This window comes from Corynebacterium suedekumii, assembly GCF_030252185.1.
In the GTDB taxonomy this organism is placed as follows: domain Bacteria; phylum Actinomycetota; class Actinomycetes; order Mycobacteriales; family Mycobacteriaceae; genus Corynebacterium; species Corynebacterium suedekumii.
The window spans coordinates 1,645,569-1,757,189 of the sequence record NZ_CP126970.1 but is presented as its reverse complement, the minus strand read 5'-3'; the positions used below and the strand labels follow the sequence as shown (position 1 = coordinate 1,757,189).

At 66.7% G+C, this 111,621-nt stretch carries 111 protein-coding genes, 1 tRNA gene and 10 pseudogenes (2 of these 122 running past the window's edge); 50 read left to right on the top strand and 72 right to left on the bottom strand.

The annotated features are described in order from the left end of the window. The 18 genes and pseudogenes from QP029_RS08860 to QP029_RS08780 all read right to left on the bottom strand — a co-directional run. Positions 1-453, bottom strand: a pseudogene (locus QP029_RS08860) (ISL3 family transposase) (it extends 853 nt beyond the left edge of the window). Positions 454-574: 121 nt separating this feature from the next. Then, a pseudogene (locus QP029_RS08855) lies at positions 575-871 on the bottom strand (transposase); the annotation flags it as partial. Positions 872-875: 4 nt separating this feature from the next. Beyond that, a complete protein-coding gene (locus QP029_RS08850) occupies positions 876-2,270 on the bottom strand; it encodes an IS30 family transposase (RefSeq protein WP_284873803.1) in 1,395 nt (464 codons plus the stop codon). Further along, positions 2,158-2,925, bottom strand: a complete 768-nt coding sequence (locus QP029_RS08845) for an IS3 family transposase (protein ID WP_284873962.1) — start codon at positions 2,923-2,925, stop codon at positions 2,158-2,160. The genes QP029_RS08850 and QP029_RS08845 overlap by 113 nt, the downstream gene beginning before the upstream one ends. Next, a complete protein-coding gene (locus QP029_RS08840) occupies positions 2,922-3,248 on the bottom strand; it encodes a transposase (RefSeq protein ID WP_284873961.1) in 327 nt (108 codons plus the stop codon). Before QP029_RS08840 ends, QP029_RS08845 begins: the two co-directional genes overlap by 4 nt. Before the next feature lie 275 nt (positions 3,249-3,523). Then, a pseudogene (locus tag QP029_RS08835) lies at positions 3,524-3,688 on the bottom strand (IS3-like element IS3502 family transposase); the annotation flags it as partial. Positions 3,689-3,877: 189 nt separating this feature from the next. Then, positions 3,878-4,636 (bottom strand): ATP-binding protein, encoded by a 759-nt coding sequence (locus QP029_RS08830; protein WP_284876207.1) that lies wholly within the window; start codon positions 4,634-4,636, stop codon positions 3,878-3,880. Then, a complete protein-coding gene (gene istA, locus QP029_RS08825) occupies positions 4,636-5,979 on the bottom strand; it encodes an IS21 family transposase (RefSeq protein ID WP_284876206.1) in 1,344 nt (447 codons plus the stop codon). Before istA ends, QP029_RS08830 begins: the two co-directional genes overlap by 1 nt. Positions 5,980-6,005: 26 nt before the next feature. Beyond that, on the bottom strand, positions 6,006-6,281 hold the full coding sequence (locus tag QP029_RS08820; protein ID WP_284873960.1) for a hypothetical protein: 276 nt from the start codon (positions 6,279-6,281) through the stop codon (positions 6,006-6,008). A gap of 189 nt (positions 6,282-6,470) precedes the next feature. Next, a pseudogene (locus QP029_RS08815) lies at positions 6,471-6,602 on the bottom strand (transposase); the annotation flags it as partial. Between the two features lie 456 nt (positions 6,603-7,058). Then, positions 7,059-8,373, bottom strand: a pseudogene (locus tag QP029_RS08810) (ISL3 family transposase). Positions 8,374-8,610: 237 nt separating this feature from the next. Next, the gene (locus tag QP029_RS08805) at positions 8,611-9,324 is read right to left on the bottom strand and encodes an ATP-binding cassette domain-containing protein (RefSeq protein ID WP_284873959.1); all 714 of its coding nucleotides are present in this window, start codon (positions 9,322-9,324) and stop codon (positions 8,611-8,613) included. Then, positions 9,321-11,357 (bottom strand): hypothetical protein, encoded by a 2,037-nt coding sequence (locus QP029_RS08800; RefSeq protein WP_284873958.1) that lies wholly within the window; start codon positions 11,355-11,357, stop codon positions 9,321-9,323. The genes QP029_RS08805 and QP029_RS08800 overlap by 4 nt, the downstream gene beginning before the upstream one ends. An 82-nt stretch (positions 11,358-11,439) precedes the next feature. Continuing rightward, a complete protein-coding gene (locus QP029_RS14310; protein WP_432418727.1) occupies positions 11,440-11,682 on the bottom strand; it encodes a lactococcin 972 family bacteriocin in 243 nt (80 codons plus the stop codon). 176 nt (positions 11,683-11,858) lie between these two features. Next, entirely contained in the window at positions 11,859-12,098 is a 240-nt protein-coding gene (locus tag QP029_RS08795) for an integrase core domain-containing protein (RefSeq protein ID WP_284873957.1), read from the bottom strand. 55 nt (positions 12,099-12,153) lie between these two features. Beyond that, the gene (locus QP029_RS08790) at positions 12,154-13,503 is read right to left on the bottom strand and encodes an IS30 family transposase (protein ID WP_432418672.1); all 1,350 of its coding nucleotides are present in this window, start codon (positions 13,501-13,503) and stop codon (positions 12,154-12,156) included. Continuing rightward, a protein-coding gene (locus tag QP029_RS08785) for an IS3 family transposase (RefSeq protein ID WP_432418671.1) occupies positions 13,407-14,611 on the bottom strand; the annotation gives its coding sequence in 2 pieces (ribosomal slippage) (positions 13,407-14,284 and positions 14,284-14,611; 1,206 coding nt in all). The genes QP029_RS08790 and QP029_RS08785 overlap by 97 nt, the downstream gene beginning before the upstream one ends. A gap of 73 nt (positions 14,612-14,684) precedes the next feature. After that, positions 14,685-15,071: pseudogene (locus QP029_RS08780) on the bottom strand (IS110 family transposase); the annotation flags it as partial. Positions 15,072-15,359: 288 nt separating this feature from the next. Between QP029_RS08780 and QP029_RS08775 the strand changes: the two are divergent. Together QP029_RS08775 and QP029_RS08770 are read left to right on the top strand one after the other, a co-directional pair. Then, a complete protein-coding gene (locus QP029_RS08775; RefSeq protein WP_284873955.1) occupies positions 15,360-15,992 on the top strand; it encodes a hypothetical protein in 633 nt (210 codons plus the stop codon). Then, entirely contained in the window at positions 15,989-16,618 is a 630-nt protein-coding gene (locus tag QP029_RS08770; protein WP_284873954.1) for a hypothetical protein, read from the top strand. The genes QP029_RS08775 and QP029_RS08770 overlap by 4 nt, the downstream gene beginning before the upstream one ends. Positions 16,619-16,665: 47 nt before the next feature. On the opposite strand, the gene QP029_RS08765 is transcribed toward QP029_RS08770, so the two are convergent. Continuing rightward, on the bottom strand, positions 16,666-17,157 hold the full coding sequence (locus QP029_RS08765) for a hypothetical protein (protein WP_284873953.1): 492 nt from the start codon (positions 17,155-17,157) through the stop codon (positions 16,666-16,668). Between the two features lie 84 nt (positions 17,158-17,241). Here QP029_RS08765 and QP029_RS08760 point away from each other — a divergent pair, with 84 nt between their 5' ends. Continuing rightward, on the top strand, positions 17,242-17,847 hold the full coding sequence (locus QP029_RS08760) for a hypothetical protein (protein ID WP_284873952.1): 606 nt from the start codon (positions 17,242-17,244) through the stop codon (positions 17,845-17,847). A 167-nt stretch (positions 17,848-18,014) separates the two neighbouring features. Here QP029_RS08760 and QP029_RS08755 read toward each other — a convergent pair whose 3' ends face one another. Together QP029_RS08755 and QP029_RS08750 are read right to left on the bottom strand one after the other, a co-directional pair. Continuing rightward, a complete protein-coding gene (locus QP029_RS08755) occupies positions 18,015-18,425 on the bottom strand; it encodes a type II toxin-antitoxin system VapC family toxin (RefSeq protein ID WP_349293705.1) in 411 nt (136 codons plus the stop codon). After that, the gene (locus QP029_RS08750) at positions 18,425-18,694 is read right to left on the bottom strand and encodes a type II toxin-antitoxin system Phd/YefM family antitoxin (RefSeq protein ID WP_432418670.1); all 270 of its coding nucleotides are present in this window, start codon (positions 18,692-18,694) and stop codon (positions 18,425-18,427) included. Before QP029_RS08750 ends, QP029_RS08755 begins: the two co-directional genes overlap by 1 nt. Positions 18,695-18,801: 107 nt before the next feature. On the opposite strand from QP029_RS08750, the gene QP029_RS08745 reads away from it, so the two are divergent. From QP029_RS08745 to QP029_RS08730, 4 genes are all read left to right on the top strand, one after another. Further along, a complete protein-coding gene (locus tag QP029_RS08745) occupies positions 18,802-19,839 on the top strand; it encodes a tocopherol cyclase family protein (RefSeq protein WP_284873951.1) in 1,038 nt (345 codons plus the stop codon). A 125-nt stretch (positions 19,840-19,964) separates the two neighbouring features. Beyond that, the gene (locus QP029_RS08740) at positions 19,965-20,156 is read left to right on the top strand and encodes a CopG family transcriptional regulator (protein WP_284873950.1); all 192 of its coding nucleotides are present in this window, start codon (positions 19,965-19,967) and stop codon (positions 20,154-20,156) included. 42 nt (positions 20,157-20,198) lie between these two features. Beyond that, positions 20,199-20,642, top strand: a complete 444-nt coding sequence (gene arfB, locus QP029_RS08735; protein WP_284873949.1) for an alternative ribosome rescue aminoacyl-tRNA hydrolase ArfB — start codon at positions 20,199-20,201, stop codon at positions 20,640-20,642. A 148-nt stretch (positions 20,643-20,790) separates the two neighbouring features. Then, positions 20,791-21,108 carry a hypothetical protein gene (locus QP029_RS08730; protein ID WP_284873948.1) on the top strand — a complete coding sequence of 106 codons (318 nt, stop codon included), beginning with the start codon at positions 20,791-20,793 and terminating at the stop codon, positions 21,106-21,108. Positions 21,109-21,113: 5 nt separating this feature from the next. Here QP029_RS08730 and QP029_RS08725 read toward each other — a convergent pair whose 3' ends face one another. Next, a complete protein-coding gene (locus tag QP029_RS08725; RefSeq protein ID WP_284873947.1) occupies positions 21,114-22,859 on the bottom strand; it encodes a SulP family inorganic anion transporter in 1,746 nt (581 codons plus the stop codon). Between the two features lie 419 nt (positions 22,860-23,278). On the opposite strand from QP029_RS08725, the gene QP029_RS08720 reads away from it, so the two are divergent. Both QP029_RS08720 and QP029_RS08715 read left to right on the top strand, forming a co-directional pair. Further along, positions 23,279-23,536: a type II toxin-antitoxin system Phd/YefM family antitoxin gene (locus tag QP029_RS08720; protein ID WP_284873946.1), complete on the top strand. Its 258-nt coding sequence runs from the start codon at positions 23,279-23,281 to the stop codon at positions 23,534-23,536. Positions 23,537-23,540: 4 nt separating this feature from the next. After that, a complete protein-coding gene (locus tag QP029_RS08715) occupies positions 23,541-23,798 on the top strand; it encodes a Txe/YoeB family addiction module toxin (protein WP_284873945.1) in 258 nt (85 codons plus the stop codon). 28 nt (positions 23,799-23,826) lie between these two features. Here the strand turns inward: QP029_RS08715 and QP029_RS08710 are convergent. The 10 genes and pseudogenes from QP029_RS08710 to ychF all read right to left on the bottom strand — a co-directional run. Then, positions 23,827-24,264 (bottom strand): annotated as a pseudogene (locus tag QP029_RS08710) (2'-5' RNA ligase); the annotation flags it as partial. A 29-nt stretch (positions 24,265-24,293) separates the two neighbouring features. Beyond that, complete coding sequence (locus QP029_RS08705; protein ID WP_432418669.1) at positions 24,294-25,808, bottom strand: IS1634 family transposase; 1,515 nt, start codon at positions 25,806-25,808, stop codon at positions 24,294-24,296. A gap of 110 nt (positions 25,809-25,918) precedes the next feature. Next, positions 25,919-26,206, bottom strand: a pseudogene (locus tag QP029_RS08700) (2'-5' RNA ligase); the annotation flags it as partial. A gap of 9 nt (positions 26,207-26,215) precedes the next feature. Then, positions 26,216-26,521: a putative quinol monooxygenase gene (locus QP029_RS08695; RefSeq protein WP_284873944.1), complete on the bottom strand. Its 306-nt coding sequence runs from the start codon at positions 26,519-26,521 to the stop codon at positions 26,216-26,218. Between the two features lie 117 nt (positions 26,522-26,638). Next, positions 26,639-26,935, bottom strand: coding sequence for a HigA family addiction module antitoxin (locus QP029_RS08690; RefSeq protein ID WP_284873943.1), 297 nt, complete (start codon positions 26,933-26,935; stop codon positions 26,639-26,641). Between the two features lie 10 nt (positions 26,936-26,945). Next, positions 26,946-27,227 carry a type II toxin-antitoxin system RelE/ParE family toxin gene (locus QP029_RS08685; RefSeq protein ID WP_284873942.1) on the bottom strand — a complete coding sequence of 94 codons (282 nt, stop codon included), beginning with the start codon at positions 27,225-27,227 and terminating at the stop codon, positions 26,946-26,948. A 276-nt stretch (positions 27,228-27,503) separates the two neighbouring features. Continuing rightward, positions 27,504-27,944 carry a YtoQ family protein gene (locus QP029_RS08680; RefSeq protein WP_284873941.1) on the bottom strand — a complete coding sequence of 147 codons (441 nt, stop codon included), beginning with the start codon at positions 27,942-27,944 and terminating at the stop codon, positions 27,504-27,506. 95 nt (positions 27,945-28,039) lie between these two features. Further along, complete coding sequence (murJ, locus tag QP029_RS08675; RefSeq protein WP_284873940.1) at positions 28,040-29,551, bottom strand: murein biosynthesis integral membrane protein MurJ; 1,512 nt, start codon at positions 29,549-29,551, stop codon at positions 28,040-28,042. A 41-nt stretch (positions 29,552-29,592) separates the two neighbouring features. Beyond that, positions 29,593-30,321 (bottom strand): hypothetical protein, encoded by a 729-nt coding sequence (locus QP029_RS08670; protein WP_284873939.1) that lies wholly within the window; start codon positions 30,319-30,321, stop codon positions 29,593-29,595. A gap of 1,126 nt (positions 30,322-31,447) precedes the next feature. Further along, a complete protein-coding gene (ychF, locus tag QP029_RS08665) occupies positions 31,448-32,554 on the bottom strand; it encodes a redox-regulated ATPase YchF (RefSeq protein WP_284873938.1) in 1,107 nt (368 codons plus the stop codon). 206 nt (positions 32,555-32,760) lie between these two features. On the opposite strand from ychF, the gene QP029_RS08660 reads away from it, so the two are divergent. Genes QP029_RS08660 through QP029_RS08640 form a run of 5 tightly spaced genes read left to right on the top strand, consistent with a single transcriptional unit; the run spans position 32,761 to position 38,036 of the window. Next, complete coding sequence (locus QP029_RS08660) at positions 32,761-34,446, top strand: sodium-dependent transporter (RefSeq protein ID WP_284873937.1); 1,686 nt, start codon at positions 32,761-32,763, stop codon at positions 34,444-34,446. Further along, a complete protein-coding gene (gene metS / locus QP029_RS08655) occupies positions 34,443-34,610 on the top strand; it encodes a methionine/alanine import NSS transporter subunit MetS (RefSeq protein WP_284873936.1) in 168 nt (55 codons plus the stop codon). The genes QP029_RS08660 and metS overlap by 4 nt, the downstream gene beginning before the upstream one ends. A gap of 38 nt (positions 34,611-34,648) precedes the next feature. Continuing rightward, the gene (locus QP029_RS08650; RefSeq protein WP_432418668.1) at positions 34,649-36,067 is read left to right on the top strand and encodes an AI-2E family transporter; all 1,419 of its coding nucleotides are present in this window, start codon (positions 34,649-34,651) and stop codon (positions 36,065-36,067) included. Between the two features lie 35 nt (positions 36,068-36,102). Continuing rightward, positions 36,103-37,176, top strand: a complete 1,074-nt coding sequence (locus QP029_RS08645; RefSeq protein ID WP_284873935.1) for a DNA recombination protein RmuC — start codon at positions 36,103-36,105, stop codon at positions 37,174-37,176. 11 nt (positions 37,177-37,187) lie between these two features. Beyond that, positions 37,188-38,036 (top strand): DUF6542 domain-containing protein, encoded by an 849-nt coding sequence (locus QP029_RS08640; protein ID WP_284873934.1) that lies wholly within the window; start codon positions 37,188-37,190, stop codon positions 38,034-38,036. 184 nt (positions 38,037-38,220) lie between these two features. Here the strand turns inward: QP029_RS08640 and QP029_RS08635 are convergent, their stop codons facing one another. After that, on the bottom strand, positions 38,221-39,174 hold the full coding sequence (locus tag QP029_RS08635) for a 4-hydroxy-3-methylbut-2-enyl diphosphate reductase (RefSeq protein ID WP_284873933.1): 954 nt from the start codon (positions 39,172-39,174) through the stop codon (positions 38,221-38,223). Positions 39,175-39,257: 83 nt separating this feature from the next. On the opposite strand from QP029_RS08635, the gene xseA reads away from it, so the two are divergent. The 5 genes from xseA to QP029_RS08610 all read left to right on the top strand — a co-directional run bounded on the left by xseA (position 39,258) and on the right by QP029_RS08610 (position 44,739). Next, positions 39,258-40,499, top strand: a complete 1,242-nt coding sequence (gene xseA / locus QP029_RS08630; protein ID WP_284873932.1) for an exodeoxyribonuclease VII large subunit — start codon at positions 39,258-39,260, stop codon at positions 40,497-40,499. 10 nt (positions 40,500-40,509) lie between these two features. Next, the gene (locus QP029_RS08625; RefSeq protein ID WP_284873931.1) at positions 40,510-40,764 is read left to right on the top strand and encodes an exodeoxyribonuclease VII small subunit; all 255 of its coding nucleotides are present in this window, start codon (positions 40,510-40,512) and stop codon (positions 40,762-40,764) included. Positions 40,765-40,844: 80 nt separating this feature from the next. Continuing rightward, a complete protein-coding gene (locus QP029_RS08620; protein ID WP_284873930.1) occupies positions 40,845-41,630 on the top strand; it encodes a vWA domain-containing protein in 786 nt (261 codons plus the stop codon). Positions 41,631-41,746: 116 nt separating this feature from the next. Further along, a complete protein-coding gene (locus QP029_RS08615) occupies positions 41,747-42,793 on the top strand; it encodes a hypothetical protein (protein ID WP_284873929.1) in 1,047 nt (348 codons plus the stop codon). A gap of 14 nt (positions 42,794-42,807) precedes the next feature. Then, the gene (locus tag QP029_RS08610; RefSeq protein WP_284873928.1) at positions 42,808-44,739 is read left to right on the top strand and encodes a vWA domain-containing protein; all 1,932 of its coding nucleotides are present in this window, start codon (positions 42,808-42,810) and stop codon (positions 44,737-44,739) included. Positions 44,740-44,790: 51 nt separating this feature from the next. Here the strand turns inward: QP029_RS08610 and QP029_RS08605 are convergent, their stop codons facing one another. Continuing rightward, positions 44,791-45,369, bottom strand: coding sequence for a DUF4245 domain-containing protein (locus tag QP029_RS08605; protein ID WP_284873927.1), 579 nt, complete (start codon positions 45,367-45,369; stop codon positions 44,791-44,793). 219 nt (positions 45,370-45,588) lie between these two features. Between QP029_RS08605 and glpX the strand changes: the two genes are divergently transcribed. Then, positions 45,589-46,602: a class II fructose-bisphosphatase gene (glpX, locus tag QP029_RS08600; protein ID WP_284873926.1), complete on the top strand. Its 1,014-nt coding sequence runs from the start codon at positions 45,589-45,591 to the stop codon at positions 46,600-46,602. 133 nt (positions 46,603-46,735) lie between these two features. Beyond that, positions 46,736-48,139, top strand: coding sequence for a class II fumarate hydratase (locus QP029_RS08595; RefSeq protein WP_284873925.1), 1,404 nt, complete (start codon positions 46,736-46,738; stop codon positions 48,137-48,139). Between the two features lie 65 nt (positions 48,140-48,204). Here QP029_RS08595 and QP029_RS08590 read toward each other — a convergent pair whose 3' ends face one another. Next, positions 48,205-49,164 (bottom strand): hypothetical protein, encoded by a 960-nt coding sequence (locus QP029_RS08590; protein ID WP_284873924.1) that lies wholly within the window; start codon positions 49,162-49,164, stop codon positions 48,205-48,207. A gap of 133 nt (positions 49,165-49,297) precedes the next feature. On the opposite strand from QP029_RS08590, the gene QP029_RS08585 reads away from it, so the two are divergent. Together QP029_RS08585 and QP029_RS08580 are read left to right on the top strand one after the other, a co-directional pair. Further along, a complete protein-coding gene (locus QP029_RS08585) occupies positions 49,298-49,957 on the top strand; it encodes a TetR/AcrR family transcriptional regulator (protein WP_284873923.1) in 660 nt (219 codons plus the stop codon). Further along, on the top strand, positions 49,951-51,513 hold the full coding sequence (locus tag QP029_RS08580) for an MDR family MFS transporter (protein ID WP_432418726.1): 1,563 nt from the start codon (positions 49,951-49,953) through the stop codon (positions 51,511-51,513). Before QP029_RS08585 ends, QP029_RS08580 begins: the two co-directional genes overlap by 7 nt. Positions 51,514-51,628: 115 nt before the next feature. Here QP029_RS08580 and QP029_RS08575 read toward each other — a convergent pair whose 3' ends face one another. The 3 genes from QP029_RS08575 to QP029_RS08565 form a co-directional block, all read right to left on the bottom strand. Then, complete coding sequence (locus tag QP029_RS08575) at positions 51,629-52,213, bottom strand: GNAT family N-acetyltransferase (RefSeq protein WP_284873921.1); 585 nt, start codon at positions 52,211-52,213, stop codon at positions 51,629-51,631. Positions 52,214-52,285: 72 nt separating this feature from the next. Next, complete coding sequence (gene phoH2, locus QP029_RS08570) at positions 52,286-53,656, bottom strand: RNA 5'-3' helicase PhoH2 (RefSeq protein WP_284873920.1); 1,371 nt, start codon at positions 53,654-53,656, stop codon at positions 52,286-52,288. A gap of 195 nt (positions 53,657-53,851) precedes the next feature. After that, entirely contained in the window at positions 53,852-54,514 is a 663-nt protein-coding gene (locus QP029_RS08565) for a type 2 periplasmic-binding domain-containing protein (RefSeq protein ID WP_284873919.1), read from the bottom strand. Positions 54,515-54,577: 63 nt separating this feature from the next. Here QP029_RS08565 and QP029_RS08560 point away from each other — a divergent pair, with 63 nt between their 5' ends. Together QP029_RS08560 and QP029_RS08555 are read left to right on the top strand one after the other, a co-directional pair. Then, positions 54,578-54,922, top strand: a complete 345-nt coding sequence (locus QP029_RS08560) for a DUF5997 family protein (RefSeq protein ID WP_284876201.1) — start codon at positions 54,578-54,580, stop codon at positions 54,920-54,922. Positions 54,923-55,240: 318 nt separating this feature from the next. Continuing rightward, on the top strand, positions 55,241-56,677 hold the full coding sequence (locus tag QP029_RS08555) for an MFS transporter (protein WP_284873918.1): 1,437 nt from the start codon (positions 55,241-55,243) through the stop codon (positions 56,675-56,677). A gap of 84 nt (positions 56,678-56,761) precedes the next feature. On the opposite strand, the gene QP029_RS08550 is transcribed toward QP029_RS08555, so the two are convergent. Continuing rightward, positions 56,762-57,958, bottom strand: coding sequence for an alpha-amylase family protein (locus tag QP029_RS08550; protein WP_284873917.1), 1,197 nt, complete (start codon positions 57,956-57,958; stop codon positions 56,762-56,764). A 73-nt stretch (positions 57,959-58,031) separates the two neighbouring features. Between QP029_RS08550 and QP029_RS08545 the strand changes: the two genes are divergently transcribed. Beyond that, entirely contained in the window at positions 58,032-58,613 is a 582-nt protein-coding gene (locus QP029_RS08545; RefSeq protein WP_284873916.1) for a TetR/AcrR family transcriptional regulator, read from the top strand. An 86-nt stretch (positions 58,614-58,699) separates the two neighbouring features. On the opposite strand, the gene QP029_RS08540 is transcribed toward QP029_RS08545, so the two are convergent. Genes QP029_RS08540 through glyA form a run of 3 tightly spaced genes read right to left on the bottom strand, consistent with a single transcriptional unit; the run spans position 58,700 to position 62,687 of the window. Continuing rightward, a complete protein-coding gene (locus QP029_RS08540) occupies positions 58,700-59,434 on the bottom strand; it encodes an aminotransferase class IV (protein ID WP_284873915.1) in 735 nt (244 codons plus the stop codon). Further along, positions 59,431-61,374 (bottom strand): aminodeoxychorismate synthase component I, encoded by a 1,944-nt coding sequence (pabB, locus tag QP029_RS08535; protein WP_284873914.1) that lies wholly within the window; start codon positions 61,372-61,374, stop codon positions 59,431-59,433. The genes QP029_RS08540 and pabB overlap by 4 nt, the downstream gene beginning before the upstream one ends. A gap of 14 nt (positions 61,375-61,388) precedes the next feature. Next, complete coding sequence (gene glyA / locus QP029_RS08530) at positions 61,389-62,687, bottom strand: serine hydroxymethyltransferase (protein WP_284873913.1); 1,299 nt, start codon at positions 62,685-62,687, stop codon at positions 61,389-61,391. 130 nt (positions 62,688-62,817) lie between these two features. On the opposite strand from glyA, the gene coaA reads away from it, so the two are divergent. Beyond that, positions 62,818-63,744 (top strand): type I pantothenate kinase, encoded by a 927-nt coding sequence (gene coaA, locus QP029_RS08525; protein ID WP_284873912.1) that lies wholly within the window; start codon positions 62,818-62,820, stop codon positions 63,742-63,744. Here the strand turns inward: coaA and QP029_RS08520 are convergent. From QP029_RS08520 to mca, 5 genes and pseudogenes are all read right to left on the bottom strand, one after another. Further along, on the bottom strand, positions 63,741-64,280 hold the full coding sequence (locus QP029_RS08520) for a flavodoxin domain-containing protein (protein ID WP_284873911.1): 540 nt from the start codon (positions 64,278-64,280) through the stop codon (positions 63,741-63,743). The two genes, coaA and QP029_RS08520, sit on opposite strands and share 4 nt — an antisense overlap. Then, positions 64,277-65,037 (bottom strand): annotated as a pseudogene (locus QP029_RS08515) (isoprenyl transferase). Before QP029_RS08515 ends, QP029_RS08520 begins: the two are co-directional and overlap by 4 nt. 16 nt (positions 65,038-65,053) lie before the next feature. Next, on the bottom strand, positions 65,054-66,166 hold the full coding sequence (locus QP029_RS08510) for a 3-deoxy-7-phosphoheptulonate synthase (RefSeq protein ID WP_284873910.1): 1,113 nt from the start codon (positions 66,164-66,166) through the stop codon (positions 65,054-65,056). A 223-nt stretch (positions 66,167-66,389) separates the two neighbouring features. Continuing rightward, a complete protein-coding gene (locus QP029_RS08505) occupies positions 66,390-66,707 on the bottom strand; it encodes a hypothetical protein (protein WP_284873909.1) in 318 nt (105 codons plus the stop codon). 14 nt (positions 66,708-66,721) lie between these two features. Beyond that, positions 66,722-67,624 (bottom strand): mycothiol conjugate amidase Mca, encoded by a 903-nt coding sequence (gene mca, locus QP029_RS08500; RefSeq protein ID WP_284873908.1) that lies wholly within the window; start codon positions 67,622-67,624, stop codon positions 66,722-66,724. Between the two features lie 164 nt (positions 67,625-67,788). Between mca and QP029_RS08495 the strand changes: the two genes are divergently transcribed. The 4 genes from QP029_RS08495 (at position 67,789) to QP029_RS08480 (ending at position 69,729) form a co-directional block, all read left to right on the top strand. Beyond that, positions 67,789-68,250 (top strand): DUF4307 domain-containing protein, encoded by a 462-nt coding sequence (locus QP029_RS08495; protein WP_284873907.1) that lies wholly within the window; start codon positions 67,789-67,791, stop codon positions 68,248-68,250. Positions 68,251-68,384: 134 nt separating this feature from the next. Further along, the gene (greA, locus tag QP029_RS08490) at positions 68,385-68,903 is read left to right on the top strand and encodes a transcription elongation factor GreA (protein ID WP_284873906.1); all 519 of its coding nucleotides are present in this window, start codon (positions 68,385-68,387) and stop codon (positions 68,901-68,903) included. A 39-nt stretch (positions 68,904-68,942) separates the two neighbouring features. Beyond that, complete coding sequence (locus tag QP029_RS08485) at positions 68,943-69,260, top strand: hypothetical protein (protein ID WP_284873905.1); 318 nt, start codon at positions 68,943-68,945, stop codon at positions 69,258-69,260. Between the two features lie 4 nt (positions 69,261-69,264). Then, positions 69,265-69,729, top strand: a complete 465-nt coding sequence (locus QP029_RS08480; protein ID WP_284873904.1) for a hypothetical protein — start codon at positions 69,265-69,267, stop codon at positions 69,727-69,729. Between the two features lie 57 nt (positions 69,730-69,786). Here QP029_RS08480 and QP029_RS08475 read toward each other — a convergent pair whose 3' ends face one another. Further along, positions 69,787-70,617 (bottom strand): Bax inhibitor-1/YccA family protein, encoded by an 831-nt coding sequence (locus QP029_RS08475; protein ID WP_284873903.1) that lies wholly within the window; start codon positions 70,615-70,617, stop codon positions 69,787-69,789. A 229-nt stretch (positions 70,618-70,846) separates the two neighbouring features. On the opposite strand from QP029_RS08475, the gene QP029_RS08470 reads away from it, so the two are divergent. Next, positions 70,847-72,208 (top strand): hemolysin family protein, encoded by a 1,362-nt coding sequence (locus QP029_RS08470; protein ID WP_284873902.1) that lies wholly within the window; start codon positions 70,847-70,849, stop codon positions 72,206-72,208. Beyond that, positions 72,205-73,251 (top strand): CNNM domain-containing protein, encoded by a 1,047-nt coding sequence (locus QP029_RS08465; RefSeq protein WP_284873901.1) that lies wholly within the window; start codon positions 72,205-72,207, stop codon positions 73,249-73,251. Before QP029_RS08470 ends, QP029_RS08465 begins: the two co-directional genes overlap by 4 nt. Here QP029_RS08465 and QP029_RS08460 read toward each other — a convergent pair. Beyond that, entirely contained in the window at positions 73,202-74,110 is a 909-nt protein-coding gene (locus tag QP029_RS08460; RefSeq protein WP_284873900.1) for an NADP-dependent oxidoreductase, read from the bottom strand. The two genes, QP029_RS08465 and QP029_RS08460, sit on opposite strands and share 50 nt — an antisense overlap. Positions 74,111-74,137: 27 nt before the next feature. Between QP029_RS08460 and QP029_RS08455 the strand changes: the two genes are divergently transcribed. Continuing rightward, the gene (locus tag QP029_RS08455; RefSeq protein ID WP_284873899.1) at positions 74,138-74,614 is read left to right on the top strand and encodes a nucleoside deaminase; all 477 of its coding nucleotides are present in this window, start codon (positions 74,138-74,140) and stop codon (positions 74,612-74,614) included. Here QP029_RS08455 and QP029_RS08450 read toward each other — a convergent pair. The 8 genes from QP029_RS08450 to QP029_RS08415 all read right to left on the bottom strand — a co-directional run bounded on the left by QP029_RS08450 (position 74,580) and on the right by QP029_RS08415 (position 80,121). Then, positions 74,580-75,242, bottom strand: coding sequence for a hypothetical protein (locus QP029_RS08450; RefSeq protein ID WP_284873898.1), 663 nt, complete (start codon positions 75,240-75,242; stop codon positions 74,580-74,582). The genes QP029_RS08455 and QP029_RS08450 overlap by 35 nt on opposite strands. Before the next feature lie 138 nt (positions 75,243-75,380). Continuing rightward, positions 75,381-75,457 (bottom strand) — tRNA-Leu (locus QP029_RS08445). A 65-nt stretch (positions 75,458-75,522) separates the two neighbouring features. Beyond that, on the bottom strand, positions 75,523-75,846 hold the full coding sequence (locus QP029_RS08440; RefSeq protein WP_284873897.1) for a hypothetical protein: 324 nt from the start codon (positions 75,844-75,846) through the stop codon (positions 75,523-75,525). 6 nt (positions 75,847-75,852) lie between these two features. After that, entirely contained in the window at positions 75,853-76,812 is a 960-nt protein-coding gene (locus tag QP029_RS08435; protein WP_284873896.1) for a Ppx/GppA phosphatase family protein, read from the bottom strand. Beyond that, complete coding sequence (locus tag QP029_RS08430; RefSeq protein WP_284873895.1) at positions 76,809-77,366, bottom strand: DUF501 domain-containing protein; 558 nt, start codon at positions 77,364-77,366, stop codon at positions 76,809-76,811. The genes QP029_RS08435 and QP029_RS08430 overlap by 4 nt, the downstream gene beginning before the upstream one ends. Positions 77,367-77,371: 5 nt before the next feature. Further along, complete coding sequence (locus tag QP029_RS08425; protein WP_284873894.1) at positions 77,372-77,860, bottom strand: septum formation initiator family protein; 489 nt, start codon at positions 77,858-77,860, stop codon at positions 77,372-77,374. A 73-nt stretch (positions 77,861-77,933) separates the two neighbouring features. Continuing rightward, positions 77,934-79,211, bottom strand: coding sequence for a phosphopyruvate hydratase (eno, locus tag QP029_RS08420; protein WP_284873893.1), 1,278 nt, complete (start codon positions 79,209-79,211; stop codon positions 77,934-77,936). A 121-nt stretch (positions 79,212-79,332) separates the two neighbouring features. After that, a complete protein-coding gene (locus QP029_RS08415; protein WP_284876200.1) occupies positions 79,333-80,121 on the bottom strand; it encodes a lytic transglycosylase domain-containing protein in 789 nt (262 codons plus the stop codon). A 179-nt stretch (positions 80,122-80,300) separates the two neighbouring features. On the opposite strand from QP029_RS08415, the gene QP029_RS08410 reads away from it, so the two are divergent. Then, complete coding sequence (locus QP029_RS08410) at positions 80,301-80,714, top strand: hypothetical protein (RefSeq protein ID WP_284873892.1); 414 nt, start codon at positions 80,301-80,303, stop codon at positions 80,712-80,714. A 9-nt stretch (positions 80,715-80,723) separates the two neighbouring features. Here the strand turns inward: QP029_RS08410 and QP029_RS08405 are convergent, their stop codons facing one another. After that, complete coding sequence (locus QP029_RS08405) at positions 80,724-81,353, bottom strand: MazG nucleotide pyrophosphohydrolase domain-containing protein (RefSeq protein ID WP_284873891.1); 630 nt, start codon at positions 81,351-81,353, stop codon at positions 80,724-80,726. A 55-nt stretch (positions 81,354-81,408) separates the two neighbouring features. Between QP029_RS08405 and QP029_RS08400 the strand changes: the two genes are divergently transcribed. Then, the gene (locus QP029_RS08400; protein ID WP_432418667.1) at positions 81,409-82,881 is read left to right on the top strand and encodes an amino acid permease; all 1,473 of its coding nucleotides are present in this window, start codon (positions 81,409-81,411) and stop codon (positions 82,879-82,881) included. Here QP029_RS08400 and QP029_RS08395 read toward each other — a convergent pair. Then, positions 82,871-84,025: an HNH endonuclease signature motif containing protein gene (locus QP029_RS08395; protein WP_284873889.1), complete on the bottom strand. Its 1,155-nt coding sequence runs from the start codon at positions 84,023-84,025 to the stop codon at positions 82,871-82,873. The two genes, QP029_RS08400 and QP029_RS08395, sit on opposite strands and share 11 nt — an antisense overlap. Positions 84,026-84,186: 161 nt before the next feature. Here QP029_RS08395 and nadA point away from each other — a divergent pair, with 161 nt between their 5' ends. From nadA to QP029_RS08380, 3 genes are read left to right on the top strand one after another with little or no spacing between them, the layout of a single operon-like run. Next, entirely contained in the window at positions 84,187-85,203 is a 1,017-nt protein-coding gene (gene nadA / locus QP029_RS08390) for a quinolinate synthase NadA (protein WP_432418666.1), read from the top strand. 39 nt (positions 85,204-85,242) lie between these two features. After that, positions 85,243-85,488, top strand: a complete 246-nt coding sequence (locus QP029_RS08385; protein WP_284873888.1) for a hypothetical protein — start codon at positions 85,243-85,245, stop codon at positions 85,486-85,488. After that, the gene (locus QP029_RS08380) at positions 85,485-85,823 is read left to right on the top strand and encodes a type II toxin-antitoxin system PemK/MazF family toxin (protein ID WP_284873887.1); all 339 of its coding nucleotides are present in this window, start codon (positions 85,485-85,487) and stop codon (positions 85,821-85,823) included. The genes QP029_RS08385 and QP029_RS08380 overlap by 4 nt, the downstream gene beginning before the upstream one ends. Here the strand turns inward: QP029_RS08380 and mfd are convergent. From mfd to QP029_RS08355, 5 genes and pseudogenes are all read right to left on the bottom strand, one after another. After that, on the bottom strand, positions 85,813-89,454 hold the full coding sequence (mfd, locus tag QP029_RS08375; protein ID WP_284876198.1) for a transcription-repair coupling factor: 3,642 nt from the start codon (positions 89,452-89,454) through the stop codon (positions 85,813-85,815). The genes QP029_RS08380 and mfd overlap by 11 nt on opposite strands. An 8-nt stretch (positions 89,455-89,462) precedes the next feature. Then, the gene (locus QP029_RS08370) at positions 89,463-90,113 is read right to left on the bottom strand and encodes a TetR/AcrR family transcriptional regulator (protein WP_284873886.1); all 651 of its coding nucleotides are present in this window, start codon (positions 90,111-90,113) and stop codon (positions 89,463-89,465) included. 162 nt (positions 90,114-90,275) lie between these two features. Then, a complete protein-coding gene (locus QP029_RS08365) occupies positions 90,276-91,832 on the bottom strand; it encodes a tripartite tricarboxylate transporter permease (RefSeq protein ID WP_284873885.1) in 1,557 nt (518 codons plus the stop codon). Positions 91,833-91,923: 91 nt separating this feature from the next. Next, positions 91,924-92,316 (bottom strand): annotated as a pseudogene (locus QP029_RS08360) (tripartite tricarboxylate transporter TctB family protein); the annotation flags it as partial. 167 nt (positions 92,317-92,483) lie between these two features. After that, positions 92,484-93,464, bottom strand: coding sequence for a Bug family tripartite tricarboxylate transporter substrate binding protein (locus QP029_RS08355; protein ID WP_284873884.1), 981 nt, complete (start codon positions 93,462-93,464; stop codon positions 92,484-92,486). Between the two features lie 241 nt (positions 93,465-93,705). On the opposite strand from QP029_RS08355, the gene tcuA reads away from it, so the two are divergent. Next, a complete protein-coding gene (gene tcuA / locus QP029_RS08350) occupies positions 93,706-95,196 on the top strand; it encodes an FAD-dependent tricarballylate dehydrogenase TcuA (protein WP_284873883.1) in 1,491 nt (496 codons plus the stop codon). Between the two features lie 65 nt (positions 95,197-95,261). Continuing rightward, positions 95,262-95,927, top strand: coding sequence for a GntR family transcriptional regulator (locus QP029_RS08345; RefSeq protein ID WP_284873882.1), 666 nt, complete (start codon positions 95,262-95,264; stop codon positions 95,925-95,927). On the opposite strand, the gene QP029_RS08340 is transcribed toward QP029_RS08345, so the two are convergent. Genes QP029_RS08340 through QP029_RS08330 form a run of 3 tightly spaced genes read right to left on the bottom strand, consistent with a single transcriptional unit; the run spans position 95,924 to position 99,313 of the window. Continuing rightward, positions 95,924-97,438 carry a multicopper oxidase family protein gene (locus QP029_RS08340; RefSeq protein ID WP_432418665.1) on the bottom strand — a complete coding sequence of 505 codons (1,515 nt, stop codon included), beginning with the start codon at positions 97,436-97,438 and terminating at the stop codon, positions 95,924-95,926. The two genes, QP029_RS08345 and QP029_RS08340, sit on opposite strands and share 4 nt — an antisense overlap. Before the next feature lie 28 nt (positions 97,439-97,466). Beyond that, positions 97,467-98,285: a MetQ/NlpA family ABC transporter substrate-binding protein gene (locus tag QP029_RS08335; protein WP_284873880.1), complete on the bottom strand. Its 819-nt coding sequence runs from the start codon at positions 98,283-98,285 to the stop codon at positions 97,467-97,469. Further along, positions 98,282-99,313 carry an isopenicillin N synthase family dioxygenase gene (locus tag QP029_RS08330; protein ID WP_284873879.1) on the bottom strand — a complete coding sequence of 344 codons (1,032 nt, stop codon included), beginning with the start codon at positions 99,311-99,313 and terminating at the stop codon, positions 98,282-98,284. The genes QP029_RS08335 and QP029_RS08330 overlap by 4 nt, the downstream gene beginning before the upstream one ends. A 121-nt stretch (positions 99,314-99,434) precedes the next feature. Here QP029_RS08330 and QP029_RS08325 point away from each other — a divergent pair, with 121 nt between their 5' ends. The 5 genes from QP029_RS08325 to QP029_RS08305 all read left to right on the top strand — a co-directional run bounded on the left by QP029_RS08325 (position 99,435) and on the right by QP029_RS08305 (position 104,177). Then, a complete protein-coding gene (locus tag QP029_RS08325) occupies positions 99,435-100,682 on the top strand; it encodes an MFS transporter (protein ID WP_284873878.1) in 1,248 nt (415 codons plus the stop codon). Positions 100,683-100,737: 55 nt separating this feature from the next. Further along, the gene (gene glmU, locus QP029_RS08320) at positions 100,738-102,210 is read left to right on the top strand and encodes a bifunctional UDP-N-acetylglucosamine diphosphorylase/glucosamine-1-phosphate N-acetyltransferase GlmU (RefSeq protein WP_284873877.1); all 1,473 of its coding nucleotides are present in this window, start codon (positions 100,738-100,740) and stop codon (positions 102,208-102,210) included. A 9-nt stretch (positions 102,211-102,219) separates the two neighbouring features. After that, positions 102,220-103,197: a ribose-phosphate diphosphokinase gene (locus QP029_RS08315; RefSeq protein WP_284873876.1), complete on the top strand. Its 978-nt coding sequence runs from the start codon at positions 102,220-102,222 to the stop codon at positions 103,195-103,197. A 139-nt stretch (positions 103,198-103,336) separates the two neighbouring features. Further along, positions 103,337-103,531, top strand: coding sequence for an antitoxin VbhA family protein (locus QP029_RS08310; RefSeq protein ID WP_284873875.1), 195 nt, complete (start codon positions 103,337-103,339; stop codon positions 103,529-103,531). Next, complete coding sequence (locus QP029_RS08305; protein WP_284873874.1) at positions 103,518-104,177, top strand: Fic/DOC family protein; 660 nt, start codon at positions 103,518-103,520, stop codon at positions 104,175-104,177. Before QP029_RS08310 ends, QP029_RS08305 begins: the two co-directional genes overlap by 14 nt. On the opposite strand, the gene QP029_RS08300 is transcribed toward QP029_RS08305, so the two are convergent. Continuing rightward, entirely contained in the window at positions 104,174-105,295 is a 1,122-nt protein-coding gene (locus tag QP029_RS08300; protein WP_284873873.1) for an MFS transporter, read from the bottom strand. The genes QP029_RS08305 and QP029_RS08300 overlap by 4 nt on opposite strands. 18 nt (positions 105,296-105,313) lie before the next feature. Here QP029_RS08300 and QP029_RS08295 point away from each other — a divergent pair, with 18 nt between their 5' ends. The 3 genes from QP029_RS08295 to QP029_RS08285 all read left to right on the top strand — a co-directional run bounded on the left by QP029_RS08295 (position 105,314) and on the right by QP029_RS08285 (position 107,462). After that, positions 105,314-105,934, top strand: coding sequence for a DNA alkylation repair protein (locus tag QP029_RS08295; protein ID WP_432418664.1), 621 nt, complete (start codon positions 105,314-105,316; stop codon positions 105,932-105,934). A 189-nt stretch (positions 105,935-106,123) separates the two neighbouring features. Beyond that, the gene (locus QP029_RS08290; protein WP_284873872.1) at positions 106,124-107,257 is read left to right on the top strand and encodes an MFS transporter; all 1,134 of its coding nucleotides are present in this window, start codon (positions 106,124-106,126) and stop codon (positions 107,255-107,257) included. Beyond that, complete coding sequence (locus tag QP029_RS08285; RefSeq protein ID WP_284876196.1) at positions 107,139-107,462, top strand: IclR family transcriptional regulator C-terminal domain-containing protein; 324 nt, start codon at positions 107,139-107,141, stop codon at positions 107,460-107,462. The genes QP029_RS08290 and QP029_RS08285 overlap by 119 nt, the downstream gene beginning before the upstream one ends. 5 nt (positions 107,463-107,467) lie before the next feature. Here the strand turns inward: QP029_RS08285 and dmpG are convergent, their stop codons facing one another. From dmpG to QP029_RS08265, 4 genes are read right to left on the bottom strand one after another with little or no spacing between them, the layout of a single operon-like run. After that, positions 107,468-108,481 carry a 4-hydroxy-2-oxovalerate aldolase gene (gene dmpG / locus QP029_RS08280; protein ID WP_284873871.1) on the bottom strand — a complete coding sequence of 338 codons (1,014 nt, stop codon included), beginning with the start codon at positions 108,479-108,481 and terminating at the stop codon, positions 107,468-107,470. A 16-nt stretch (positions 108,482-108,497) separates the two neighbouring features. Further along, the gene (locus QP029_RS08275) at positions 108,498-109,421 is read right to left on the bottom strand and encodes an acetaldehyde dehydrogenase (acetylating) (RefSeq protein ID WP_284873870.1); all 924 of its coding nucleotides are present in this window, start codon (positions 109,419-109,421) and stop codon (positions 108,498-108,500) included. Positions 109,422-109,448: 27 nt separating this feature from the next. Continuing rightward, a complete protein-coding gene (locus tag QP029_RS08270; protein ID WP_284873869.1) occupies positions 109,449-110,231 on the bottom strand; it encodes a 2-keto-4-pentenoate hydratase in 783 nt (260 codons plus the stop codon). 16 nt (positions 110,232-110,247) lie between these two features. Continuing rightward, positions 110,248-111,177 carry a 3-carboxyethylcatechol 2,3-dioxygenase gene (locus QP029_RS08265; protein WP_284873868.1) on the bottom strand — a complete coding sequence of 310 codons (930 nt, stop codon included), beginning with the start codon at positions 111,175-111,177 and terminating at the stop codon, positions 110,248-110,250. A gap of 111 nt (positions 111,178-111,288) precedes the next feature. On the opposite strand from QP029_RS08265, the gene QP029_RS08260 reads away from it, so the two are divergent. Continuing rightward, positions 111,289-111,621, top strand: the 5' portion of a protein-coding gene (locus QP029_RS08260; protein WP_284873867.1) for a hypothetical protein. Its footprint extends 48 nt past the window's final position; 333 of the gene's 381 nt are visible here — the first part of the coding sequence; the start codon lies at positions 111,289-111,291; its stop codon lies beyond the right edge, outside the window.

The window sequence follows — 111,621 nt, the reverse complement described above, 5'->3', positions numbered from 1 at the left end:
AAGCTTGCGGCAGGCCTCGAGGGCGACCTGATTGACCAGCTCCCAACCCACGCCGAGTGCTTTCGCGGTGGCAGACACGCTCATCCGGTCTATCGCCAGGCGCTGGAGGATCCAGCGGGTCACCCGGTGGGTGAGTTTCGCTCCGTCATCGGCGCAGCTGAGTGTGGCCTGGAAGATCTTCCTGCCACAGAAGGCATTCGTACAGGTGAAGCGGGGCACGCGGACGTGCAGACGGGTCGGGAACCCGACCACCGGCAGATCGACGAGACGGCGAAGGACGTGGTCGCGAAGCTTCCCGGGTCGGGAACATTCAGGACAGGCGTTGCTCACGGCCACCGGTGTGGCGTCAATGACGGTGATGTTTCCGGCGTCGGCGGCACCGGTGATCGTCAGGCCGATTTCCGCGGTACGGCAGATGGTGTCGGCAACGAGGTTGCCAGTAGTAGGCTGCACAGTAGGGTCCTGGTTCGGTTGGATGGAAGCGTCGTAACTCTCATCTTGTACCGGCCAGGACCCCTACATGTTGTGCCATCCCGAACGGGGGTGTCCCCCTTGAGTGGACACGCGGGATTGATCAAGCAGCAGGCGCCACGGTAACAGCCGAGGCCATGTCTTCGAAAGCCCTCGGCGACAGGTAACTGATCCCGGAGTGCCGCCGACGGGTGTTGTATCTCGTGATCCACCGGAACACCTCCCGCCGACACTGAACCGGCGACGCCCAGCCACCAGAACCTTGCAGCGTCTCCCGCTTCAGCGAAGCGTTGAAAGACTCCGCCATCGCATTATCCGCACTCGACCCAATCCGCCCCATCGACTGGCGGATCCCCAGCCTCCGACAGGTGTCCTGAAACCCTGATGAGGTGTAGACGGCGGATTCAATCGGTGGTCGCAACACCAGGTTCTTGGGCCGATGGTAGCTGCTCTGTGAATACCTCGGCTGGGGTTTTCCAGTTGAGCACTTTCCTCGGCCGGTTATTTAACGTGTACGCGACCGCGGCGAGATCGTCAGCACCCCATCTCGACAGGTCGGTGCCCTTGGGGAAGTACTGTCGCAGCAGCCCATTGGTGTTTTCGTTCGTGGGCCGCTGCCAAGGCGAGTGCGGATCAGCGAAAAACACCGTGGTGCCGGTCTCGAACGCGAATCTGGCATGCTCTGCCAACTCCTTGCCTCGATCCCAGGTCAACGTCTTACGCAGTTGCTGCGGTAGATCCGTGATTGCTCGGGTGAGCGCATCAGCCATCGCGGTCGCGCCGTGGCCGGCCAAGGCCGGCCCGTTTTTCACTCGCGGCTGCTGCCCGTAGCCTGCAAGTCGTGGCAGGTGCACCAGCAGCACAGAGCGGCTCTTGCGCTCGACGAGCGTTCCGATCGCGGACTGGTGTGTGCCGATGATCAGATCCCCCTCCCAATGTCCAGGCACCGCGCGGTCCGCCGCTTCGGCGGGACGCTCGGAGATGACGACATCGTCTGTGACATGGCCTTGTGGCTTGTTCCGTGAACGCCGTCGTGGTTTCCGCAGCGCTCGACCAGTGCGTAGACACGTGACGAGCTCGCGCTTGAGTGCGCCGCGCCCCTGGATGAACAGCGACTGGTAAATCGCTTCGTGGCTGATCCTCATGGCACCATCATCAGGGAAATCAACTTTCAGCCGGTGCGAGATTTGTTCCGGGCTCCAACCCGTGACCCATTGACGGTCCTCTCGGTGTGGCTTGTTTCGTCCCTTCCAGCGCGGTGCATCGGGCCCCTGAACTACCGTCCCGTCCGGCAGACTGACGCTGCCCTCAAGGCGTTGTTGCACATAGTCACGCAGCGCGGTGTTGGTCACCAGTTTCGCTTGTTTGGGCCGCTTGGCCGCAGACTCGGCCTTCCACTGCGCAACGGAAGCCCGGTACTCCACTTCCCCGGCACGGGTCGCGGCGTTTCGCCGCAGTTCCCGGGAGACTGTCCCGGGATCGCGTCCGAGTCGTCGGGCGATCTCACGGACGCCGACATTTTGAACGTGTAACAGCGCGATCTCTTCACGCTCAGCAAAGCAGAGATAACGGCCAGCAGCTGGAGCAAGATCTAGTGGAGGCATACCTCCAGCATGGCGAAACCACCGCGTACCCACCGGTGCTGACACACCAACAGCAACCGCGGCATCCTCGCTCGTAAGCCCATCAGCGATCTGTACCCAGAATGCCCGCTCGACCTCCCGTCGCGGGGGCGGGCGCCCCGGAGAGCGCATCGGTTGTCGCACCGCTCGATCCGCATCCGCCTGACGACGTAGCATCACACACCTCCATGTCATCGAGGTGTTGCGACGACCAGTTGAATCCGCCGACGCTGCCGTGGTCGCTGTGAAAAATCGCTCCGCCCATCGAGCCCCTTGTCCGGGCCGCGTCCTCCATCGCGTCCTGAACGAGACTGGTGCGCATGTGGTCAGCGATGGAGTAGCCGACCAAGCGTCGGGAGTGCACGTCGATGACGGTGGCCAGGTACAGGAATTCTCCTTTCCCGCAGGGCAAGTAGGTGATGTCGCCGATATAGAGCTGATTGCAGTCCTCGGCAGTGAAGTCCCGGCCGACAAGGTCGTCGAAGACCCTCGCGCCCTGGTCCGGGATGGTGGTGCTCTTCTTCTTGCGCAGGTTCACCCCGACGATCTGGTGCTGGCGCATGAGCCGCTCGATGCGTTTGTGGTTGACCGGGTCTTTTGTGTGGTCGTTTATTTCAGCGGTCATACGGCGCACCCCGATCGTGGCGTCGAATTCTTCGTGGTAGTCCCGCATCTGGGCCACCAGCGTCTCATCGGCGTTTCGGCGCTGCCTGCGGACAGGCTCACCGTCCCGCCACTTGTAGAAGCTTGAGCGGTTCAGATTAAGGACGTGGCACAACCGCTTCACCGAGTAGGTGGTGGCGTAGTCGTCAACGAACTGGAAGCGGATCACCAGGTCGTCTCTCCCGCGAAATACTTCGCGGCCTTGCGCAGGATATCGCGTTCGGTCGAGAGCTTCTGGGTCTCCGAGCGCAGGTGCTGGACTTCTTCGCGCAGGCGCAGCAGCTCCTCGGCGGGGTCCTCGGCGGTGCGACTCGACTGGACGCCACGGGCCTTGCGGGCAGCGTAGACCCAGTTTTTCAGCGTCGCCCGACTGATCCCGAGATCGGTGGCGATCATCGAGAACGAGGCGCCTGTGGTGTCCTCGTAGAGTCGGACCGCGTCGGCTTTGAACTCATCGGTGTAGGTGTTCTTCGGCATGGTGGTTTCTCGCATTCTCCGGCCCATTCTGGGCCAGGGTCAGCGTGTCCACCAAACAGGGGACGGCCCCCTCGGTGTATCGGCGTCGTTGTCCCATGTGAACATCCTTCCGCAGGGCACGGTGGCCCCGCTAGTTTAGGTGTCCACGACAAGAGGGTAACCCCAGTCGTTTATTTCAGCGGTCATACGGCGCACCCCGATCGTGGCGTCGAATTCTTCGTGGTAGTCCCGCATCTGGGCCACCAGCGTCTCATCGGCGTTTCGGCGCTGCCTGCGGACAAGCTCACCGTCCCGCCACTTGTAGAAGCTTGAGCGGTTCAGATTAAGGACGTGGCACAACCGCTTCACCGAGTAGGTGGTGGCGTAGTCGTCAACGAACTGGAAGCGGATCACCAGGTCGTCTCTCCCGCGAAATACTTCGCGGCCTTGCGCAGGATATCGCGTTCGGTCGAGAGCTTCTGGGTCTCCGAGCGCAGGTGCTGGACTTCTTTGCGCAGGCGCAGCAGCTCCTCGGCGGGGTCCTCGGCGGTGCTGTTCCGAACGTGCATTTTGAAGCAGCGTGGTGACGATAGTGAAGCGCCGGGGTGAGCATCGTGAAGCGGTGCTCACCCCGGTGCTCGATCCTCACTTCGGTGTCCGGCGGGTTACCTGACCATGGTCGGTGAGAGTCTCATGTTCGGCCCGTCCAGGCTGATGATCTCCGCCCCACCGACAAGACGGTTGAGCAGGGACTCAGCGACGACCTTGTCCGCCATGGAGGTGTACCACTCCTCCGGGTTGAACTGGGAGGTCACCAACGTCGATCCCCGGCCTTCCCGCGCGGACAGGATATTGAACAGCATGTTCGCGGTGTCCGGGCTGATCGCGGTGGTGAGGAAATCATCCAAGACCAGCAGATCCGTGGTGGTGATCTGAGTGACGAACTGCAGACGCTTCGGATCGTGATAATCCATCACCGCCAGCTGCGCGGCCAGGTCATCGGTACGGAAGAACCGGGCGGTGTAGTCACGCCGGCACGCCGCATTGAGCAGCGCCAGGGCGAGGTAGGTCTTGCCTACGGAGGACTTGCCCAGGATGATGACGTTGCTGGCCTTGGCCACCCATTGACAGCTGCCCAGCCGTGTCGTTAACTCACGGCTGAGGTTGCGATCTGGTCGGTAGTCGATGTCTTCTACGCAGGCATCGGGGTGTGGTGATCTGGATGCCTTGAGTAGTTTCTCAACACGACGCTCCGCCCGGGCCGTGACCTCTTTGTCCAACGCGAACGCGATCTTCTGGGAGAAGGTCCACTCGTCATAGTCGGCGTTGTTGGCGATATCGATGACCGTCTGACCGAAGGCGGTCATCCGGAGTTTGGTGAAGGTGTCCAGCCACGTGTCATCCAGGTGGAAGTTGGGGTCCATCACTTCGATTCCTCCTTGTGGTCGCTGGTGTCTGTTCCGGTGAGGGCTTCCAGGCTGAACTGGCCAGCCCCGCCGAGTAGCCCACCGCGGTCACCGTGCCAGTGCGGTGGCGACGTAGAACGTGCATGAGCCCGCGGCGTAGGGGTGGTCGCCGGTCGTGTCGCCTGGTCGCTACGGACCGCGGCCATCATGTTCTTCACGCCCGTGTACGAGATCGCCCGACGACGGGTGGCATCGCCGACCAGTCGGAGGCAGGCCGCCTCGAGGATGGGCTTGTTGTCGCCTTTGCCCATGGCGAGGATGTTGCGGGCCGGCAGATACGCCTGAGCGACAATCGGTCGCGACGCCAGGAGATCAGCGATCGCCATCCTCGTGTTCGGACCCACCCGGGAAGCCTGGGTGAGGAAATACTGCGAGGACCACAGATTGTTCGGATTCTCCATCCCCGGTGGGCAGTGGACCACATCGGTGACATACGCCCCGCGTTGCGTGCCCACCGTGTGCGTGGCGATGGTGGCGCCAGCGGCGAAAACCTCCAGCTGATCGCCGCGGATACGCACGTCCACGGTATCGCCGACATGCTGATACGGCACCGAGTAGTGCACGGTGGCGATCGTGATGTGCCAGTCCGGGCTCACCTTGGATTTCTTCCACACCGTCGGCAGGAAAGGCTCATCAGGCAGTGCCGCCAACAGATCGGCTTCGGCTTCCTGGAAGATCTGGCGGCGGGAGACCTGCTGATCCCGGAACGGAGTGCGATCGTTGATCGCCTCGACAGCTGCCCGCAAGGCCGTGTTGAGGTCATCAAGGTTGCTGAACTCCCGGTCCGCGAGTCGGCGGATCGCCCAGTTGGTGACGACCTTGACCCCGGATTCCACATTGCCCTTGTCCTTGGGGCGCACCGGCCGGGTGGGAAGCGCGGCGGTGTTGTAGTGGGTAAGGAACTCCTCATAAGCGGTGTTGACCCTGCGTGCCTTGTCCCCGGTGCGGATGGCATTCGACGCGGTGGAGGCATTATCCGGCACGATGACCTCAGCCACGCCCCGGAAGTACTCGAAGGCGTGGCGGTGGGCGGCCAGCCAGTTCGGCTGGCGTTCATCAACACACCCGTAGGCAAAGACCATGCCGGAGTACGGCAAGGTCGCGACGAACACGCTGATGCTGGTGGCCCGGCGGGTGACGGAGTCGATGATGCGTATCTTGGTGCCGGCCCAGTCGACCTGCATCGTATGGCCCGGGATGTGCTGGATCCGAGCGGTGAGCCCGCGGGCCTGGACTTCCTGGCCCACCAGCTGACGGAAGCGTTCATAGCTGTAGTGACGAAGGCCCTCTGGCGCGGGCAGGGTGAGGTAGACGGCCCACAGGACATTCAGGGTGTCTTCTTGCGTCCGGTCCGGGCAGCGATCACCGTGTCCATGTCGATGGGGACGAATTCCCCGGCCACGGTCATCCGCCCGTCGCCGACCAGGGCGGCAAGGTCGTCGTCAGGCAATCCCTCGAGTTGGGCGTGGGTGGTGATGTGGTGGTGATCGAGGGCTTTTCCGGCTTTGGCGATGGTAGCGTGCGCGGCACCGCAGCGAGCCTGAATTGTTCGGTAGGAACTGCCCGCGAGGAGCAGTTGCATGATCAACCGGTAGTTGGTCACGGTTGAAGGTCCTTTCAGGTTCCCACACGACCGGGTTGTCGTGTGGCATCTGAAAGTCTGGGGGCTACCGGCCCTGAGCGCTTCACGAAGCTCACCATCGTGCTTCACGATGGTTACCACGGCGCTTCAAACTATCCGTTCCTAACAGGTGCGACTCGACTGGACGCCACGGGCCTTGCGGGCAGCGTAGACCCAGTTTTTCAGCGTCGCCCGACTGATCCCGAGATCGGTGGCGATCATCGAGAACGAGGCGCCTGTCGTGTCCTCGTAGAGTCGGACCGCGTCGGCTTTGAACTCATCGGTGTAGGTGTTCTTCGGCATGGTGGTTTCTCGCATTCTCCGGCCCATTCTGGGCCAGGGTCAGCGTGTCCACCAAACAGGGGACGGCCCCTCTTGATGAAATCCCCGTGTCCACTTTCCGGGGTTCGGGCCCAGGTCCACGAGTTCACGGATCCGGTGATCACGCAGCCGGCCTTCGTCACCGCAGGCCGGGCAGGAGACATCCTGTTCCACCGGGCGGCAGGTGATCCACGTGTGGCGCTCATCGATCGCGGCGCCCGTGATCGTCAGGCCGAGTTCAACGGTCCGGATGATGGTGTCAGCAATAAGAGACGTAGAATCGGGCATAGGTCCTCGGAGCGAAAGATGGTTGTGTAAGAACTTTCATCTTCGCACCGGGGACCCCTATATCTTGTGGTGGGTCCCGATCCTCATGCTGGCACTCGCATCCCGGCTACGCACCCCAGATCCGGAAGAGCCGGCAAGGCTCTTCAGGATTTAGAGTGCGTTGATCTTGGTGTGCAGCTGTCCGGAGTGGATCAAGGATCGCAAGATGTAGTGCCCGAGGTTCTTGAACCCCAGAGCGATGCCGCGCAGATGCTCCAGGCGCCCGTTGATCGCCTCGACGGGCCCGTTGGACGCGCCGATATCGAAATACGCCAGCACGTCCTTCTGTCGCCGGTACAGCGTGTTTCCCAGCTGCTTAATCTCCTCTAACCCCTTCGGCATCGTCGATGAACGCAGCGTGCTGATCACCTTCCGCATTAGCTTCTTGCCCTCGGCTTTCTTCGGGTGCTGATAGGCGGCGATGATCTGCTGATACACCGACCACGTCACCTCCAAAGCCACGTAGTCTTCGTCGGTGGCCCACAGTTGCTCGAGTCGCCGATGCTGTCGATCAGTGAGGAAGTCAATCCTGGTCAACAGGGTTTTCCGGTTCTTATACAACGGATCGTTTTTCTTGCCCCGCCGCCCGGTGGTCATCCGCTGCAGGCGCTGCCGGCACACGGTCAACTTGTCGGCGGCCAGGTGCACCACGTGAAAGGGATCCATCACCGCCTGCGCCCGCGGCAGGGCCTGTTTGGTGGCGGTGGCGTAGCCGGCAAACCCATCCATCGTGACAACCTCGACCCGGTCGCGAAAGCCCTGCCCACGCTGGCTGAGCCAATCGCTCAGTACCGCGGCGCTACGACCCGGGACCATGTCCAGCAACCGGGCCGGTCCGGCGCCGTCGATGACGGGGGTGATGTCGACGAGCACGGTGACGAACGAGTCCGGCTCACCGGCCCGGTGGGTGTGCTTCCACACGTGCTCGTCCACGCCCAGCACGCGTACCCCGGCGGTGGCCGGGGTCGTCGTAGACCAGGTGCCGGCAGGCATCCAGGGCGAGGTCGTTGACCAGGTCCCAGCCCAAGCCCAGGGCTTCGGCGGTGGCGGAGATACTCATTTTGTCGATCGCCAACCGTTGCAGAATCCAGCGGGTCACCCGGCGAGTGACGGTGCGCCCGCGTTCGGCGCAGGCCAGTTCGCCCTGGTAGATCCGCTGGGCACAGGACTGATTCAGGCACAGGAACCGCGGCACGCGTACCTGCAGCCTGGTGGGGAAGCCGACGACGGGAAGATCGGTCAGCCGGCGCACGACGTGATCACGCAGCCGGCCTGTGTGTCCGCAGCCCGGGCACTTGTCGCAGGAGTCGATGGGACGAGCACTGATGACCGTGAACTCGCCGGCATCCGCGGCATCGGTGATCGTTAATCCCAGCTCCGCGGTGCGGCAAATGGTGTCGGCGACGAGGTTGAACGTAGGCTGCATTGTAGGGTCCTGGTTCGGTCAGATGGTTGTGTGGTAACTCTCATCTTGTACCGGCCAGGGCCCCTACATGTTGTGCCACCCCGACATATCACTTCCCGCTAATTACGCACTCCAGATCCGGATGAGCCGGCATACCCTCCGGTACGGACTTAGGGTAACGCGTGAAACTGTAATCTCGTTTTCAGTCCGTAGAGTTCACGGAGCCTAATAAGAGATTTCTCTGCTCATAGTTAAATTTCACAGCTGCAGAGTGAGATCTGCATGCTTAGTTACGCGTGCGTCGTGCGTGGCAACGACAGCGATTCCCCCAGCTTTACAGTGTTCAGTGAGAAAGTCGGTAACGCGTTGGGCGTTCTTGTCATCAAGGGCCGCGGTCGGTTCATCCATCAGCAGGAGCGGGGGGCGGCGTAGTGCCAAGCGGATGATGCCGACGCGTTGTTGTTCACCTCCGCTAAGGCGGTAGACAGGAGTGTTGATGAACTCGAAGGGAAGACTGAAGCGTTGGAATATCTCACGGGCCCATTCGGGGTCATCCCGTAGCTGGTAACCGCCGACTTCCAAGTTCTTTTTAACCGTCCAAGAAGCAACGACACCTGCATTCTGAAAAGAGAAGCCCACCTTGTTGCGGAGAAAATCACGTTTGGCACTACCGCGCAGTTTCGCTGGTTCCTGTCCTAAGACGTGGAGGGCTCCGGTGCTTGGGCGTTCCAAGCTGCCTAAACTCTGCAACAGAGTAGTCTTTCCCGAGCCGCTTTCCCCGACTACCACGGTGTAGGAACCAGGACTCGCGGTAAAAGATAGGTCCTGCCAGAGAGTGCGACCAGGGTATTCGAAAGCAAGGCCTCGGGCGAGGATACCATCGGTTGATGGGGTGGCAGTCATATTCTTCTGTCCTCTCACTGGACCATCTAGCATATGTGCTGGGATCTCGGAATCTTGGCGGAAACTCATGTCACCTCCAGAGCAGTGCGGGTGAGACTGCGCTTAAGGGCTAGCAACATGGCACTGGTCGTAGCCAAAGCGATTGCGGTGATGATTGCCACAATCGCTACCTGGGGGAGTACAGAGATTTTGACGACTGCGCTTGCGAGGAAGGCCGGTATCGCAGAAAGAACTCCAACGAGGGCCAGGAACCGGCCGTAAATGTTGAAGAACCCACTTCCCGTGGAGGCCAGCAAGAAAATCGCGGTCGCTTTTCGGGCGTGGTACACGGCCGCAAAAATGATTGAGCCAAGCATGAGAACCAGAAGCATGACGATGGTCCCCGTGATAGTTATGCGCAGTTCGGCTAGTCGGTTGGCATGATCGAGGGCGGAGAGCTCCGCGATGCTTTCTAACGCTACAACGGCATGACCAACTCCGGCATAATCGACGAGCTGTTTGTATTTGTCTTGGTCGGCGTACGCGCCGACATCCCCGTAGAAGTCATCGGAGAGTAGCCCGTTATCTGCATCGATGATGACAGTGATCGGGTCGACAAGGTGCATCGAGCTACCTGTAGCGTCGTAGTCTAGGCGGGGCACGATACCGAGGTCCACTCCAGTAAGCACCGTAGTGTTGGGACGGGCTTGATCAGGGGCATCTTCATTGAGTGAAAGCTGAAAATTCAACCACTGGTCGAGACTTGAGCGGATAGCATCCTTATGCTCGCTGAGATCTGCCGGAATCACCAGGGTCACCGCTCCGAGCTGTCCCGCCCGTGAGTCAACCGCTTCCTTTAATTCCGGGTCTACCGAGGGGAGGGTTCTTAGGAAAGCAGAATTAATCAGTAGGCTTCTTTGCGGATCGATTGCGTGCTGCTCACCTATAAATGAACTCAAGATTCCTGCCTCGGTTAGAAGCACACTGTCCTGCTGTTCCATGGTTCGGAAGATCTCGCCGAGTTTGGGAAAGATTTCAGATGCTTCCTCTGTGGCGATCGCATAGCTAAAGACTGGTTTCACTAATTCGGGGTGGGCAGCGCGGAACGAGTCGGCCGGTTGAGCCTGTCGAAACTCAGTGATCTGATTGATAGTTCCTGCAGTGTTGCCACCTGCACCTGCTGTCGCGATCACAATCGCAGTAGCGGATAGGACGGTAAGAAGCCGCATCGGACGATCACCTTTGATGATCCGACCGATTGAATGATTTCTTACCGACAGTGCCACGAGCCCCATTGCGCTAGCAGCTGCAATCAGTACTATCACCAGTTGTTGGGCACCGATCACCAAGATCGTGCGGGCTTGATACCCATTGAGATTGATCAGCGAATACGCCAGAAGGGCGAATGAGGACAGCGCTACGCAGACCGTCACAGGGATCAAAAGAGCGCAGCCCTCTGCGGCACGTATCCGACTAAGCGGCATTCCTGTGGTGAGCCGCAACCCCGCAATCGCCAGCCGCACACTTGCTAGATTCGCTGCCGCTAAAACCAGCGCGCTGAGCAGAATCAGCACCGCGATGCCCCATGGACTACCCACCAGGAAGATTCCCCACAGTAACGAGCTGGGCGGGGATGATGTCTGAGGGGCCCGGATACCCAAACGCTCCAGTGAAGAGACAATCCCCTGGGCCTGTTGAGCATCTCCTTGCACTAGATAGGTTCCCAGCAGCCTGTCGCGGGTCAGTGCAGCCGCCGGCTGCAGTGTCGCCGGGAATTGTGTGCCAAAAGTCGGGAACGCTCCTTGATCGAGATCACCTATCACCAAGGTTTCTTCACCGATGAACACGTAATAGTCCGTGGAACGCACACTCTCCTGGGCTGAAGGCGACATCTTATAGACGTTGACGTGCTCGTCTCCCGCAGCTTCTCTGATCGTGGAAACCACTTCATCCCGGGAGACTGACGATGGGATTTCACTGATGGAAAAACCATGTGTAAAGCCCTCAGGGCCCCACCGATCCTGATCAATGAGGAAAGAAATCGTAGCCCCAAGTAATACACCTGCCAGCAACACGGAAGTCATCCACATGATGCTTCGCGCCAATGAAAGATTGCTGGTCATTTGTTCCTTTCCAACGAAAAATCGTGGTCCCAGTGTCACTTAAGACACCAGGACCACAATTCGAGATATCTCTGTTGCGGCTTTAAGCGCGCCAGTAGGTAGTGTTACCGCCCCAAGTAGCCCGAATGGAGGCGTACGACCACAATCCCGGGGGGACTGTGTCCGACCGGTTGCAACGGTTTGCATTGCACGCCGTACTACCATGCGCCTTGCTGCCATGCAGGTAGTTTGACCAGGTGTTCATGGTTACATAGCTGGTACCCTGATTCCATGTTCCGCCACCAGGATAAGAGATAGCTGCATGGGCCCCACTTGCGGCTCCCATTGCAAGCGCTCCACCCAGCCCAACAGTTGCTAGCACTTTTGCTGCTCTCTTCATTATTGCCCTTCCTGTCCTTGAGCCTCGCTGTCAGTGCCATAATTGGCACCTATGAGAATCATAGGAGGGGAAACGGAAATTTGTCAAGCCCCGGGTTTTGTAGAGGGTCATGTCTTTGTTGATCAGGCCGCGTGGGCCTGAAGCATGTTCCATTCCTGGTGGACTTCCCGCGGCGGGCGGTAACCCAACGAGGAGTGCAGCCGGCGGTTGTTGTACCACCCGATCCACTTCGACGACTCCACCAGAACATCAGCCAACGACGGCCAGGTCCGCCGATCGATCAGCTCGGCCTTGAACAACGAATTCAACGCCTCCGCCATCGCATTATCGTAGGAGTCACCCCGGGAACCGACTGAAGCCACGACCTTCGCCTCCGCCAGAGCTTCGCCGTAGACAACCGAGCGATACTGGGCGCGTTCAACCAGTCGATGCAACACCGCCTGTTTGGAGCAACTGTAGTTGCTCGTCGAAGACTTCAGCGGGGGTACGCCAGCCGAGGACTTTGCGGGGCCTGTTGTTGAGCACCAGAGCGATAGCTTCGAGGTCCTCAGCGGACCAGCGGGACAGATCGGTGCCCTTTGGGAAGTACTGGCGCAGCAACCCGTTCGTGTTCTCGTTCGTGGGCCGCTGCCAAGGCGAATGCGGATCAGCGAAGAACACCTTCGTGCCGGTGTCCAGCGCGAACTGCGCGTGAGCGGACAGTTCCTTGCCACGGTCCCAGATGAGCGTTTTGCGTAGCTGGATGGGAATCTTCGTCATCGACGCGGTCAGGGCGGTGTTCATCGCGCGGGCGCCGTAACCGCCCAGCGACGCGCCGTTCTTCACAGGTGGGCTCTCGCCCCAGCCTTCCAGTCGAGGCAGATGGACCAGCAGCGTGGCCCTGCTGGACCGTTCGATCACCGTGCCGATGGCGGACCGGCCGGTGCCGATGATCAGATCCCCCTCCCAGTGCCCGGGGACCGCCCGATCCGCGGCTTCAGCAGGCCGTTCGCTTAGTACGACGTCCGCGGTGACATGTCCCTGCGGCTTGTTCTGAGATCGTGCCCGCGGCTGGCGCAACGCACGGCCGGTTCGCAAGCATGCGACCAGGTCCCGTCTGAGCGCGCCGCGGCCCTCGATGAACAACGACTGATAGATCGCCTCATGGCTGATGCGCATGGACTCATCATCGGGGAAGTCGATCCGCAACCGATGAGAGATCTGCTCCGGACTCCACGCCGTCGCCCACCGACGATCCTGCCGGTGCGGCTTATTGCGACCTTTCCAATCTGCGGTCACCGGTCCAGCAACGACCGTTCCATCAGCACGCTTCACAGACCCGTCGAGGCGTTCCTGGACATACTCGTGAAGTCGATCATTGACGACGAGCTTGGCCGCTTTCGGACGCTTGGCCACCTGTTGCGCCTTCCACTGCGCCACCGTCGCCCGGTACTCCTGCACGCCGCCACGCGTGGCGGCATTGCGACGCAACTCGCGTGAGATCGTTCCCGGATCCCGCCCCAGGGCACGAGCAATCTCGCGCACCCCCTTGTCCTTGGCGCGCATGATCGCGATCTCCTCACGCTCCTCGAACGACAGGTATCGGCCGGTGGGCTCTGCCAGTGAGATCGGGGGCATGCCGCCAGCGTGACGAAACCAGCGGGTGCCGACCGGGACCGACACGCCGACAGCTAACGACGCTTCCGCTGTCGTGACGCCCTTCGCGATTGTGCGCCAGAACTGACGTTGCACCACACGCGACGGATCCGGCCTGCCCGGAGAACGCATCGCCGGACGCAACGCCCGGTCCGCACGCCACTGCCGACGCACCCCCTCCGGAACATCACTAGTCTTCCTGCTCCAGTCCGCCGTTGCCATCGTTGAACACCTCCGCGATCAAGGTGTTGCGACGACCGCTTGAATCCGCCAACACTGCCGTGATCCGAGTGGAAAATCGCCCCATTCAGGTCTCCGCGCACCTTCTGCGCCATCGTGAGAGCTTCCTCGACGAGCTCGGTGCGCATGTGATCGGCGATCGCGAAACCGGTCAACTGCCGCGAATAACAATCAATAACGGTGGCCAGGTACATATTCGACCCGTCCGCGATCGGCAGGTACGTGATATCGCCGACGTAGACCGCGTTCGGCCTGTCCGCAGTGAACCGGCGTTGCAGCAGGTCCGGGAACGTCGGAACCCGTTTCGCAGACACGGTGGTTTTCACGCGGCGTTTTTTCGTGTAGCCGAACAGACCCATCTGCCGCATCAGCCGGGCCGTGCGCTTGTGATTGACCCGCTGCACAACAACGCCGCCGGCGGAGTTGCCGTCGCTGGAGTTGATAGTCGCAGTCACACGTTTCGCCCCGTAGCAGCCGTTCTCGGCGTTGAAGGTGGTCTTGATCTGCGCTCCCAGCACCGCGTCGGCGACGAGGCGTTGCCGGCGGGCAGGGGCAGCCGATTTCCAGGCGTAGTACGAGGACCGGTTGATCTTCAGAACCTCACATAACCGCTTGACCTCGTAGAAGTCTCGGTGGTCGTCAACAAATCGGAAGCGGTTCACCAATTCGTCTCTTCCGCGAAATATTTAGCCGCCTTGCGTAGGATTTCTCGTTCCTCCCGGAGCTTGGCGTTTTCGCGTTCCAACACGCGGATGCGCTCGGTATCGGAGAGTCCTTCAGCCGGGGTGCGTGCGCTGTTGGCGGCGGCGACGGGGCTGGCGACTTTCTCGCCGTTGGCGTTGGTTTTGGTGCCGGTGCCGAAGGCATCGAGCCAGGTGCGCAGGGAGTTGCGGTTGACTCCGAGATCGGAGGCGATCGCGTTGACCGTGGCTCCGGGAGTCGACTCGTACAACACCACTGCGTCACGCTTGAACTGCTCGGTGTAGGTCTTGCGTGGCATGGTGGAAAGGTACCTCACTTCCCCAGCGTGATGCTGGTTTCAGCGTGTCCACCATCAAGGGGTCAGGTCCCACGTCGTTGTCACGGTCGACGGCCCGCAGGGTGTGCGGCATCGTCCGGGCGGTATCGGCGATGATGAACGCGTCCCGCCGGTCGGTCTTCGACCTGCCGGGGTACAGGTCCGCGGCTTTGCGCATGGCCAGTCCCGGCAGGTAGCCGACGAGGCAGCCGGCATCCCGGGCCACGGCGATAGGCAGGGCGCCGATGGTGTTGGGCTGGTCAACGACCACCAGGACGACACCGTGCTCCTGCAGGTCGGTGAAGACCTTGCGCAGCTGGTCTTCGTCCTGAGGTAGGGGTTTGTCGTAGATGATCTCGCCTGTTTCCAGCATCGCGCAGGCGTGGTGGTTGGTTTTGCCGACGTCTAATCCGATGGTGACGTCGATGGTGCCGGTGGTCATGGCCGGCCTCCTCGTGTGTCGGAGCAACAGTGACAGGTCGAACCTCGTCGCTGGTGTCTCGACATCCGGTGCTGGCACCCACGTTACAAAGAGAACTGAACCTTGAGGTTCGTCCGTGTCCCTATTAGCAGTCAACGGGTGTCCTGGTAGCCCGGCGGCAACACCCCCCGGATCATGGAAACTACAGGGCGATTAAGCCATACCGGGCCCAGCGACTATCCCCATTATGGGGACACCATCAAAGTAACGGGACGGGTGGCGTCGATAAGAATCCCCCACAATGGATGCATGTCATTACAGCGGGCGCAGGAGCGGTGCCAGCAGCTGCGCAGCACCGGGCGCGTCGAGATTCCCGAGTCGCTGCGACACCAGGCGCTGGTTCTCCTCGGTTGTCTCGCGTTCACCGCGATCGGGGTGGCGGGGCTGATCGCCCGGTGGAGTGACCTCGGGTCCGTGGGGCGGATGCTCACGAATGCCGCCGTGTGGATGAGTCTGCTCGCCGTCGGCTTCTTCGGCGTGGTGGGTATTCCTGCCCTGTTGGTGCAAATGCGGCTGAGGTCGTCTCTGGTGCTCACCTGGGACGGCATCGAGGAACACCGGGACAATTCCGGGCAACGCCTGCAGACGTCCTCGTTGAGCTGGTCGGACATCGAGGCGGTGACCGGCCAGTACGTCGGCGGCCGCTGGCCGTCGAAAGGTGCCTACACCGTGTTCCTTCATCTGCGGCCGGAAGCATATCGCCGCTACCACGAGGGGCTCAGCCCGATGGCCCGGCGCCTGGAGAAGGCCAACAGCCGCCTGTTCGGCGCAGGGTCGGTGGCACTGCGCCGCTTCCAGGGCGGGTCGAAGTTACTGGAACAACTGCTTCAGCGGGCGCACCGGGACTTCGGTGCCGACCCGACGACGAGGAGAATGACATGAACCAGGCGACCGGCATGCCACGCACCCCGCAGGACCTCATGGGCGAGCTCCAGCTGCGTGGGACCACCACCATCGAGGCGACCCACCAGCTCAACCGGCTCGGGGCCATCCTCTTCCTCGCCATCTCCCCCATCCCGCTCATCCTCGGGTTGGCAGGGCTGGGGTTCGGGGTGGCTGTGCCCGACACCACGCTGCTCACCATCGGACTGTTCAGCATGCTCATCGGGGCCGGGGGCCTGGTCGCCGGACTAACGCTGCGCCGACGCAGCCGCAACGTCCGGGGAGCCGTGTGGACGGTGGACACCCGGGGTATCACCATCGACGGCGTCGGCCCGGTGCCGTGGGGCGATCTGGAGGCGCCGACACACCGCTTCGAGCCCAACCCCTACGACGACGGGTACCAGCGGGCGCTGGTCATGCCGCTGACGGATGCCGGCCGGCAGCGCGCGCTGGCCCTCGACCCCACCTCACGGCGGATCATCAACGTCTCGGTGCGCGACACCGTTTTCTTCGGGCCGAAACCCCTGAAGTCCGTGCGCATCCCGGCGATGAAGGAGATGTCCGCCGGTGACTTCGCCGGGTTCCTGGAGAACGCCCGCCGGTTTTACGGCGGCGGCGCACTGTGAAAAGCATTGTGAACCGCTCTGTGAATCGGGCTGTGACCTGGCGGGATCTACCCCGTAGGTCCACCCGACTGGCTCTGAGGATGCTGTCGACTCTCGGGACGCTGCCGACTCTGCCGACTCTGACGCCGTAACCACCGGGCGTCCGTTGCCCGCTCCCGCCGCAACCACCTGGGGTAGATCCACAACGGCAGCACCGTGTTGTAGGAGACGACTCGGGCACCGATGAGCAGCAGGAACTGTGCCCCGTTGAGGACCACCAGAGGATAGAGCACGAGGTCGAGGTTGTCGGCCAGCCACGGACCGAGGGTGACCAGGGCCCCGATGAACATCAGGGTCTCCGCCGCGACCGGCAGCCACACCAGCCCGAGGGCCTCGAAGGGTGGGTAGCCCTGCATCTGCTCCACCGGTTCGGTGCGCATCCACCACCGGGCAGACGACGATCTGCCGCTGCGCCACCACAGGCAGTACCCGACGAGGACGAGACCGGCGACGATCATGCCCACGCCGACGGTCGTTCCGATGAGGTCTGCGGGATTCACCGGGCCGATTGTACGAGGTTGCCCAGGGTACGAAAAACCCAGGTGAATCCGATGGTTGACCCCCACCCGCCGTACGATGTGCGCGTGAACAGCAGACTGGCGCAGGACCGGTACCAGCAGTTGCGGTCGACGGGTCACGTGGAGATCCCGCAGCCGCTGAGCACCTTCGCCCTCGCCCTCATCGGCTGCCTCATCTTCTCGGCGATCGGTGCACTGTTCCTCTACTCGGCATTCGTCTACTCCGGTGCATGGACCGCCGGATTCGCCCACCCCGGTGCGTGGATGGGCCTGCTGTGTGTGGGCTTTTTCGGCGTGTTCGGGATCCCCGCTGTCATCATGCAGATGGTCCACCGCTCCATTCTCGTCCTGACCTGGGAGGGGCTGGCGGAGTACCGGCAGAAGAAGGGTGAGCAGAGCGTCACCTGGTCGACGGCCTGGCGGGACATCGAGGCGGTGACCTCCCGTCACGTCGGCGGCCGGTGGCCCTACAAGGGTCAGTTCATGGTGTTCCTCCAGCTCCGTCCGTGCACCTTCGACTCCTACCGGTCCGGGCTCAACCCGACCGTCCGCGGACTCGAGTCCGTCAACTCGGCGATGTTCGGCCGGCGAATGGTGGGGCTGAAGCGCTTCGCGGGCGGCCAGAAGACCGTGTTCGAACTGCTCGATCAGGCGCACCGGGACTTCGGGTGACACCGGCCCTCCCCCTACGCGGGACAGCGTCGTCACTGCTGTCGTGGATCACTGCCACCGGGGTCATCCGCTCCCGTTCATGGCCGAGGTTGACATCTCGTGTCGGAGGCGGTTTCTCCTTAGGTTCTCCTGGGCCCACCACCTCGCTCACGGAGCCCGGGCTGCTGTCAGCTGAGCCAGGGGTCGATGCACCGGACGGTGAGTGGCTGGAGGTCCTTGATGCTCCGGGTGACCACACTCATGTTGTGGACCAGCGCCGTTGCCGCGATGAGGCAGTCACGCTCGGGGCGGGGATCAGGGGCATGAAGCCCCGCCGATCTGATGGCCACGGGCGTGTCCACGGGTAGGATTCGACCGGAGAAAAGGTCCAGGACCTCCTGGTCCAGCCACCGCCGGAGTTTCCTGCCCTGTATCTGATCCCGTCGCTCGAGGCGTTGGACACCCAGTTCGAGTTCGAACACGGTGACAGCACTGAGATACATGTCGGCCGGTCGACGTTCGGAGAACCACGCCAGCACCTGCGGGTTCGCGGTGGGTTTGCGGAGTTCGCTGACCACGTTGGTGTCGATGATGTACATCAGAACTCGGGAACCTTGAAGTCCAGCTCTGCCGGCGGAAACGTGAGATCCACATCCTCCCCGAGATCATCCATTCGAAGACGGGCGAGGAAAACCGAAGCGTCATGGTCGGTGAGCCGGCGATACTCCGCGATGGACAGCAGGACGTACGCGGGTTCTCCGCGATCAGTGACCACCACCGGCCCGTGATCTGCGGCGCGTTTTGCGGCACTGACGTCCCGGTTGAACTCCCGCGAAGACACAGTCTCCATCACTGCCACCTCCATCATGTAGGTACGTACCTACATCCTAACGATCCCCCGCGGGGATGCAAGGTCCGCAATACCCCGCAGTCAGAGCATTCACCCGGCCGGGCCCTCTGTGCTTGACTGGGACTATGACCCCGATCACACGTTACCGCGCCACCGGCGCCGACTTCCCCTTCGGCGACCCCACCCGCGCCCACCGCGGAGTGTCGATGGAGGGCTACTTCTGGCGGATCACCGATCCCGACTCCGGCCGGGTGCTCATCGCCCTGTGCGGCGCGAACCGCAGCCCGTTGGGTGCATGGTCGACGATCGGGCTGGCCGCCTGGCCGAACGGATTCATCCGCACCACCGCCGTCGACGGGAGCTGGACCGACCCCGACCGAATGGGGGTGCGCGGCGGGAGGGGCGCCTTCGAGGGGACCACCCGGCGCCTGCAGGTGGATCTCGGCCCGGACGCCCGCCTCGACCTCACCATCGATGACCCCGCCCCCTGGCCGCACCGGGCCGTCGGCGGGTCGAGCATCTTCCAGACCATCCCGGGCCTCAACCAGTACTGGCATCCGTGGCTGCTCGGCGGGCGCGCGTCCGGTACCGCCACACTCGGTGACGAGACCTGGGAGTTCGACGGCGCACAGGTCTACGGCGAGAAGAACTGGGGCAGGGAGGGGTTCCCGGACTCCTGGTGGTGGGGTCAGGCGCAGGGGTTCGGCGAGCCCGGCGTGTGCGTCGCCTTCGCCGGTGGCCTGGTCACCGCCGGCCCCATGACGGTCGAGGTCACCGCGCTCGTGGTCCGGCTTCCCGATGGTCGCGTCCTCCGCCTGGGCAACCCGGCCGTCAGCCCGGTCCGGACCCGCACCAGCAACGAGCACTGGCATCTCACCGGCCGTGGTTACGGCTGGGACGTCGAGGTCACCGCCACCGCCCCGCGTGACGACGCCTTCGTGCTCCCCGTCCCGCTGCCCAGCGAGCACCGCAACGTCCCCGGCGACCTGGAGCACCTCGCCGGTAACCTGTCCGTCACGGTGCGACGTTTCGGCCGGCCGGTGTGGAGCGGCCGGACGGCGCTCGCCGCCCTCGAACATGGCGGGTTGGATCGTGCAGCCGAGGAGCTGCGTCGTCGCGGGTTGGACCCCACCCAGGTCGACGCTCCCCCACATCGGAGGTAACTGATGTTTCCGAAGTAACACACAGACCCCACACATGTATATATAGTTGTCGGGAAGGGCATTCCTGCCGCCAGCTCCAATGATCGACCCTTCGACTTTTTCACCGAATGAAGGAAAGGATCGACATGACCACTGAGCCGTCACCGGCCCCTCCGGTGCCCGTTCGACGTCGAAACGGAGAACTCACCTCCCCCATCCCCGTCCGCTTCCACCGGGATGTCTATGAGGAAGTCAGGCGCCGCGCCGCCGACGACGGCCATTCGGTGTCCTCCTGGATCCGGGAAGCTGTCCAGGACAAGCTCGACGTGTCCGCCTGATCAGGGCCGCGGGCGACCCGGCGACCTACCTATACTCACCTCATGGACGCGTTGCCCCTCGCCCCCGGCCCCGGGATCCCCGACTGCCTGGTCATCCCCGCCTCCGATCTCAGTGAACAGTTCACCCGGTCCTCCGGACCCGGTGGGCAGGGGGTCAACACCACCGACAGCAAGGTGCAGCTGAGTATCGACGTCGCGACCACCACCGCTCTCAGCGATGCCCAACGTCGCCGGGTTCTGCGCAACCTCGACCACCGCCTCGCCGGCACCGTGCTGCGCGTCCAGGTGTCCACGCAACGTTCCCAGCTGCGGAACCGCACGGAGGCCCGGAACCGCCTGGCGGCCCTGCTGCGGGAAGCCCTCGCCCCTCCTCCACCCGCCCGCAGGAAGACCCGGCCGACCCGGGGATCGGTCAAGCGCAGACGGGCCGCGAAGCAACACCGCTCGGAGATCAAGGCCGGTCGCCGCAGACCACCTCTGGACTGACTGGAAGCCGGCAGGGAATCGCCTGCGTATGGCGCTGGAACCGTGGGCATGGGTCCGGCGCGTGCGTACGCTCGCAGACATGGCACAGAGATACACCCTCAATTACGACTGGTCCCATCTCGGCCCCACCTAGTGGACCAACTTCTCGGTGGTCACCCTCCAGTTCGATCTGCACTCCTATGATCATGGCGACGCCGTGTGGTCGGCGGTCAGCGCCTGGCAGTCTGCGATGCCGAAGGACTCCGACTCCGACCTCGTCCCCGACGGCGGCGACGTGGCGTACGCCGGCGGCTGCCGCTTCCCCGCCCCGGTGCGGGTCAACGAGCAGCACCTCACCGGCTGGATCGTCTCGCAGGGCCAGGACGCGTTCGACTCCATCGCCCACTACGCCGACGAGCTCCGCGAGATCGCCGAGAAGGCTGACCCGGAGGTGGTGGCCACCTGGACGGAGCTGCCGCACCGGTAGCCCGGTCAGGCCCGGAGGATCTCCGGTGGCACGCCCTCGGGAAGAACGCCGTGTTTGTCCCGGTAACGGCGGGCGTATTCCCGGACGGCGGTGGGCAGGGTGGCGAAGAAGTTCTCCTCGCCGATGTGCCCGATGAACGGGGTCAGCTCGAGGCGGCGGTAGAGGTCCTGCTTGACCCGGGCGAAGGCGAAGGTGATGCCGCGTTGTTCCAGTCGGGTGCGCAGTTCCTCGAGGGCGTCGACGGCGGTGAGGTCGATCTCGGTGTTGGCCTCGGCGTTGAGCAGGAACCATTCCACCGGGTCCTCGGATTCGTCGACGGCATCCGTCGCCTTCTCCAGGAAATTGTCGGCGTTGGCGAAGAACAGCGGTGAATCGTACCGGAACACCACGAGCCCCTGGACCGGGTCGGCGTCGGGGTAGTCCTCCAGGCTGTGCATTCCCGGGACACCCGGCGCGTAACCGAGGACATCGGCCTCGGGCCGGGTGATGCGTCGCAGCAGGTCGAGGATCGACAGTGACACAGCGAAGCCGATGCCGGCGAGGACGCCGAAGACGACCACTGCGGCGGCGGTGGCGGCGGTGATCACCAGTTCGCTCTTGCGGAAGCGGGCGATGCGGCGGATTTCGGGGACGTCGATAAGCCTGGTCGCGGCGTAGATGACCAGGGCGCCGAGGGCGGCGTCGGGGAAGGACTCCAGGACGGGGCCGGCGAAGAGCAGGACAATGACCACCGCGCCCAGCGCAACGAGGGAGTTGACCTGGGTGCGGGCTCCGGCGGCGTCGCCGAGCACGGTGCGGGACCCGCTGGAGGAGACCGGGAAGCCCTGGAACAGGCCGGTGGCGACGTTCGCGGTACCCAGGGCCAGCAGCTCCTGGTTCGAGTCGATCGCCTCATCGCGGCTCGAGGCGAACGCCCGGCCGGTGAGGATGTTGTCCGAGAACCCGACGACCGCGATACCCAGCGCATACGGCAGCAGCGCCCACACCTCGAGGTCCCCGAGGTCCGGGAGGCGGAACGCGGGCAGGCCCTGGGGGACCTCGCCGATGACCTCCAGCCCCAGACGCTCGAGGTTGAAGATCGCCACCACCGCCGCGGAGAGCAGGAGCACCAGGAGCGGGGACGGTACCTTCGGCATCAGCCACGTGGCCAGGTAGAGCAGGATGAGGACGGCGAGACCGAGGATGACCGTGGGCACATGCGCCTGACCGACCTGGCCGAGGAAGGACGCGACCTCGCGCCACGTGCTCTCCCCCTCGATCTCCAGCTTGGTGACCTTGCCCAGCTGACTGACGATCATGAGCACCGCGATACCGACGAGGTACCCGATGAGCACCGGGCGGGACAGCAGCGTGGCCACGAAGCCCAGCCGCGCCACGTAACCGACCAGGCAGACGATGCCGACGGCGATCGCCATGATCGCGGCGACCTCCGCGTAACGGTCCGGCCCGGCGGCACCGGCGAGCGCGCCGACACCCGCCGCGGTCATCAGCGCCGTCGTCGACTCCGGACCGATGGACAGTTTCCGGGATGTGCCTAGCACGGCGTAGACGAGGATGGGCAGCAGGATCGCCCACAGACCGGCGACCGCGGGCAGTCCCGCGATGACGGCGTAGGCCATGACCTGCGGCACCAGGTAGGCGGCCACCGTGATGCCCGCAATGACATCCCCGCTGAGCCAGCCGCGTTCATAACGGCGCAGCACGGCGATCCCGGGGAGAAGACGCTCCCATGCAGGCCTGTCGGTGTCCATGAATTGACGGTACGCGGACCCGGTGGGGTTGTGCCAGGGGTCGCCGGCAGTGACATTTTCAGTCGTCCCCGGATCGCAGCACCCGCCCGGACCGTGTCGATGAGGTGCCGCCTGGCGGACGCGGCGGTCAGGCGTCCCAGCCGCACACTGTCTGCGACTGCGACGAGGAGCCAGGTGAACATTGAGAGAAACCACTCCGGGTCCACCTCGACCCGGAACGCCCCAGCCCGCTGGCCACACCGGATCAGTTCTTGGAGCGCGTCCTCTGCCCCGGCAGACTCAGTTGCACGTCGCCTCCACCCGGGATGAGGTGCTCGGTTGGCCGGGGCACCTCAGGCGGGACGTCGCAGGATTGTGACTTCGTGAGGGATTGTCTCGCTCGCAGAACATCCGTACAGTTACCCGTACAGGAGGTCTCCATGAGAACAATGAGTTACACGGAGTCGCGAGCCAACTACGCGAAAGTGCTCGATTCCGTCACCGATGATCGCGAGGCGGTGGTGATCACCCGCGCCGGCCACGAGCCAGTGGTCATGGTGTCGCTCGCCGACTATGAATCACTCCGCGAGACCGCATACCTCATGCGCTCCCCCGCCAATGCCCGACGCCTGTTCGACGCCATGGAACGGCTGGAGGGTGGACGCGGCGACGCCCACGACGTGATCGAGACCAACTAGAACAATGCTCCTCGTGTGGGATGAAAACGCCTGGGCCGATTACCTCTGGTGGCAGGCCCAGGACAGAAAGACCCTGAAGCGCATCAATCTGCTCCTCAAGGACATCGTCCGGAACGGCAATGAGGGTATCGGGAAGCCCGAGCCTCTCAAGCATGACTTCGCCGGATACTGGTTGCGCCGGATCACCGACGAGCATCGGCTCGTCTACAAACACACGGAGACAGAGGTCCGGATCGCCGCGTGCCGGTATCACTATGGGTGAGTCACTGGCTCCGGGAACGGTGCAACCGTCAGTCCTGCGGGGAGACGACCCGAGGGTCCCCGCCAGGTCCGCCCCCGGCGAGAACCGTCAGTTCCTGGATCGACGGTCGCCACAGAGCCGCCCGGACGGCCGTGAGCTTCATGAGTTCAGGCGGGGTGATCTCATCCAGGGCCCGGATGTAGTCGGGTACGATCTCCCTCGGCAGGCGCAGGCCCATCGTCAGATGCGGCGTCCACCGGGGGCCACGTCCCTCCGGGTTGAGCGCGCTGATCCCCCGGGCGGCGATCTCCAGCTCATCGGAGGTCTCGAGCAGCCAGGCGACGGTCTGCTTCTTCTTCGTGCCGAAGACGACGGTGCCCACCCGCTGGAAGGTGGCCGGTATCAACGGGGGAAGCAGCTTCGCTGCCTGCGTGACGACGCCCCCTCCCATCCGCCGAGCGAACGTCACCGTGATGTGGGGCGTCTGCCCCGACTTTTATCAAATTAGTGCGGAAGTCAGTCGCCCTGGATCCCGGCGATCAGTTCGGCAATGTCTGTGGGCACCGGTGACGCCGCGTGGATCGTCTGCCCCGCGACCTGCACCTGGAAGGTCCGGTACTTCCTCAACGTCCGCACCAGCCGCTTCAACGACAACCCCGAGCGTTCCTCCAGCAGATGGCCCACAGCCATCGCGGCCATCACCACGCTCAGGTGTGCCTCGATGGATTCTCGTTTGTGGTGGTAGATCGGCCGGGCCTTGAGATCGGACTTCGACATCCGGAAAGCCTTCTCGATCTTGAGCAGCTGCCGGTAGGCGTGGATGACCTGTTCCGCGGGCAGGTCCACCCGGGAGGTCTCGTACCCCTTGATCCCTGCCAGGGCTTTGTTCTTGTCCACCAACGTCCAGTTGACCTGTTTGTTCGGCGCCTTGAGGTCCACGAACCGGTTGCGCTTGACTGGCAGCTTGCCGGCCACGGCCTTCTCCGCTTTGGCGACCTGCTCATCAATACCCTTGAGCGTGCGGCGTGCCCTGTCCCAGGAGTACTGGTAGTAGGTAACCGAGTGCGGCACGCCGTCGGGGCCACGCCCTGTCCGGTCGGCGTAGGTCCAGATCTGTTTGTCCTCGTAGTCCTGGCCGGGATGGTGTTTACGCCACTGCGCCACCGGGTAGGGGATGTCTTTGAATTTCACACCGAGGATGTAGTGCAGGCCGGCCTCGATGATCGCGGCCTTGTTACCGGCAGAGAACATCCCAGCGTCCGCGACGACGGTGACATCCTCCACGCCGTAGGCATCCTGGAAGTTTCTGATCATGGGCAGCATCGTGCGGGTTTCGGCCATGTTCCCTTCAAACGCACCCACGGCCAGCGGGAAGCCGTGGGCATCGGAGAGCAGGCCGACGGTGATCTGCGGTTCGAGTCGGCGTTCCTTGGAAAAGCCTGGTTTGCGGAAGTCATCACCTTCGTCGGTTTCGAAATACAAGGTGGTGACATCAAAAAGAACCAGGACTCCGGGGCCGATACCGGCATGCGTGGCGCAGGCCCGGGTGAGAGCATCCCTGAAGCCACCGGTCGCGTAGGCCGGTAGCCGCCGGTTGATGGTGGGATAGCTGGCGGAGGCCACGCCGAGTTCCGCGAGGGTTTCGATGCTGTCGAATACTGAGCCTGGCTGCACGATCCGGGCGATGAGCAGATCCCGGAACACCTGGTCACCGCCGGTGGCTGTATCCAAACCCAGTTCGGTGTAGGCATGGTGGATGACGTCGAGGAGGTGACCAGCGCGTTCCGAGGTGATCGGGACCGGCGCATCCACCGACCCGCTGCCGGAAGGTGTGGTGTCCACACCAAGAGCCAGGCTCATCTGGTCGCCGTCGACCAGGCGTCGGGCCTGGGCCTTCAACAGGGCAAGATCTTCGTCGGTGTGCGCCGAGCCGAGGTGCTTCATGCTCTTAGAGCCACGCTTTTCCGAGTAGACGACCTGCACGGCAGTCGCCCCGGAGGCGGTGCGCACAGTGCGGATGTACGGGCTCATGAAAATCAATCTAACCGCCCACCCCGAACCCCACCCCCTTAGTGCGGCAATTTCTTCCCGGAGCACGCGAATCTACTGGCCTACGCGTCAATATGTTCCGCGTCACACCATTTTGATAAAAGTCGGGAGGTCTCGAGCAGCCAGGCGACGGTCTGCTTCTTCTTCGTGCCGAAGACGACGGTGCCCACCCGCTGGAAGGTGGCCGGTATCAACGGGGGAAGCAGCTTCGCTGCCTGCGTGACGACGCCCCCTCCCATCCGCCGAGCGAACGTCACCGTGATGTGGGGCGTCTGCTGCTGCGCGGGAAACCCCCACTCCGCCAGGTGTGTGAACACCTCCCGCACCTGCTGCTCCTCGCGTTCAGCCAGGTAGAGGAGGATGTTGTCGGGTGAGGTCATGAACCTAGCCTAACTGTCAGGGGTCTGTGCCCCGGCGCCGGCCAGACCCTGCACTTCGTAGCGGCGCTCGATGCCGGCCGTCGCCCGGCCCCACGCGCTGGAGGCGACCCGCTGCTGATGGGCACGAAACGCCGCCTCACCGATGAACCGTTCCCGAACCTTCCAGGTCAGTGAATCAGCCACGGGGAGGACCTCGAACTCCAGACACCCGGGCTCAGCGCGGGTCAGCCCCACGTACCGGGGAAGGTACTCACGGACGACGTCCATTTCCGCCTCCGTGCGGCAGGTCAGTTCACCGGTGAGAATGATATCCATGGCCTCGAACGCTACCTGGTGCCACCGGCGGGGATCTCCGCCACCTTCTTGGCGGTACCGCCGCCGAGTCCTCACTTCCCTGCAACCCGAGCGTCAGGTCAACTCGCTCACTCTCCGTCACGCGGACTGCAGCGGCTCGATGTCATCGAGAGTGTCGCCAAGCGCGTCCCTCTCGACCTCAAGGTCGTAATGAGACTGGAGGTTGATCCAGAACTGCGCGCTCATGCCGAAGTAGCGTCCCAGACGCAGAGCCGTATCAGCCGTGATCCGACGCTTGCCGTGCACGATCTCGTTGATCCGACGCGGCGGGACACCGATGGACACTGCCAACCGATGCTGAGTCACGCCCATCGGTCCGAGGAACTCCTCCATGAGGATCTCACCCGGATGGATCGGGGGAATCTTGTCGTCCATGTCGCACCTCCTAGTGATAGTCGACGATCTCAACTTCGCTCGGACCCGCGACAGTCCAGACGAAGCAGATCCGCCACTGGTCGTTGATTCGGATGCTGTGCTGACCAATCCGGTCGCCCTTGAGCGCTTCCAGACGATTGCCCGGTGGAATGCGGAGCTCGCCGAGCTCGTGGACGGCATCGAGCAGCAACAGCTTCATGAGCGCCTTCCTGTGCACGCGCGGGTCGAGACGTCTGACACGCTTTCTCAAGAACAGACGTTCAGCGTCGCGGTCGGCGAAAGAGACGATCACAGGTCCACTATATAACGAGACGCGTTATTAACGCTAGGCGTTAACTCTGGCACGGCGCCGATGACACCGCGAAATGGACGAACACCACACCCCGGCGAACGAATACTCTCGGGGCCATAATGGCGGTTTCACAAAGGTGGCCGGCCCACGGTTCCCGCCCCTCTCGGTCAGGGCCTTGGTGTCGGTGGACTACACCACTGTCCAGTACGCACTCAGGGGCGCACCCTCATTGATCCGCAAGACGGACACCCCGGAGACGGTCCGATTCCTGCCGATCTACGCCTTGAGCACGTAACGCAGAATCTCCACCACCTGATCGGTGGTCGTACACCAGGCCTGTGCGGCGGCGTCAACTTCTTTGAGGGGGTGGACGATGTCGGCGTCGTGAAGCGTGACATAAGGCGTGCTCAGCGCGGCGCAGTAGCCGGCGTCGAAGGCGGCGTTCCACTGCTTGTACTCGCTGCCGAAACGCACGACGACCATGTCGGCGTCCTCGATGAGGGTGCGCGTGCGGATGGCATTGACCTTCGAGGACTGGTGATCGCGCCAGAACTTGCTGGGCGTCTCACCCAGGTGATCACCGGCGGCGTCACTGGCCGGATGATCGGTCACCGGCGCGGTGAACACCACGTCCAGGCCGGCAGCGTCGGCGCCGCGCTGGATCTCGTCGCGCCAGTCAGTGTGGATCTCGCCGGAAAGGTACACAGTGAACGTCATACGGCGCACCCTACCTGAGCCCGCATAGTCCGCAGGGCCTGCGAGTCTGGGTAACCCGACGGTGACAGCCAGCCCCTGCACCATCGGCTCCGGACTCAGCCTCGCTCGGGTGTGCCCCTCCTGCCCACGAGCTCACCCAGAAGACCGAGCTCCGGGGCACGGATGACCCGGAGCACCCCCAGGAAGACCAGCAGCATCGGGACGCTGACGGCGAACCCGCGCAGCGGTGACCACCAGTCAGGCACGATGGCGTTGATAGCCGACCCGACCCCGATGGCCGCGGTGATCCCGAGAAGTACTCGTCCACTCACCTTCACCAGGTCCGGAAAGTCGAAGGCATCGTGATGACGGATCAGGAACCACCCATTGAGGACGGCCGCCACGACGAGTGAGGCAGTGGTCGCCAGCGCGATGCCGCGAATACCCCACAGCGGGCCGAGCCACAGGTTTCCCAGCACGTTGACCGCCATGGCAATAACTGCCGTGATCACCGGACGCACTGTGTCACCGACAGCGTGGCTCGCCCGCACAAACAACGTCGACACACCCAATGCGACCAGGCCAGCCCCATACCAGCGAAGCGCCGTGGCGGTGGCATCCACGGCGTCACCGTCGAATGCCCCGTAACCGAACAGCGTGGCCACGATGGGCTGGGCCACGACGACCAGGACTGCGGCGATGGGTGCGAGCGCGGTCAGAATGGCCTGTAGTCCACGGCGAATGAGTCGGCGCAGCTCAATTCGATCGTCACCGGCTGCGCCGATGGCCGGGTACAGCGGAACGAGGAGACTCGCCACGATCACGGTCTCGGGAAGGTTGACCACATGCCACCCGTAAGAAAGTGCGGTGATGGCACCGTCACCCACGGTGGATGCGACACCGCGGTCAACGAGCTGATTGACGTTGGTGATCGCACTCGAGAGCAAGAGTGGAGGGAGCATCCGGGTGATCTCGCGGAAACCCGGATCGCGCAGTGCAAGACTGGGGGTGATCTTCAGGCCGAGGGAGCGCAGCGGTACAAACTGCAGCAGCAACCGGGCCAGTGAGCCGACGACGAAGCCTACCGCCAGCGCCGCGACCCCGAACTGCGGTCCGAAGACTGCAGCGGAGATGATCATGATGATGTTGAAGGGGATTCCCTGCGCTCCGGCCCAACCGAACCGGCCATGGGCATGCGCGACGCCAGCCAGAAGATTGGTGCCTGAGACCAGGACGGTAGCGATGAGCACCACTCGCGTGAGCAGCACAGTGAGCTCGGTCTGTTCAGGACCAAAACCTGGAGCCAACAGTCCCACCACGGGGGCCGTGAAGATCGCCATCACGAGCCCGACCACTCCCAGCACGACCAGCGTGACCGTCACCGCCACATCGATCGTCCGGTGCCCGGCGCAGGAACCAGCCGACGAGCACTCATTCGCCTGGCGTGCGATGACGGGAGTGAGGGAACGTGCCATAGCCCCCGAGATGAGACCAAGGACGATGTTCATGACTCCCTGCGCGACCAGGTAGGCGTCAAGGCTGGGGCCCGCCCCGAACACGGCGCCGATCACGACGTCGCGGAGGAACCCGAGCACCGTGGATCCGACAGTCAGGGCCGCGACGAGCACGGCTGCCCGCCGGACACTCCACGAACGCACGGGTGATTCGCTCAGCTCTGCTCCTCAGAACGAGACCGCTCCGGCGCGGTGAGGATCGCAAAGGGCGTGCGGGTATCCCGCTGCCCCAGCGGATTGGTGCGCAACACCCTCATCAGCGTGTCCATATCCGGGGCGTCAGCTGAGCGCGCACGAATGGAACCGCCGAAGTCATTGAGATCTGCGATGACCACCGGTGTATCCAGCACGGCGGCAACGTCCTCACAAATGGCTTCGCCATCCTCCCGGTTGAGTGGCGGGAAAAGGAGGTGCTCGAAAGGTGGGCGGCCCCCGTCGAGGTCACGGGCCACGGGGCCGGCAATCCTGTAGAAGGTGCCACGGACACCACACGCCCGGGTGACCGCGCCCGCCACAGCCGCAGCGACGACCCTGAGAATGCCGACGTTACGGACGACATACTCCATCTTCTGCGGAACTGAGAGGCCTCGCGACCCGGGCCGGGGCTTGACGAACCGGACGAGAAGCTTGGCGAGCCTGCCCGGCTCATAGTCGGCGATCGGCAGCGAACGTCCCGTCAACATGACGACCACCTTCTCACTCAGGACGAAAACCTGCCCCCTCTCCAGTGGCGGGACGTGCAGTTTCAGAGCCTCATCGAGCGACAACTCTGGCCCCAGCCACGGAGTATGGAGCGGTTTGATGTCCCATCCGTCGACCGTCACCGGCTTTCCCCGGGACGGCGTGGCACGGGTCGGACGACGCTTCATGCTGTTTTGCTTCACAATAACGGAGCGTATTTCGGGCAGATGAAACATCGATGAGGGGAAAATGAAAGTAACTACATCTCACCGGAAGCCGCTAAAGAGTGGACGGGAGTCGCGGCGATCGACCTCTGGGGTACCAACCACTGACATGTGATCCGCGTTCGTAGTTTTGGCAGCCCGAGCGGAAAATCAGATCCCCTTTCCACGGTTCTCCGCCCTGAGCAAGCGAAAAGGCGGCCCGGATTTCTCCGGGACCGCCCTCGCATTCGAGCCAGCAGACGCTTGACGTTGAACTTGAACTCGACCACGTTGCCTATCAACACCACCAGCTGCATGGACGCGATCAGGAGACCCACCCAAGAATCTTTGCCACTGCCACAGTTCCAGCCCACAACGCAGCTCCACCAGCATTGCCAACTGACTCCGATGCCCGCTTGCGCACCCATGCTAGAGCACCGGCAGCTTCTGGCGACGTGTCTGGCGTCCGTCCATCTACTACACCTTGCAGGGACTCCGCTGCGGCCAGGGCCGATGATGCGTCTGGCTCCGGCAGCCTATGCGCATCGTCACGAAGCGCCGCGACGAGGTCACGTAGGTCATCGCCACTCAGACTCTGCCCCGAGATCACGATCTGATGTCTGCCGAAATTGACATGGCCCTGAACGTCGCCAATAGAGATGTTTGGTTGACGTCGACTATCCATAGTCAAACCCCATGATTTCTGCGTCAGCGCCAATCCCGCCGGTGGGGTGCCAAGAATGATCTCAATCCAACCCCAGCCGTTTGGTGTACAGGTGAGCCCCCGCGAGTTCATCCAACGACAGAGATAGATCCACTCGGAGTCGGTGAGTCCAGCCTGACGCCAGTATGCGGCATAGAGTTGAACGATCACACCAGCGTCGGACGCGTGCTCGAACAGATCTTCAACAACCAGGGCCGATAACTCTTCGCAGCGCGCATCTGTGAGCGCTGGCCGATTGACTACATTCCACCGCCAGAGGCCGACCCCTATAAGTACTACGACAACGCCGACTGATATCCATGCATCAGGAGACAAGTTTTCCGACCCTTCTATATCCTGACCCGCGCCAGAAGCGAAGGGCCGAAATCCGCGAGTCGGCAGCGTGCGGGAGCGCTCGTCGCATCACTTCTTGCCACTTCCAGATGGCCCTCCGTGACGGAACTCCACCACGTCGCCGTCTGCCATGACGTAGTCCTTGCCTTCCTGGCGGACCTTGCCCTGGGCTTTGGCGTCGTTCATGGAGCCGGCGGCGTCGAGGTCGTCGAAGGAGACGATCTCGGCCTTGATGAAGCCGCGTTCGAAGTCGGTGTGGATGACACCGGCGGCCTGGGGGGCGGTGTCGCCCTTGCGGATGGTCCAGGCGCGGGATTCCTTGGGGCCGGCGGTGAGGTAGGTCTGCAGGCCGAGGGTCTCGAAGCCGGCGCGGGCCAGGGAGTGCAGCCCGGGCTCGTTCTGGCCGACGGACTCGAGGAGTTCGGCGGCCTCGTCCTCGTCGAGTTCGAGCAGCTCGGTCTCGGTCTTGGCGTCAAGGAAGACGCAGTCGGCGGGGGCGACCAGGGCGGCGAGCTCGGCCTTGCGGGACTCGTCGGTGAGCACGCCTTCGTCGGAGTTGAAGACGTAGAGGAAGGGCTTGGCGGTCATGAGGTGGAGGTCGCGGATCAGACCCAGATCCAGCTCACCGTTCTTCGCGGCGGAGAACAGGGTCCGGTCGTCCTCCAGCACAACCTGTGCCTTCTGGACCTCGGCGACGACGTCCGCGAGCGACTTGTCCTTGCGGGCGTCCTTCTCCAGGCGCGGGAGTGCCTTCTCCACGGTCTGGAGGTCGGCGAGGATGAGCTCGGTGTTGATGACGGAGATGTCGGAGGTGGGGTTGACCTCGCCGTCGACGTGGATGACGTTCTCGTCGTCGAAGGCGCGGACGACCTGGCAGATGGCGTCGGCCTCGCGGATGTTGGCCAGGAAGGCGTTGCCCATGCCCTCACCCTCGGAGGCGCCCTTGACGATGCCGGCGATGTCCACGAAGGACACCGTCGCCGGGAGGATCCGCTCGGAGCCGAAGATCTCGGCGAGGCGGCCCAGGCGGCCGTCAGGAAGCTCGACGAGGCCGACGTTGGGCTCGATGGTGGCGAACGGGTAGTTCGCCGCGAGGACGTCGTTGCGGGTCAGGGCGTTGAACAGGGTGGACTTGCCCACGTTGGGCAGGCCGACGATTCCAAGAGTAAGGCTCACGGGCGTTCATCCTAGCAGCCTGGGATTTCACCCCTGCGGACCCCTGTTGGTGCCCTGACCGCCCGCGTTATATGATCTGCGCACCGAATATTAGATGCGTCACACTCCGACGCTGATGCCTTCGATGTCACCGCTGCGTGCCGCCTGCCACCCCCGGGCGTCGAGAAGCAAGGACGTCTTTCCCTCCGGACCAGACAGGTACCTCCATGTCCGACACCACTTCCCAGGCTGGGCAGACCCAGCGCCGCGAGGTGTTCTCCTCGCGGTGGGCGTTCCTCTTCGCCGCCATCGGCTCCGCCGTGGGCCTCGGCAACATCTGGCGCTTCCCGTATGTCGCGTACGACAACGGCGGCGGCGCCTTCCTCATCCCCTACCTCATCGCGCTGCTCACGGCCGGCATTCCGCTGCTGTTCCTGGACTACGCGCTCGGCCACCGCTACCGCGGCTCCGCGCCGCTGGTGTTCCGCCGGGTCAAGAGCTGGGCGGAGCCGGTCGGCTGGATCCAGGTGGGTGTGGCGTTCTTCATCACCATCTACTACGCCGCCATCATCGGTTGGGCGGGCCTGTACGCGGTGAAGTCCTTCACCAAGGCGTGGGGCTCAGACCCGGACTCCTACTTCTTCGGTGAGTTCCTGCAGTTCGATGAGACGGCGACGTTCTCCACCGACTTCGTCCCGCAGATCGCACTGGCCCTGGCCCTCGTGTGGATCGCCGCGATCGTCGTGCTGGCGATCGGGGTGGACAAGGGCATCGGTAAGGTGGCCACGTTCTTCATCCCGATCCTCGTGGTGCTCTTCCTCATCGTGGTCGTCCAGGCGGTTCTCCTGCCCGGCGCGGCCACCGGCCTCGACGCCCTGTTCACCCCGGACTGGGGCGCGCTGACCAACCCGACGGTGTGGGTCGCCGCCTACGGGCAGATCTTCTTCTCCCTGTCCGTCGGTTTCGGCATCATGCTCACCTACTCCTCCTACCTGCGCCCCCGTTCCAACCTCACGGGTACCGGCCTGACCACCGCGTTCGCCAACTCCTCCTTCGAGGTCCTGGCGGGCATCGGCGTCTTCGCGGCGCTCGGCTTCATGGCGGTCCAGCAGTCGGTGGCCGTCGACGAGGTCGCCACCTCGGGCATCGGCCTGGCCTTCGTCGCCTTCCCGGCGATCATCAACGAGATGGCGTTCGGCCCGGCCTTCGGCTTCCTCTTCTTCGCCTCCCTGACCATCGCGGGCTTCACCTCCCTGTTCTCCCTCATGGAAGTCGTGGTCTCCGCGATCAAGGACAAGTTCAACCTCCCGCGTAAGTCGGTGGCCATCGGCATCGGCACGTTCATGGCGCTGCTGTCGCTCGGCCTGTTCTCCACCACCTCCGGCCTCATGGCGCTCGACGTGATGGACAAGTTCACCAACAACGTCGGCATCGTCGCCATCGCCCTGATCTCCGTCATCATCCTCGACTGGATCCTGCGGCGTATCGACGAGTTCGGCACCCACCTCAACGCCGTCTCCTCCTTCCGGGTGGGCACCGTCTGGCGCATCTGCGTGGTTAACGTCACCACCCTGGTCCTGGGCTTCACCCTCATCCAGGAGCTGATCACCCTGATCCGCGAGGGTTACGGCGGCTACACCGCCGGCCAGGTCGCCCTCTACGGTTGGGCCGTCATCGCCCTCATCGTCCTGCTCGCCATGGCCCTGTCGATCTTCCCGTGGCGCGGTGACACCCCGCTCCACGGCCCGCCCGGTTCCGACTTCGGCGTCGACCCGGACATCCGCCGCACCGTGCGCGAGCCGCGCCGCTACAGCGACCAGTCGCTTGTCGACGCCCCGCCTGCCGCACCCCGCACCTCCCCCACCTCCCCCACCGCCCGCACCACCCACACTGAGAATGGAGAGACCGCATGAGTGGCATCGCAATCATGATGATGGTCCTGTTCATGGTCGTCATCTGGGGCGGACTGGTCGCCAGCGCCCTTCACCTGCGCCGCAACCCCGACGACATGTCCGGCATCCACGGCGACGCCGAGTACGCCCGCGACGCGATCCTCGTCGAGCAGGAACTGCGCTAGCGACCCGAATCTGACTGAAACAGGCACGGTCAGGCAAGATGGTGGCTGTGACAGACCAGAGCCCCGAGTCCACAACCTCCACCGCCGCCAGCACCCTCACCGAGGAACAGCTGGCGGCGGTCGAGGCGCGCAACGCCCCACGCGACCAGATCGACCGCTCCATCGTCGTGGCGGAATGGGTCAAATCCTTCGCCATGTGGGCGCTTCGCGCGCTCATCATCGCCGCCTTCATCTGGGGCGCCTGGTACATGCTCAAGCAGGTCGGCCAGGGCGTCCTGCCCGTGGCCTTCGCCCTCATCGTCTGCACGGTCCTCGCCCCGCCCACCGCGTGGATGCGCAGCAAGGGCCTGCCGAGCGCGCTGGCGGCCGTCATCTCCATCCTCGGTTTCTTCGGGGCCTTCGGCACCCTCATCTGGTTCATCGCCCCCGACATCGCCCGCCAGTCCCAGGTTCTCTACCTGCAGACCTTCGAAGGCATCCAGCGACTGCAGCTGTGGGCCCAGGGCCCGCCGCTCAACCTCGACGGCGAGAACATCGACTCGATGGTCAACGACATCGCCTCGTGGCTGCAGGACCAGGCCGGTGCCATCGCCGGGAGCATCGTCTCCGGCGTGAGCACGGTGACCTCCATCGTCATCACGCTCTTCGTCGTCCTCGTCCTCACCTTCTTCTTCCTCAAGGACGGCCACCGCTTCCTGCCCTGGGTCCGCAACGTCGCCGGCCGCCGCGTCGGCTGGCACCTCACCGAAGGACTCACCCGTGGCTGGACCACCCTCGGCGGCTTCATCCGGGCGCAGGCGGTGGTCTCCTTCGTCGACGCGTTCTTCATCACCGTCGGCCTGGTCATCCTCGGCGTCCCCATGGCCATGGCACTCGGCGTGATCACCTTCATCGCTGGCTTCATCCCTTACGTCGGCGCGATCGTCGCCGGCGCCCTGTCCGTCCTCGTGGCCCTGGTCTCCCTCGGCTTCACCGAGGCACTCATCGTCCTCGGCATCGTGCTCGCCGTCCAGCAGCTCGAGGGCAACATCCTCTCCCCCTGGCTGCAGTCCAGGGCGATGGACCTGCACCCGGTCATCGTGCTGGTCTCCGTCACCATTGGCGGCGGCCTGTTCGGCCTGCTCGGCTCCTTCCTCGCCGTGCCCGTCGCCGCGATGATCGCCGTCGCCTTCCGCTACCTCCTCGACATGACCGCACTGCGCTCCGGCGAGAAACTGGCCCACCAGATCAGCTTCGCCACCCCGGAGGGCGAACTCGCCGGAAAGATCGCCGAGGAAGAGGGACGACTCCAGCGGGATAGCTGGCGCAACTCCGTCGTCTACCTCAACGAACCCGACGACGAGGACGAGCCCACCGACGAGCCCGACACCCCCACCCGGACCGGTTTCAGTTTCGGCCGCAACGTGCTGACCAACCGGCGGATCGAAAAGCTGTTCGGGAGGATCGGGCGTCGATAAGCGCCCGTGTCCGAGGCGTGTGACACGCTGACCTCATGGGTTCCACGCTCTCCGTCCTGGCCATCGGCCTCCTCCTCGGCATCGTCCTCGGCTGGCTGGCCCACGCGTACCGGCGTCCCCCGGCCGCCGAGCCGCAGACCCCCGACCTCCAGCGATCCCTCGCCCCGATCCACGAGGCCGTGACCACCATCGGCGGACAACTCCGTGCCCTCGAACAGGACCGCGCCACCGTCTACTCCTCCCTGGCCAGCCAGGTCCAGGCCATGACACGGACCTCCACCCGCCTGACCGACCGGACCGACCAGCTGGTCACCGCACTACGCGCCCCGCAGATCCGCGGCCGCTGGGGCGAGATCCAGCTCGAGCGGGTCGTCGAACTCGGCGGCATGGTCCGCCACTGCGACTTCGACACCCAGGTCACCGCCCGCTTCAACGGCCAACTCGTCCGCCCCGACCTCGTGGTCCACCTCGCCGGCGGCCGGAACATCATCGTCGACGCCAAAGTCCCCTTCAGCTCCTACCTCGACGCCCTGGACTCGGACGACCCCGAGGAGAACGCCGCCTACCTGCGCCGCCACGCCCACCTGCTGCGCACCCACATCACCCAACTCTCCGCCAAGGGCTACATCGACGCCTTCGACCCCACCCCGGAATTCGTCGTCCTCTTCGTCCCCGCCGACCCCTTCCTCGACGCCGCCCTGTCCATCGACCCCGAACTGCTCGAATACGCCTTCTCCCGCAACATCGTCGTCGCCACCCCCACCACCCTCTTCGCCCTCCTGCGCACCGTGGCACTGGGCTGGCGACAGGAGGACATCACCGACAAAGCGCGCGAGATCCAGCAGCTGGGCCGTGAGCTCTACACCCGGCTGGGCACCATGGGCGAGCACTACCACCGGGTGGGCCGCCAATTGGAGAAGACCATCGAGGCCTACAACGCCACCCTCGGATCCCTCGACTCCCGCGTCATGGTCACCGCACGGCGTCTGGCCGACCTCGACGTGCCCACCCGCAGCGACCGACGCGCCACCGAACCCGAACAGGTGACGGTGCGCCCCCGCACCCCGACTCAGGTCGCGCCTTTCCCTGATGAAGATCAGCCCCGCTAGGATAGACCCTTGTGTCCTCATCGTCCCCCAGGAGCAGCAGACGGCAGCAGCCCGGAACCACCGGCCTGCCCACCTGGTCCGGCATCGCCATCGTCCTCGCGGCGCTGATCACCGGCCTCCTGCTGAGCATCAACGCCCAGGCCATCGGCTGGCCGTTCCTCCTGTGCTTCGCGGTGGCCGGCATCATCGTCGCCCTGGCCACCGAGGCCCGCGGACTCTTCCTCACCATCGCCTCCATGCCGCTGCTCTTCGGCACCATGACGGTCCTCACCTCCTGGATGGTCGGCCGATCACTGGCCAGCGACGGCACCCCGGCGTTCTCCACCACCTCCATCGTCACCGCAATCTACCCCCTGGCCCAGTTCTTCCCGGTCCTCGGCGGCGTCACCCTCGTCGCCGCGATCATCGCCGCCGTCCGTATCTGGCTGCTGCGCCGCAACGGCCGGGCCCGCGAAGAATCCGCCATCGAGGTCCGCCGCCGGACCGCCGAGGCCGACCGTCGCAACCGGGACACTGTCTCCCGCGCCCGCAGCCGCGCCAACCAGGTCACCGTCGAGGAGCTGCTCGCCCGCAACCGGGAACGCGACCGTTCCCGCACGACGCGGGCACCCCGCGAGCCGCGTGAGCCCCAGGTTCGGCGACGACAGGAGGCTCCCCGACGTGCCCCGGAGGCCGACGGTCATCGTGGTCGGCCGCGCCCGGTCCGCGAACCGGAGGTCCGTCGGATGGCTCCCCGCCAGGAACCCCGTCCCGATTCCCGTCCCGAGCCCCGGACCCGCGAGATCCCCCGGGTCGAGCAGGAACCGCCGGCACCGCCGCGTCGTCGACGCCGCCGCCTGGACGACGACCTGTACTCCTGACCTCGATCACGACTGCGCCCCACCGAGACAGTGCTCGGTGGGGCGCAGTTCTGTGTCTGGTAAGCGACGGAATTCGGGATCAGTCTGTCGGGATGAGTCGTGATCCCGAGTCCCGGCTCACTTACGGGCCGTCCTCCCGACAGGCTGATCCCGAGTCCCGCAGGACGGCCGACGGAAACAGACGCTAGGTCCTCGCCGGGCGCAGGTCGCGGGGCAGGGAGAAGACGATCTTCTCGGAGGCGGTGGTGATCTCGTCGACGGAGGTGAATCCACGCTCGGCGAGGAACTCCAGGACGTCGCGCACGAGGATCTCCGGGACGGAGGCACCGGAGGTGACGCCGACGGTCTCGACACCCTCGAGCCAGGCCTCATCAATCTGGTGGGCGTAGTCGACGAGATGGGAGGCGCGGGAGCCGGCCTCGAGGGCGACCTCGACGAGGCGCTTGGAGTTGGAGGAGTTCTGAGAGCCGACGACGATCATGAGGTCGCATCGCTCGGAGATGGCCTTGACGGCGACCTGGCGGTTCTGGGTGGCGTAGCAGATGTCGTCGGACGGCGGGTCCTGCAGATGCGGGAAGCGTTCCTTGAGTTTGACCACGATCTGCATGGTCTCGTCCACCGAGAGGGTGGTCTGGGACAGCCACACCAGGGGCTGGGTGTCCGGGAAGTCCGGCAGGGCGTCGACGCCCTCGAGGCCGTCGACGAGGTGGGTGACCTCGGGGGCCTCTCCGGCGGTGCCCTCGACCTCCTCGTGGCCCTCGTGGCCGACGAGGAGGATCTGGAAGCCGTCGCGGGCGAAGCGCTTGGCCTCGTTGTGGACCTTGGTCACCAGCGGGCAGGTGGCGTCGAGGGTCTGCAGGTTGAGTGCGCGGGCCTGGGCGTGGACGGCCGGGGAGACGCCGTGGGCGGAGAACACCAGGTGGGCTCCCTCGGGGACGGCGTCGGCCTCGTCGACGAAGATGGCGCCGCGGTCAGCGAGGGAGTCGACGACGTACCGGTTGTGGACGATCTCCTTGCGCACGTAGACGGGTGCGCCGTACTTCTCCAGGGCCTTCTCCACCGTCTCGACGGCGCGGTCCACGCCGGCGCAGTAACCACGGGGGGCTGCCAGGAGGACCTTCTTCTCTGCTTCGCTCATGGCCCCCACCCTAACCAACCCCGCGGTTAAAGCCTAGAATTGGGCCGTCCCCGCCCGCCGAGTTCCCGGAGGTTGATCGCCGCATGGCCGGTAGTCCGAGTTCCCCGGAGGCCCCGTGGCCCGTCCGCAAGGTCAATGCGGAGGTCAAGGGCTGGATCCAGCGTCTGGGTTCGCTGTGGGTGGAGGGTCAGCTGACGCAGGTGAACATGAAGCCGACGTGGAAGCTGTCCTATCTGACGTTGCGTGACACGGAGTCGGAGACGTCGGTGCAGCTGACGGCGTCGACGAGCCTGCTCAAGGGGATGGTCTCGCCGCTCAAGGACGGTGACCGGGTCATCGTGCACGGCCGGCCGGCGTTCTACGAGGGGCGTGGCTCCTTCTCTCTGTGGGTGACGGAGATCCGCCCGGTGGGCATCGGTGAGCTGCTCGCCCGCATCGAGGCACTGCGGTCCCAGCTGGCGCGCGAGGGGTTGTTCGACCCGGCCAGGAAGCGACGTCTGCCATATCTGCCGCAGCGGGTGGGACTGATCACCGGTCGCGGGTCGGCGGCGGAACGTGACGTCCTGTCGGTCGCGAAGGACCGGTGGCCGGCGGTGGACTTCCGCGTCATCAACACGGCGGTGCAGGGGGCGACGGCGGTGCCGCAGATCCTCGAGGCCCTGTCGCTTCTCGACGCCGACCCGACCGTCGACGTCATCATCATCGCCCGCGGCGGGGGCAGCGTGGAGGACCTGCTGCCCTTCTCGGAGGAGGCACTCCAGCGCGCCGTCGCCGCCGCCGGCACGCCGGTGGTCTCCGCGATCGGGCACGAGCCGGACAACCCGGTCCTGGACAACGTCGCGGACCTGCGCGCCGCCACCCCGACGGACGCCGCCAAGCGGGTCGTCCCGGACGTGGCGGAGGAACGCGCCCTCGTCGCGGAGGCCCGGACCCGGATGGCGGCGGCGCTGCGCGGCTGGGTGCAGCGGGAGCGCCAGGGTCTGGCGGCCATGCGTTCGCGGCCGGTGCTGGCGGATCCGCTGACACCGATCACGCGGCGTCGTGAAGAGGTGCAGCGCGCGCGGGCGATGATGCGTCGCGACGTCCGCGTGCTCCTCGACCGCGAAACCGCCCGGGTCGCCGCCCTCCGCAGCCAGGTCTCCGCCCTGGGCCCGGCGAACACTCTGGCCCGCGGCTACTCCGTGGTCCAGGTCGTCCCCCGCGACGGCTCCGACCCCGAGGTGGTCATGAGCATCGACCAGGCCCCACCGGGCAGCCAGCTGCGCATCCGCGTCGCCGACGGCTCCATCACCGCCGCCGGCATGTCCACCACCCCGGCAGATTAAAGGAGAGACCATGAACGACAACACCATCGGCACCGGCCAGGCCACCGACGACGCCCTCCCGGCCGTGGAGACGCTGTCCTACGAGCAGGCCCGCGACGAACTCGTCGAAACCGTGAAGATCCTCGAACTCGGCCAGATGGGCCTGGATGAATCGCTAAAGTACTGGGAGCGTGGCGAGGCGCTGGCCAAGCGGTGTGAGCAGCACCTCGACGGCGCGGCCCGCCGGGTTGAGGAGGCCCTGGGTTCCGCAGAGGCCGAGGAGTAGTCCTGCGGGCCCCGGGACCGGCCGGTAATGTGTTTCTCTACACAACTATCGATGCCATAAACTGACACCGGGAGTCGCGCATGACCAGCACGAACAGTCTCATTCGGAGGTGGGCGGCTGCGGGCGCGGCCGCCCTCCTGACCACCACCGCCCTCATCCCCACCGCCACTGCAGAAGACGAACGACGCGGCTCCCCCACCATGCTCGTCCTCGACTCCTCCGGCTCCATGACCGCCGACGACGCCGGCGGACAGACACGTATCGACGCCGCCCGCGACGCCGCCCACACCTTCATCGACGAAGTCGACGGCACCCTCGACCTCGGCCTCGTCACCTACGGCGGCAACACCGGCGACACCCCCGAAGAATACGACGCCGGCTGCCGCGACATCACCATGGTCACCGCCCCGGGCAACGACACCGCCGACCAGATCAAAGATCACATCGACGACCTCGACGCCCGCGGTTACACCCCCATCGGCGAATCCCTCCGCACCGCCGCCGACGAACTCCCCGACTCCGGAGGCACCATCGTCCTGGTCTCCGACGGCATCGCCACCTGCACCCCACCCCGGTCTGCGAGGTTGCCGAGGACCTCGCCGATCAGGGCGTCGACATCATCATCAACACCGTCGGCTTCAACGTCGACGACGCCGCCCGCGAAGAACTCGAATGCATCGCCGACGCAGCCGGCGGCACCTACGCCGACGCCTCCGACGCCGACACCCTCGCCGACGAACTCAAACGCGCCGCCACCCGCGGCTACCGCGCCTACCAGTCCGACGCCGAACGCATCCCCGCCGCCGCCGACGACCTCAAAGCCGACACCGTCCCCCTCGACACCACCACCTTCCTCACCAGCCTGACACCCTTCGACGAGAAGCCACCGACCAGCGGTGAACGAACCAGCTCCTACTTCTATCTGCCCGTCCGACCGGGCGAGCGGGTCGTCGTCTCCGCGCAGACGGTGCAGGCCCCGACCGTGAACAAGAACGACCGGCTGGCGCTGCTCCTGGACATGACGAATCCGGATGATCAGAAGTCCTGCCGGATGGACATGGAGTCTGAGCTGGATCTGGACACCAACCAGGTGGTCACGGGCACCGCCTATTCGGATGAGGTTGGCGAGGACTGCGACACCGACGAGATCCTGCTCAACATCGAGCGCAGCGGCAACCAGCGGTGGGACGAGGAAGTGGACGCCGAGGTGACCATCACCCGCATCCCGCCGTTCACCCTCGCCGACGGCCGCGACGCGCCGAACACCGACAACTCCACCAGTGCGTCGGAGGAGAGCGACTCCATCCCTCGACTGACCTCCGACGAACCCGAGCCCATCACGCCCGGCATCTGGTTCACCGATGCCGCCGAACTGACCCCGGGTGAGATGGTCACCGCCGACATCGTTCCCGGGGAGACCCAGTTCTTCAAGATTCCCGCCGAGTACGGCCAGAAGGTCAACGGACGCATCCGGGTGGTCGAGGAGGCCAATGACTTCGATCGCCGGGGAGGTTTTCGTCAGACTATTTTTCTCAACGCCTACAACGAGGCCCGGGCTGGCATCGACCTGTCAGACTCGTACGTGCGGGTAGCCGAAAACGAGGAACTTCCCTTCGAATACAACGAGCGGATCCTCTTCGACCACCGATTTGGATCTGGAGAGACCTACCGGACCGGCGATTATTGGCAGGACGGCGACCAGTACCTCACCGTCCGGTACGAAGACCCCGAGCAGGGTGACATCGACGCTTCCTCCCAGCTCCCGCCCGTGACCTACATCATGACCGTGAACACCACCGGCCAGGTGGTCCCCGGGCCGGAATTCGCCTCCTTCCCCGGGGAGGGATCAACCTCCGCCACCTCCGCCCCGGCCGAGGACACCGAATCGCCGGAGGACACCGACGCCCGGGCCGTCGCCGACCGCCAGGACTCCGGAACCAGCCCGGTGGTCTGGATCATCGTCGGCCTCATCATCCTCGCCGCCCTCGGCGCCGTCGGGTACGTCCTCACCCGGGCACGCCGGAACTAGAAAGGACCACGCCCATGACACAGCGCACCCGACCGATCCGACGCTGGGCGGCCACGCTCGGCACGCTCCTGCTCGCAGCAACCGTCTCGCCGACCGCCACAGCGCAGGACGAACAGTCCGGCCTCGCCCCGACCATGGTCGTCCTCGACTCCTCCGGCTCCATGGTCAACAACGACGCCGGTGGACAGACGCGTATCGACGCCGCCCGGGACGCCTCCCGCACCTTCATCGAGGGTGCCGGGGACGACGCGCCCCTCGGTCTGGTCATCTACGGCGGCAACACCGGTGAGACGCCTGAGGACTACGACGCCGGTTGCCGTGACATCACCGTGGTCACCGGGCCGGAGTCGGGCAACTCAGCCGAGATGATCGACCACGTCGAATCCCTCGAACCGCGCGGCTACACCCCCATCGGTGACGCACTGCGGGCGGCTGCCGACGAACTTCCCGACGACGGTGCCCGCACCATCGTGCTGGTCTCTGACGGCATCGCCACGTGCACCCCGCCACCGGTGTGCGAGGTTGCTGAGGAACTCAAGCAGCAGGGAGTCGACCTAGTGATCAACACCGTCGGCTTCAACGTCGACCCGGCTGCCCGCGAAGAACTGCAGTGCATCGCGGAGGCCGCTGGCGGTACCTATGCCGACGCCTCCGACGCCGAATCACTGGCCGAGGAGATGAACCGCGCCACCAATCGCACGTACCGCGCCTATGAATCCGACCTGGAGCTGATCGAGGGCGGAGCCGTAGTAGAGGACGCGGCCGAGGTGGGCCGCGGTACTGACGCCTTCCGGACAACCCTCCCGGCCCCGGAGTCGGGTTCCCGTTCATCCGCCACTTCCACGTGGTTCACCACCCCGGTTGCCGAGGGGGAGCGTGTCATCGTCACGGCGCAGACCACGCAGCTGCCCCAACTGGACAACTGGGGCCAAGGCCGGATGGCGCTGCGCCCCAACCTCGAGGGCGGTGGGCAGAACTGTGAGCTTGACGAAAATCTGAGCGCCGATCCGGCCATGGCCGGCTACCAGACCTCCACGGTGTACTCCACCGTCATCGGCGAAGACTGCGACACCGGTTCCCTGGACATCTCTCTTGAGCGAAGCGGTGACTGGCGCCCAGACGAGGACGTCGAGATCGATGTCACGGTCACCCGTCTCGGGATCCCCGACGTCTCCGGCGTTCCCGACCCGGTCGATTCCGCCGGGGACGCTCCCGACATCGGAGCCCCGTCACCGGACGCCGGCGAGGTCACCCCCGGTGTCTGGTTCACCGACGCCACGGAGTTGAACGCAGGTGACAGTGTCCGGGCGGACATCGTTCCCGGTGAGACACAGTTCTTCCGCATTCCCGTTGAGCAGGGTCAGCAGCTGGGTTACTCCGCGACGATCGTCGACGAAGCCACCGGCTTCGAGGCTCCTTCGGTGTCCTCCATGTTGTCATTCACCGCCTACAACGAAGCGCGTGCTGAGGTGACGCGCGGCAACAACATGCCGGTGCGCCGAGACAACGAGTACTCCGGTGGATATGACGCTCCGATCCTGTTCACCAACCGGTTCGGAGGGGCCGCCGGGGAGGGTTCCCCGGACTCGGATGCTGCTCGTGTCTGGCAGGACGGCACCCAGTACCTCGCGGTGAAGTACGACGAGATATTCAGCCAGGCCGAGATCGACGCCGGCACCGAACTGCCCCCGCTGACCTACCTGCTCAAGGCGGACGCCGTCGGCGAGCCGGTCCCGGCGCCGACGTTCACGCCGGTGGAGGCGGCGTCGACAAGCACCTCGGCGCAGCCGAGTGAGGGGGCGGAGGAGACGGACACCGACGCTGACGCGGAGGCCACCGCCGACGAGGATGCCGGGTTCCCGGTCCTGTGGGTGGTGCTCGGTGCGGTGCTGCTCGCGGTGCTCGGTGTGGTCGGTTACCTGCTGACCCGCCGACGCGGGCAGTAGCGGACATGAAAGAAGGGGCCGGGCACACGCCCGGCCCCTTCTCCCCCGCTTCTAACCGGTGGCGCCCGGCAGCGGTTCGGAGGTGACGGTCGCCTCGATGATCTCGCGGAACTCCTCGTCGGAGGCGGCGCCGGTGTAGAGGATCCGGGTCTCGCCGAGGTCGACGGCGTAGAGGTCGCGGACGTCGGACTCGTCGGAGTGGTAGACCTCGACGGGCTGGCCGGCGACGTCGACGGTGCGGTCGTGCTGGCGGGGATCGTCATCGATGCCCTTCACCGCGTCGTCAAGCGGCTGATCGGTCTGGGTCATCTGGATGTAGCCGCCGTCGGCGGTGACCCAGCCGACGACCGGTGCCGGCGTCTGGTTGAGGTAGGAACGCCGCGCCGAGTTCGGGGTCCACCCCTCCGGGTCGGCCGGCAGGTACACGGGGAACTGGGAGGCGCGGGCCTCCATGCCCATGAAGGAGGTCGCGTCGACCTCCCGGACGGGGCCGTTCTCCGGAGTACCCGGCTCATAGGTGCACAGGCCGGTCGCGCCGACGGTGACCACCATCGCCACGATGATGACGGCGAGGGACAACATCATGTCCCGGCCGCCCTGATAGATCCTGGGTTTTCCCTCTGCTGCCACGCGCCCAAGTATGTCATGAGCGGGTGAAATCCCGGAATAGCGGGGCACGGAGCACGGATGTGGCCACAATCCCCCTCTTTCGGGTGGTCAAACGGCACCGGGGACCGGCCGGAAGTGGAACAATATATGGGGTGACGGGGGAAGTCCCGTCACGCACGATCAACACATGCACCACCATCGAGCGCGCACAATCCCCATCGCCTGCAGGAGGCCGAATTAATGAACGCACCACACGCCGAACTCCCGGATCGTAACCTCGCGATGGAGCTGGTCCGTGTCACCGAGGCGGCGGCCCTCGCCTCCGGCCGTTGGGTCGGCCGTGGCATGAAGGAGGAGGGTGACGGTGCAGCGGTGGACGCCATGCGTCAGCTCATCAACTCCGTGAACATGAACGGTGTCGTCGTCATCGGCGAGGGCGAGAAGGACGAGGCCCCGATGCTCTACAACGGTGAGCGTGTGGGCAACGGCGAGGGCGCCGAGGTGGACATCGCGGTCGACCCGGTCGACGGCACGACGCTCATGGCCGAGGGTCGCCCGAACGCCATCTCCGTCATCGCCGCCGCCGAGCGCGGCTCGATGTATGACCCGTCCGCCGTGTTCTACATGGACAAGATCGCCGTCGGCCCGGAGGCTGCGGGCACCATTGACATTGAGGCCCCGGTCGCCCACAACATCAACGCCGTGGCCAAGGCCAAGGGCATCCTGCCGGCAGACGTCACCATCGTCGTGCTTGACCGCCCCCGCCACCTCGAGCTCATCGCCGACATCCGTCGCGCGGGCGCGAAGGTCCGCCTGATCTCCGACGGTGACGTCGCCGGTGCGATCGCCGCCGCCCAGGACTCCAACTCCATCGACATGGCCATGGGCATCGGCGGCACCCCGGAGGGCATCATCACCGCCTGCGCCCTCAAGTGCATGGGCGGCGAGATCCAGGGCAAGCTGTGGCCGATCGACGATGCTGAGGCGGGCCGCGCCCGTGACGCCGGCCTCGACCTCGACGCCGTCCTGGGCATCAACGACCTGGTCTCCTCCGACAACTGCTACTTCGCGGCCACCGGCGTGACCAACGGCGACATGCTCCGCGGCGTCTCCTACCGTGCCAACGGCGCGACGACCCGTTCGCTGGTCATGCGTTCCAAGTCCGGCACCGTCCGTTACGTCGAGTCCCGCCACCAGCTGGCCAAGCTGCAGGAGTACTCCGTGGTGGACTACACCAAGGAACCGTCCGCCTAGTCGGATCCCGCGGATCCCCGATCCGTCATACTGTGGTGGGCACTTCCCCGGCGGCCCACCGCAGGTCCGTACTTTCCCCGCCGGGCCCCTGTCAGATTTTTCACGACACTTCCAGACATAAAGGTGGTTATCCATGACCGAGCAGGAATTCCGCATCGAACACGACACCATGGGCGAGGTCAAGGTCCCGGTCAACGCCCTGTGGCGTGCCCAGACCCAGCGTGCCGTGGAGAACTTCCCCATTTCCGGGCGTGGCCTGGAGTCCGCTCAGATCCGTGCGATGGGTCTGCTCAAGGCGGCCTGCGCGATCGTCAACAAGGAGTCCGGTGACCTGCCGGCCGAGCAGGCCGACGCGATCGTCGCCGCCGCGAAGGAGATCGCGGACGGTAAGCACGACGCCGAGTTCCCGATCGACGTGTTCCAGACCGGTTCCGGTACCTCCTCGAACATGAACACCAATGAGGTCATCGCGTCCATCGCGAAGGCCAACGGCGTCGAGGTCCACCCGAACGACCATGTCAACATGGGTCAGTCCTCCAACGACACCTTCCCCACCGCGACCCATGTCGCCGCCACCGAGGCCGCGGTCAACGACCTCATCCCGGGCCTGAAGGTGCTGCACGAGTCCCTGGCGAAGAAGGCCGCTGAGTGGAAGTCCGTGGTCAAGTCCGGCCGCACCCACCTCATGGACGCCGTCCCGGTCACCCTGGGCCAGGAATTCTCCGGCTACGCCCGCCAGATCGAGCTGGGCATCGAGCGCATCGAGGCCACCGTGGCCCGCCTGGGTGAGCTGCCGATCGGCGGCACCGCCGTGGGCACCGGCCTCAACACCCCGGCCGACTTCGGCGCGAAGGTCACCGAGGAGCTGAAGAACCTCTCCGGTGTGCAGCAGCTGTCCGAGGCGGAGAACCACTTCGAGGCGCAGGCCAACCGCGACGCCCTCGTCGAGTTCTCCGGCGCCATGCGCGTCGTGGCCGTCTCCCTGTACAAGATCGCCAACGACATCCGCCTCATGGGTTCCGGCCCGCTCACCGGTTTCGCCGAGATCCACCTGCCGGACCTGCAGCCGGGCTCCTCCATCATGCCGGGCAAGGTCAACCCGGTGCTGTGTGAGACCGCCACCCAGGTCTCCGCGCAGGTCATCGGCAATGACGCCGCCGTGGCGTTCGCCGGTACCCAGGGCCAGTTCGAGCTCAACGTGTTCATCCCGGTGATGGCCCGCAACGTGCTCGAGTCCTCCCGCCTGCTGGCCAACACCGCCCGCGTGTTCGCGGAGCGTCTCGTCGACGGCATCGAGCCGAACGAGGAGCGCATGAAGACCCTGGCCGAGTCCTCCCCGTCGATCGTCACCCCGCTGAACTCGGCGATCGGTTACGAGAACGCCGCGAAGGTGGCCAAGACCGCCCTCAAGGAGGGCAAGACCATCCGCCAGACCGTCATCGACATGGGCTTCGTCGACGGTGACAAGCTCACCGAGGAGGAGCTGGACAAGCGCCTCGACGTCCTCTCGATGGCCAACACCGACCGCGACAAGTAACACCCGCGCTCGCGTATCGACGCCCCGCCTCCCTCACCGCACTGCGGTGAGGGAGGCGGGTCGTGTCATTTCTCGCTGATCAGTTCCAGCAGGTAGGGCGTGGGCAGGATCTTCAGTTCCCTGGCCGTGTCGTCGAAGGTGGACAGGGTCTCCACCTCGCCGTCGTGGAACAGATGGAGCAGCGGTGAGACAGCGTGGGCTCCGTCGGCGGCGATGTGCGCGGCGACCGGCGCCATCCGGCCGAGCCCCTCGAGCAGGTCCTCCCCGGTGGTGACGTCCCGGGCGAGCAGGATGTGCCGGGTGGGCATGGCGAAGAGCACTCCCCGGCTCAGGTCCAGGTCAGGAGCCCATCTCTGCAGCATCTCCTCGAGGAAGATCGGGGTGGAGGCGATGTAGTAGTTCTCGGACTCGAAGGACCGGAATCGGGCGCCGGGATGTGCCTCGCTGCCGGGGTGCTGGTGGGTGATGATGTGGGCGTCGAGAAGCTCCCGGTGGAGGTTCGTGCGGGCGGCGCGGATGAGGGTGTCCAGTTCGTCGATGCGGCGCAGCCGGTCGAGCGGCATGGTCTGGATGGAGGTGGCGGTGTCCAGGACCAGGGTGACGGCGGTGTCGTCGGTGAAGCGGTGGACGGTGGCGGAGTGGATGATGTCCGCTTCCTCGGTGACCAGGCCGCGGATCGGGGCGATGCGCATCCGCAGGCCGGCGTAGAGCTCGGCGGTGTCGAGGCCGGCGACGCGGTTGGCGTTGAGCATCGCGTCGAGGAAGGAGCGGGTGAGCGTCGTCGCCGCCTTGGGGTGCTGGGAGTGGGCGACATCCCGGACGAGGTTCTCCAGGTTGAGGGTGACGCGGCCGTGGCGGGAATGGTCGATGATGCCGTGGAGCCCGTCGATGCGGAGGCTGCCTCCCGATTCGGCGACCCGGGTGCGCAGTGCGGAGCGCAACTGCTCGGCCTCCTTGACGGTCATGCCGGGGAAGTGGGGGTCGGGCTCATTGCGTGCTGACCGGGAGCGGCGGCGGAAGAACATGCGGGCCTCCCAGGTCGACGGCGTGTGTGGCTGACGCTATCACCGGATGCGTCGGGGCGCATCCATCGTCCGTATACCGTGGTAAAAGTTTGCACTTGAGTGCAAAGGTGCACCGGGTGTAGTGTTGCCGTCCGTGAGTAATGAGACCCCCCTGCGCGAACGCAACCGCCGGCGCACCCGCCGGCGCATCGAGGACGCCGCCACCTCCCTGGTGGTCGCCCACGGTTTCGCCAACGTCACCGTCGACGACATCTGCCGCGACGCCGAAATCAGCCGCCGCACCTTCTTCAACTACATGGACTCCAAGGACGAGGCCATCCTCGGCCCCTCCCCCATGGCGCTCAGCGACGACCGTCGCGAGCAGTTCCTCACCGAACCCTCCGACAACCTCGTCCGCTCCGCCCTGGAGAACATCATCGCCACCACCACCGAGGCCGAGGACGTCACCATCGAACAGGGCGCCGACGAGGAGTTCGTGGCCACCCTACGCACCCGACGTCACCAGATCCTGGCCAACGAACCAGCGGTGGCGGTGATGTCGCTCAACCGCTTCCGCGAGCAGTCCCTGCTCATGCGCGAACTCATCACCGAACACCTCACCCGGCACCCCGGCGACCGGAAGCTTCCCGACGTCCCCCTGGACACCGAGGCCACCATCATCAACGGCCTCATCCGCGAATCGGTCTGGCTGCACATGACCACCCCCGCGTTCACCTCCGCCTCCGAGCGGACCCGCCTGCTCCTGCAGGCCGGCGAGAACATCACCACCCTGGCAAAGGAGCTGACCTGGTGACCACCACGACCCAGACCACCCCCACCGGCACGGCACCCCGGGTCGGTCTCATCTTCGGTGCCCTCATCACGTCGATGCTCATGAGCTCGCTCGGCCAGATGATCTTCTCCACCGCGCTGCCGACCATCGTCGGCGAGCTCGGTGGCGTCGACCACATGAGCTGGGTCATCTCCGCCTTCCTGGTCACCATGACCATCGCCATGCCCATCTTCGGCAAGGTCGGTGACATGGTTGGCCGCAAGTGGCTCTACCTGTTCGGCATCGCCGTGTTCATCGTCGGCTCCATCCTCGGCGCCACCGCCCAGTCAATGGAGATGCTCATCGTCGCCCGCGCCATCCAGGGCTTCGGCGGCGGTGGCATGATGGTCACCTCGCAGGCGATCATCGCCGAGGTCGTCCCCGCCCGCCAGCGCGGCAAGTACATGGGCGTCATGGGCGCCGTGTTCGGCGTCAGCTCCGTCCTCGGCCCCGTTCTCGGCGGCTGGTTCACCGACGGGCCCGGCTGGCGCTGGGGCCTGTGGATCAACGTGCCGCTGGGAATCATCGCCTTCATCGTCTCCCTGCTCGTGCTCCACCTGCGCACCGGCTCCGCCTCCGCCCGCCGTTTCGACTGGCTGGGCACCATGCTCATGGCCGTGACCACGTTCTCCCTCATCCTGCTCACCACCTGGGGTGGTACGCAGTACGAGTGGAACTCCCCCACCATCCTCGGCCTGGCCGCCCTCACCGTCGTGGGCGCGATCGCCTTCGTCATCACCGAACTCAAGGTCGCGGACCCGCTCATCCCCCTGACCCTGTTCCGCAACCGCAACATGGTCCTCACCACCGCCGCCGGCACCGTCCTCGGCCTGGCCATGGTCGGCGCGCTCGGCTACCTGCCCACCTACCTGCAGATGGTGCACACGCTGACCCCGACCAACGCCGGCCTCATGATGATCCCCATGATGATCGGCATGATCGGCACCTCCACGGTCGTCGGCTTCATCATCGCCAAGTCCGGCCACTACAAGACCTATCCCCTGGTCGGCATGGCCGTCGTCGCCGTCGCCCTGTTCCTCCTGTCCCGCCTGACCGTGGAGACCACCCTGGTCCAGCTCGGCCTGGTGTTCTTCCTCTTCGGTTTCGGCCTGGGCCTGGTCATGCAGGTCCTGGTCCTCATCGTCCAGAACTCCTTCCCCATCCAGGTCGTGGGCACCGCCACGGCGACGAACAACTTCTTCCGCCAGATCGGCTCCTCCCTCGGTGCCTCCCTGGTCGGCTCCCTGTTCATCCACAACCTGCAGAACAACCTGGCCCAGAACCTGCCCGGCGCGTTCGCCCAGCTGGGTCCCGAGGGCGCCGAGATGGCCGCACAGTTCAGCGCCGAAGGTGGTGCCGCCAACTCGCTCACCCCGGCTTCCGTGAGCCAGCTTCCCGACGCCGTCCGCGACGCCGTCCTGGTCAGCTACAACGACGGCCTCACCCCGGTGTTCCTGCTCATGGTGCCGTTGGCTGTCATTGCCCTGCTCATCCTCTTCCCGGTGCGCGAGGACGTGCTCAAGGAGACGGTGGAGTAACCCGGTGGCGCGATTCGCGCATCTGCGGGTCAGAATCGGGGAATCAGCCTGTTCCGGGACCAGGATGCGCGAGCCTGGCAGCGTAGGCCCACCGGTGAACGGGGGCCGCGGGCAGTCAGGCCCGGGCTGCCTCGACTGACTCGACCGGCAGCTCGACGACGCCGGCCTCGGCCTTCTCCTCCGGCTTGGGCAGGAGGAGTTCGTAGATGTCGGTGTCGCGGTACTGGCCGGCCATGTCGCCGTAGGTCATCTTGGCCAGGTGGTGGTAGGTGCCCACCTTCTGGAAGCCACGGGATCTATGCAGCCCGGCCGAGCCCTCGTTCTCCGGGAACACCCAGGCGTGGATGCCCCACTTGTGCAGGTCGCGGCAGGTCTCGATGAGTTTGTCCAGCAGCGCGCCGGCGACACCGCGGCCGCGGGCGTCGGGGTGGGTGTAGATGGAGTTCTCCACCACGCCGTGGAAGACCGAGCGGGAGGAGATGGGGGCGGCGGAGACCCAGCCGAGGAGTTTCTCGGGGTCCTCGTCGTCCACGGCCACGAACACTGTCTCCATGATCTTCGACCGGGTGAACTGCTCCCAGGTGGGTGCGGTCGTCTCATAGGTGGCGTGCCCGGACTCCAGGCCCATCTCGTAGATGTTCCGAACCTGCCGGTAGTCCTCCGGTCGGATCGGACGGAGCGTGAATGTCGCTTCTGCCATGTCCGCGATTGTCTCCCAGCCTTGTCCCACACCGCAAACGCAGGGTGGGTTTCATTCGTGCGTGGCGTCCGGTCAATTCTCCTCGAGCAGGTCGGTGACCAGTTCGGCGATGGCGGAGCGTTCGGATCGTTGCAGGGTGATGTGGGCGAACAGTTCGTGGCCCTTGAGCTTCTCGATGACCGCCTGGACTCCGTCGTGACGTCCGACACGGAGGTTGTCGCGCTGGGCGACATCGTGGGTGAGGATGACCCGTGAGCCCCGGCCGAGGCGGGAGAGGACGGTGAGCAGGACGTTGCGCTCCAGGGACTGGGCCTCGTCGACGATGACGAAGGTGTCGTGCAGGGAGCGGCCGCGGATGTGGGTCAGCGGCAGGACCTCGATGAGGTCGCGGGCCTGGATCTCGGCCATGGCGTTGTCGGAGACCAGCCCGTCGAGGGTGTCGTAGACGGCCTGCGCCCAGGGGTTCATCTTCTCCATCTCGGAGCCGGGGAGGTAGCCGAGGTTCTGGCCGCCGACGGCGTAGAGCGGGCGGAAGACGACGATGCGGCGGTGCTCCCCGCGCTCGAGCACTGCCTCGAGGCCGGCGCACAGGGCGAGAGCGGACTTGCCGGTGCCGGCGCGGCCGCCGATGGAGACGATGCCCACGTTCTCGTCGAGCAGCAGGTCGAGCGCGATGCGCTGCTCGGCGGAACGGCCCTGAAGGCCGAAGGCGTTCTGGTCGCCGCGGATGAGGCGGATGGACCCGTCGGGCATCATCCGGCCGAGGGCGGACTGGGTGGCGGCGGTGAGGGTGACGCCGCAGTGGACGGGCAGTTCGGCGACGTAGGTGCCGGCCTCGGTCATCACCGTATCGTCGAGCTCGCAGCGGCCCTCGCGGAAGAGGGTGTCGATGGTCGCCGCGTCGGTGTAGACGGTGGCCATCCCGCTGTAGCCGGTGAGGACGACGTCCTGGGCGTGGTACTCGTCCGCGGGCAGGCCGACGGAGCCGGCCTTGACGCGCAGGGGCACGTCCTTGGTCACCAGGGTCGTGTCGTGTCCCTCGTGCTGGAGGTTGAGGGCGCAGGCGAGGATGCGGTGATCCCCCTCGGTGCCGCGGAAGGCGGCGGGCAGCAGCGACTGGTCCTGGTGGTTGAGTTCGACGCGCAGGGTCCCGCCGTCGGTGTTGACGGGGACCGGCTGGTCGAGGCGTTCGTAGGTGGAGCGCAGGTCCTCGAGCATGCGCAGGGCCTGGCGGGCGAACCAGCCGAGTTCGGGGTGGTGGCGCTTGCCCTCGAGTTCGGTGACCACGACGACCGGCAGGACGACGTGGTGTTCCGCGAACTTCCGCAACGCCCACGGGTCCGACAGGAGGACGGACGTGTCGATGACGTAGGTGCGGGTGGTGGTGGCTGCGTGGGTGTCGAGGTCGCGGGTGGGCAGGTAGTCGGTGGTCGAGTCGAACATGCTGGTGGCTCCCCATGTGCGCGGCGCCCCGGGTACCCGGGCCACCCCTGCTCGTGAACGCTCCAGGTGGCACGATCCGTCGGGCCGGCACCGACTGACGACGGTCGCGGGCCGGTCAGCTGCTGCCGTCCGGTTGCCCTCAGAATAGTGCGGGCGGGTGGAAATTACATGGGTGGAAGATGAACTTCCGGTTACTTATCGACGCCGCCGTCCCCCGCCCCTGCCTGCCCGCTTCGGCGGAGCATCGCCCCGCCGTGCCTGCTTCGCCAGCGCCTTCTCACGGGCGCTGCGCTTCGGGGCCGCCTGCCGGGAGGAGTTGACGGTGCGTCCCTTGGCGATGCCCACGAAGTCCTGGATCGCCTCGGAGTCGTCGGCCCGCCGCCACACGAGCGCGATCTCGGTGGGCCGATGGTCGGGACTGTCGTACTCGCGGTGCTCGATCTGTTTGCGGGACAGGACCTTGAGCAGCGGACGGGGCGCGATGACGACACCGACGTTGGCGGCGACGACCGGCAGCGCGTCCCGGACGGCGGTCGCGTCCGTACCGTCGTAGTGGATGATCTCGCCGTCGATGTCCGCCGGGGTGAGCCGGTCGAGGAGGGTGAGCTCGCTGTCCTTCGGCAGCGCGATCCCGGGCGTCTCGGAGTAGAGGGTGACCACATGGAGGTCCCGCCGAAGCTCGTCGGTGAGGCGGGCCTCCGGCAGGCGGAGCAGGGTGAGGGTGGCGCGGGCGTCGAGAAGCTCGGTGAGCGGATCGTCCGAGCCGGTGGCGAGAAGCTCGCCGTGGGTGGTGCGCTCCCGGAAGCGCTCGAACCACTTGCCGGGTTCGGTGCCGGTGACGAAACTCAGGGCCAACATGCAGGTAATGCTACCGTTGGCCATGTGAATGATGATTCTGCACGTCAGCCGTCCGGTACCGCGATGAAGCCCGCCACGGCGGCGAAGAAGCTGGGTATCTATCTGCCCGCGACTCCCGAGGAGTTCCAGTCAGGCGCCGTCACCCATGCCGAGCTCAAGCAGATGCTGGAGAACCCGCCGGAGTGGCTGGCGGAGCTGCGCCGGACCGGCCCACACCCCCGGCCGGTGGTGGCGCAGAAGCTCGGCATCACCATTGCCGCGCTCAAGCGCAATGACATGGACCGTCCGCTGACCACCGCGGAGATCAAGGATCTGCTGGCCGATCAGCCAGCGTGGCTGCGCACGGCGCGCACCCAGCTGGCGGAGGGCCGGGAGCAGGCGTCCGCCGACTCTCCCGACGAGGAGTAGTCACCACCGAATCCGCAGTCAAGGGCGCTGGGCGAACCGTCGTGTTCGCCCAGCGCCCTTTGTTCACCCCGGACAGGGGTGGGGCGGGAAACCGGTTTCTGCACCCCCGGGACATCCCGACACCCCCGGGATTATCTCCCGATGCAGCTCAACCCTCATATTCCCAGCTAAGAGCGCTGCCGGGCCCAAATCTCGCACGGACACCCCTGGGATGTCCATAGGGATTCCCCTAGTTTCATGTGGCCCAGACCACTATTTAATTACCCACATCCTCTTCGTCACAGAGAGATACAACACCGCACCAACAGAAGGATCGACATGACCTCTACCGCAACCCCGGCGTCCCGCAACGCCGGCTCCACCTGGGCCTCCGCCGCCCACCGCCGCACGGTGTACCTCGTGCTCGCGGTCGTCGGCATCTCCATCCTCTTCGACGGCTACGACCTCGTCATCTACGGCGCCGTCCTCAACACCCTCCTCGAGGATCCGAGCCACATCGGCCAGCTCTCCCCGGCCGTCGCCGGCACCCTGGGCTCCTACGCCATGATCGGCGTGATGATCGGCGCCCTGTCCGCCGGTGCCGTCGGTGACCGCCTCGGTCGCCGCAAGGTCATGCTCACCGCCATCGTCTGGTTCTCCGTGGGCATGGGCCTGACCGCCCTGACCAGCTCCATCTTCATGTTCGGTCTCCTGCGCTTCCTCACCGGCCTCGGCGTCGGCATGATCGTCGCCACCGGTGGCGCCATCATCGCCGAGTTCGCACCGGCGAACCGCAAGAACCTCTTCAACGCCATCGTCTACTCCGGCGTCCCCGCCGGCGGCGTCATGGCCTCCCTGCTCGCCCTCGTCCTCGAGGACGCCATCGGCTGGCGCGGCCTGTTCATGATCGGCGCCACCCCGCTGCTGTTCCTGCTGCCGCTCGCCTTCTTCGCCCTGCCGGAGTCCCCGCGTTGGCTCGTCGCCCGTGGCCGCAAGGCCGACGCCCTCTCCGTCTGTGCCCGCTTCGGCCTGCCGGAGGAGCAGTTCATCGTCGCCGACAAGGCCGAGCCCACCGCCGAGGAGATCGCCGCCACCACCGACAAGCAGCGCGACCTGGAGAAGACCGGCTTCGCGGGCATCTTCTCCCGCTCCTACCTCCCCGGTACCGCGCTCATCGGCGCCATGTCCTTCATCGGTCTGCTCTCCACCTACGGCCTCAACACCTGGCTGCCGAAGATCATGCAGGCCAACGGCGCCTCCAGCCATGACTCCCTGTACTCCCTGCTGGCCCTCAACGGTGGCGCCGTCGTCGGTGGCCTCATCGCCGCCCGCTTCGCCGACCGCATCGGCGCCAAGACGGTCATCACCTCGACCTTCCTGCTGGCCGCCATCTCCCTGGCCATCCTGCCGGTGTTCAACACCGTCGCCCCGATGTACCCGCTCATCGCCCTCGCCGGCATCGGCGTCCTAGGCACCCAGGTCCTCACCTACGGCCTGACCTCCAACTACTTCGGCACCGCCGCCCGCGCCGCCGGCGTGGCCTGGTGTGCCGGCTTCGGTCGCCTGGGTGGCATCTTCGGCCCGGCCATCGGCGGCCTCATCATCGGCGCCGGCTTCGGCCCGACCGTCTCCTTCTGGCTCTTCGCCGGTGCGGCCCTCATCGGTGCCATCGCCACCGCCCTGATCCCGAAGTCCCCGGCCGCCGCCGAGGTCATGATGACCAAGGAGCCGGAGCACCGCGACCCCGCCGTGGAGCCCGCCCTGAACACCAAGTAGGAGCCCCCACGCTCCACTGAGTCTCTCCCCGACGTCGAGAGCCCCGACCACCGTCACGGTGGTCGGGGCTTCGTCGTGTCCGGGTCACCAGGTGAAGGTGGCGTCCTCGCCGTCGTCGAAACGGATCTGTGCCGTCACCTCCGGCTGCAAGGTCACCGTCACCTCGCAGCGGTGCTCCCCGTCGGTCACGGTGTAGGAGATGTGCTCGTTCTGCTTGTCGGTGACCTCGACCCGCGCCCGCGTCAGCCACGGGTGGCGGCGACGCATGCCGATGAGCTGCCGGTACAGGGCATGCATCCACTCCCCCTCCGGCGCCAGCCCGGCCGGGGTGTCCGGCAGAGTCGGACGGAGGTCGTCGTCGGTGGAGAAACCCTCCCCCTTCTCGCCGCGGAAGGCCTGCTCGTCGCCGTAGTAGATGCTGGGCACACCGGGCAGGGTGAACAGGAGCATGGCGGCCACCGCGGCACCGGCGTCACCGACGACGCTGGCGATGCGGTCGGTGTCATGGTTGCCCACGAAGGTCTGCATGAACCCACCCTGCACGAATTCGTTGTGGCGGCCGAGGGCATGGTCGAGCTCCCAGAAGTTGACGTTCTGGATCGCCGACCAGATGCCCTTCCACAGTTCGTACTGGGTGACGGTGTCCAGGTGCCCGTCGTGGATGAGGCCGAGGTAGTCGCCGTGGATGATCTCCCCGAGGAAGACCGCGTCCGGGTAGGTGGCCCGCACCCGGTCGGTGACCTGCGCCCAGAAGTCGGTCGGGACGGCGTAGGCGACGTCGAGGCGCCAGCCGGCGATGCCGCGGGCCAACCAGTACTCCATGATCTCCGCGACGAAGTCCACGGTGCGGGGGTCGGAGTGGTCCAGCTCCACGAGGTCGCCGTGGCCCTCCCAGCCGACGGGGTTGCCGTCGCCGTCGCGTTTGACGGGGCCGCCACCGGCCACCATGGGATGGGTGGCGGCGACGTGGTTGAACACGCCGTCGAGAAGCACGCTGATCCCGCGGGAACGGCACTCGGCGATGAGGCGGTCGAAGTCGGCCTCGTCGCCCAGGCGCGGGTCGATGCGGTAGTGGTCGAGGGTGTCGTAGCCGTGGGAGACGGAGTCGAAGATCGGGGCGAGCAGCAGGGTGTCGCAGCCGAGTTCGACGACATAGTCGAGCCAGTCGATGAGCCTGGGCAGGCGGTGGGCGTGCGCCTCCTCGCCCCAGTCCCGTGTCGGGGCGCCGGTAGCTCCGAGCGGATAGACGTGCCAGATGACGGCGTGATCGAGCAGCGTCATGGAAAACTCCTGTTGAGTGGGGATCAATAACTGATTACTGACTCTAACTCAATAGCGGCTATGCTTGTCAACCGTGAGCACCCGCCGACGCCTCAGCACCGCCGAACGTCGCGCCGTCATTCTCGACGCCGCCCGCGACGCCTTCGCCGCCGCCCCCTACCCCGAGGTGTCGGTCCCCGCCATCGCCGCCGCCTCCGGCAGCTCCCAGGCACTGGTCTTCCACTACTTCTCCGCCAAGGCCGGCCTCCACGCCGCCGTCGTCGCCGACGCCGTGTCCCGCCTCCACGCCGCCCAGGACGCCGCCGTCGGGCAGCTGGCCCCCGGCCAACCCGTCCGCGACCGGGTCCGGGAACTGCTCATCGTCCACCTCGACCACGTACGCACCGACTCCAGCCTCATCTCCGGGCCCGGCGAACCGTCCGCCACCCGGGCTGTGCGGGACGACGCCCGCGCCGACCTCGTCACCCGCCTGGCGGAACTGCTCGGCACCACGGGCGTGGCGCGGCACGACTGGGCCCTGCGGGGCTGGGTCGGCTTCCTCGACCGCGTGGCCCGCCGCTGGCACGAGGCCGGTTGCCCGGAGGATGAGCGCTGGCCGCTCATCGAGGCGGCCCTGGGTGCCCTGGAAGGTGCGCTCGGCGACTGGCGGGTGTGAGACCGCTGCATTCAGCTCCGAAACCACCCTCATCCGACCCCCTCAGGGCCCGGTTCCGGAGTTGACTGCAGACAGGGCCGCCACCCTCACCCCCACCGCAGCAACGTCGACACCTGCTCCGCCGTCATCGGCGTGTCCGCCCGGACGGCCGGAAGGCACTCCCCCGCCGGCCCGACCCAGCCGACGACCTCGGTCCACCCGTGCAGGGCGCTGCCCGCCCAGACGGGGCAGGCCATGAGTTCCTCGACCGTGATCGGCCGGGATCCGACTCCGGAGATCATGTCCGCGGTCGCTCCGGCGGTCACCGAGGGCAACTGGCCCGGGTGCTGGGGAAACATGAGGTGGTCGTCCTCCCACCAGGCCACCGCGCTGTTCGCCGCCTCCGCGACAAGGCGACCGAGGCGGTCCGGGGTCCACAGCAGAGCGTCGTCGGCGCCGAATGACTGTGCCTGACGGCGCAGCTCTCCGAGCACGGCGAGATCCGGGCCTTTGACACCGGGCACCCGACGGGGGTCCGGATCGGGTGGGATCCACAGGACGGTGGTGGTCCGCACCGGTGGTGCGGGGCGGACGCGGAGGTAGAGGTCGTGTCCGTGGGCTTCGATCCGCGGGAACCACGCCTGCTCCGTCGGCCAGGGGTGGGCGAACACCGCATCAAGGAACTCCCCTGCCCCGGGGACGTTCGCGGCGAATCGTTCCCGGTGCCGTGCCTCGGTGGCGCAGCGGTGACCGTCCCGTTGCACCCAGGAGTCAACCACGTCCGGTGGCGTCGACGGTTCCGCGCACTCCACCAGCCGCGCACCGTTCCAGCGGTAAATCATGCGGGAAACTCCTGGCCGAGCAGCCGCAGCAGCGGTGCGGACTTGGTCACCGTCTCCTCGTACTCGCCGGGCGGGTCCGACAGGGCGATGACCGCCCCGCCGACGCCGTAGCTCACGCCGTCCGGGGTGGCGACGATCGTCCGGATGACCATGGCCAGGTCCATCGCGCCGTTGAGCGAGAAGTAGCCGATCGCCCCGGAGTAGATGCCCCGGGGTCCACCCTCGAGCCGGTCGATGATGTCCATCGTCCGCAACTTCGGGGCGCCGGTCATGGATCCGCCCGGGAAGCAGGCGCGCACCGTGTCCACGGCCGTGCGCCCCTCACCGAGCCGGCAGGTGACGGTGCTCACCAGCTGGTGGACGGTGGCGTAGGACTCGACCTGGAACAGCGGTTGGGCGCGCACACTCCCGGGTTCGGCGATGCGGGTGAGGTCGTTGCGCACGAGGTCGACGATCATGAGGTTCTCGGCCCGGTCCTTGGCGCTGACCGCCAGGTCCGAACGCAGCCGGGCATCCTCCCGGGGGTCCGCACCGCGCGGTCGGGTGCCCTTGATGGGCCGGGACTCCACGACCCCGCCGGCACTGACCCGCAGGAAACGTTCGGGTGTGGAGGAGAGCACCGTGACCCCGCCAATGCGCAGCAGGGAGCCGAAGGGGGTGGGGTTGGCCGCCCGCAGCGCCGTGTACGCCCCTGCCCCGAAGGTGCCGTCGGCGGTGAGCTCGTTGGTCAGACACACCTCGTAGGTCTCACCCATGCGGATTTCCGCCAGGCAGCTGTCCACCAGGTCGAGGTATTCCTCCCGCGGGTGCCGTGCCCGCAGCGTATCGACGCCCCCGTGCCCCACCACAGCCGAGACCACCGGCTCCGTCAGCTCCGCCACCAGCTGCGCGGTCTCCGCGCACCACGCCCGCTGGGCGGCGTCATGCTCCGAGCCGATGAGCGCGATGACGTGGGTGCGCTGCAGGGCGTGGTCGATGACCACGGCCCGGTCGGCGAAGATCAAGCCGACGTCCGGGTAGCGGGACGTATGCGCTGCCGCCCCGCCGCACTCGGACTTGAGTTCATAGCCGAGCCAGCCGACCCATCCGCAGGTGAAGTCGAAGTCCACGTCGCCCGCGTCGATGGTGTTGGCGGCCAGGTCCGCGGCGAGGGTGTCCAGGACGGTGCCCGCCCGCCCGGTCCACACCCGGGCCAGGGGGCCGGAGCCGTCGCCGAGGTAGGAGAAACGCCCGGTGCCGTGGTCGGTGGTGGTGGAGTCGAGCCAGAAGGAGTTCTCCGCCAGCAGTTCCTGGACGGCCTCCCCCGACACCTCGGCGTCGACGGTGACGGTGTGCAGCCGCCACCGGGAACGGGAGCGCCGGTTGCGTTCGGCGGCCAGCCGGAGGAAGGAGGCGATGATCGCGTGCCCGTCGAACCCGCCGATCGACTCGGGGTGGAACTGCACGCCCCACTGCGGCAGGTGCCGGTGGGCCAGGCACATGACCAGGCCGTCGTCGGTGCGGGCGGTGACCTCGAGAACCTCGGGCACGGTGGTGACCACGAGGGAGTGGTAGCGGACGACGTCGATACGCGGCGGCAGGCCGGCGAACAGGCCGGTGCCGTCGTGGTGGACCGCGGAGACCCGACCGTGGACCGGGGTCGGGGCGAGCGAGATCTCCCCACCCCAGGCGTGCGCGAGGGCCTGGTGGCCGAGGCAGACGCCGAGGACGGGGACGCGGGCGTCGCGAAGCACCTCGAGGCCGATGCCGATGTCGCCCGGCCGGTCGGGACGGCCGGGGCCGGGCGAGATGATCACCGCGTCGAACTCGGCCACCCGACCGGCGTCCCAGCCCGGTTCATCGTTGCGGATGACCGTGGGCGTGGTGCCGGTGACGTCCTCGACGTAGGCGACGAGGTTGAAGGTGAAGGAGTCGACGTTGTCGATGACCAGGATGCGCATGGCGCCCAGTGGGCCTAGTGGAGCTTCCAGTCCTCCAGGCCGTCGTACAGCGGGTACTGCTCGGCGAGCTTGCCCACGCGGCCGCGCAGCGAGTCCACGTCGGCGTTCCTGCCCTGCGCGAGGGCGGTGCCGATGATGTCGGCGACCTCGGTGAACGCGGCGGTGTCGAAGCCACGGGTGGCCAGGGCCGGGGTGCCGATGCGCAGGCCGGAGGTGACCATCGGCGGGCGCGGGTCGTTCGGCACGGCGTTGCGGTTGACGGTGATGCCCACCTCGTGGAGGAGGTCCTCGGCCTGCTGGCCGTCCATCTCGGAGTTGCGCAGGTCGGCGAGGACGAGGTGGACGTCGGTGCCGCCGGTGAGCACGTCGACGCCGGCGGCCTTCGCGTCACTGGCGGTGAGGCGCTCGGCGAGGATCTTCGCACCCTCGATGGTGCGGGCCTGGCGCTCACGGAAGTCCTCGGTGGCGGCGATCTTCAGCGCCACGGCCTTGGCGGCGATGACGTGCATGAGCGGGCCGCCCTGCTGGCCGGGGAAGACGGCGGAGTTGAGCTTCTTCGCCCAGTCCTGCTTGGCCAGGATGAGACCGGAACGCGGGCCGCCGAGGGTCTTGTGCACGGTGGAGGACACGACGTCGGAGTACGGCACCGGGGAGGGGTGCAGGTCGGCGGCGACGAGGCCGGCGAAGTGGGCCATGTCGGTCCACAGGGCGGCACCGATCTCGTCGGCGATGGAGCGGAACGCCTCGAAATCGAGGGTGCGCGGGTAGGCGGACCAGCCGGCGATGAGGACCTTGGGGCGCTCGGCGAGGGCCTGCTCGCGGACGCGGTCCATGTCGATGCGCATGGTCTCCGGGTCGACCTCGTAGGCGACGACCTCGTAGAGCTTGCCGGAGAAGTTGAGCTTCATGCCGTGGGTGAGGTGACCACCGTGGGCCAGGGACAGACCCATGATCTTGTCGCCGGCATCGGCCAGGGCGTGGAGGACGGCGGCGTTGGCCTGGGCGCCGGAGTGGGGCTGGACATTGGCGAACTCGGCGTCGAACAGCTCCTTGGCACGGTTGCGGGCCAGGTCCTCGACGATGTCGGCGTTCTCGCAGCCGCCGTAGTAGCGGCGGCCCGGGTAGCCCTCGGCGTACTTGTTGGTGAACACCGAGCCCTGTGCCTGCAGCACGGCGCGCGGCACGAAGTTCTCGGAGGCGATCATCTCGAGGGTGTCGCGCTGACGGTGCAGCTCACCGTCGATGGCCGCGGCCACCTCCGGATCAAGCACGGACAGTTCCTGGTAGCGCAGATCATCGGGTGCGTAGGACATGGGGGTAAGGGCCAACCTTTCGGTGAGTTCACGGCAGTCGCCTGTGAAGCTTACCGCCCCGTCACCGGCCCATCGCTGCCCGATACCCCCGAACCGGGTCCGCAGCGTGCCCGGTGACACAATGGAGGCCATGTCGCGCCCCAAGGACAGCTCCCCCTACGTGGATTTCGACCGTGCCTCGTGGCGCGCCCTGCGTAAGTCCATGCCCCAGGTGCTCACCGCCGACGAGGTCGAGGAGCTGCGCGGTATCGGCGAGAACATCGACCTCGAGGAGGTCGCGGAGGTCTATCTGCCGCTCTCGCGACTCATCCACCTGCAGGTCTCGGCCCGGCAGAAGCTCATCGCCGCGACCGAGACGTTCCTGGGCAACTCCTCCGGGCACGTGCCCTTCATCATCGGCGTCGCCGGCTCCGTCGCGGTGGGCAAGTCCACCACCGCCCGCCTGCTGCAGGTGCTGCTGCAGCGCTGGGACTCGCACCCGCGGGTGGACCTGGTCACCACCGACGGGTTCCTGCTGCCGGCCGCGGAGCTCAACGCCCGGGGCATCATGAAACGCAAGGGTTTCCCGGAGTCCTACGACCAGCGGGCGCTGCTGCGGTTCGTCACCGACGTCAAGGCCGGCTCCCGTTCCGTCGATGCGCCCGTCTACTCCCACCGCCTCTACGACCGGGTGCCGGACCAGGTGCAGACGGTCTCCCAGCCGGACATCCTCATCGTCGAGGGCCTCAACGTGCTGCAGACCGGCCCGACGCTGATGATCTCGGACCTGTTCGACTTCTCGGTGTACGTCGATGCGCGGACCGAGGACATCGAGAAGTGGTACATCGACCGCTTCCTCCAGCTACGCACCACCGCGTTCCGGGAGCCCGGAGCGCACTTCTCCCACTACGCCGACTTAGGTGATGAGCGGGCCGCCGCCGAGGCGCGCGAGATCTGGCAGTCCATCAACCTGCCCAACCTGGTGGAGAACATCCTGCCCACCCGGGTGCGGGCCTCCCTGGTGCTGCGCAAGGGCGCCGATCACCTCGTCGAGCGGGTGCGGATGCGCAAGATCTAGGCGCCGTTGGCCCGGGCCCACGCCACGACCGGGTCCAGCTCCGCGAGGTCGACGCGGTCGACGTCGCGGTCGTTGGCGTCGATCATCGCCCGGTCATTGTCGGACTTGCCCGGCTTCATGCGGATCGCGGTGATGATGGTGCGCATGATGGTGCGGTGTCTGCCCGTCAGTTCCGAGTAGTTCATGCGTCCGGGCAGGTAGAAGCGGGTGACCGCGTCCTTCTTCTCGCCGAGCAGCCCGGCGGAGCGGTCCTTGTCGCGGGCCTCCTCCGACAGGGTCATGCCGACGGAGCACAGGGCGGCCGGGGTGCCGGTGAGATCCAGCTTCTTCAGCAGGTCCGCACCGGCGACGGCGGGGCCGTGCACCGGGGAGAGGACGATGAGGGGTGCGGCAGGGGGGACGTCGATACGCGAGGGATCCTCCGGGATCTCCTGCGCGACGGTGCCCAGCTGGCTCGCGAGAGCCTCGGCGTACTGGCGGGTGGAGCCGTAGAAGGACTGGTAGAGCACGGTGGCGGTCATGATTCTCCTGATCATTTTCCGAATCGTCGGGAGCGGCGGGAGTACTCGCGCAGGGCGCGCAGCAGGTCGAGGCGGCGGAAGGCGGGCCAGTAGGTGTCGGTGAACCAGATCTCCGAGTAGGCGGCCTGCCACAGCAGGAAACCGGACAGCCGCTGCTCGCCGGAGGTGCGGATCACCAGGTCCGGGTCCGGCTGGCCCGAGGTGTACAGGTGGGTGGACAGGGAGTCGGCGGTGACCTTGGCGGCCAGGTCGGTGGCCGGGGTGCCGGCGGCGATCTCCTCGTCGATGAGGTCACGCACCGCGTCGACGATCTCCTGGCGCCCGCCGTAGCCGACGGCGATGTTGACGGTGATGCCGGTGCGCTCCTCGTCGGCGCCGCGGAGGTCCGCAGGCGGGAGGCCACCTCCGGCGGCAGCAACTCCAGGTGCCCGACGAGGCGGACGCGGCAGGTGTAGTCCTCACCGGAGAGCTCGTCGACCACGTCACCGATGATGCCGAACAGCAGGGTCAGTTCCGCGGCCTCACGGCTGAGATTCTCGGTGGACAGCAGGTAGACGGTGATGACCTCCACCTCGGTCTCGTCGCACCAGTGGACGACCTCACCGATCTTCTTCGCGCCCACCCGGTGGCCGTGGCTGATGTCGGCGTGCCCGGCCTCCCGGGCCCACCGCCGGTTGCCGTCGGCCATGATGGCGATGTGCTTCGGCTGCCGCAGGCCCTTGAGCTCACGCAGCAGGCGAGCCTCGTAGAGGGGATAGAGAAGGCGCGACATTTTCACGCCTCACAGTCTATCCCGCAGCGGCCTCCCGGCGGGCACGGACCGCGGCGGCGAGCTCCGCGAGCAGGTCGACGGTGGTGTCGACGTCCATGCACGCATCCGTCACCGACTGCCCGTACACCAGCCCCTCACCGCCGTTGATCCGCAACTTCGCCGGGTCCAGGCTCTGCGCGCCGGCGACGAGGAAGGACTCCATCATCACCCCGGCGATCGCCTCCCCGCCCGCCGCGATCTGCGTCGCGACGTCCCGCACGACCTCCGCCTGGCGCACATGGTCCTTGTTCGAGTTGGCGTGGGAGGCGTCGATCATCAACCGCGGCGTCTGGCCCCGTTCCCCCAGCTTCGCGACGACCCGCCCCACCGACTCCGCGTCGAAGTTCGGGCCCGCACTTCCCCCACGCAGGATGACATGGCAGTTGCCGTTACCGGCCGTCTCCACCACCGCCGGGTGCCCGTCATCGGAGGTGCCGAAGAAGAAGTGCGGCTTCGCCGCCGCCGACACCGCGTCGAGCGCGACCTGGATGTTGCCGTCCGTCCCGTTCTTGAACCCGATGGGCATGGACATCCCCGACGCCAGCTGCCGGTGCACCTGCGACTCCGTCGTCCGCGCACCGATGGCACCCCACGCCACCGCATCTGCGTAGTACTGCGGCGAATTCGGCTCGAGGAACTCACACGCCGTGGGCAACCCCAGGTTGACCACCTCGGTGAGCACCGTCCGCGCCAGCTGCAGCCCGTGCGCGACGTCGAAGGTGTTGTTCAGGTGCGGATCGTTGATCAGCCCCTTCCACCCCACCGTGGTGCGCGGCTTCTCGAAGTACACCCGCATCACCACCTTGAGATCCTCATCCAGCCGGCGGGCCAGCGGTGCCAGCCGGTTGGCGTAGTCCGCCGCGGCGACCGGATCATGGATCGAACACGGCCCGACGACCACCACCAGGCGGTCATCGTCACCGGCGAAGATGTCCGCGATGTCCTGCCGGTCCCGCGCGACCGCGGCCAGCTGCTCGGGTGTCAACGGCTGCTCCGCCTGCACCTGCGCCGGACTGGGCAGGTCATGGAACGCGCGGACACGCTGGTTGGAGGTGGAGGGGGAATTGTCGAGGGAGACGGGGGCGCTCATGGGGCTGGGCCTTTCTGGTTCGGGTTCGGGGTAACAAAAAAGCAGCCCCTCACCCGATTTCTCGGGGAGGTGCTGCTTCAGGCTCCGGGGTGTTCGTCGATCCGTGTTATGCCCTCAGTGCATACGGAACGGCGAGGCGGTCGTGGCTGCGATACAGCCCCGGAGCCTCACCAAAATAAAATCGCTGGACGAACATGCCGGTCATGCTACCACGCGACTCCGGTCAGAACCAGCGTTTCTTCCGCTGGTCGAGGACCCCGGCCTCCGCCATGGCCCGGTCCACGGCCTCGACGTCGAAGACGTCCAGCCCGTGCTGCTCGGCGAAGACACGACGCCGGTTGTACCGGCTGTACCGGCGGGCCAGGGACCAGCCGATGAAGATGACCAGCACACCCATCCCGGCGAGGATGGTCAACCCGATGGGCGAGGCCTTGCCGAACTCGGGGCCCAGCGGTCCACCCTGCTGCTGCTGGGCGATCACCAGCGCCGACTGCGCATGCAGGGCGAGGGTCTGGAGGTGGTCAGTGACGGGAATGGACACGACGGGCACTCTTCCTACTTGCCGGTGTTTTCTTCAGGATAGTCGCCGGTGTCAAGCGTGATGCCGGCGAACAGGTCATCCTCCGGCAGCGACGTGGCCACCCGAGTGCGGGCCAGCTCGAACTCCTCGGTGGGCCACAACTCCTGCTGCACCTCCACCGGCGTGGCCAGGAACGCCCCGGCCGGATCAATCTGGGTGGCGTGGGCCAGCAGCGCCTTGTCCCGGTGGGGGAAGAAGTCCGCGCACTCCACCTGGGTGGTCACCCGCGCCATGATGTCGGCCGGGTTGCGCTCCCAGCGCTCCAGCATCGCACCGTACGGGCTGGTCTTGCCCTCGGAGATGAGCTTGTCGTGGAACATCCGCATCCGCTGGTGGACGAATCCGTGCGTGTAGTACAGCTTCAGCGGGGTCCAGGGCTTCCCGAGCTCGGGCGCGAACTCCGCGTCGCCGGCCTTCTCCCACGCGATCATGGACGCCTCGTGCACCTTGAGGTGATCCGGGTGCGGGTAGCCGCCGTTCTCGTCGTAGGTGATGATGACGTGCGGGCGGAACTCCCGGATGACCTGCACCATCTCCTTGGCCACCTCACGGCCGTCCTCGAGGGCGAAACACCCCTCCGGCAGCGGCGGCAACGGATCACCCTGCGGCAGGCCGGAGTCCTCGTGGCCGAGCCACACATGCTCCACACCGAGGGCGGCCGCGGCGGCGGCCATTTCGTCGCGACGGATGGACACCATGTTCTCGAGCACGCCGGGGCGGTCCATCGCCGGGTTGAGGATGTCCCCCCGTTCGCCGCCGGTGCAGGTCAGCACCATGACGCGATCACCGTTCGCGGCGTATTTCGCGGTGGTGGCGGCACCCTTCGACGCTTCATCGTCGGGGTGGGCGTGGATGGCCAGGAGCCGGAATCCGCTCACGAGACTTCGCTACCTTTCCGATACGGGGACACTGCAGGGCACTGATGGGCACTGATGGGCACTGCAGGCATAACCTCACCCATCCTAATGGGTCCACCGGCGGGCCGGTGCATCCCGGTCATCCGTTAGGATGATCCCAACTGAATCGCTGACGAAGGTAGAAGATGAGCACTCCCGCCGCCCGCCGCCCCGCCTCCCGCTACGGCAGCGACTCCTCTGCCTCGTCGCCGCTGCCGAAGAAGCCGGGCGGCATCGCCGGCAAGATCATCGCCGTCGTGGCCGTCCTCGTGGTCATCGCCGTGGTGCTGGCCGTGGGCCGGTACATGATGAACCGCAACGCCGTCGACGTCTCCGTCGCCATGGTCTCCCACGAACGCATCGACGACGAGACGATGCGCCTGTGGGTCGACGTCACCCGCGAGGACACCACGGTTCCCTCCTACTGCATCGTCACCTCCCTCAACTACGGAATGGCCGAGGTCGGGCGTCGCGAGTTCCTCGTCCCCGCCGGCGGCGAGACCGTCGAACGCTTCGAGGTGGACATCCCGTCCCGCGACCTGCCCGTCTCCGGCGGTGTCTACGGCTGTTCGACCAGCATGCCGAGCTACCTCACCGTCGAGGAGTAGGTGACGGGCCGCCCGGGGTGCCTGTGTTAAAATCCCTGGGAATTGATCACTCCGGTGGGTGATGGACGGGGGCAGACCGCCCCCGCTAAGTTTTTGTGCCCTCCCACCGGGTACGCAGGGAAGGCAGGCACGGCATGGCAGACAAGCAGTACATCACTCCGGAGACCAAGGCGAAGCTCGAGTCGGAGCTTCAGGCACTGATCGACCACCGACCGGTCGTCGCCGCCGAGATCAACGAGCGACGCGAGGAAGGCGACCTCAAGGAGAACGCCGGCTACGACGCCGCGCGTGAGATGCAGGACCAGGAGGAGGCCCGCATCAAGCAGATCTCCGAGATCCTGGCCAACTCCACCACCGAGCGTGACCACGTCGTCGAGGGTGTCGCCCTGGTCGGATCCGTCGTGCACGTCTACTACAACGGGAACGAGGACGACAAGGAGACCTTCCTCATCGGCACCCGCGCCGCAGCCTCCGACAACAAGGACCTGGAGACCTACTCCGAGGCCTCTCCCCTCGGTGCCGCGCTGCTGGGCGCCCACGAGGGTGAGACCCGGGAGTACACCGCCCCCAACGGCACCGTCATCACGGTGACCCTGGAGTCGGCTGCCCCCTATGATTCCCAACTCGCTGCCACGCCGCGCACCGCGAAGTAATCTCATCTACAAACAGTGACCACACGGAGGAGCTTCACCATGTCCCGCATCTTCACCCGCAAGGCCGCAGCAGTCGCCGGCGCCGCCACCCTCGCGCTGGCTCTGGCCGCCTGCACCCCGCCGAATGAGAACCCGTCCGACCTCAAGGTCGACACCGCGACCGAGTTCCAGGCACCGGCCGGTGAGGCTGACAGCTCCTCCTCCGTCGTCTCCTCCTCCGAGGTCGCCGAGCCCGGCATGACCGAGCCGGGCGTCGGTGAGCCCACCGAGGCCGAGACCGGCACCGGTGTCGAGGACCCGGCCGTCGGCGAGGCACCGGTCACACCGGCGCAGCCGACCGCCACCTTCACCGGCTAGCCACATGATCTCCCGCTCCACCCAGGCCGCCGTTGCAGGCATCATCGGCCTGGGTGTCGTGCTGTCCGCCTGCAGTCCACCGAACGAGAACCCTTCCGACCGCAAGGTGGACACGGCCACGGAGTTCGTGGCCGCTCCGACATCCTCCGGCACGTCCAGCTCGACCCCCGCCACCCTCACTGTCTCTGCCGACCTGCCCGGGGTCATCGACTGCGTGGGCACCCCGGAGCATGCCCCGGACTCGTTGTCCCTGTCGTGCACCGATGACGATGATCGCGTCGTGGACATCGAGTGGACGGACTGGGACGAGGAGACAGCCGTCGGTACCGCCGCCCGGGAAACCCGGACGTCGGGTGGGTCCGTCTCCACGACGGACGACGTCGAGGTCGAGCTCTCCGACCCGGTCGCCGGCTCCGGTGGCGAGGTGTTCAGCACCATCACCGTCGACGGGCGCGACATCGTCCTGTAGACCTGCTGACCGCATGAAAAAAGGCCCGCTCCGGCGGGCCTTTCGTCATGGTCAGGATCAGTTACTGCGGAAGTAGGACAGCAGTCGCAGGATCTCGGTGTAGAGCCAGACCAGGGTCACGGCCAGGCCGAGGGCGACACCCCACGCCATCTTGGACGGTGCTCCGGCACGGATCATCTTGTCGGCGGCGTCGAAGTCTGAGAGGAAGCTCATCGCCGCCAGACCAATGCAGACGAGGGAGAAGATGATGGCGAGCATGCCACCGTCACGCAGCGGGTTCGCACCGGTGATCAGGGCCAGCAGGAGGTTACCCACGGCGAGGACGAGGACGCCGACGATGGCGCCGGTGAGGATGCGGTTGAACTTCGGGGTGACCTTGACGGCACCGGTCTTGTAGACGAAGAGCATGCCGAGGAAGACACCCAGGGTGCCCAGGACGGCCTGTCCGATGAGGACACCGCCGTTGGCGTCACCGAAGAGCATGCCGGAGAACAGCAGCGAGATGCCGCCGACGAACAGGCCCTCGAAGGCCGCGTAGATGAGGGTGACGGCGGCGGAGCCGTACTTCTTGCCGAAGGTGGCGATGAGCACCGTCACCAGGCCGCCGATGGCACCGGCGATGGTGAGCAGGACCGCCAGACCCGGGCTGACCAGGGAGATACCGAAGTTGACGACGGCGAACAGGACGATGACGCCGAGGGTCATGCCGGTCTTGGACACGACGTCGTCGACGGTCATCGGCCGCTCACCCGTGGCCTGTGCCGGAGCCTGGCCGTAACCGGCGTAGGGGTCCTGGTAACCCTGCGGTCCGCCAACCTCGAAGGCGCCGCGCTGGGCACCGCCCTTGGCACTGGAGAGTGAATTCATGACAGGGTTGCTGCTACGCACGTGTAGGCCCGGTCCTTTCTGATCGAGTCGATCCATTGTTTGCTTGTACCCACTACAACGTAGCAAGCCAGAAAATAGTTCCCCGGGTGACGCGGTGCCATGTATGCTGTTCGCTGTTCCCGTGTCAACACATGATCGAAAGCGTAGGTGAACTCTCCCAAGTGGAGCCTCCTCGAAGTACATTCCGCCCCCTGACCAGTTCCACCGGTGTCACAGGCGAGGGGGCGGCATGATCACAGCAGTGTTGACACTCCTTCTCGGCCTTGTCATCATCGGCCTCATCATCGCGGCCAACGGTTACTTCGTGGCCCAGGAGTTCGCGTACATGTCCGTGGACCGCAATGAACTGCGGACCCGGGCCGACAACGGCGACGACAAGGCGAAGGCCGCCCTCAAGGTGACCAACCGGACGTCGTTCATGCTCTCCGGCGCCCAGCTGGGCATCACCGTGACGGGCCTGCTCGTCGGTTTCATCGCCGAGCCGCTGGTGGGTGAATCCCTCGGTGTCCTGCTCGGCGGCGTGGGTGTGCCCACCGCCGTGTCCGTGGGCGTCGGCACCGTCCTGGCGCTCGTCGTCTCCACGGTCGTGCAGATGATCTTCGGTGAGCTCTTCCCGAAGAACTACACCATCGCCGCCCCGTTGAAGTCCTCCCTGGCGATGGCCCGGTCGACGTCGATCTACCTGGCCGTGTTCGGCTGGTTGATCCGTTTCTTCGACGTCTCCTCCAACGCTCTGCTCCGCCTGCTGCGGATCGAGCCGGTCGAGGACGTCGACTCCACCGCCACCGCCGAGGATCTGGGCCACATCGTGTCCAGCTCCCGTGACAGCGGTGAACTGGATCCGGGTACCTTCCTGGTGCTCGACCGCCTGCTGGATTTCCCCGACCATGATGTCGAGCACGCCATGGTCCCCCGTTCGCGTGCCGATGTCGTCGAGCCTGCCACCACCATCGGTGAGGTGCGGGCCCTGATGTCCACCGAGCACACCCGCTACCCCGTCATCGACGACGACCACAATCCGGTCGGCCTCGTCCACCTCATCGACGTGCTGGACAGCACCCTGCCGGAGGCGACGACCGTCACCGCGATCATGCGGGATGTCGTGGTCGTCCCGGAGCTCATGTCCCTGCCCGATGCGGTGACCGCTCTGGAGGAGGCGCAGCAGAAGTTGGCGTGCGTCATCGACGAGTACGGCGGTTTCGTCGGCATCATCACCATCGAGGACCTGGCCGAGGAGATCCTCGGCGACGTCGGTGACGAGCACGACGGGGAGATGTCGGAGGACATCACCGCCACGGACGAGGATGAGTGGCTCGTCGACGGTGACACCCCGCTCGACGAGATCGAGCGTGCCATCGGCCATGACCTGCCCCAGGGTGACTTCGAGACGATCTCGGGTCTGCTCATCTCCCACACCGGCGGCCTGGTCGAGGAGGGTGAGGTCCACGACATCGAGCTGGAGCCCGAACCGGAGGACTACATCGATGGTGAGGATGCCCCCGTGCGCACCCTGCGCATGAGTGTGGAGGAGGTGGACCGCCACGTTCCGTCGGAGGTCCGCATCGAACTGATCGAGGAGGAGCGCTCATGATGAACTGGTACATCGCCCTACCTGTCACGGTGCTCATCATCGTGGCGTCGGCCTTCTTCGTCGTCATCGAGTTCTCGCTGCTCGCCGCCCGCCGTAACCGGTTGGAGGAGACGGCGGAGTCGTCGGCGTCGTCACGCGCGGCGCTGCGCAGCCTCAACGAGTTGACCGTCATGCTCGCCGGTGCCCAGCTGGGCATCACGGCGGCCACGTTCGCCCTCGGCGCGATCACCAAGCCGTGGGTGCACCATCTCATTGAGCCGGCGTTCGGCGCGCTGCCGGATTCCGTGGGCTACGCGGTGTCCTTCGCGCTGTCGCTGTTCATCGTCACGTTCCTGCACCTGGTCGTCGGCGAGATGGCCCCGAAGTCGTGGGCGATAGCCCACCCGGAGTCCGCGATCCGGGTCATCGCCCGGCCGGCCCGCGGGTTCATCGCGGTGTTCCGTCCGTTGCTGACGTGGATCAACCAGATGGCCAACAAGCTGGTGAAGAAGGCCGGCGAGGAGCCGGTCGAGCGGGCCGCCGCGAAGGGCTATGACGCGGACATGCTGCGTAGTCTCGTGGAGCACTCCCGTGACTCCGGCGCCCTCGACGATGCCTCGGCGTCACAGATCTCCGGTGTCATCGCCCTCGAGTTCGCCTCCGTCGGTGAGGCCGTCACTCCGCGCACGCTGCTGCCGTCCGATGCGATGGTGGCGCAGGTGCAGGACCGTTCCCGGTCCACGGGGTCCATGCGGGTGCTTATCGACGCCCCCGCATCCGCCACCGATCCCGCCCCTCACCTCGTCCACGTCCGCGACACCCTGCTCGCCGACGCGGATACCCCGGCGGACCGCTACTCGCGGCCCGCGCTCACGCTGCCCCAGTCGACGACGATGTCGGAGGCGCTCAACATCATGCGCGGCAACAACGAGCAGGTGGCCATCGTCGTCCCCGATGACGGGGTCGCCGATGAGCCCGGCGAGGTCGTCGGTGTGATCACCTGGGACGACATCCTCAGCCGGTTGTGGCCGAGTATCGAGGAGGAGCTGTCTCACCGACGGTGACCACCACCTTGCCCACGGCGTGGCCGTCCTCCACCTCGGCCACCGCCTCGGTGGCCTGCTCGAAGGGGTAGACCGCCCCGACCGTGACGGCCGCCCCGCCCCGGGCCAGCGTCTCGGCGATCGCGCCGAAGACCTCCCGGGTGCGCCGGCGGGTGACATCGGTACCACCGAGTTCCTTCACCAGTGGCTTGTCGGCCACGGACACCAGCCGGTCGGTCAGCGACGCCCCCTCGCGCAGCACCTCCCCGCCGACCACGTCGAACAGGGCGTCCGGTGCTGCCGCCACCGCCCGGACCCGGTCCACCCAGCCCTCACCCGAGACGACGTGGCGGGCGCCGAGGGACTCGACCAGTTCCTGTTTGCCCGCCGAGGCCACCCCGATGACCCTCAGGCCGCGGGCCACCGCGAGCGGGGTGATCGCGGTGCCCACTCCCCCGCCGGCCCCGAGCACGACGAGGGTCGCCCCATCCGGCAGATCCAGCTGGTCGAGGGCGTCCCACGCGGTGCCGTAGGCCACCGGGATGCACGCCGCGTCCCGGACATCCAGGCCGGGCGGCACGGGGGCGACGGAGGCGGCGTCGAGAAGCGCGTGGGTGCCGAAGGTACCGTGCCCCGACGCCGCCGAACCGAACACCACCTCCCCGGTACCCACCACGGTGCCCGCCGCCTCCCGGCCGAACGCCATGGGGAAGACGATCTCGAAGTCGTTGCTCCCCTCCCGGGTGTTGAGGTCACCGGGGTTGACGGACGTCGCCGCCACCTCGATGAGCACCTGCCCGGGGCCGGGCTCCGGCTGCGGGACGTCGAGGAAACCGAGGACCTCAGGGCCTCCGTGGGCGGTGAAACCGAAGATGCGCATGCCCCCAACCTAGCTATCCTGGCGGACATGAGCATCAGCGACAACGACCGGACCTGGCTGCGCCGCACCGTCGATCTGGCCCGCGAGGCCCTCGACGCCGGCGACGAACCCTACGGATCCGTCCTCGTCTCCGCGGACGGGGAGGAACTGTTCGCCGACCGCAACCACGTCTCCGGCGGCGACCGGACCCGGCACCCCGAGTTCGCCATCGCCCGGTGGGCCGCCGGGAACCTCACCCCCGGCCAGCGGGCGACGGCCGTGGTCTACACCTCCGGCGAGCACTGCGCGATGTGCGCCGCCGCGCACGGCTGGGTCGGGCTCGGACGCATCGTCTACGCCGCCTCCTCCGCCCAGATCGCCGGCTGGAGCACCACGCCCTCCCCGAGCGCCGTCCTGCCCATCGCGCAGGTGATCCCCGGTGCCGTCGTCGACGGTCCGGACGAGGAGCTCGCCGCGGTCGTGGAGAAGCTCATCCGTCGATTGGCCGCCACCGCGGATCACTGAGCAACGTCACGTCCCCGTCCATCCACCGGCGCAGCAGTTCCTCCGCCTCGTCCCCGTCGACCATCGCCATGACGTGGCGGACGCCGTCACGCACCTCCACCTGGAACAGCTCACGCGCGCCCCGGTACGCGGCCCGCGCCGAACACCTGAGCTCCGCCGTACTGCGGTCCTGGTCCGTGAGCACGACGAATCCACGGTAGACATCGTCCAGGCCGTCCGGATTACCGGCCAGCTCATCCTGCCGCGCCTGCGCCAGCAGGCTCGACAGCCCCGACCGAGACGCCGTCTCCCCCTCGCGGCCACTGCTGCGCCGTGTGATCCGCGGATCCTCATCCCCGAACACCCCCACCACACCACGCTGCTCATCGACGAGCCCGAGGCCCGCCTCCCACGCCGCCTCCCGCAGCCCATCGAGATCAGTGACCGACACCCGCACGCACCGGTCCCCGACCCCGCTTATCGACGCCCCCACGTCCCCCACCACCGTCTCCACCGGCGCCGACGGCACCACCGGCGCCGCCAACCGTCGCCTCACCTCATCGACGACCGCGGTACCCGGCACCGTCACCGCCCCTGACTCGTCACGGTCAGGCTCATACAGCACCCGTGTCCACACATTTCCGTCCATGGCAGAAAGCATGCCGAACCCCGGCCGGGAAGTCGCCCCGGACAGTTATATTCACAGGAAGAACCGGGCTTTTTACCGAGTAATCGACATCTTTTCAGCGCCAGCATTCCTGATGTGTAGATATATTTCAGTCTCCTGTGGTGCCCCCAGTCGGACTCGAACCGACACTGTGCCGATTTTAAGTCGGCTGCCTCTGCCAATTGGGCTATAGGGGCTGGTGGTGACACATTCTAACCGCCTATCGTCGACCCCCGGCGACCAGGCCCACCAACACCGCCAGCTAACCCACCGCGAAGGCCAGCGGCAGGGCGAGCAGCTCCCACCCGGTGGCCCACGGTGACACCGCGACCGCCAGGATGACAAGCGGTAGCAGCAGACTGAGCACCTGCCCGGGCAACACCATCGACGGGACGAGGCGACGCCACCGGCTCACCGCGATCACGGCCGCCACCGCACCAGGGAACCCCGGGAAGATGTACAGCACGTCGACGAGGGCCGGGCCCACGCTCTGCGGTACCGGGAACGCGAGAACCAGGAGCGCACAGACGAGGATGCTCACCCCGCAGGCCACGCTGGTCCAGGACGTGGCCCGCACCATCTCCACGGGGGATCAGTCCGGAAGCTGCGCCGCCAGGCCGGCGACGATTCCGTCGAGAATGTCCTTCTCGCTGATGACGAAGCTGTCGACGCCCGACTGCTTCTCGATCATGTCCATGATGCCGTCGACGATGATGCTGCCACCGCCGATGACGTCGGCACGCCCCGGATGGACGACCGGGTTCAGGGCGCGGGTCTCCGCGGTCTGGCGGCGAATCTCCTGGGTGAGGACGCGGAGGGCGGAGAACCGCAGGACCGAGGAGTGGATCTCGACGGGGTCGTAGCTCTCCAGGCCCTGGGCCAGGGCGGACAGGGTGGTGAAGGTGCCGGCGACGCCGACGAAGGTCCTCGCCTTATCGACGGGCACGATGCTCACCACGTCGGCGAGCCGTTCGGCGACGTAGTCGCGGGCGATCTCGGTCTCGGTCTCGGTCGGCGGGTCGGAGCGCATGATGCGTTCGGTGATGCGGACGCAGCCCATCTGGGCGGAGTGGGCGCCGAGGATCTCACCGTCGGCGGTGCCGACGATGAACTCGGTGGATCCGCCGCCGAGGTCGATGACGCAGAAGGGGCCGCGGTCGTCGGCAAGATCGGTGATGGCGCCGGCGAAGGAGAGTTCCGCCTCCTCCTCACCGGAGATGACCTCGGCGCGGGCGCCGGGGGTGATGCGGCCGAGGAGCTCGCCGGTCATGCGGAAGAAGTCCTCCCGGTTGGCGGCGTCGCGGGTGGCGGAGGTGGCGACCATGCGGACGGCCCTGACCTGTTCGAACTCCATGATGTCGACGTAGTGGGCCAGGGCGACGCGGGTGCGTTCGATGGCCTCGGGGTCGAGTTCGCCGGTGGCGTCGACGCCCTGCCCGAGGCGGACGATCTCCATGGTGCGGTGGATCTCGGTGATCGACGTCCCGGAGACGTCGCAGATGAGCAGGCGGATGGAGTTGGTGCCACAGTCGACGGCGGCGACCCTGGTCATCGGGCGGACTCCTGGTAGTGCTCGTCGAACTGGTGGGCGTCGATGCCGAGGGACTCGCAGGTGGGCCAGTCGGCGGGGATGGCGGTGCCGCGCAGGCCACCGCGGTCGGCGGCGAGCGCGACGGCCTCGGTGCCGAGGCGGACCCGGCCCGGGCCCTCGGCGAGGGCGTAGGCGATGAGGACGTGGAGGCACTTGACGCGGTCGGGCATGCCGCCGCCGGAGAAGTCGGTGCCCAGGTCCTCGAGGGCGTTGCGGGTGGCCAGGAAGTGTTCGTGGGCGGCGCGGTAGTCGGCGGCGAGATCGGCGTCGGTGCCCAGGCGTGCCTCCATCCACTTCATCACCTGCGCGACCTCGAGGCGGGAGGCCTCGGCGGTCAGACGCGGTTCGGTGAGGTAGTAGAGGGTGGGGAACGGGGTGCCGTCGGGAAGCTTCGGCGAGGTGGTGACCACGCCGGGGGCGCCGTCGGGGGTGCGGTAGGCGATGTCGATGACGCCGCGCGGTTCGCGTCCGAGCTGCTTGCCGACGGCCGCGAGATCTTCTTCGTTGACACTCATGGCGATCATTCTTCCATGTCGCCCAGCGGCGGGGTCGCGACGGAGTCCCACAGGATCTCGTACCATGTCCGCTCCGCCGCCAGTTCCTCCTGCGAGGTGGTCACCGTGGTGTCCTGCTCCATGCGGGGATCAATGATGCGGAAGGCCGTCTCCCCCGGCTCGATCAGCCCTAATCGACGCCGCGCCTCCTCCCGGATGTACGCCTCCTCCTGATACTTGTCGATCTCCGTGAGCAGCCGTTCCTTCTCCGCCTGCTTCATCGCGATCGACTCGTTGAGCCGGGCGATCTCCGAACGGCCCTGGAAGAAGTTCTGCAGCGGCACGGCGATGGTGAAGAGGATGAAGATGGTCACCACCACGAGCACACCGATCTCCGCGGTCCCCAACCGCACCTTCGGACGCTTCGGACGACGCGGGGTCCGCTCGGCGGAATCGCGGGAGACCACCGGCACGGTCAGCCGGCTGCGGGTGGAGGTGCGATTCTGCTCAGCCATAGGACCTCCGATTCTATACCGGAGAAGGGAAACGCCCCGCTGGGACAGCGGGGCGTCGAAAAGCGACGGGCGTCTAGCCCTGGAACCGCGGGAAGGCGGAACGGCCGGCGTAGACGGCGGCGTCGCCCAGCTCCTGCTCGATGCGCAGCAGCTGGTTGTACTTGGCCACCCGCTCGGAACGGGCCGGGGCACCGGTCTTGATCTGGCCGCAGTTGAGCGCGACGGCCAGGTCGGCGATGGTGGTGTCCTCGGTCTCACCGGAACGGTGCGACATCATCGTGCGGTAGCCGTTGCGGTGGGCCAGCTCGACGGCGTCGAAGGTCTCCGTGAGGGTGCCGATCTGGTTGACCTTGACCAGCAGGGCGTTCGCGGCCTTCTTGTCGATGCCCTCCTGCAGACGGGCCGGGTTGGTGACGAAGAAGTCGTCGCCGACCAGCTGCACCTTGTCGCCGATGGCCTCGGTGAGGGCGACGTAACCGTCCCAGTCGTCCTCCTGCAGCGGATCCTCGATGGACACGATCGGGTACTCGGCGATGAGGTCGGCGTAGACCTTCGACATCTCCTCCGCGGTGAGCTCCTGGCCCTCGAAGTGGTACTTGCCGTCCTTGAAGAACTCGGAGGAGGCGACATCCAGCGCCAGAGCGACATCGGTGCCGAGCTTGTAGCCCGATTTCTCGACGGCCTCCACGATGAGGTCCAGGGCCGCACGGGTCGACTCGACCGACGGGGCGAAACCACCCTCATCACCCAGGCCCGTGGACAGGCCCTTCTCCTTGATGACCGACTTCAGCGTGTGGTACACCTCAGCGCCCACGCGCAGCGCCTCCGAGAAGGACTCCGCACCGATCGGGGCGATCATGAACTCCTGGACATCCACACCGGAATCAGCGTGGGCGCCACCGTTGAGGATGTTCATCATCGGCACCGGCAGCAGATGAGCGTTCGGACCACCGACGTAGCGGTACAGGGGCAGACCAGCCGACTCGGCGGCGGCACGCGCCACAGCCATCGACACACCCAGGATCGCGTTCGCACCGAGGCGGGACTTGTTCTCCGTGCCGTCGAGGGCGATCATCGCCTGATCGATGAGACGCTGATCGTCCGCCTCGAAACCGGCCAGCTCATCAGCGATCTCCTCGTTGACGTTCTCGACGGCCTTCTGCACACCCTTGCCCAGGTAACGGTCACCGCCGTCACGCAGCTCGTGTGCCTCATGGACACCGGTGGACGCACCGGACGGGACACCCGCCTGCGCAAACGAACCGTCGTCCAGCACAACACCGGCCTCGACGGTCGGGTTGCCACGGGAATCCATGATCTCTCGGGCGAAAACGTGAATGATGTCAGCCACTGGTGGCCTCCTGTATGCCATTTCGGGGTGGGAATTCGTGTTCACTTCCACGCGCAACCGACAACCGGCCACGCGTCCGAGTCAATTCTTCCAGAAAACCTCCCCGCACGGGGTGTGACCCCTACCGGGCCGGCTGACGCAACGCATACGACGCCGCCGCGTCCCGCACATTGATCAGATAATCCCGCGACCGGTTGTACGAGTAGATCGCCTGCGTCCAGTCCTCCGGCACCGACAGGTCCCGGCCGTCCGAACACAACAGATGCGCCGACCCCAACGCCGCATCGTCGATCTGGTGCGGATCCGCGTACCCGTCACCGCTGGCGTCCAACCCGTATCGACGCCACGACTCCGGAATGAACTGCATCGGCCCCACCGCCCGATCGAACTCCGTGTCATTGTCCAGCCGGCCACCGTCCGTGTCGGCGATCTCGGCGACCCCCGGCCCCCCGTCGAGAGGGATACCGATGATCGGCGGATCCGCGATCCCCTCCGCATTGATCTGCGGACGATTGAAGTAGTCCCCCGAATACGTGCCGTGCCGCGTCTCCACCCAGCCGATACCCGCCAGCGTGTTCCACTCCAGGTTGCACTCCGGCCACGCGTCCCGGGCGATGAGCTCCGCATTGCCGTACGCCCGCAACGCCGGCTCCGGGATGTCCGTCTCCGCCGCCAGGGGCTCCGCCCAGAAACTGAGCTTGTCGCTCGTGCGGCCGGGCGCGTGGACGTCGATGCCCGGGACCTCGGCACCCGCCGCCGGCGGAACGTTGTCCGGCACCGGCTGCAGCTGCCGCATCGGACTCGACACATCGAGAAAAGACAACGCCCACCCCACCAGGGAAATGACCATGATGAGCGCCAGAATCACCCCGAGGCCGCACCCCATTGCTCGTCTCGTGCCCGCACTCATGGCGACCGATCCTACCGCCCCCTCGATGGGGTCGCGCCAACCCCCGCCGTCGACGACGCCAGTGTGATCCACTACCCCCGTCGCCCCGCCGACACTACCACTCCAGTCACATCAGCCACTTCAATAACATATGATGCTGTGCGGAGACCACCTGGCCCTATCGAAAGAGAACCCACCCCATGAACATCACCCGCCGTACCCTCGCAACCGTAGCAGCCACCACCATCGCCGTCACCGGCCTCGCCCCCGCCGCCTCCGCCCAGCTCGGCGGCGGTCTCGGCCTCGTCGAACGGGCCATCGCCACAACCGACTGCCGTGTCGCCGACCCGATCCTGCGGGGCGCCTTCACCATCGACGGCACCACCACCCGCTCCGACCTGGCCAAGCAGATCCGCGATGAAGCCAAGCCGCTGACCATCACCGACCCGCGCACCTACCTCCTCAGCGCCCAGTTCGCCGGTCAGATCGCCGACAAGGCTGTCGCCTGCGGCACCGTCAAGCCGGACCCGCAGTCCCTGATCCCCGGCAGCTCCAACCTCGGCGACATCCAGGACATCCTGACCAACCTCTCCAGCACCCTCCAGCCGAAGTAGCAGCCTGACCTACCGGCCCGGGGGAAGCTGATTCTCCCGGGCCTTACCCATCTGCCACAGCCGGTGCTGCTCCGCCTCGCTGACCATCCGCGTCGACCCGTCGAAGAGGTAGGGGGCCCGCGACCGCAGCTTGGCCACGAAACTGTCTGCGACGTCCGCGAAGTCGAACGCCCCTCGGCGGGACGCGAGTTCGGCGTGGAACAGCACCTGGAGCAGGACGTCGCCCAGCTCGGTGCGCAGTTTCACCTCGTCGCCGTCAACCTCCCATTCGACGACAGCGTCGGCGAACTCCTGGGATTCCTCGGCGAGGAAGGGCAGCAGGGAGCGGTGGGTCTGGACGGACTCCCACTCGCCTATAGACCTCGCCCTCGACATGACCCGGACCGCCTGCCGAAGCGGGTCGCGCCGCGATTCCGCCTCGATGACCGGTTCACCGGCCACGATCCGCCGGACAACCTGGGGGTCGTCTTCATTGGTGCTCACCAGGACGCCGGGCCCCTCGGGGGCGACGAAGGAGTCGAAGTTCCACCGCACCCGGACCGGGATCTCGTCGGTGAAGGACACGGGTCCCGCCAGTCGGCCGTGCGCTTCCATGGGGATGAGGGAGGGCCAGCGGTCGTCGAGAAGCAGGACTGTCATGGCCTCATCCTAAAGCGAGTTCCGCCCCGGTGGACAGCCCGCCTAAGGTGAACGGGTGACATTGACTCGTACGCACACCGTGACGGTGTGGACTCTGGTTGCTCTCATCGTCGGTTCGACGGTGGGTTCGGGCATCTTCTCCCTGCCGCAGAATGCGGCCTCGGCGGCCGGCCCGGGAGCGACGCTCATCGGGTGGGCGATTTCGGGTGTGGGCATGCTCGCCATCGCCTTCGTGTTCCAGATCCTCGCGGTGCGCAAGCCGCATCTGGATTCGGGCGTGTACTCCTACGTCCGCGCCGGCCTGGGTGACTACATCGGGTTCACCTCGGGCTGGGGCTACTGGCTGGGGTCGGTGATCGCCCAGGTCGGTTACGCCACGTTGTTCTTCGGCACGCTCGGCCACTACGTCCCTTTCTTCAGTGCGGACAACCGGATCGTCACGGCGGTGGCGGTTTCGTCGATGACGTGGCTGATCTTCGCCGTGCTGTCGAGGGGAATCCGCCAGGCGGCGTTCATGAATGCGGTGACCACGGTGGCCAAGCTGCTGCCAATCACGGCGTTCATCATCCTCGTCGCGTTCCTTGGTTTCAGCTGGGACCGCTTCACCTGGGACTTCTGGGGTGCGCAGTCATCGACGGGGTCGGTGTTCGAGCAGGTGCAGGGCGTCATGTTGTTCACGGTGTGGGTGTTCATCGGCGTCGAAGGGGCATCCGTCTACTCGAAGCAGGCCCGTTCGCGTCACGACGTCGGCCGGGCCACCATCATCGGTTTCCTCACAGTCCTCGTCCTGCTGGTCACCGTCTCCACTCTCTCCTACGGTGTGCTCACCCAGGAGGAGCTGGCCGCCCTGCCGGACAATTCGATGGCCGCCGTCCTCGAGGTGGTCGTCGGTCCGTGGGGCGGTGCTTTGATCTCCCTCGGCCTGTGCCTGTCGGTGCTCGGCGCCTACGTGTCGTGGCAGATGCTGTGCGCCGAGCCGATTGTGCTCATGGCCGTCGACGGTCTACTGCCCCGCCGCCTGGGCGCGGTCAATCTCGCCGGCGCCCCGTGGGCGGCACAGCTGGTGTCCAGTCTGGTGATCCAGGCGACGATCATCCTGTTCTTCCTCAACGAGACGGCCTACGTGTCGATGGTCCAGCTCGCCACGGTCCTCTACCTGGTGCCGTATCTCTTCTCGGCGCTGTACCTGGTGCTGCTCACCGTGCGGGGCCGGGGCATCACCCACCCGCATGCGGGCACGCTTTTCGACGACTCCGGTCCCGACGTCTCCCCCATCGACAACACTCGACACCGCGCCGTCGCCATCGTCGCCTTCATCTACTCCTGCTGGCTCGTCTATGCGGCGGATCTGACCTTCCTGTTGTTCGGCGCCCTCGCGGTCGCCCCGGGCCTGATCCCCTATATGTGGACGCGTCGACGTGCCGGCGAACGATCCTTCAACGCCTTCGAGTGGGTCGTCGTCGCCGTAATTCTCGTCGCCGCGGTGGTGGCGGTGGTGGGCCTGGTCAACGGGACGCTCACCCTCTGACCAGTGCCATCGCTGACAGCTCCCGGATGGGGTGCCGATTCGTCTCCACCGCCCGCCCGTCAGGCGGGTGGAACACCACCCCACCGTCCTGCCGTTCCAGGCGACCGTTGCGGGGTGGGGCGTTAGGATCGTCGTCGTTACGGGCATTGTGCACCCGACACACCACCGACATCGACGCCACATTGGTCTCCCCGCCATGCTGCCAGGCCACCAGGTGATGCACCTGACATTCATCCGCCGAGGTCGTGCACCCCGGCGTCGGACACAGGATCGTCTCCGCCGCCAACAGCATCCGCTGCTTCCCGCTGGCCAGACGCTGGCTCCGGTAGAGATTGACCGGCCCCTCGACCGGGTCGTACACCCCCACCAGGTGATGCTCGGCCATCTGCCCGGCCACCAGCTCAGCGCCGGTGACGGTGGTGCCGTCGGTCAGGGCGAAGATCGTCTCGTCACCCTCCTGTCGGTGGATCCTCGCCCAGTCGGGTAAGCCGATGACCACCAGCGGGATCGGGGGCACCGTCCCGGCAGCGACACCGGCACCAGCCCCGACGTGGGAGAGGAACGCATCCGCCATCGCCTGCTCATAAGACAGCTTCGCATCCTGACCCCGCAGCCGACCGGCGGTGACCCGCAGACGGGCGAGGGTGGTGGCCATGAGTCGTTCCGGCAGGGTGACGGTGATGGTGCGCAGGCCCTGGGCGTCGGTGTTCTTCCCGCCCTTGAGGCTGCGACGGCCGAAGGCCTTCTTCTCGGCGTCGGCGACGGTGCGGTTGATCTCGCGGACACGGGCGGCGGCCTGCCGGTCGATCTCGTCGACGGTGCCGGTCAGACCGCACAGTTCCAGGCGCAATTCCCATTCGGAGACCGAGGCGTCCTTGAGCAGCTTGCGGGCGTGCTTGTCCACGGCCCGGAGAGCGTCGACGGACAGGCCGCCGTCGCGGGCGGCCGCCACCGCCGCCGCCTGGAGTCGGCGGGAGCGCGTGGGTCCGAAGAACACCTCCGAGAGGCGGGCCCATGCCCGTGCGGTGGACTGCGGGTGGCCGAGGTCGATGAGGCGTTGGCGGGTCAGCCGCCCGACGGCGATGGCCGACAACACCTCGATGCCCCTACCCTGCAGGGCCTCCAGTGCGCTCACGACGTCCATGGGGTGGACGGTAGACGGTGACCACGGGGGCGTCGATAAGCGAGAGATGCCGCCTGTGGATAACTGCCGTTGTCCACAGCCCCGGGGCCCTCGGGGCCTGCGGGGGCTTGACATCTGGGATACTTCAGGGGCCGTTACCGTCCTGACTCAAGGAGTTCACCGTGTCCCTGCTCGATCAGATCGTCGATGGGCCCGATGGCTGGACCGGCGTCGACGCCGACGCCGACTGGGCCGCCGAGGTCAGGCGCCTGGCCGCAGAGCGCAACGCCGTCATCCTCGCCCACAACTACCAGCTGCCGGAGATCCAGGACATCGCCGATCACACGGGTGATTCGCTCGGGCTGTCACGGATCGCGGCGGAGACCGACGCCGATGTCATCGTGTTCTGCGGGGTGCACTTCATGGCGGAGTCGGCGAAGATTCTGTCGCCGGAGAAGACGGTGCTCATCCCCGACGAGCGGGCGGGCTGCTCGCTGGCCGACTCGATCACCGCCGGGCAGCTGCGGGAGTGGAAGGCGCAGCACCCGGATGCGCTGGTGGTGTCCTACGTCAACACGACCGCCGAGGTCAAGGCCCTGACGGATGTGTGCTGCACGTCGTCGAACGCCGTCGACGTCGTCGCCTCCCTGCCCGCCGACCGCGAGATCCTGTTCTGCCCCGACCAGTTCCTCGGCGCTCACGTCCGGCGGGAGACCGGCCGGGAGAACATGCACATCTGGGCCGGTGAGTGCCACGTCCACGCGGGTATCTCGGGGCCGGATCTCACGCGGCAGGCGGAGGAGAACCCGGACGCGGACCTCTACATCCACCCGGAGTGCGGCTGCGCGAACTCCGCGATCTACCTCGCCGGCGAGGGGCTTGTCGACGCCTCCCGGGTCCACCTGCTCTCCACCGGCCAGATGCTCGACGAGGCCGGCCGACAGGGTTCCGGCACCGTGCTGGTCGCCACTGAAATCGGCATGCTCCACCAGCTGCGGCAGACCGCCCCGGGGGTGGACTTCCAGCCGGTCAACGACCGGGCGTCGTGTTCCTACATGAAGATGATCACCCCGGCTGCCCTGCTGCGCTGCCTGGCCCTCGGCGTCGATGAAGTGGACGTTGCCGTCGACGTGGCCGACGCCGCCCGCGCCTCCCTCGAGCGGATGATCGCCATCGGGCAGCCGGGCGGCGGGGAGTAGACCTTCCCCTCGTGGCATACCGGGAGTATCCTCCGAAGTATGACTCAGATGACCACCATCAAGGTGCCGGTCGAGGTCCGGGACTCGCTCCGCGATCTCGCCCGTGGCAGCGACATGACCATGGGGTCGTTCCTGGAGAAGATCCTGGCCGAGGAACTGCGTCGGCACCGCCTGGCCCGCTTCGCTGACTCCGTGCGCTCAACCCCGGCGGAGGTTCTCGGCGCGTGGCGCAGGGACATGGAGCTGTGGGACAGCACAGATCTCACCACCGCTTCCCCGGCATGAGCACATCGTTGCGTCCGGGGCAGATCGTGTGGGTGAACCTCAGCCCCACCTCGGGCAAGGAGCAGGCGGGTTACCGCCCCGCAGTGGTCATCTCCGGCCCCACCTATCTGGAGGTGGTCACCGATCTCGCCGTCGTGGTACCGGTGACCCGTACCGGACAGGGGTGGGAGAACCACGTGAAGCTGGCGGCGCTGGAATCCTGGGCAATGACCGAACAGGTGCGGACCATAGCCCGCTCGCGGATCACGAGGATCTCCGGCACGGTCACCCCGGAGGAATTGAGGTCGATCCGCCGGTGGGTGATCGACCTCATCGATGAGCCACCTACCCGCTGAAGCTGACCACGTTCTTCTTCTTTCCGGCCGCGCCGGCGCCGCCACTGACGTCGACGGGGTCGATGTCGAACATCGTCGATAACGTGTCTGCCACCCACTGGAGAAGTTCGACGTCACGCAGGTTCGGCTTACCAGCACCGTTGCCGACCTTGGGGAACGGCAACTGGATCGCTTTGGCGGCCGCCCGGTAGGTGGAACCGGGGAACAGCCGCTTGAGGCGGACCTGTTTGGAGTCGGGCAGATCGACGGGGTGGATCTTGATGCGGGTGCCCTGGACGATGATGTCGGAGATGCCGGCGCGGCGGGCCTGGTGGCGCAGCCGGGCCACCGCCAGCAACCGGGAGACCTCCTCGGGGACGGGGCCGTAGCGGTCCTCCATCTCCTCGATGACGAGCTGGAGGTCCGTGTCGTCCGCTGAGGCGGCGAGTTTGCGGTACACCTCGAGGCGCAGGCGTTCGGAGTTGATGTAGGACTCGGGGATGTGGGCGTCGACGGGAAGGTCGATGCGGATCTCCTTGGGTCCGGTGTCGGTGGCGTCGGGGACTTCGCCGCGGGCGAGGGACTTGTACACCTCGACGGCCTCGCCGACGAGGCGGACGTAGAGGTCGAAGCCGACGCCGGCGATGTGGCCGGACTGTTGGGCGCCGAGGACGTTGCCGGCGCCGCGCATCTCCAGGTCCTTCATGGCGACGGCCATGCCGGCACCGAGGTCGTTGTTCTGGGCGATGGTGGCCAGGCGGTCGTAGGAGGTCTCGGTGAGGGTGGCTCCCTTGGGGTAGAGGAAGTAGGCGTAGCCGCGTTCCCTCGATCGGCCGACGCGGCCGCGGAGCTGGTGGAGCTGGGACAGGCCCATGTGGTGGGCGTTCTCGACGATGAGGGTGTTGGCGTTGGCGATGTCGAGGCCGGTTTCGACGATGGTGGTGCACACGAGGACGTCGTATTCGCGGTCCCAGAAGCCCTGGACGGTCTGTTCGAGTTGTTCCTCGCCCATCTGGCCGTGGGCGACGACGATGCGGGCCTCGGGTACGAGGTCGCGGAGTTCGCGGGCCTTCTTCTCGATGTCGGAGACCTTGTTGTGGATGAAGAACACCTGGCCGTCGCGGAGGAGTTCGCGGCGGATGGCGGCGGCGATCTGCTTGTCCTCCTGGGCGCCGACGTAGGTGAGGACGGGGTGGCGGTCCTCGGGTGGGGTGAGGATGGTGGTCATCTCGCGGATGCCGGCCATGGACATCTCGAGGGTGCGCGGGATGGGGGTGGCGGACATGGTGAGCACGTCGACGGCGGTGCGCAGGGCCTTGATGTGTTCCTTGTGTTCGACGCCGAAGCGCTGCTCCTCGTCGACGATGATGAGGCCGAGGTTCTTCCAGTGGACGCCGGTCTGCAGGAGGCGGTGGGTGCCGATGACGATGTCGACGGCGCCGTCGGCAAACCCTGCGATGATCTCCTTCGACTCCGTGGTGGAGGTGAAGCGGGACAGGCCGCGGATGGTGACGGGGAAGCCCTGCATGCGTTCGATGAAGGTGGACAGGTGCTGCTGGGCGAGCAGGGTGGTGGGGACGAGGACGGCGACCTGTTTGCCGTCCTGGACGGCCTTGAAGGCGGCGCGGACGGCGACCTCGGTCTTGCCGTAGCCGACGTCGCCGACGATGACGCGGTCCATGGGCACGTCCTGTTCCATGTCGGCCTTGACGGCCTCGATGGCCTGCATCTGGTCCTCGGTCTCGACGAAGGGGAAGTTGTCCTCCATCTCCGCCTGCCAGGGGGTGTCGGGGCCGAAGCGGTGGCCGGGGGCCGCCTGGCGTTTAGCGTAGAGCTCGACGAGTTCGCCGGCGATCTCGCGGACGGCGGCGCGGGCCTTCTTCTTGGTGTTCTTCCAGTCGGAGCCACCCATCTTCGACAGGGTGGGGGATTCGCCGCCGGTGTACTTGCTCAGCAGGTCGAGGGATTCCATGGGAACCCACAGCTGGTCGGCGGGTTGGCCGCGTTTCGACGCCGCGTACTCCAGCACGATGTACTCGCGACGCGAGGTCTCGTCCCCGGCCTTGATGGTACGTTCGGCCATCTTGAGGAAGCGGCCGATGCCGTGGGTCTCGTGGACGACATGGTCGCCGGTCTTCAGGGCCAGCGGGTCGACCTTGTTGCGGCGGCGGGCGGGGCGTCGTTTCGCGCCGGCGATGTCGCCGACGCGGTTGCCGGTGAGGTCGGTCTCGGTGACCACGACCAGGGGCATGGCGGCGGCGTCGCGGTGCTTGCGTACCCGCGGGAACACCACGCCGGCGTGGCTGAGCGCCTGGTAGAGGGTGACCTCACCGGGGGTGGGTTCCCAGCCGGGGGTGGCCACCCGGGTGGGGATGCCCTTCTCTGCGAAGCGGTCGACCATGCGCTTGATCGCGCCCTGGGCGGGGGCGATGAAGGCGGCGCGTCCGCCGGCGGTGGTGTGGGCGAGCAGGAGGGACATCATCTCGTCGATGGCGGCGGCGTCGCCACGCGGGGTGGGGCCGGGCTCAATGTCGAGCGGGAGGGTGTCGGCGTCGGAGGCCTCGAACATGCCGGGCGGGGCGAACGTCCACCACGGCTGGCCGGCCTTGCGGGCGCCGGCCTCGAGGGACTCGTAGGAGCGGTAGGAGGAGGCGTCGAGGTCGAGGCCCTCCGCGGCGACGGGGCCGGAGGCACCCATGGCGGCGGCCTCCCAGCCGGCGGCGAGGAATTCGGCGTCGGTGGCGGCGAGGTCGGCGATGCGGGTGCGGATCTTCTCCGGCGCGAGCAGCACCACGTGCGTGCCGTCCGGCATGAGCTCGGGCAGGGTCCGCATCGGCGTATCGACGAGCGCGGGGATCAGCGCCTCCATCCCGTCCGCCGGGATGCGGTCGGAGATCTTCGCCAGCAGCTCGACGAGGGTGGCGTTGCCCGGGTGGTCCCGGGAAAGCTCGGCGGCGCGGGCGGCGATGGCGTCGGTGATGGGCAGTTCACGGGCCGGGTAGATCTCCACCGCGTCGAGCTCCACCTCGGGGATGGTGCGCTGGTCGGCGACGGAGAAGGGGCGGATCTCGGTGACCTCGTCGCCCCAGAACTCGACACGCACGGGCAGATCCGCGGTCGTGGGGAAGATGTCGAGGATGCCACCGCGGGTGGCGAACTCGCCGCGCTTGGCCACCATGTCCACGTGGCTGTAGGCGCGGAAGACCAGCTCCTCCGTCAGGGCGGAGAAGTCGTGGTCGGCCCCCCGGCGCAGGCGCACCGGCTCCCGCCCGTCGACGGATTCGAGCAGCGGCTGGCACACGCCACGCGCCGCGGTGACGACCACCCGCAGCTCATCGAGATGGTCGAGGACCCTCGCCCGCTGACCGATGATGTCCACGCCGGGGCTCAGGCGCTCATGCGGCAGCGTCTCCCAAGAGGGGAACCAGGCGACCGTGTCCCCCATCATGGCGCGCAGCTCGGCGGTGAGGTCCTCGGCCTCGCGGCCGGTAGCGGTGACCAGCAGCACCGGCGCGTGGTGCGCCAGCGCAGCGACCGCCCAGGGACGGGCCTGGTCGATGCCCGTGATGTGCAGCTGCTGCTCACCGACGTGGCTGATCAGCCCCTTGAGCTTCGGGTCCGAGGCCGCCACCTTGAGCAGCCCCGCGAGCATGTTCGCCGTCACCTAGTTCTCCCCGCTGATTCCGAATCCGCCAACGTCTCCCGCACCTGCGCGGAGAGCACCGGCGCGGACTCCATTCCCGCCAACCCGTTCCAGCACAGGTTGACGATGTGCGCCGCGACGATCTCCTTCGCCGGCTGCCGTTCATCCAGCCACCACTGCGCGGTGTTGGACACCATGCCGACGAGAGCCTGACCGTAGAGGATCGCCACCTCCGGGTCCAACCCGGTGCGCTCGAAGGAATGGGCGAGAATGTGGGAGACCTGACCGACGGCGGTGTTGAGCAGCGTCGAATAGGACTGGTCCTGACCCGGCACGGAGTCGCGGACGAGGATGCGGAACCCGTCGGTCTCCTCCTCGACGTAGGTGAGCAGGGCGATGACCGCCTGCTCGATCCGCACCCGCGACCGACCATGCGACAGAGCGTCGGTGATGACCTTCTCCAGGGCGAGCATCTCCCGGTCGACGACGACCGCGTACAGCCCCTCCTTGCCACCGAAGTGCTCGTAGACCACCGGCTTGGACACACTCGCCCGCTGTGCGATCTCCTCCACACTGGTGCCCTCGAAACCCCGCTCGGCGAACACGGCCCGCCCGATGGAGATGAGTTGCTCGCGCCGTTCCTTGCCGGTCATCCGCTGTCGAACCATGTCCCCCACCCTATCCGGTGCCGGTGTTCCGGCCCCCGCCGAGTCTCAGGTACGCTGATCATGCGTTTTCGGACGCGGTTCCCCATGGTGTAATCGGCAACACTCTGGTTTTTGGTACCAGCTTTCCAGGTTCGAGTCCTGGTGGGGAAGCAGATCCGGGGGTCAGGTGACGGGGGTGTTGACGGTGTCGGTCGTTTCAGCGGCGTCAGTGTCGTTCTTCTTGGCGATGATGTGACGGACATGCTGGATGGCACTCACCGCCAACGCAATGGCGAGGACGCCGTAGATGGTGAGGGTGAAGGGGCTCGACACCAGGATGGAGGGATCCCCTTCCGAGACGGCGAGAGCCCGTCGCAGTTCCGTCTCCGCCAGCGGCCCGAGCACCACGGCAATGAGCACCGGGGCGACCGGGATGTTGTACCGGCGCATCATGAACCCGAGCAACCCGAGGCCCAGGACCAGCCAGAGGTCGAAGGTCGAGGAGCTGATGGCGTAGACGCCCAGCATCGACAGGATGGTGATGCCCGCGTAGAGGTAGTGACGCGGAATGTTGAGCAGCTTCGCCCACATCGGTGCGAATGACCAGTTGAGGATGAGCAGCACCACCAGGCCGATGAACAGGGAGGCGAGCAGCGCCCACACCATGTCGCCGCTGCGCTCGAACAGCAGCGGGCCCGGCTGCATGCCGTACTGCTGGAACGCGGCCAGCATGATCGCCGCGGTGGCGGACGTCGGCAGGCCGAGAGCCAGCAGAGCTCCCATGGCGGTGCCGGCCGTGGCGTTGCCCGCCGCCTCCGGAGCCGCAAGGCCCTTGATGGAGCCGGTCGTCCCGAACTCGGCGTCACCGGACCGCTTGGCCAGGCGCTTCTCCGTGCCGTAGGCGAGGAAGGTGGGGACCTCGGAACCACCGGCAGGGATGAGCCCGAACGGTGCGCCGAAGGCGGTGCCACGGAGCCAGGCCGGCAGGGCGGCGCGGAAATCGCGTCCGGAGAGCCGGGCGAAACCCTTGGGCTGGATCTGGATGGGGCTCTCCTCACGGTGGATGCGGGAGGAGACCCGGAGGACCTCGCCGAGGGCCAGGAGTCCGACGGTGATGACGATGATCGAGATGCCGTCGAACAGTTCCGGGGAGCCGAACGTGTAGCGGGAGGTGCCACTCGGCCCGTCGATGCCGACCAGGACCAGTGCCAGGCCGATCGCCAGTGCCGCCAGACCGCGGAACACGGACTCGGCGACGACCGCCGAGATGGCCAGGAACGCGCCCACCGCCAGAGCGAAGTACTCGGCGGGCCCGAAGAGCGTGGCCAGCCGGACGAGGGTCGGAGCGAAGAAGACGACGAGCGTGGTGGCGATGAGGCCACCGGTGAAGGCTCCGAGTGCGGCGGTGGCCAGCGCCTTGGCCGCCTGACCGTTCCTGGCCATCCGGTGCCCCTCGAAGGTCGAGGCGATCGCGGAGGAGTTGCCCGGGGTGTTGAGGAGGATACCGGCGGTGGAGTCACCGAAGAGGCCACCGAAGTACACGCCGGCGAACATGATGAACGCGCCGGTGGCGTCGAGCGAGAAGGTGATGGGCAGCAGGAGGGCGACCGCCATGGCCGAGCCCAGTCCCGGCAGCACGCCGACGGCGGTACCCAGCAGCGCGCCGAGGAAGACCCAGAGGAGGTTGGTGGGGGTGATCGCGTTGGCGAACCCGTCGAACAGGAGCGAGAGCTGGTCCATCAGAGCAGTCCTTCCAGGAACCCGGCCGGGAGGGGAGCCCGAGGCCGGCGTTGAATGCGAGTTGGATGACGGAGGCGAACAGCAGGGCCACCCCGATGTCCACGATCGGTCGGCGGGATCCGAGGGCCCAGGCGACGATCCAGAAAAGCACCGTGGCGCTGATGATCCACCCCACCGGGTTGAGCAGGAGGATGAACAGGACGATGCCGCCGACCACCTTGCCCACGGTTGCCCAGTCCGAGTAGGTGGCCTGGTCGCCGGTGTACTTGCTGTACCGGCGGCGGACCCGCTCCTCGTGGACGTCGGAGATGTCCATGAGCAGCTCGGCGGAGAAGTTGCCGCGGCCGGGGTGCGGTTCACCGTCGGGCAGGGTCGGTCGGGTGATTACCGAGATGGTGATGGCGACGGCGGCGACGTAGAGGATGCCCGCGACGACGATCGGGAAGAACTGCGGTCCCGGCCGCGACTGGCCGAGCACCTCCATGGTGAAGGCACCGCTCATCAGCCACGTCGCCACCACCAGGATGAGCAGGACGAAACCGAGTTCGCTGCGGCCGGACAACCAGCCCCACCGGTGTGCCCGTCCCAGCTCGGGGTACTCCTCCCCCGTCGTCGGATGATCCGTCATGGTCTGGTCAGAGTTGTGGTGGGTCACAGTCCGAGCTCCTTCACTACCTGCTTTGCGGTGTCCACTTCCTCATCGAGGAACTCGGTGAACTCATCGCCTGTCTGATACGTGTCGATCCAGCTGTTGCGCTCGACGGCCGCCTGCCAGTCCTCGCTGTCACGTAGCTCCTCGATGATGGCCAGCAGTTCAGCCTCGGCCTCCGGGGAGATGCCCGGCGGGGCGACGAAACCGCGCCAGTTCGACATGGACACGTCCACACCCTGTTCGATGAAGGTGGGGACGTCTGATCCAGCGAGTCGTTCCTCGGAGGAGATGGCCAGTGCCCGGAGATTTCCTGCCTCAATCTGGTCCTTGACCTCGTTGTAACCGGAGATTCCGGCTGCCGTGGTGTGGGAGAGCAGGGAGTTGAGTGCCTCACCGCCGCCTGAGTAGGCGACGTAGTTGACGTCTTTGGGGTCCATGCCCAGTTCCAGGGCGAGCAGACCACCGAGCAGGTGGTCGATGGAACCGAGGGAGCCGCCGCCGATGGAGTTGGCACCCGGGTTGACGGTCCACTCCGCGAGGAAATCATCGAGGGTCTGGAACTGTGAATCGGCCGGCACGACGAGGACGGAGTAGTCGTCGGCCATGCGCGCCAGTGGAGTGACGTCGTCGAACCCGGTCTCTCCGCCGGCCAGCTCGATGGCGCCGACCATGACACCACCGGTGACCATGACGAGGTCCTCTCGTCCAGTCTCCTGGACGAACTGGCTGAGACCGATGGTGCCGCCGGCCCCGGGGATGTTCACCACCTGCGGGTTGTTGACGATGCCGTCCGCGCGCATGACGTGCTGCGCCTCTCGGGCGAAACCGTCCCAGCCGCCGCCGGGGGCGGCCGGGGCGATGAGGGTGAGTTTGCTGCGGGCGGTGCTCACGCCTCCGCTGGACGCCGCATTCGCGAAAGCCAGTGCCGCGACGACGGCTACCACCGCGGCGAACACGCCCAACTTCCATGGCTTTGCCATGTCGAACCTCCTGGGTCTCTGTAGCGGAAGATCCGCATTGGATTCTTCCATGTATACAGTCGTACACTATGACCCACGTCATAGCAAGAGCGAATTTCCTTCCCCTACACACGAAATACAGGCATACCCACCCCAAAACCAGGCGGATGTGGCCAATCTCGCCGAACCACTAGACAAGTCTTTGTATACAGTCGTATACTTTGGGGCACATCGCAATCCGCCCCTCGAGAAGGAGAACCACGTGTCCACCGAACACTCCCCCCAGAACAACGACGCCGACGTCATCGTCGTCGGCGGCGGCAACGCCGGATTCACGGCGGTCCACGCCGCCGCCACCCGAGGACGCAAGGTCATCCTCCTCGAGCGCGGCACGGAGGACATGGCCGGTGGCAACAGCTTCTACACCGCCGGGGCCACGCGCATCGTCCACGACGGCCTCGAGGATCTGCAGTCACTGGTGGAGGACGACCCGCGCCACGCCACCACCGTCGTCCCGCCCTACTCCGCCGAGGAGTACCGCGCAGACCTGGAGAAGGTGACGGAGGGACGCAATGATCCGGAGCTCACTGACGTTCTCATCGAGGAGATCACCCCGACTCTGCTGTGGCTGAAGTCCCTCGGCCTGAAGTACCGCCTCATGTACGAGCGCCAGGCCTACGAGCGTGCGGATGGCAGCTACCTGTTCTGGGGTGGACTGCATGTCGGCAACGTCGGTGGCGGTGAAGGCATGATCGAGGACCACACCCGGGTGGCCCGCGAGCACGGGGTGGACATCCGCTACGGCCACCGTGCCACTTCCCTCATCACGGACGACGCCGGCAAGGTCATCGGTGTCCGCGCCACCACGGACGACGGTGATGAGGTCGAGCTGCACGCGGAGTCTGTGGTCATGACCGCGGGTGGATTCGAGTCCAACGCCGAGTGGCGCCGCGAGCACCTCGGTGAGGGCTGGGAGAACGCCAAGGTGCGAGGCACCCCGTACAACCAGGGGGACATGATCGCCGCGGCTCAGGCCATCGGCGCGGCCGAGGGCGGTGACTTCGGCACCTGCCACAGTGTGCAATGGGACGCCCTGTGCGCGAATAACGAGTCGAACCGTGAGCTGACCAACCGGCTCACCCGACAGAGCTACTTCCTGGGGCTGCTCATCAACCGCGACGGTGAACGCTTCCTCGACGAAGGTGCGGATTTCCGCAACTACACCTACGCGAAATACGGCAAGGAGATCCTCCAGCAGCCGGGCTCCGTCGCCTACCAGGTCTACGACTCGACGATCCGCCCGATGCTGCGGACCGAGGAGTACGACATGCCGGGAATCTCCGTCCAGGTCGCCGACACCATCGAGGAGCTCGCAGGCAAGCTCGACGTCGACGAGAAGGCCTTCGTCCGCACCATCGAGGACTTCAACGCCTCGGTCAACAGCGACGTCGACTTCGACCCGACCGTCAAGGACGGCAAGAACGCGGACATCACACCGCCGAAGAGCAACTGGGCGGTGCCGGTGAAGCAGGGCCCGTTCTACGCCTACCCGGTGACCTGTGGCATCACCTTCACCTTCGGCGGGGTGAAGACCGACACCCATGGCCGCGTGCTCAATGAGCGGGGTGAGCACATCGAGGGGCTCTACGCCGCCGGCGAGATGCTCGGCGGGCTGTTCAGCACCAACTATCCGGGCGGCACGGGTCTGGCAGCCGGCTGCGTCTTCGGCCGCAGGGCAGGATCACTGGCCTGACCTGTAGAATTCGGGCATCCGGTCCACATCCGGTGCCGGGCACCGGAATGAAAGTGAGAATGAGCATGAGCGCGCCCCGAGAACGAAAGATCGATACCGACCAGATCTTCACGGTGCTGCGCGACGAGATCCTCACCGGGCAACACCCGGCCGGCACCCAGTTCAAGGAGATCCCGCTGGCGCAGCGGTTCGGGGTGTCCCGCACCCCGATCCGCTCGGTGCTCACCCGACTCCAGCAGGAACAGCTGCTGGTCCGTCGGGACCGGGGGCTGGAGATTCCCCGGACCGATCCGGAGCGGGTGATCCAGGTGTATGACCTGCGGGTCACGCTCGAGGCCACCGCCGCGGCGGAGGCGGCCCGGTCCCACCAGCTCTCCGAACTCCTTCGGCTTGAGGGGCTGCTGGCCCGGGACCGCGCCCTGAAGGATCCGACGGACCACCAGATGCTGAGCACCAACCTGGAGTTCCACGAGGCGATCTGGACGGCCACACACAACCCCGTCCTCATCGACCTGCTCGAGAGGCTGGAGAGCCATCTCATCCACTCCCCTCGCCCGACCCTCGCCGTCAACGACCGGTGGGCGGAGTCGTTGGACGAACATGCCGCCCTACTCGCCGCCATTGAGGCACGCGATGCGGACCGCGCGCGGCAGTTGGCCCGGGACCACATGGAGACGGCCAAGCGCATCCGCCTGCGGCTGCTCAAGGAGTCCGCGATCCACTCCATCTAGTGGGAGCGCCCCGACATCGGTTCGAGTGCGGCTTCCTGGCCGGGTTCGACGATGACGAACTGGCCCATCATGCCCTCGTCCTCGTGGAGGAGCATGTGGCAGTGGAACATGTACGGCACGGCCGGGTCGGGGTGCCAGCCGAACTCGACGGCCAGTTCCACGGTGGAGTTCGGGGGCAGGGCGACGGTGTCCTTCCAGCCGGTGGTGAGCACCTCGGTGACGTCGGTGCCGTCGAGGGACAGGACCTTGAAGCGGGCGTTGTGGATGTGGAAGTTGTGGGGCCAGTCGGAGTTCTCGTTGGTGACCACCCACACCTCGGGGTCGCGGTGGTCGATGGTGACGTCGACCCGGTTCATGTCCATGAGCTGGTCGTTGATGCGGAAGGTGTTGAGGGCGAACTCCCGGCGGACCGCGGAGCCGACGTCCGGGGTGGCCTCGGCGTTGGGGTCGAGGGTGGTCGGCACGGCGGAAGGCTCGGGGGCGTTGTCGCCGGGGCCGGTGACGGTCAGGAGGGTGAAGGAGTCGCCGAAGCCGAAGTCGGTGACGTTCTCACCGGCGGGGATGCCGAAGTTGTTGTCCAGGGGGACGGATTCGAGAATGGTCTCCTCCCCCGGTGCCAGGTCGACGAGGATGTCCACGCGTTCGGCGGGGCTGAGGAGGACGGAGTCGACCTCCTGCGGTGCGGGGAGCAGGCCGGAATCGGAGGAGATGACGTGGAAGGGGCGGGCGTCGGCACGCTGGAGGTGGTGGAAGCGCATGCTGGCACCGTTGAGCAGCCGGAGGCGGACGCGGCGGGTGGTGGCGGCGAAGCTGGCGTTGGTGATGCCGTTGACCAGCGGGGTGTCCCCGAGGAGGCCGAGGGTGGGGTCGATCTCCTCGTCGAGGCGGCCGTCGTCGTGAAACGTGGCGTCGGTGATGACCACGGGGATGTCGTCGACGCCGTACTCGGCGGGCAGGTCGAGGCGGTCGGTGACCTCATCGTCGACGAGCAGCATGCCGGCCAGGCCGCGGTAGCAGTGCAGGGCTGTCTTCTCGTGCGGGTGCGGGTGGTACCAGAGGGTGGCGGCGGGCTGGTCGACGGTCCACTCCGGGGACCAGGTGGCGCCGGGTTCGATCGGGGAATGCGGACCACCGTCGGCCCAGGCGGGCAGCTTCATGCCGTGCCAGTGGATGGTGGTCATCTCGTCGAGCTCGTTGGTGATGTCGACGCGGACGTCCTCCCCGCGCCGGACGCGGAGGGTGGGGCCGAGGACGTCACCGTTGAACCCCCAGGTCGGGGTGGTCACCCCGGGGAGGATCTCGGCCTGGCCCGCCCGGGTGGTCAGGGCGAAGACCCGACGGTCACCGTCCATCTCACCCTCGTACAGCGGCGGGATGGGCAGCGGGCGCGGGTCACCGTCGTAGCCGCGGGGTTCAGGCTGGTCGGAGGTGGTGCACGCCGCGATCGCGGGGGCCAGGGCCACGCCACCGAGTATCACCGCCGCCCCGCGGAAGAAGGTACGTCTGGTCATCCGGGCAGGCTGGCTCATACCTCCCAGGCTAGTTCACCGGGATGACGGCGTGGCCGTACTTTTCGCGGATCCAGTCGGCGGTGGCGGTGGAGGTGACGGCGTCGACGAGCGTGGCCACCCGCGGATCGGCCTTCCCCTCGGCGGAGGCGACGAGGATGTTGGCGTAGGGGTTGCCCTCAGGACGTTCGGTGATGAGGGTGTCGGCGTCGAGGTCGAGTCCGGCCTCCATGGCGAAGTTGGAGTTGATCACGGCCGCGGCGATGGACGGGTCGTCGAGGGAGCGGGCGGCGAGCTCGTCCTCGACGGGCACCAGGTCAAGGTTCTTCGGGTTGTCCACCACGGAGGTCAGGGTGATCTGGGACAGGGCCGCCGGGTCGGCCTCGGCGTCGAGGGTGATGAGGCCGTGGTCGGCGAGCAGGAGGAGGCCGCGGGCGAAGTTGGACCCACTCCGGGGCAGAGCCACGGTGGAGCCGTCGGGGATGTCGTCGATCGAGTCGTGGGCGGTGGAGTACAGCGACATCGGTTCGATGTGGACGGGGGCGAGGATCTCCACGTCCTGGCCGGTCTGGTTCTCCCAGTCGAGGAGGTAGGGCTCGTGCTGGAAGTAGTTGACGTCGACGGAGCCGTTGGCCACGGCGGCGTTCGCCTCGGGCCCGCCGGTGACGATCTTGATGTCGAGGGAGATGTCGTCGTGCTGTTCGTCGACCCATTCGAGGATCTCGGCGTGCGGAGTGGAGGAGGCCAGGACGTCGAGGGTGTCGGGGTCGGCGCCGGCGGAGCAGGCGGCCAGCGGGGCGGTGAGGAGGAGGGCGGCGGTGAGCCGGAGGGGCGTCGATACGCGGATCATGCCCACACCTCCGCGAGTTCGGCGTGGTAGCGGGCGGTGGTCTCGGGGTGGGCGCGCAGGCGCGACTTGAGGGTGTTGAGGCCGGAGATGTCGAAGATCTCCTGGTCGTTCATGTCGCGGCCCAGCCCCCGGGCCTGGGCGGCGAGGTCGGCGGGCAGGTCGATGCGCGGGAAGCGGGCGTCGAGGTTGGGGGTGAGGAAGAAGGGGATGGAGAACCGCGAGGTGCCCGGCGCGGACGGCAGGACGCGGTGCGGGGTGGAGACGAGGTAGCCGTCGGTGGCGGCCTCGAGGAGTTCGCCGATGTTGACCACGAACAGGCCCGGGATCGCGTCGACGTCGATCCACTCCCCGTCGTGGATGACCTGCAGTCCGGTGGAGCCCTCCTCGGGCAGCAGGAGGGTGAGCACGCCGGCGTCGTGGTGGGCGCCGACGCCCTGCCCGGCTTCCCCGTTGGCGGGCGCCGGGTAGTGGGCCAGCTTCATCATCGGGTGCGGGTGGTCGAAGATGTCGTCGAAGTAGTCGGGGGCCTGGCCGAGGGATTCGGCCCAGGCGCGCAGCAGGGCGAGGCCGACGTCGGAGAGCCGGTCCTGCCAGTCGTTGATGAGCGGCTTCATCCGCGGCAGGGCACTCGGCCAGGGGTTGGGTCCTTCGAGGATGCGCCAGGGATGCTCGGTGAGCCCCTCGGTGAGGGCGGGACGGTCGGCGCCGTAGTCGATCTGTTCGCGCCAGTCAGTCAGGCCCTGGGTCAGTTCCTCGCCGAGGCGGGAGTACCCTCGGTAGTGCGGATTATCGGTGAAGGCGATCTCCTCCTTCCGCTCCTGCGGGAGGGCGAAGAACTCCTTGGCCACGTCGAACAGCTCGGCCGACAGCTCGTCGGGGATGCCGTGGTCGGCGAGGTAGAAGAAGCCGATCTCGTGGGTGACCTGGCGCAGTCGGGCGATCTCCTCGTCGCGTCCGGGCCCGTGCATGAGCCGGGCCAGGGAGATGATCGGCAGGGAGGCCGCCTGGTGGTGGTCCGGTGTGCTCATGGTGGGTTCCTTCCGGGATATAGACTGCTTGGTCCACCAACTTAGACCGAGCGGTCCATCACGTCCACCATTTTTATTCACGCTACTCAACGGAACTCAAGGAAAGGGCACGCACGCAGCAGTGGAGACCACCCGGAAACACGTCGATCCCCGCGAGGACCACAACGCCCGCCGATTCATCTGGTCCAACGGCCTGCAGGGCATCGGCGACCAGATCGTCGCCGCCAAGACCGTCCTGCCCTGGCTGCTCAGCGCCGCCGGCGCGCCGGGCTTCTTCATCGCCCTGCTCGTGCCCATCCGCGAGTCCGGCTCGATGCTCCCCCAGGCGGCCTTCACCCCGTGGGTGACCACGCAGCGCTCCCGCAAGCGCATCTGGATCATCGGTTCCCTCGGGCAGGCGGTGGCCGCCGCCCTCATCGGCCTGGCCGCCCTGCTTCTCGACGCCGCCCCCCTCGGCATCGCCGTCACCGTCCTGCTCGCGGCCCTCGCCGTCTTCCGTTCCCTGTGCTCCATCGCCTCGAAGGACGTCCAGGGACGGACCATCTCCAAGGGCCGGCGCGGCCGGATCACCGGACGCGCCACCGCCCTCGGCGGCGCCGTCGCCCTGGCCGTGGGCCTGTTCCTCGAGTGGTTGGGCACCCCGGTCCCCACGTGGATCCTGGCCACCCTCATCTTCGTCTCGGCCGCGGCGTGGGCGGTCGCGGCGGTCGTCTTCCACACCATCGACGAACCCGTCTCCGAGGTGGAGCCGCGGGGCATGGACCGGAGCTGGTGGTCGGACACCTGGCAGCTGTTCACCGGTGACAGCGAGTTCCGGCAGTTCGTCATCGTCCGGTCCCTGCTGCTGGTCACGGCGTTGTCGACGGCGTTCATCGTCACCCTGAGCCAGGAGATCGGCCACGACCTCACCGGCCTGGGCGCCTTCCTCATCGCCTCCGGCCTGGCGGCCGTGGTGGGTGGCCGGATCTCCGGGATCTGGTCGGACACCTCCTCGCGCACCGTCATGAGCGTCGGCGCCGGCGTCGGCTCCCTCGTCCTCCTCGGCCTGGTCGCCGCCGCCCACTGGCTGCCCAACCAGGCCACCGCCTGGCTGTTCCCCGTGGGCTTCTTCCTGGTCAACCTCGCCCACACCGCGGTGCGGGTGGCCCGCAAGACCTACATCGTCGACATGGCCGAGGGCGACCAGCGCACCCGCTACGTCGGGGCCGCCAACACCCTCATGGGGGTCATCCTCCTGCTCGTCGGCGCGGTCTCGGGCGTGGTCGCCCAGGCGGGGTCCTCCGCGGCACTGGTCTTCCTGGCGGCCGTCGGACTGGTCGGAATCGTCGCCGCACGCCGCCTGAAGGATGTCTCCGCCACGCCTGCCTGAGGGCGTTATGCTGGACCGGAACGCGAGTCCCACCCCACAAAGGAGCGCCCCACCCGTGCCCACCTCCACCAACTGTGCCGTCGTCGTGCTGGCAGCCGGCGCCGGCACCCGCATGAAGTCCGCGAAGCAGAAGACCCTCCACGAGATCGGCGGGCGCAGCCTCCTGTCGCACGCCCTCCACGCCGCCGCCGGGATCAACCCGGAGCGCATCGTCGCGGTGGTGGGTCACCAGCGTGACCAGGTGGCCCCGGCCGTCGAGGCCGTCGCTGCGGAACTGGACCGTGAGGTGCTCCAGGCCGTGCAGGCCGAGCAGAACGGCACCGGCCACGCCGTCCAGTGCGGCCTGGAGCCGATCCCGGACTTCGACGGCACCGTCATCGTCACCAACGGCGATGTCCCGCTGCTCACCGCCGAGACCATCGGGGCCCTGCTGACCGCCCACGACGACTCCGGCGCGGCCGTCACCGTCCTGAGCATGCGGCAGGATGACCCGACCGGTTACGGCCGCATCGTCCGCAACAACGCCGGGGACGTCACCGCCATCGTCGAGCAGAAGGACGCCGACGAGGCCACGAAGGCCATCACCGAGGTCAACTCCGGCGTGTTCGCCTTCGACGGGGCGATCCTGCGGGACGCCCTGACCAGGCTGGACTCCGACAACGCGCAGGGCGAGCTCTACCTCACCGACGTCCTCGGCATCGCCCGCGAGGCCGGCCACGCTGTCCGCGCCCATGTCGCCGACGACCCGCGCGAACTCGCCGGGGTCAACGACCGGGTGCAGCTGGCCGAGGCCGCCCGCGAGCTCAACCGTCGCACCGTCGAGGCCGCGATGCGGGGTGGCGCCACGGTCATCGACCCTGCGACCACCTTCATCGGCGTCAACGTCACCGTCGGGCAGGACGTGGTCATCCACCCGGGTACTCAGCTGTGGGGGGCGACCTCCATCGGCGACAACGCCGTCATCGGCCCGGACACCACCCTCACCGACATGACCGTCGGGCGCGGGGCCTCGGTCATCCGCACCCACGGTGAGCGTTCCGCCGTCGGCGAGGACGCCACCGTCGGCCCGTTCACCTACATCCGGCCCGGCACCGTCCTCGGCGAGAAGGGCAAGCTCGGCGGCTTCGTCGAGGCGAAGAACGCCCGGATCGGCCGGGGTTCCAAGGTGCCGCACCTGACCTACATCGGCGACGCCACCGTCGGTGAGGAGACCAACATCGGCGCCTCCTCCGTCTTCGTCAACTACGACGGGGTGAACAAGCACCACACCACCATCGGTTCCCACGTGCGGACCGGCTCGGACACCATGTTCATCGCTCCGGTGACCGTGGGTGATGGCGCGTACTCGGGGGCGGGTACTGTCATTCGTGAGGACGTTCCCCCGGGAGCGCTCGTCGTGTCCGGCGGGCCGCAGCGCACCATCGAGGGCTGGGTCGAGAAGAAGCGGCCGGGCACTCCGGCGGCGGAGGCCGCCCGGGCCGCCCGGGAGAACACAGCTTCCCATGACGACACCGACCAGGAAGGTTAAGCGGCGACCATGACTGCCCACTGGACCGAGAGCCACAAAAACATGATGCTGTTCTCCGGGCGTGCGCACCCGGAGCTCGGCGAAGCGGTGGCCCAGGAGCTCGGCTACGAGCTCACCCCCACCACCGCCCGGGACTTCGCCAACGGCGAGATCTTCATCCGCTTCGAGGAGTCGGTGCGTGGCGCGGACTGCTTCGTCATCCAGTCCCACACCCAGCCGCTGAACAAGTGGCTGATGGAACAGCTGATCATGATCGACGCGCTCAAGCGTGGCTCCGCCAAGCGCATCACCGCGATCCTGCCGTTCTACCCCTACGCCCGCCAGGACAAGAAGCACCGCGGCCGCGAGCCGATCTCCGCCCGCCTCGTCGCCGACCTGCTGCTCGCCGCCGGCGCGGACCGCATCGTCTCCGTCGACCTGCACACCGACCAGATCCAGGGCTTCTTCGACGGCCCGGTCGACCACATGCACGCCATGCCGATCCTCACGGACTACATCACCCAGAAGTACTCCCTGGACAACCTGTGTGTCGTCTCCCCCGACGCCGGCCGCGTCAAGGTCGCCGAGAAGTGGGCCAACACCCTCGGTGACGCGCCGATGGCCTTCGTGCACAAGACCCGCAGCGTGGACGTGGCCAACAAGGTCGTGTCCAACCGTGTCGTCGGTGACGTCGAGGGCAAGGACTGCATCCTCCTCGACGACATGATCGACACCGGCGGCACCATCGCCGGTGCCGTCCGCGTGCTCAAGGAGGCCGGTGCGAAGTCGGTCCTCATCGCCTGCACCCACGGCGTGTTCTCCGACCCGGCCCGGGAGCGTCTCTCCGAGTGCGGCGCTGAGGAGGTCATCACCACCGACACCCTCCCGCAGTCCACCGAGGGTTGGAAGAACCTCACCGTCCTGTCCATCGCCCCGCTGCTGGCCCGCACCATCAAGGAGATCTTCGAGAACGGCTCCGTGACCACCCTCTTCGAGGGCGAGGCTTAAGCCCCCTCCCCCGCGTATCGACGCCCCGTCTCCCCCACCGCCGCGCCTGCGTGCGGCGGGCGGGAGGCGGGGCGTCGTCACGCACGGGGTGACGCGTCTCCTGCGGTAGAATGGCGGAAACGACCTGAAGGGATGGTGCATGGGAATAACAGTCACCCGCCCCACCACACGGACCGAACGACAGCGACGAGTCTCCCTGGCCCTGCACAACGGGGCCATGGAGGGCGTGGACGTGACGCCTGCGACCCGGGCTGACGCCGAGGAGTACATCGCCGGCGCCATCACCTCGGACGAGCTGGTCACCCGCGCGCGGGCCCGCCATGGCCTCCGCTGACAGCCACGACCCCTACATCGACCCGACCACCGGGGTGCTGAAGAACCTGGTGGGCGCGTCCACCAAGATCGCCCTCAACCACGCTGAGGGCGATCTGTCATTCGTCCGGATGCTCCAGCTGCTGGACAACCCGCCCGAGCGCACCAACGACCTCGACGAGCTGCGCACCATCCACCGCCACCTCTTCCAGGACGTCTACGACTGGGCAGGCGAACTGCGCACCGTCGACCTGCGCAAGAGTGCCGGCCGCCGCGAACCCTTCCTGCCGGTGCCGATGATCCGGCACGCCGCGGCCGTCGCCGCCGGCGAGCTGCAGGAGGAGAACGGCCTACGTGGCCTCGACCGGGACCGCTTCATCGCCCGCCTGGCCTACCACTACGACCAGGTCAACTACATCCACCCGTTCCGGGAGGGCAACGGCCGGGTCCAGCGGCTGTTCTGGAGCCGGGTCGCCCGTGACGCCGGGTGGCAGCTCGACTGGCGGCGCGTCCACGGCTCCGTCAACGACACCGCCTGCCAGGTCGCCTGCGAGGACCAGGACCGCAGCCTGCTCATCGCGATGTTCGAGGAGGTGGTCATCGGCCCCGTGGTCGACGACCGGGATCCGGACCGCCTGGCGTTCCGGCTGCACCCCGACGAGTCCTAGCTGGAGGCCCTCGGGGCGCGGACGAGTTGCTGCGCCACCGCCGCCAGCACGAGGGCGGCCGCCGACACCCAGAACGCCGCCCCGCCGATACCCAGGTAGATCGGCAGGAACAGCACCGGTGCCGCCGCCGAGCCGCCGAAGCGGAACGCCTGCACCGTGGAGATGAGCGAGGACCCGCCCGGCGCGTTGATCACCGCGAGGTTGACCGTGGCCTGCATCCCCTGCGCCGCCATGACCGCCGCCGCCCACGCCAGCGCCGCCACCCACGCCCACGGGGCGACCGGCAGGATCGACAGCGCCACCGCCGCGAGCAGGCCGCTGCTCACCAGCACCGCCTTCACCCCGTAGCGGTCCGCCATCGCCCCGATCCTCCGGGAGGCGAAGAACGCCGCCGTGCCACCGCACATGACCACCAGGCCACGCCCCACCGGGCCGAGCCCGAACGCGTCGCCAACCTGCAGCGACGTGAGAAACCCCAGGCCGATGATGCCCACGCCGACGACAAAGCTGGTGACCATGTGCACCAGCGTGGGCACCCAACGCACCCGGCCGACCACCTTCTGCGGCGAGGCCGCCGGCGGCGGGACGACCGGCAGCCGCACGATGAGCACATAGGCCGCGGCCGCCGCCGTGACCAGGAACGCCAGCCGCCACGTGACCAGGCTGGACAGACCCGACACCAACGGCGCCGACAACATGCCCAGCGACTGCATCGCCGCGTACGTCCCCAGTGCCGACCCCAGTTTCTCCGGCGGGGACAGCTCCCGGAGCATGTTCTGCAGCACCGGAGTGGTGAACGCGTTGGCGATGCCGATCGTCGCGTACGCCGCCAGGAACAGCCCCCACGACGGGGTGATGAGCAGCAGCAACGCCATCGGCAGCGTCACCGCATACGCCGTGAGCACCACCCGGTGCGGATGGATCCGCCGGACCAGCCGCGCGGAGACCAGCAGCATCGCGGCGAACGGGAACAGGTACGCCGACATCGTCCACGCCGCCTGGCCGACACTGATCCCGAACGTCTCCGCGAACTCCGGCAGCACCACCGCCAACGCCTGACCCGTGAACGGCCCGACGAATCCGCCGACGTAGATCGCCGCCATCTGCAGTCTCCTCATGACACCTAAACTTAGGCCGTGCCCGCCACCGTCACGCTTATCGACGCCGCCCTCCTCCCCCTCGCCGACCCCACCCGCGCCGTCGGCATGGCGTCCTACCTGCGCGACCAGTACCCCTTCCTGGGCATCCCCACGCCCGCCCGGCGGGCGGCCGTCCAGGCCCTGCTGCCCCGCACCGTCGACTGGGATCTTGTCGACGCCTGCTGGGCCCGCCCCGAACGCGAATACCAGTACGTCGCCTGCGACCACCTTAAAAAGGTAACGCTGACGGGTGAGGATCTGCCCCGGCTCCGGACGCTGGTGACGACGAAGCCGTGGTGGGACACCGTCGACGCCCTGGCAAAACCCATCGGCGCCGTGGCCTCACCGGCCGACATGGGGGCCTGGGCGGTCGACGAGAATCTGTGGGTACGACGCGTGGCCATCCTCCACCAGCTCGGCCGCCGGGTAGAGACAGACACGGACCTGCTCGGCGACATCCTGGCCGCAAACCTGGGCTCCGGCGAGTTCTTCATCGACAAGGCCATCGGTTGGGCGCTACGCGACTACTCCAAGACGGACCCCACATGGGTCCGGGGATTCCTGGCCTCGCATGAGGTGTCAGCCCTGAGCCGGCGGGAGGGGTCGAAGTACCTCTGAGCTGAGCATTCTGCCGGCAGGGAATGCTCCCCGGTCAGGGCGGGAACCGCATGTTCCACTCTTCGGAACAACTCTCGGCCTCCTGTGACCCAGGACATAGAGTCCACGTCAGTCGCGCTGATCCCACTCCGCGCGAGTTAAGACGCAGACCACATGTCACTCCCCCTGCCCCTCCCCTAGGAGCGCCCCATGACCCACACTTCCTCCATCGCCGAGGTACCGGCCGCCGAGCCCCACCGCGACCCTAAAGAACGCCGCCGCGCCATGGCCTCCAGCTTCCTCGGCAGCACTGTCGAGATGTACGACTTCCTGCTCTACGCGGCCGCCGCCGGCCTCGTGTTCCCGCAGATGTTCTTCGGCAATCTCACGCCGCTGATGGGTACGACGATCTCGTTCGCCATCCTGCTCATCGGCTACATCGCCCGCCCCATCGGCTCCATCGCCTTCGGCCACTTCGGTGACAAGTACGGGCGCAAGAACGTCCTGGTGATCACCCTGATGGTCATGGGCTTCGTGTCCATCACCATCGGCCTACTGCCCTCCGCCAACCACATCGGTGTCATCGCACCCATCCTCCTGGTCATCCTCCGCCTCCTCCAGGGTGTGGCCATCGGCGGCGAGTGGGCCGGTGCGGCACTGATGTCCATGGAGCACGCCACGGAGAAGAACAAGGGCTTCGGCGCATCCCTGGCCATCGCCGGCGGGCCGGCGGGCATGATCCTGTCCACGCTGGTCCTCGCCATCTTCGCCGCCATCTCCGGTGACAACTTCGCCAACCCCGAGAAGTACTTCGTCACCGACTGGGGTTGGCGCATCCCGTTCCTGTTCTCCGCGGCCATCGTCATCATCGGCCTGTACCTGCGCAGCCGCGTCAAGGAGTCCCCGGAGTTCGAGGCCGCCCGCAAGGCCGGCAAGGTCCAGACCGGTATCCCGATCGTCCGCCTGTTCAAGGAGTCCCCGCGCGAGATCTTCATCGGAGCCGTCGCCGGAATGGCCAGCCTCTTCCTGCAGGGCCTGCAGGCGGCCTTCCTGGTCCCGTTCATCGTGGACAGCACCGCCGACACGGCCGACCCCGTCTCCCGCTCCTCCGCCCTGATGATGATGACGGTGGGTTCCGTCGGCGCCCTGTTCCTCATGCCCTACCTCGGCCACCTCACGGATCGGCGGGCGGGTCCCCGGGTACGCCACCGGGGTGGGCAAGGCGATCATGGCGTGGGACGAGAATCTGACGGAACGGACCATCGAGAAGGGGTTCTCCAGGTGGACCCGGAACACGATCACGGACCCGGACGAGTTCCGTCAGGTACTCGCCCAGGTCCGTGAGGAGGGGCTGGCCTACGACCGGGAGGAGATCTCGGCCGGGCTGAGCTGTGTGGCGGCGCCGATCTTCGGGCGGGGCCCGGTTCCCGTCGCGGCGATGTCGGTGTCAGGCCCCACGGCGACGTTCACGGCCGAGGACCACATTCCCGGGCTACGCCGGATCACCGCGGCGGCGCCCAAGGCCTACAAGGCGGCGGTCCGGGAGTAGCTCTCTCAGGCGTTCTGCTTCTGCAGGTCGACGGCGACGTCGATGATCATGTCCTCCTGGCCACCGACATAGCCACGGCGGCCGACCTCGCGGAGGATGTCGGCGGCGGGCACGCCGTAACGGTCCTGCGCACGCTCGGCGTGGAAGAGGAACGAGTTGTACACGCCCATCTGGCCCTGGACGATGGAGCCGCGGTCCATCATCGGCAGACGATCGACCATCGGCTTGAGCACGTCCTCGGCCGCGTTCTGCAGGGCAGCCGGGTCGACGCCGCCGATGTCGATGCCCAGGCGGTCGAACACGGTGGCCAGGACCTCGAGCGGGGCGTTACCCGCGCCAGCGCCGAGGCCGTAGAGGGTGCCGTCGATCTGGGTGGCACCGTTGCGGACGGCGAGCAGCGAGTTGGCCACACCGAAGCCGAGGTTCTGGTGGCCGTGGAAACCGACCTGGGCGTCATCGCCGATCTCGTCGACGAGCGCCTTGACGCGGTCGGCGGCACCCTCCATCACCAGGTAACCGGAGGAGTCGACGACGAAGACGCACTGGCAGCCGGCATCGACCATGATGCGGGCCTGCTTGGCCAGCTCGGCGGGCTCAAGGCGGTGGGAGAGCATGAGGAATCCGCCGGTCTCCAGGCCGAGTTCGCGGGCGGCCTGGAAGTGCTGGATGGACACGTCCGCCTCGGAACAGTGGGTGGCGATGCGCACCAGGGAAATGCCCCGCTTCTGTGCTTCCTTGAGGTCGTGGATGGTGCCCACGCCCGGCAGGAGGAGTGCCGCGATCTTGGCGTTCTTCGCCTCGTCGACCGCAGCCTCGATGAGGTCGAGGTCCGAGGTGTGGGAGAAGCCGTAGTTGAAGGTGGAGCCACCGAGGCCGTCGCCGTGGGTGACTTCGAGCATCTCGACGCCCGCGTCATCCAGCGCCCGGACGATGGTGCGGACCTGCTGTTCGGTGTACTGATGTCGGACGGCGTGGGAGCCGTCGCGCAGGGTGGTGTCGTTGAGCCTGATCTTGGTCATGATGTCGTTTCCCCTGTTACTTGGCGGCCGCGGTGAGCAGCTCGGCGTACTTGTCGGCGGTGGCGACCGCTGCGGACGTGATGATGTCGAGGTTGCCGGCGAAGTCCGGCAGGTAGTCGGCGGCGCCCTTGACCTCGATGAGGACGGTGACGCGGGCCCAGCCGTTCCAGTCGTCGCGGGCCTCGTCGAACTGCGGCTCCGCAGTGAGGCGGTAGCCGGGCACGTAGGCCTTGACGTTCTCCACCATGGTCTCGATGGACTCGCGGACGCGGTCCTGCAGTTCGCCGGGGACGCCGGCTTCGGCCGGGAGGGCGCAGTAGACGGTGTTGCGCATCATCATGGGCGGCTCGACCGGGTTGAGGACGATGACGACCTTGCCCTTCTTCGCCCCGCCGAGCTTCTCCAGGGCGGAAGAGGTGGTCTCCACGAATTCGTCGATGTTGGCGCGGGTGCCCGGGCCGGCGGACTTGGAGGCGATGGAGGAGACGACCTCGGCGTACTCGACCGGCACCACAGAGGAGACGGCCTTGACGATCGGCGTGGTGGCCTGTCCGCCACAGGTGATCATGTTGACGTTGTCGACGGTGCTGAGATCATCCAGGTTGACGGACGGGCACAGGTACGGGCCGACGGCGGCCGGGGTGAGGTCGATGGCGCGGATGCCGGCCTCGCGGTACTTCGGGGCGTTGGCCTCGTGTGCCTTGGCGGAGGTCGCCTCGAACACCAGGTCCGGCTTCGGATCCTGCTGAACCAGCCAGTCCACACCTTCGTGGGAGGTGGTGACTCCGAGATCGCGGGCACGGCGCAGGCCGTCGGACTCGGGGTCGACGCCGACCATGTAGATGGGTTCGATGTTCTTGGAATTGTTGAGCAGCTTGATCAGCAGGTCGGTGCCGATGTTGCCGGGGCCGACGATAGCGGCCGTGAGCTTGAGAGACATGTGAACCTTCTTCAGTGAAATGAGGACTTAGATGAACGTCGCGGACAGTCGGCCGTAGGGCCCGTAGTCGACGTCGACGCGCTGGCCGGCGACGACGGGGGTGGCACCGCAGAAGCTGCCGGTGAGGACGATGTCGCCGGCCTTGAGCGGAACTCCCTGCTCCCCGAGGACGCCGGCGAGCCAGTGCAGGGGTGCCAGCGGGTGGCCCATGACGTCGGAGCCGGTGCCGGAGCCGGCCAGGTCGCCACCGATGCTCATCTCCGCGGTGACCTTCGGGAGGTCCTCGAGGGAGACGTCGACGGGGGTGCGGTCGAGGATGACGGCGCCGCAGGAGGCGTTGTCGGCGACGGTGTCCACCAGGCGGATGTCCCAGTCCCGGACGCGGGAGTCGATGATCTCCACCGCCAGGTGGGTGGAGGCGATGGCGGCGTGGACGTCCTCGATCGTGGCGTCGGCAGCGAGGTCACTGCCGAGGATGAAGGCGAGTTCGGGTTCCACCTTCGGGGCGATGAAGCGGGAGACCTCGATGTCGGCGCCGTCGGCAAAGACCAGGTCGTCGGTGAAGAAGCCGAAGTCGGGGCTGTCCACGCCCAACTGCTGCTGCATGGCCAGGGAGGTCAGACCGATCTTGCGGCCGACGACGGTGCGGCCGGCGTCAATGAAGGCCTGCTCCTGGAGCTGCTGGATCCGGTATGCGCCGTCGAGGTCAAGCCCGTCGACGGTCTCACGCGGGGGCGCGATGGGGTCACCGGTGCGGTAGGCGTCGAGCAGATCCTTGGCGACGCCGTCGAGGACATTGTCTGCGGTCATGGTCACTGTCCTTTCCTTATCGGGCGATCATGAGGCCGAAGCCGGCGACGAACTCGGGAATCGGCCGGTAGAACTCGTACTCCACCTGGTACCCGCCGTTGGCGGCGGCGAGCGCGGAGAAACCGGCGACCCAGGTGCGGACCTCGTGGGAGGAGTTTCCGGCGTCCTCGGCCATCTGGGCGGCGGTGTAGTGGTCGAAGCGGGCCGGATCAGCGGAGGCGCAGTCCGCCATGAACTTCTGGTCCCACTCCGGGTTGATGTCGATGATCCCGGTCTCGGCGGCGTTGGCCTTGCCGGCGGCGATGACGCGTGCCTCACGGGCGTCGCGGTCGGCCTGGTCGGGGTGGCCGTGGAGCAGGAACTCCTTCTGGGCGTCGGTCGCCTCGGCCCAGCGCGGCAGCGGCGGGTCATGGGACAGGCCACCGGAGGCGATCATGAGGACCTTCTTGTCCAGGTTGGCCGCCCACGTGCCCACGGCCTCGCCGAGCAGGCGGATCCGCTCCATCGCCGCGAAGGGGTGGGCCACACCGTTGACGAAGATCGGGATGACCGGCTTGGCGGTGAGGGAACCGAACATGAGCTCCACCGGCTGGGCACCGCCATGATCGATGACCATCTCACGGGAGATGGCCACGTCCACGCCCTGATCGATGATGAACTGGCCGAGGTCCTCGGCCAGTTCCACGGGGACGTCGAAGGGACCGGCGGTGGTCTTGTAGTCGCCCATGGATTCGGCGGCGTACCCGACGCAGAACTGCGGGAGGAGGGTGTAGAAGAAGCCGTTGAAGTGGTCCGGGGTGAACACCAGGACCAGATCCGGGTCGTAGTCCGCGATGGTGCGGCGGGCGGTCTCGAACGACTCCTCCAGCGCGGACGCGACATCGGGCTGGGGGTCGTTGATGCCCAGCAGCGGGCTGTGGGACATGGCCAGCAGTGCGACGCTCATGTGATTGCTCCTGAAATGTGTGGTCGGTCGGGTAGCTGGGCCTGAGTGTAGGGAGGATCACTCACCCGGAGTGGGATCGTCCCGTTCCCCGGAACGGCCTATTCTTGTCGCATGGAACGGATCTATTCGCCGTTGGACATCTACCTGGACAACGAAACCGATCGGCCCGATGTTTTCACCATGGTGTTCACCTTCAGCTTCTCGGGTAACACGCCACCGAGGTCGCTGCTGCTCAGTCGGGGCCCGGAGGATCCGGCGGGGATGGTGTGGATCCAGCCGGATGATGAGGAGCACGGGTTCGCGGCGGCTGACGTGCAGTGGCAGGTTGACGGCCTGGTGCTGACGCTCACCCTGTCGGGCGAGGACCGCTTCTACTGGGACGGTTCCCGCACGATGAGGATCGAGCTGTTCGAGACCCGGGTCGACGGCGTGAACTCGTGTCTG

What these genes read in the sequence shown, in the direction of transcription:
- QP029_RS08680 (WP_284873941.1), bottom strand. Translation starts at nt 27,944, where the DNA reads ATGACGTTCACTGTGTACCTTTCCGGCGAGATCCACACTGACTGGCGC.
- QP029_RS08335 (WP_284873880.1), bottom strand. Translation starts at nt 98,285, where the DNA reads ATGATCCGCGTATCGACGCCCCTCCGGCTCACCGCCGCCCTCCTCCTC.
- QP029_RS08565 (WP_284873919.1), bottom strand. Translation starts at nt 54,514, where the DNA reads ATGTTGGCCCTGAGTTTCGTCACCGGCACCGAACCCGGCAAGTGGTTC.
- QP029_RS08385 (WP_284873888.1), top strand. Translation starts at nt 85,243, where the DNA reads ATGACTCAGATGACCACCATCAAGGTGCCGGTCGAGGTCCGGGACTCG.
- QP029_RS08370 (WP_284873886.1), bottom strand. Translation starts at nt 90,113, where the DNA reads ATGGTTCGACAGCGGATGACCGGCAAGGAACGGCGCGAGCAACTCATC.
- QP029_RS08705 (WP_432418669.1), bottom strand. Translation starts at nt 25,808, where the DNA reads ATGAGCCCGTACATCCGCACTGTGCGCACCGCCTCCGGGGCGACTGCC.
- QP029_RS08270 (WP_284873869.1), bottom strand. Translation starts at nt 110,231, where the DNA reads ATGACCGCAGACAATGTCCTCGACGGCGTCGCCAAGGATCTGCTCGAC.
- xseA (WP_284873932.1), top strand. Translation starts at nt 39,258, where the DNA reads ATGGCCGGTAGTCCGAGTTCCCCGGAGGCCCCGTGGCCCGTCCGCAAG.
- greA (WP_284873906.1), top strand. Translation starts at nt 68,385, where the DNA reads ATGGCAGACAAGCAGTACATCACTCCGGAGACCAAGGCGAAGCTCGAG.
- QP029_RS08850 (WP_284873803.1), bottom strand. Translation starts at nt 2,270, where the DNA reads ATGCTACGTCGTCAGGCGGATGCGGATCGAGCGGTGCGACAACCGATG.
- QP029_RS08300 (WP_284873873.1), bottom strand. Translation starts at nt 105,295, where the DNA reads ATGAGGAGACTGCAGATGGCGGCGATCTACGTCGGCGGATTCGTCGGG.
- QP029_RS08775 (WP_284873955.1), top strand. Translation starts at nt 15,360, where the DNA reads ATGTCATTACAGCGGGCGCAGGAGCGGTGCCAGCAGCTGCGCAGCACC.
- QP029_RS08645 (WP_284873935.1), top strand. Translation starts at nt 36,103, where the DNA reads ATGGGTTCCACGCTCTCCGTCCTGGCCATCGGCCTCCTCCTCGGCATC.
- QP029_RS08395 (WP_284873889.1), bottom strand. Translation starts at nt 84,025, where the DNA reads ATGGACGTCGTGAGCGCACTGGAGGCCCTGCAGGGTAGGGGCATCGAG.
- QP029_RS08750 (WP_432418670.1), bottom strand. Translation starts at nt 18,694, where the DNA reads ATGATGGAGGTGGCAGTGATGGAGACTGTGTCTTCGCGGGAGTTCAAC.
- QP029_RS08415 (WP_284876200.1), bottom strand. Translation starts at nt 80,121, where the DNA reads ATGAGTGCGGGCACGAGACGAGCAATGGGGTGCGGCCTCGGGGTGATT.
- QP029_RS08745 (WP_284873951.1), top strand. Translation starts at nt 18,802, where the DNA reads ATGACCCCGATCACACGTTACCGCGCCACCGGCGCCGACTTCCCCTTC.
- QP029_RS08740 (WP_284873950.1), top strand. Translation starts at nt 19,965, where the DNA reads ATGACCACTGAGCCGTCACCGGCCCCTCCGGTGCCCGTTCGACGTCGA.
- QP029_RS08405 (WP_284873891.1), bottom strand. Translation starts at nt 81,353, where the DNA reads ATGACAGTCCTGCTTCTCGACGACCGCTGGCCCTCCCTCATCCCCATG.
- QP029_RS08465 (WP_284873901.1), top strand. Translation starts at nt 72,205, where the DNA reads ATGATGAACTGGTACATCGCCCTACCTGTCACGGTGCTCATCATCGTG.
- QP029_RS08800 (WP_284873958.1), bottom strand. Translation starts at nt 11,357, where the DNA reads ATGACCAGCAATCTTTCATTGGCGCGAAGCATCATGTGGATGACTTCC.
- QP029_RS08805 (WP_284873959.1), bottom strand. Translation starts at nt 9,324, where the DNA reads ATGAGTTTCCGCCAAGATTCCGAGATCCCAGCACATATGCTAGATGGT.
- QP029_RS14310 (WP_432418727.1), bottom strand. Translation starts at nt 11,682, where the DNA reads ATGGGAGCCGCAAGTGGGGCCCATGCAGCTATCTCTTATCCTGGTGGC.
- QP029_RS08635 (WP_284873933.1), bottom strand. Translation starts at nt 39,174, where the DNA reads ATGAGCGAAGCAGAGAAGAAGGTCCTCCTGGCAGCCCCCCGTGGTTAC.
- QP029_RS08720 (WP_284873946.1), top strand. Translation starts at nt 23,279, where the DNA reads ATGAGAACAATGAGTTACACGGAGTCGCGAGCCAACTACGCGAAAGTG.
- pabB (WP_284873914.1), bottom strand. Translation starts at nt 61,374, where the DNA reads ATGCGCATCCTGGTCATCGACAACGTCGACTCCTTCACCTTCAACCTC.
- QP029_RS08660 (WP_284873937.1), top strand. Translation starts at nt 32,761, where the DNA reads ATGTCCGACACCACTTCCCAGGCTGGGCAGACCCAGCGCCGCGAGGTG.
- arfB (WP_284873949.1), top strand. Translation starts at nt 20,199, where the DNA reads ATGGACGCGTTGCCCCTCGCCCCCGGCCCCGGGATCCCCGACTGCCTG.
- QP029_RS08355 (WP_284873884.1), bottom strand. Translation starts at nt 93,464, where the DNA reads ATGGCAAAGCCATGGAAGTTGGGCGTGTTCGCCGCGGTGGTAGCCGTC.
- coaA (WP_284873912.1), top strand. Translation starts at nt 62,818, where the DNA reads ATGTCGCGCCCCAAGGACAGCTCCCCCTACGTGGATTTCGACCGTGCC.
- QP029_RS08715 (WP_284873945.1), top strand. Translation starts at nt 23,541, where the DNA reads ATGCTCCTCGTGTGGGATGAAAACGCCTGGGCCGATTACCTCTGGTGG.
- QP029_RS08550 (WP_284873917.1), bottom strand. Translation starts at nt 57,958, where the DNA reads ATGACGCTGCTCGATCACGCCGTCATCTGGCACGTCTATCCGCTCGGA.
- QP029_RS08480 (WP_284873904.1), top strand. Translation starts at nt 69,265, where the DNA reads ATGATCTCCCGCTCCACCCAGGCCGCCGTTGCAGGCATCATCGGCCTG.
- dmpG (WP_284873871.1), bottom strand. Translation starts at nt 108,481, where the DNA reads ATGACCAAGATCAGGCTCAACGACACCACCCTGCGCGACGGCTCCCAC.
- QP029_RS08560 (WP_284876201.1), top strand. Translation starts at nt 54,578, where the DNA reads ATGAAGCCCGCCACGGCGGCGAAGAAGCTGGGTATCTATCTGCCCGCG.
- QP029_RS08340 (WP_432418665.1), bottom strand. Translation starts at nt 97,438, where the DNA reads ATGACCAGACGTACCTTCTTCCGCGGGGCGGCGGTGATACTCGGTGGC.
- QP029_RS08495 (WP_284873907.1), top strand. Translation starts at nt 67,789, where the DNA reads ATGAGCACTCCCGCCGCCCGCCGCCCCGCCTCCCGCTACGGCAGCGAC.
- QP029_RS08435 (WP_284873896.1), bottom strand. Translation starts at nt 76,812, where the DNA reads ATGACCAGGGTCGCCGCCGTCGACTGTGGCACCAACTCCATCCGCCTG.
- QP029_RS08425 (WP_284873894.1), bottom strand. Translation starts at nt 77,860, where the DNA reads ATGGCTGAGCAGAATCGCACCTCCACCCGCAGCCGGCTGACCGTGCCG.
- QP029_RS08485 (WP_284873905.1), top strand. Translation starts at nt 68,943, where the DNA reads ATGTCCCGCATCTTCACCCGCAAGGCCGCAGCAGTCGCCGGCGCCGCC.
- glyA (WP_284873913.1), bottom strand. Translation starts at nt 62,687, where the DNA reads ATGTCCTACGCACCCGATGATCTGCGCTACCAGGAACTGTCCGTGCTT.
- QP029_RS08345 (WP_284873882.1), top strand. Translation starts at nt 95,262, where the DNA reads ATGAGCGCGCCCCGAGAACGAAAGATCGATACCGACCAGATCTTCACG.
- QP029_RS08330 (WP_284873879.1), bottom strand. Translation starts at nt 99,313, where the DNA reads ATGAGCACACCGGACCACCACCAGGCGGCCTCCCTGCCGATCATCTCC.
- QP029_RS08520 (WP_284873911.1), bottom strand. Translation starts at nt 64,280, where the DNA reads ATGATCAGGAGAATCATGACCGCCACCGTGCTCTACCAGTCCTTCTAC.
- QP029_RS08265 (WP_284873868.1), bottom strand. Translation starts at nt 111,177, where the DNA reads ATGAGCGTCGCACTGCTGGCCATGTCCCACAGCCCGCTGCTGGGCATC.
- QP029_RS08625 (WP_284873931.1), top strand. Translation starts at nt 40,510, where the DNA reads ATGAACGACAACACCATCGGCACCGGCCAGGCCACCGACGACGCCCTC.
- mfd (WP_284876198.1), bottom strand. Translation starts at nt 89,454, where the DNA reads ATGCTCGCGGGGCTGCTCAAGGTGGCGGCCTCGGACCCGAAGCTCAAG.
- QP029_RS08610 (WP_284873928.1), top strand. Translation starts at nt 42,808, where the DNA reads ATGACACAGCGCACCCGACCGATCCGACGCTGGGCGGCCACGCTCGGC.
- QP029_RS08290 (WP_284873872.1), top strand. Translation starts at nt 106,124, where the DNA reads ATGACCCACACTTCCTCCATCGCCGAGGTACCGGCCGCCGAGCCCCAC.
- QP029_RS08410 (WP_284873892.1), top strand. Translation starts at nt 80,301, where the DNA reads ATGAACATCACCCGCCGTACCCTCGCAACCGTAGCAGCCACCACCATC.
- QP029_RS08590 (WP_284873924.1), bottom strand. Translation starts at nt 49,164, where the DNA reads ATGTTCTTCCGCCGCCGCTCCCGGTCAGCACGCAATGAGCCCGACCCC.
- QP029_RS08365 (WP_284873885.1), bottom strand. Translation starts at nt 91,832, where the DNA reads ATGGACCAGCTCTCGCTCCTGTTCGACGGGTTCGCCAACGCGATCACC.
- metS (WP_284873936.1), top strand. Translation starts at nt 34,443, where the DNA reads ATGAGTGGCATCGCAATCATGATGATGGTCCTGTTCATGGTCGTCATC.
- QP029_RS08595 (WP_284873925.1), top strand. Translation starts at nt 46,736, where the DNA reads ATGACCGAGCAGGAATTCCGCATCGAACACGACACCATGGGCGAGGTC.
- QP029_RS08310 (WP_284873875.1), top strand. Translation starts at nt 103,337, where the DNA reads ATGGGAATAACAGTCACCCGCCCCACCACACGGACCGAACGACAGCGA.
- QP029_RS08380 (WP_284873887.1), top strand. Translation starts at nt 85,485, where the DNA reads ATGAGCACATCGTTGCGTCCGGGGCAGATCGTGTGGGTGAACCTCAGC.
- QP029_RS08305 (WP_284873874.1), top strand. Translation starts at nt 103,518, where the DNA reads ATGGCCTCCGCTGACAGCCACGACCCCTACATCGACCCGACCACCGGG.
- QP029_RS08455 (WP_284873899.1), top strand. Translation starts at nt 74,138, where the DNA reads ATGAGCATCAGCGACAACGACCGGACCTGGCTGCGCCGCACCGTCGAT.
- QP029_RS08840 (WP_284873961.1), bottom strand. Translation starts at nt 3,248, where the DNA reads ATGCGAGAAACCACCATGCCGAAGAACACCTACACCGATGAGTTCAAA.
- QP029_RS08725 (WP_284873947.1), bottom strand. Translation starts at nt 22,859, where the DNA reads ATGGACACCGACAGGCCTGCATGGGAGCGTCTTCTCCCCGGGATCGCC.
- QP029_RS08770 (WP_284873954.1), top strand. Translation starts at nt 15,989, where the DNA reads ATGAACCAGGCGACCGGCATGCCACGCACCCCGCAGGACCTCATGGGC.
- QP029_RS08275 (WP_284873870.1), bottom strand. Translation starts at nt 109,421, where the DNA reads ATGTCTCTCAAGCTCACGGCCGCTATCGTCGGCCCCGGCAACATCGGC.
- QP029_RS08790 (WP_432418672.1), bottom strand. Translation starts at nt 13,503, where the DNA reads ATGCGTTCTCCGGGCAGGCCGGATCCGTCGCGTGTGGTGCAACGTCAG.
- QP029_RS08510 (WP_284873910.1), bottom strand. Translation starts at nt 66,166, where the DNA reads ATGAGCGCCCCCGTCTCCCTCGACAATTCCCCCTCCACCTCCAACCAG.
- QP029_RS08430 (WP_284873895.1), bottom strand. Translation starts at nt 77,366, where the DNA reads ATGAGTGTCAACGAAGAAGATCTCGCGGCCGTCGGCAAGCAGCTCGGA.
- QP029_RS08690 (WP_284873943.1), bottom strand. Translation starts at nt 26,935, where the DNA reads ATGGACGACAAGATTCCCCCGATCCATCCGGGTGAGATCCTCATGGAG.
- QP029_RS08650 (WP_432418668.1), top strand. Translation starts at nt 34,649, where the DNA reads ATGGTGGCTGTGACAGACCAGAGCCCCGAGTCCACAACCTCCACCGCC.
- phoH2 (WP_284873920.1), bottom strand. Translation starts at nt 53,656, where the DNA reads ATGTTCGACTCGACCACCGACTACCTGCCCACCCGCGACCTCGACACC.
- QP029_RS08555 (WP_284873918.1), top strand. Translation starts at nt 55,241, where the DNA reads ATGACCTCTACCGCAACCCCGGCGTCCCGCAACGCCGGCTCCACCTGG.
- QP029_RS08695 (WP_284873944.1), bottom strand. Translation starts at nt 26,521, where the DNA reads ATGGATATCATTCTCACCGGTGAACTGACCTGCCGCACGGAGGCGGAA.
- QP029_RS08755 (WP_349293705.1), bottom strand. Translation starts at nt 18,425, where the DNA reads ATGTACATCATCGACACCAACGTGGTCAGCGAACTCCGCAAACCCACC.
- QP029_RS08315 (WP_284873876.1), top strand. Translation starts at nt 102,220, where the DNA reads ATGACTGCCCACTGGACCGAGAGCCACAAAAACATGATGCTGTTCTCC.
- glpX (WP_284873926.1), top strand. Translation starts at nt 45,589, where the DNA reads ATGAACGCACCACACGCCGAACTCCCGGATCGTAACCTCGCGATGGAG.
- QP029_RS08470 (WP_284873902.1), top strand. Translation starts at nt 70,847, where the DNA reads ATGATCACAGCAGTGTTGACACTCCTTCTCGGCCTTGTCATCATCGGC.
- QP029_RS08830 (WP_284876207.1), bottom strand. Translation starts at nt 4,636, where the DNA reads ATGGACCCCAACTTCCACCTGGATGACACGTGGCTGGACACCTTCACC.
- QP029_RS08620 (WP_284873930.1), top strand. Translation starts at nt 40,845, where the DNA reads ATGACCAGCACGAACAGTCTCATTCGGAGGTGGGCGGCTGCGGGCGCG.
- QP029_RS08540 (WP_284873915.1), bottom strand. Translation starts at nt 59,434, where the DNA reads ATGATTTACCGCTGGAACGGTGCGCGGCTGGTGGAGTGCGCGGAACCG.
- QP029_RS08575 (WP_284873921.1), bottom strand. Translation starts at nt 52,213, where the DNA reads ATGGCAGAAGCGACATTCACGCTCCGTCCGATCCGACCGGAGGACTAC.
- QP029_RS08460 (WP_284873900.1), bottom strand. Translation starts at nt 74,110, where the DNA reads ATGCGCATCTTCGGTTTCACCGCCCACGGAGGCCCTGAGGTCCTCGGT.
- QP029_RS08450 (WP_284873898.1), bottom strand. Translation starts at nt 75,242, where the DNA reads ATGGACGGAAATGTGTGGACACGGGTGCTGTATGAGCCTGACCGTGAC.